This is a genomic window from Paenibacillus pinisoli (assembly GCF_003605435.1).
GTDB classification, from domain to species: domain Bacteria; phylum Bacillota; class Bacilli; order Paenibacillales; family Paenibacillaceae; genus Pristimantibacillus; species Pristimantibacillus pinisoli.
Genome location: NZ_QXQB01000001.1, coordinates 1499460 through 1585187 on the forward strand (window position 1 = coordinate 1499460; position 85728 = coordinate 1585187).

The following is an 85728-nucleotide window of genomic DNA, read 5'->3' on the forward strand; positions in this document are numbered from 1 at the left end:
GCCTCACGTTGCTATTTCGGCTTTTTCACACATTTCGCCCGTCTAAGCTCGCCTCACGTTGCTATTTCGGCTTTTTCACACATTTCGCCCGTCTAAGCTCGCCTCACGTTGCTATTTCGGCTTTTACACCCAATTCGCTCGTCTAAGCTCGCCTCACGTTGCTATTTCGACTTTTTCACACATTTCGCTCGTCTAAGCTCGTCTCACGTTGCTATTTCGGCTTTTTCACACATTTCGTGCTTCTAAGCTCGCCTCACGTTGCTATTTCGGCTTTTTCCCCCAATTCGCTCGTCTAAGCTCGCCTCACGTTGCTATTTCGGCTTTTTCACCCCTTTCGCTCGTCTAAGCTCGCCTCACGTTGTTATTTCGGCTTTTTCACCCAATTCGCACGTCTAAGCTCGCCTCACGTTGCTATTTCGGCTTTTTCACACATTTCGCGCTTCTAAGCTCGCCTCACGTTGTTATTTCGGCTTTTTCACCCAATTCGCACGTCTAAGCTCGCCTCACGTTGCTATTTCGGCTTTTTCACACATTTCGCGCTTCTAAGCTCGCCTCACGTTGCTATTTCGGCTTTTTCACCCATTTCGTGCTTCTAAGCTCGCCTCACGTTGCTATTTCGGCTTTCCCCCCCAATTCGCCCGTCTAAGCTCGCCTCACGTTGCTATTTCGGCTTTCCCCGCCCATTTCGCATCTAAGCACGCCTTACGCTACTATTTCAGCTTTCCCCACCCATTTCGCACGTCTAAGCACGCCAACAACCATGATTAGTGTAAAAACCGCTAACTTTGTTCAGACAACGTAGGTGGGATTTTATAAATAAATATGGACTTGACCCAACTCGCGCGCTCTAAGCTCACTTTTTCGGCTTACAGCTCAGCTAGCCGCTCGAACGCACTCTCTAGCCGAGTTTCTAAGCTTGCAACTTAGCTTGCCTCACGGCTCACATTAGGCCGTCCCAAAAGGTACCGTTAGATGACGGAGAGACGCCCCTTCTTACGATTCACCGTGCGTGGCATAACTAGCACAACTAGCACCACTATCCGCTTATGGGACTTTCCCCTCCATTTCAACAAGAAAGGCCGGTGTCTCATGACACCGGCCTCGCTTTCCGAGCGAATTATTTCTTATTAAGCAGGTCGAATACTTTCAAAATGACCTTCGCCGCTTCTGCTCTTGTTGATTTGTCATTAGCGGCAAAAATGCCGCTGCCCTTCCCTTCCATAATGCCTTGCTTCTGCATCGCATCAATCGCCCACTTCGCCCAGCTTGGCATGCTGGCATCATCGGCAAATGTGGTTTGCGCATTCCCCTGCTCCGCCGCGTTCAGCGCCCTGCCGAGCATGACAGCCATCTCGGCGCGCGAGATGAGCGCCTTCGGACGGAAGGTGCCGTCCTCGTAGCCTCTGATAATGCCGGCCTTCACCGCAAGCTGAACGGATTCCTTGGCCCAGCCGCTGACAGCAGCTTCATCCGTCAATACTGGCGCCGCTTGCTCATTCTTAAGACCCAGCGCCTTCACAATCAAATGGGCGAACTCCTCTCTCGTCACTTGCCCATTCGGACGGAACGAACCGTCTGGATAACCCGTGATCAAGCCAAGCGCTACCGCCCGTTCAATCGTCCCCTTCGCCCAATGTCCGCCAATATCGCTCAGGACAGGCGCGGTCGGATCAACCGGATTTGCCGGACCTTCAACTCCCTCGCCCGGACCAGCTTCCTCGCCCGCTTCCTCACCCGTTTCTGAGCCCGGATCCGGATCAATACTTGCAGCAGGCGTCGCAACAAGACGCAGGTTGCTGGCCTTCGATTGATTGCCTGCGGCATCATAGGCGATAACCATATACGCGGATTGCGTGTTCGGTTTCAGCCCTGTATCCCTGAACCTCGTATCGGTTGACGTCGCAATCTCCACGCCATCACGGTAAATTTTGTAGCCCGCTACGCCATGATTGTCCGTGGACGGTAGCCATCTCAGCTCAATGGATGAAGATGAAATCGCTCTGGCATAATCAATCACCGCTGCCGTCGGAGCTTCGGTATCCACGAACGCTGGCGTCCACCAGTTGCCGGATACCACGATCATGCTGAGCAGACGAATGTTGTTGCCAAAGTACACGTTATCTTCCGTGGAAGGAGCCGCGTTGAAATCCCACAAGTCATTCAGCCACTTCTGATTGGATGCGTCCACCATCGCCCCTACCATGAATGGTGCCGTGAAGGTCAGATCCGACCAATCCCCAAGCACTTTCGTACCATCCAACGTGTACCCGCTCTTGATATTGGATGGCTTGCCGCCTGATGTCGCGCGAATCCAGTCCGTCATCTTGTTCAGTTGATCCTTGGCTCTTCCCTCGCCTGTAATCAGGAAGTCCGTGCCTAGGCGCCAAGGCGTCCGTGCAGAGTTGTAGTAATAATCGCCGTCATTATCAGATTCCAGAAACATAGGCGGAGCCGGAATGAAAGGTTCGCCATTGCGAATGACGAAGTCCGGTATCAGACCTGTCGTCTTGCTGTTCCTTTGGTACAACTCGTCCAGGATGCTGTATGTGCTGTCGATGACTCGATCCCAGCGCTTGTCGCCTGTTACCGTTCGGAAATCCTTCAAGTGCTGCAGCATCCAGTCGGATGGCCGGGTCGCGCTGCTCCACTTGCCGGAGGTCGACCAATCTCCCAGGCGCAGCGTCCAATCGGACTTGTTCACTTCGCTGTCCATAATAGCGTTGATCAGCGTTTTCGCTTCTTGAAGGTAATTGATATGGCCGTCGCTGCCCCACTGGCTATGGGCCAGCAACAAGGCATATGCGATATCCATATCCCCGTCAGTAGCCGCATTCACGCCGCTGACGCTTATGATCGCCGAGCCAGTATCACCTTGCTTCCACGCCATCAGAGCAGGATTAAGCTGACTCGGATAGGCCTTAAAGTAGCGGAACATGGCGTCAAAGTCCGCCTTTGTATCCTCATCTCCATGAGCCATCAATGCAAGGATCAGCATGCCATAGCCATGGGCCTCCGATACTGTGACCGGCATGTAAGAAATGCCGCCTTCATCGCCTGGCTCAACATCGCTGCCATCCGCATACCATACATATTTTTGCGTCTCCGCCGCAGTATACGGGTTGGTTTTCAAATATTTCGCTTTCCATTCCTGGAACAGCTTCAGCACAGTCGCGTCCATCTGCTCCTGCGTTACATGGTTCGGCTTGATGCTGCCTCCCGCATAGGCTGTATGCTGAGGGAACGGCTTGAATGGCCCTTCTCCCTCTGCCCCGGCTAATGTCACGATGACAAGAATATTGCTCGCAAGCGATTCAATATTTTCCGGACTGAAGGCTTTTACGCTATAACGATAGCTCTCGCCTGGCGTCAGGCCCGTATCGATATAGGAAGTCGCGTTCCCCGCTACGGTTGCGATCTTGACCGAATCCCGATATACATAGTATCCGCTGACGCCTGCATCGCCAGGCGATGCGGTCCAAGACAGATTGGCCTGAAACTCCGACACCGCCTTCCCCTTCAGTCCGGCAGGCGCGGATGGCGGCTCCAGGTTGACAGGGCCTTCGATCGTCGTGACCTCGACCGCGTCAGAGTTCATTCTTGTTCCGACGGCTTTGACAATGAAGTCGTATTTTTTAGCCGGGTTAATTCCCTTCACTTCAAGGCTGTACGACTTCTGGCCTGCTTTCACAGGAATGTACTGGCTCCAGTGCGTCATCACTTTATCGTTTTTCTCGTAGATTCGGAACCCTCTGACCGGCTCATCGCTCGCCGACGGCGAATCCCAGGTCAGCTTGGCGTTGGTGCCGTCAACCGCCACCTTTACCGATTCCGGCGCTGCAGGCTTCCCATCCGTTCTCTTAATGCCGTACTTATCGTATTCGATCAAGCCATTGCCCACAGTGCCTGTTTTCCCTTCGTCTGCAACGGCTGCTGTATACGACTTGAAGGACAGCACCTCTTGCGTGATCGAGACATCGGTGAACATCTTTTTGGAAGGCTGATCATTCACATCCGCGAAGAAGTGGTCGTACGGGATTGGATTTCCGTTTTCGTCCAGCTTCACAATCGCCTCCCAGTTCTCGTCGAACTCGTGCAAAAATTCCGCCTTCTGATAAAACTTGTTGCCTAGCGCATTCGGCATCAGATAGATCGTTCCCTTTGGGTTGACCGCGTTGCCGTCCGAGTCGAACGTCAGCTCAGAACGCGGCACGACTTCGTTGCCGTACATCTGAAAGGAACGCATATACATATGGTCATGCGCCTCAAACACCATATCGATGCCAAGCTCATCGAATACCGGGATCAGATGCTGGCGGTAAAATTGTACGCGGGCATCCTCGTACTTCGCTGAATTATCGCCGGAGGCGTATGGGCTCTTATGGAAGGTGACGAATTTCCATTTCTTATCCGACTTCGCTACCGTGTTGCGCATCCAATCCAGCTGAGCCCGGAACTCGGGATCTTCCCATGCAATGCTTTTGCCATCGGAATCGAGCCCGCCCTCAAATTGCGAATTGAATACCATATACAAGGCATCGCCGTATTCGAACGAATAGACGGAGCCCTCATGCGTGCCCTCGACAACCTGCCGCGGCACATTGAAGTGATGGTAGAAGTTATTGCTGTCCGTCGTCACATCGCCGTCATAGTCGTTAACCTCATGTCCGCCAAGCACTGGCACATACGGCACCTTGAGCAGAGTATCCTCGGCAACGCTCAGCATCCACTGCCACTGCGTCTCCAGATCGCCGTTGTCTACCAGGTCTCCGGCTACGATAATGAACTTCGGATCGCCGATGAAATCTGCGGCTTTCTTGAACGTATCGGCCCAAGGCTCAAAGTTGGCCCGCGTGGATGCTTGCGAATCCGCGCCGACAATGAACCGGTAATCCTGATGCTCGGCCGCATCCGTCGTGAAGGTTCCAATCTTGCTCCAGGAGTCCGCTTCGCCGTTGCCAAGACGGAATTTGTAGGTCGTCCCAGGCTTGAGGCCGTCCGCTATAGCTTTATGGCTGTAGAATGTCGTCTTCTTGTTGGATGCGCGATCAGCCGCAATCATAAAGGTTGCTACGGTATCTTCCGTTCCTTCGAATACAAACGTGCCGTCCGCAGGGAAGCTGCCGCCGATAACCTTGCTTGCTTCAACTACCTCGGCTACGGTGCCCGTCGATGAATCCGTATACCAGGCAAATCCGATGCTGGTGCGCGGATCGCCGTTGAACGACATCGTCACAAGCTTTGGCTTATATGGTGACTCCTTCACCTGGAAGCTCCATACATAATCTTGGTTCAGCAGGACGCCGTCAGCTCCCTTAATCATCACCTTGGGAACCGTAACGGTATATGTCTCGCCGTAAGTGAGCGCAGACGGGTTAATAACCAGCGTATCTCGCTTGGTACTGTCAACCGCAGCGGCTAAGTCCTTCTCTGCCGCCTGTCTGGAATCCTCTATGCGTACCTGACCATTCCCAGTCAGCGCAATCTCTTTGCTGAATTGCACGCGAAGAGATGACTTCGGATCGACATTAATTGCCCCATTCGCCGGTGCGGAGAGAATGGCAATCGTCGGAATGACGATTTCTCCGCCGTTCGGTTCTCCCTTGACCGCAACGCCGCTTATGTAACTGGAGCCCGATGCCCCCACTGCCGCATTGCTCGCCGTATTGGTCGGTGTCGTAGACGTGACGATCCAGCGAACATAAAGCATATCGAGATCATCCGCCTCAGCCGGCAGCGGCTGCTCGATGAGCTGAGCCGTCGCGGCATAGCTGCCATTCACAAGCTTAAGCTGCGTCTGCGGCACATCCTTCCACTCCGTACCATTCGCACTGTACTGCAATTTAAAGTCCGCAGGTCCCGATCCGGACGAGCGCTGCTTGGATGACACAGTAATGCCTTCATAACCCTTGGTCGGGAGGGCCATCATCCAATACTTCGACCCGGTTCCATTGTCCCAGCCCTGATATTGCACGCTTTTCTCCGAGGATGAATGGGTCACTGTCTCGTAGCTAGGGCCGCCAACAGCACGAAGTGTTGCTGCGCTGCTATATATGCCGTCGGTAGATTTATGGATGCCCATTTTGCCTTCCTCGGCACTAAAGCTGGCCCAGGCAGCGAGCGTCTCCGCCGTCTCATCCTTTGTCATCACAACGATTGGAGCGCTTTTGTCCGACTCGTTATGGCTGGTATCATATGCGCTAATTTCATATGAATAAGAGGTCATCGGCTTCAAGCCTGAATCCGTATACGTCGTACCGGAGGCATCCCCTACCTTCACATTGTCACGATAAATGAAGTAACCGGCTACGGCTTCATTATCTGCAGAGGCATCCCACGAAAGAGCAATTGACTGATGCGACAAGGCCGCCCCTCGCCCATTAGCCGGCACGGATGGCGGCTCTTCGTCAATGACAGCGCCATCGACAAGCGTTCCCTTGAACACGACATCATGCAGCGTGCTGACGCCCCATTCCCCAATTGCCCCTCGCTCTGGATTAGCTACATTCGTGGACGAAATGACCCAGCGAACATAGATCTGCTCCTGATCATTCAGAAAATCAGGCAGCGGTTCATCGACCAGCTTGCACTTGTCGCTAGAGCACGTACTGGTCGGCGGCAATTCCAAATCCTTGATTTTAGTCCAATTTGCCTTATCCTTGCTTACCTCCACCGCAAAATCTTTTGGCCCGGAATTGCCCGAGCGCTGCCATGAGGACAACGTCAGATTTTCGAAATTTTTGGTCGACACGGTCGCCAGCCAATACTTGGTTCCGATCCCGTCACGCCACTCCACATAGCCTGGTTGTAACGGATCATATTTGGTTCCGCCTGTAATGGTCATCTGTGCATCTAAGCGGTTCACACCTCCGCTTGCCGTGCGGACCGAGACGGCGTCAAGCGCCGCCCCTGACCATTCTGCTATCGTATATGTTTCATCCGCGGCAGACGCTGCATAAGCTCGATTCGGTCCGAAGCCAGCGCCGCCAATCGTTCCTGCGATCATAATGAACACCATGAGGATAGCGATTGCGCGTGATACGCGATTAGCGGATTCCTTGGATAGAAACAATATGATTCCTCCCCACCTAATGACGTTGAATTGCTGTCAGGCGCGATCCCGGCTCACTAGCCGCCATTAATGAGAAGTACCGGCCGTTTGGAAGCTGTGGCGTTTTCTTTGGTTGCCAGAACGGCTCCGGCGTCATGGTCAATCCCCACTATACGGAAGGAGAGCGTATCGCTCGATTGCGAATTCACGAACGAAGTCACATCCAGATAGATGTAGCCCGCTGTGCCCGTTGCTGTAGCGGAGCCTTGGGAAACGCCCGCTTCCGTCGGCTGATTCGCATAGGTGATCGTTGCTTCAGACCATGTGTTGTTATAAATGCCTAATGCCCGAATCGGAACGGAGGTTGCGTTGCTATGGATGCTGTCCACATAAAGCCTGATTTTGGCCGATGTAATCGGACCGGTCACGGATGATTTGATAAACTTCAGATAGCCTTGTCTTGCAAAAGAGAGATTCGGATCGTTTTTCTTCACCGTCATTGTCGTTTCTGTGCTGTAATTGATCGTGCTATATGTGCCGCCTCTCACATAGGTGTCAGATACGACAGGCAGGGTCACACCCCCAGTGGAACCGCCGCCCTGCGCTGTAGGCTTCCACCAGTTGCCTGAGATGTAGAGCAGATTCAGCATGTTATACGAGTCGCTGAAATAGCTGGATTTCGCGTTTTTCATATAATCCCAGCCTGCGTTCACCCAAGCCTGATTGCCGCTGCTTGCCGTAGCGCCGGAGATGAATGGGGAAGTAAATACAGCGGAGCTGTATGTGTTAAGCGCGGTGCCGCTAAGCGAGTAGCCCGCTTTTACATTGGATGGATTATTGCTTGTAGCTCCTTTGATCCATGTCGACATTTTGTCCACGATCGTCTTGCCGCGAGTCTCGCCGTACATCGCATAGTCCATCACCATTCTGAGCGGCACGCGCGCCGCGTTGTAGTAATACTGGTTCGTCTGCTGGAATTCATTCAGATACCATTCCGGTGCAGGCTGTGCCGGAGTATTGACGATAAAGTCCGAGATCAGACCGGTTGTCGGCGCGTAATTGTTGCTCACTTGGGAATACGCCGTATAAAGCGCGTTGATGACATTCAGCCACGTATTGTCTCCGGTCACTTCGTGGAAGGCGCGCAGATGGCTCATCATCCAGTCGGACGGGCGGGAATTATGCGCAGACTTGGAATCCCAGTCTCCCAGATTCAACCGATTGTTGTTCGTAACGTTGCTCGATTTGATGGCATTGATCATCTTGGTCGCTTCTTGCAGGTAGTTGATCGTACCGCCGGAGCCCCATTGGTTATGGGCCAGAATAAGCGAATATGCAATGTCCAGATCGCCGTCCGTTGCGGAGCTGAAGCTGCCCTGCGCATTGACATGGTCGGCTACGACCCAGCCCATCAGATTGGAGTTAACGGAGCTTTTGAACGCTCTTGCCGTCTTGAACAATCCGTCGAAGATGGTTTTGGCATTAGGGTCATGGCCGGCCATCAGGACGGTAATAATCATGCCGTAGCCTTGTCCCTCCGAAGTGCCGAGCGCTACAAAGCCGCCTGGATCGCCTGTAATTTCACCCTTGACGTAGTAGCCTCCCGGCAGGGAAGACAGATTGTTTTTCAGATACTTTCCTTTCCAATAGTCATAATAGGATGCGACTGCTGTGTTCATAGCTGCCTGTGTCACATGATTAGGCTTGATAATGCCGGAGTAGGATACCTGTTGAGGAAATGGTCGCGCCTCGCCCGCTCCATATGCTGTATCTAATAGTAATGATTGCGTTTTCATTAAAGTCAAGAGCAAAGCCATTACAAGGCTTATCATCATGACTTTCTTCATCATTTTGCCTTTTCCCAAGTCTTTCCCGCAATTAGCCAGATTCGTGTTCATCACGACACCTCCAACGGTTATATGAGACTTGAAGAAGAAACCGAGCAAGCCTTGCTCATCGCTATGCTATTCCTTACGCTCTTTACGGACGGTTCAGCCTTCTTGTCGACTCCCTGACAATCAGCTCCGGCTGAAGCTTGATATGCTCTGCACCATCTTGAGTATGCTCTTCCTTGCTCCCGATCTGCTTGAGCAGCAGCTCAATGGCCTGGGCGCCGATCGATTCGACAGGCTGGCGTACGGTTGTAAGCCAAGGCCTCAGCTGAGTGGCGAACAACTGGTCATCGTATCCCACTACCGACACATCGTCGGGGATGCGAAGCCCGTTGTTCTTCAGCGCGTCCATCACGCCGAATGCCATCATATCGTCGCCTGCGAAGACAGCCGTTGGCAGGCTTCCCGTCTGCAGCCATCGCTCTGCAATGTCATAGCCCGACGGAATATCGAAGTTGCCTTGTTCGATCCAAGGCTCCAAGCCCGCTTCCGACATAGCTGCCTTATAGCCGCGAACCCTCTCCTTGCTGCTGAGAAAAGAATCAGAGCCGCAGATATGGGCGATAGAGACATGACCAAGCTCAATCAGATGCTTCGTCGCCTCGTAGCCACCGCGGAAGTTGTCCACTTGTACGGAAGGCGCGAGCGAATGCTCCTGCTGATTGTCGACAAGCACGTAAGGGATATTTTTGCGTGTCAATTCTTGCTCGTATCTCTCTTCGTTAATCGGGGACAGCACGATTACGCCGTCTACCCGATCCTCTTGAAATATAGCATTATGCATATCATTCTCATCTTCTTGCGAGATGAAGAGCGCCAGCAAGTAGTGATGCTCCGCCATCTTGTCGTTAATCTCCTTCACCACCGCATCGAGGAAAGAGTCGTTCAGCGTCATAATGGCAATACCGATTACGCCAGTCTTTCCCCGTGCGAGGCTGCGGGCGGCGGCGCTGGGCGAATAGCCAAGCTCCTTCATCGCCTGAAGCACCTTTTGCCGATTCTTCTCCCGCACCGTTCCCGCATTATTAATGACCCGTGACACCGTCACAACCGACAGTCCCGATTTGCGTGCCACGTCGAATATGTTCACTTTCATCCGTGCTTCTCTCCTTGCGATAGTACCGCGTATCTCTTAACGATATCACATTTTGAGCGAAGTTGGCAGTCCTGCTGCCCACGGATCGAATCGATGTCCTAAGCGCCCGCTAGCGTTCTCAGCAGTGAAATCGCTTCTGCGCGGGTAAGCGCAGCATCCGGTCCGAACGGCTTCGATTGCGGCTGGAAGAAGGCAACGCCCGCTTCGCCAAGCGCCAGAATCGATGGTTTGGCCCATGCAGGTATAGCGGCATCATCCGAGAAGCCTGTTGCAGCGGCTTCAGAAGACAGCTCCAGCTTCTTCGCAGATGCGAGCACGACAGCCGCTTCCGCTCTGGTCAGCTTCTGCGCCGGCAGGAACTCAGAGCCAAAGAGTCCGTTCGCAATGCCAGCTTCTACGAGCTGCGCCACATAACGGCTCGCCCAAGGCGCGATTGAAGCTTTGTCCTCGAATGGCAGCGCCGCTCCATTGCCCGCAAGCTTCAGCGTCTTCGCCAGCATGACGGAGAATTCAGCACGGGATACGCCTTCATCCGGTCTGAATGTTCCGTTCGGGTAGCCATTCACAATTCCCTCTGCAAGCGATTTCACGATATCCGATTCAGCCGCATGGCCTGCAATATCCGTAGAAGCGATGCCTGTTGGCGACCACCAGTTGCCGGATACCACGATCATGCTAAGGAGACGGATCGAGTTGCCATAATAATATCTCCATTCCAGCGCTACAGAGTTCGCTTCCTCTGTATGGTAGTCCCACAGATCGTTCAGCCACTGCTGATTGCTCTTGTCGATCATCGCGCTGACCATGAGCGGAGCCGTAAATTCAAGGCCGCCATCCCACTCGCTCAGCTTCTTCTCGCCGTCAAGCGAATAGCCGGACCATACTTCGTATGGCGCGTTATGCTTGCCCGATACAAAAGCATTCAGCGTAGACAATTGATCATACGCTCTCTTATCGCCCGTCAGCAGGAAGTCGGAGGAAATCCGCCAAGGTGTACGGCAAGAGTTGTAGTTGTACGCGCCGTCATGTTCCGACTCCAGGAAATTTCCGCTTTCCGACGTCCACTTGAATTCCGATACCGGCTTGTATTTGCCGTCCGCATCGCGGTAGACGAAGTCCGGCAGCAAGCCTGTCTTCGGACTGTACGTTTTGTGCACGTCATCCACAATGCCGTATGTCGTCTCGATCACGTTCAACCAGCGCTTATCGCCAGTCGCCTTATAGAATTCCTTCAAGTGCTGCAGCATGAAGTCCGAAGGACGGGAAGCAGGCTTGAAGCTTGGCTCGCTGTCGGAGATTGGAACCCAATCGCCCAGCTGCAGGTGGAAGTGCTCCGGATGAACTTCGCTCTCCATAATCGCGTTAATCACTTTGACCGCTTCGCCTTTGTAATTGATTGCGCCTGCGCTGCCCCATTGCTTGTCAGCCAGCAGCAGCGCATAAGCGATGTCCATATCTCCGTCAATAGCGGAATCAGTGCCGTTGACATCGATGATCTTGCCGTCCCTGTCGGCTTGCTGCCAAGCCATCAGATCAGGGTGCAGCTCGCTCGGATGTGCGCGGAAAAAGCGGTACATGCCGTCAAAGATTTTTTTTGCTTCCGGATCATGTCCGGCCATTAGCGCTGTAATCATCATGCCATAGCCATGTGCTTCAGATACGGTAATGGCATCCCCGCTCCAGCCTCCGTCGTTGTACCAGATATAATACTGGCTGTCATTGTACGGATTTTTCTTAATGTATTTCAGCTTATACTGGTCATACAGCAATGCAACCTCTGCATCCATCTGCTTCTGGGTCACATGGCTCGGCTTGATGCTGCCTTCCGCATAGCTCATATGCTGAGGGAAGGGTCTAAGCGGCTGTTCCGACTCGCCCGCGCCGCCTGCTGCGCCTGCGGCATGCCCGATCGGAGCCAAGGTAAGAGATAAGACCAGGGCAACGACCAGCACCATGATGGAGATAATCGCCACCGGTGAGTAAGGCTTGTAGGAATCACGAATCTTCACGTTCATCATCACTGCCTTTCAGTAAATAGTTGAGAACTAAAAATTTAAGCGCTTTAACTTTCAATGTGCCAAACTCCCTTGCCTATTGTGCCACCCCCACTCCCTTCCCAATGAAAGCGCTTATACACGTATTGTAAAATTGTGCTATATGAAAGTCAACAAGAAAATTAAAGCGTTTAAACTTTTCGTTTAACTGGCACAATTTTCGGGGTGTTTTCAATACTATGGTGCGTCCATCCTGTTTATTCTAACGGCAACTGGCTTCTTCAATCAGCCCCTGCCTTCAAAGCTTCACATTTAAAGGGCATGATTTTGTTTGACAACATTATGTTGCATATGATTTAATATCCTATGCAACATAATGAGAATGACTATCATCATCAATAGAAAGGTTGGCGTTCCAACAATGAATCGAAAGTTACTTGCCCCATTTATACTTATCATGGTGCTGATCATCAGCGCCTGCGGAAGCAACAACAATACCGCGAACAATCCATCTCCGTCCCCAAGCCCGAGCGAATCGGCCGATGCCGGCAACAATGGCGCCAGCGGCACGATAACCTATCAATCCGAGCTTGGTCCGGTAGAAGTGCCTGCTAATCCGCAGCGTATCGTCGCGCTGTCCAGCGCACCGAATTTGCTCTCGCTTGGCGCTAAGCTCGTCGGGGTCGACGAGTGGACATACGGCAATCCCCTCTTCACCGAAATGCTGACAGACACGACTGTCGTGTCGGATACGAACCTGGAGAAGATTCTAGAGCTTGAGCCGGATCTGATCCTGGCTGGCGCTCAACTGAACAATATCAGCAAACTGCAGGAGATTGCTCCAACTGTCGTATACACATGGGGCAAAAATGATTATTTGACGCAACAGCTGGAAGTCGGCAAGCTCATCAACAAAGAAAAAGAAGCGCAAGCATGGATCGAAGATTTCTCCAAACGTGCTGAAGAGCTGGGCAAGAAAGTGAAAGAGAAAATCGGCGAAAATGCTACCGTATCGGTCATCGAAGTTGGCGACAACAAGACGTTCTACGTATTCGGCAACAACTTTGCACGCGGCACCGAGCTGATCTACCAAGCTATGGGGTTGAATATGCCTGAAAAAGTAAAACAAGACGCGCTTGAAAGCGGCTTGTTCACGCTATCGACTGAAGTACTGGACCAATATGCCGGCGACTGGATTATCCTGAGCCGCAACTCGAAGGCTGACGTTTCCTTCATGGAGATGGAGACGTGGAAGAACATCCCTGCAGTGAAGAACGGCCATGTGATCGAGATCGATACAGAAGCTTCGTCTTACAGCGATCCTACTACACTCGAAAACCTGTTTAAGATTTTTGAAGCAGGATTTTTGAAGTAATATATCACTCGCAAAAAGACCGGGATTGCCTAAGGCATCCCGGTCTTTTTCACTTATTCAAAGACAACAATTTCAATCTCTGCACATTAAATGATCAACCTCATAGCCAAGCTGACTAAGTATCCCTAGCCCATCATTAAACTCCAGCCTCGTTGTCTCGTTCCATCCGTTTTTCAACCCAAACATTACAAGCTTCTTAACTATTTTTGGGTAATTTAAGTTGAATTTTTCAAAAGTTTCAGTCTCTAAATTCTTCAAAGGAATCCCAACTAACAGGGGACTCCCCATAATGGGGTCATCCCATGTACAAAAGAGATATGAACAGGTGATGTTCTTCCGTTCCTTAAAAGAGATTACGAGAGAGATTTCGCTCATACCTTGATTATACTTTTCATTAATTACATAGGCGTATATAGTCTCGCCAATCGTAATTTCCCTTGTCTTTTTCTTCATGATTTATGCACCTTATCAGCCAAATTTCCTATAGATAACTAAAAATAACTGTCCCCAAAACACCCTCCCTCCAACTTTCCCAAATCCCTTCCCCACAAGGGTCACCGCCAATTCTTAGATAAAAATCCCTGTCCCAAAAACGCTGAGAAAAAGACCTGAAAACTGGAATAAAACTGGTTCAATTCTGAACGAAACCGAATAATAATTCGTGTCCCTGAAGGGGGAGGAAACCGCCTGAGGGTTCATTCGGCACTGGGTAGCCCTTCAAAATAGAAACCTTGAAAGGGCAAAGCTAGCTATAAATTAATTGCTAGAATCAAATTATCGGCTACTTCTTTGAGATTCCATTTGGAAAGCACAAAAAGTCCTTCATAAAACTGGTCTATTTGAACCTCCTTGCTAACAATTGTATCTTCCTCGATATTTTCTGAAGCACAAGATATAATAATTAACTTCAATGATTTAATATTAATCGCACTACAAAAATCAGTGATTTCTTCCCTAAGATTGACCAATTCGATTGGTGGATTTTCTTCTTCCTTCCAATCTTCAATTACACCTACAAATTCTTGGTCAAATAGCTCGATTACTTTTTCCTCAAGGAGTGGACTCAAATACGTTAGCTTCTTAATTGCTATTTCTTCTTTTAGTAAAACTTTCATTCCAAATTGAGCTACTTCGTTCTTCAATTCTGCTTCATCACAACTGAAAGTAAGGAACTGGGAGCAATCAAAAATCACATAAGACATGATACACCTCTCTCGGTTAAGGCCTATACTTCCCATTAATACGATAATCATAAAGTTGACTAACATCTTTCTTAGTTGGAGATGTTACTCCTCCATTTTTTTTACTCCCAACAGAACCTCTTATGTTTCCTGAACGGTCAACATTTCTTAGAGTTTGATGAACATGAGGGGATAGACTAAGTGCAGATCGCTAACATATCTTTTGAATTGCCCCCTGATTTTAATGCCGGCGCCAACAACAGCTCCTGCCACTGCTCCTACTGCTGCAGCAACAAAATTAAAGAAATATCCTGTAGGGTCATCATACATCACGGATTCATTTTAAACGTAAACATACAGATTCAAGCTAAGTGGATCATTAGGATCTCCATAGTGGATCCTCACTTATGAAGCGAGCAATACTGGAATCATCTAACGGACGTTTAAATAATAATGTCCTGTCTTACTGTCATATTGATAACCTGCATAGCGTATCGGGCTATCCATTTTACCCGTGCTTGTCGTTAACTGTCCCGCTGCATTAAAATACTTCGTCGAAGAAGCAGAGGTTTACCAAAACATCACCATAAGCGGTTCTCAACAGTCCCGTTGTGTCTCGTAAGCTGTAACATCGGCATGACCATGACCATCATTCATGTGTTATTGGTTAAATTATGGATCCATCCAACACTGGGTAGCCAAACAAGATTTCTCTAATTACTGATAACTAATTTCTCTCTATGCTTGAAGCCCACTGTCTGAAATAATTTAATATCTCTTCTAAATTCCCCACTCCCCCTGCACCATAGAACATTCCATCCCTAACTTCACAGTAATACCAATCTTCTTCATTTCTTTCATCATTAATTACTTCAAAATGCTCATTTTCAAGATAAGTCTCCACTAAATCGATCTTTACAGTCCAACCAGGATTGTCAATTGTATCAATTTTAACTCCATAAATATGTTCCCAATCGCCGTTACAGTTTTCAAAATACCAATTTTGAATCCACTTTAATATGTCCATCTTCATCGCCTTTTCTTTGGGATTTCATTCGGGTACGCCGCTCTAACTCCTCCAGGAATTGACTTACCATTTACATGTGACGTAGGAATTTCTTTACCTGTTAGCTTGTTATGATGACCTTTGGCTATTCCATCATAACGTTGATCCTTTTCAAAACCACTGGGATTTAATGAATTGACTCTATAAGTCTAATTTGAAACTTAATGAGCATTTGGATTTCTTTTTAGAACCGTATGGTTTCCTGTTGCTTTTTTGGTGCCTTGAAAGGCTTGAAGCCCTCCAAGGTAACTCGTATCAAACTCCCCACACTGTTTTTAAATAATTATGCTCTTCAAACTCAAAACAAATGCCGAAATTTATTTCAACTTGAAAAAGAACTATATCTTCACCATCCAGGAAGTCAATAATTTTCTCAAAATGAGTTGAGAACTCTTTAAAAGTGAATGTAATAGCCCCTGACTCAACATCTTGGTAATGTAATAGTACAACCCTCTCATTCTTTAAATGTTGATTTGACACAAGAATTGTCTTTAAATCACCAATTACTTCACCGATATTCTTTATCTGCTGTGTGTTACCACAATCCTGTACTAATCCATATACAATTGTTCTAGCAGTGATAGATTCATCCGAGCTCAAAAAATGTTCATCGGTCAAGGCCATACCCGTCTGCTCAAAAAACTACGAATCACCACTATTCTGGACTGTTTCATTTTGTTCAAGGACATGAGCCTCGCCAGCTTTTCTTTATTGGCTTCCATTTCTTCTGAGCCCTCCAAAGCCTTCTGAATAGTGACCTTGTATTCCAGGTATCCGTCACGTAACATCGCCTAATCATTTTACCATGTGTTTTAGTTGAATGATGAGTTCATTCGGCACGGGGTAGCCACACCAAAACTAAGCCCTGAAAGGCATGTAGCCATTCAGGGCAATTATTTAATTACAATAGCCAGTAACAGTTTGAACAAATCCTGCTTCAGCCTTAATTAGGATATTTGCCGTTCCAGTAATCTTAACTACAATTAAATCGGCTTCATCCTTGAAGATTTCAATATTTGCCTTGTAGTCTAATGAACCGGAATTCAGTGTAATCTCTTGAACAGCCGACAAGTCAATTCTAACAGCAACAGTATTATCGCCTAGTTCCACCCACTTCTTGGGTGGTCTTCGGCATAATAAGGCATATCAAAATTAACTGCAACAACACGTCCTTCATCATGGATGTTTACTTCAGAAATACGAACGTCCTTAAGTGCAGGCACTTGTTCATACAAACTTACTAGAAAGTAGTTTCTTTCCAGGACTTCATACCACACTTCTTAACCACCTCTCTTTTTAAATGGATAATGCTCCATCGTACCATCAACTTTTCCTGTTCGAGTATTACCAGCAGGTCTTACATTAAAATGTGGACCTTACTACTAGCTTTTCCTTTGAATCTTTTACTACATATACGAAGCAAAGAAACCATATTCAAACCCGGAAGTATTGGTTTTTGAACCAGTTCCTAAAGAGATTATCCAAGGACTAATATTTCCATCATACTACTTGTATTATTTTGTAATTAAATTAAACCAACTAAAAAGAAACCTTAAGAAGTTTACTCTATCAAGAGTTCCTTATTTAATGCGAGCATAGATCTAATTTCTGTCTTGACTTGAAGCCCATTGTCTAAAACAAGTCAATATTTCTTCTAAATTCCTTACTCCACCTGCACCATGAAATACTCCATCCCTGACTATACAGTAATACCAATCTTCTTCATCTCGTTCAACTTCTATTGAGTTAAATTTTTCATGTTCTAAATTTGTATCAATTATATTAATTTCAACAGACCAACCTGGATTATCTACAGTTTCGATCTTCACTCCAAAGTTATGTTCCCAATCACCGTTACAGTTTTCAAAATACCAATCTTGAAGCCATCTTAATACATCCAACATCTCTACCTCCGCTTCTTAGAATTTCATTTGGATTCGCCGCTCTAACGCCACCTGGAATTTACTTACTACTGACATGTGTTTAGGCACATTATGCTTCATTACCTAATAAATATCCTTGTATAAATTCATAGCGAATATCTGTGCTATACTCCTTTATAGCTCGCTTTACCTTTAGCTAAATAAATTTGAACGTGTGACCTCCAGAAGCCGTTTTAATATAATTGATAGACTTTCCTCTATTATATCTCTTAACATTTTTTGTACCCATTTATTTTGTATAGGATGATGAGATTAACCAAAACGATTAACATCAGTTAAGTATGATGTTGGTTGAATTATCTGTTCATTGGACATTGATAGCCCCTGACTAAAGAAAAGACCTTGAAAGGCATAAGCCCATCAAGGTCAACAATATTTTTGATCTCTTAAGTAATGATACTTGCACGTTTAAAATTAACTAAGTCAGGATCTATATTCACTAGCATATCCTCGAAATCTTCCCACCCATATTGTTTTATAAATTTCGCTTCATCAAAAGTAATGGGTACTAGCCACGCTTGAATTATCGATACATCACCAACACACTCAAATGTATGAAATGAATCTGGGAAATAAACCGGCATTGTAACATATAATGCTTCTAACTCCTAGCCTTCAAATAACGTTCCATATGGCCCTATAACATCTCCTCTTAGATAAGCATTATTAGTCTTCAATGCCTCTAGCCCCACTTGTTGGAGAATGCCGGGAATATTCTCATCCCCAAACGTTGAATATGAAACAAATATTAACTCTTGTCTAATCTGCTTTTTTGAAACTGACGATACTAATCTCTCGTTACTCAATCCTAAAGTTGAATAAGTAACTGTACCAGTAAAGGGCCCTTCACTATACTTCACTATTTGAAATGGCACTTCATTACCTTCACAATCTCCACTCCAACCATATTCAATCTGGCCTAAATGATCTTCCAAGAATTCAGGATAAGTTTTCACAAAAACTCATTTCCTCCATTTCTATTGCAGCTCGGACCAAAAATATTATAATCATAAGCGGTTATTCGCAGTCCAGTTGTGACTCTTAAGCTCGTGACATCACCATGAACATCATACCAAGTGTTATTGGTTCCACCCCCGCCAAAGAAAAAACCTTGAAAAGCTCGAAGCCAATCAAGGTTAGTATAGTGTCAATACATTTCTAATTCTTCCATTTGTTGCTGAGCAATTTTTCCAAAAGGTTCGTACAATACAGATATCTTCCTATGAAAGTCAGTGTCCTCCATTAGAAATATATCCTTTTCTAATTGACTGCTAATTGCATAAAACTCTTCACATTCAACAGACGCACCTTCGCCACCATCTGCCTCGTCCCCGGACTTCAACAACAATTCTTGAAGAGAGAATTTCCCTTCTAAATACATTAGATAATAATATCCAATTATTGCATCGCTAGAAGGAGTTCTATTTTTTACCTCGAACCTCTCTGAAATCAATAAATCACCAAGTGCGTTACTTAACATTTCAATACTATTGGCTAGCGAAATGTCATTCAACCACTCTTCAGCTATTGTTTGTTTTAGAATGCGTTGGTCAGCCCAATTTTGCCAGTCCTTTTTTTGGTAATAACCACTAAAAGATATTTCATAAAGATAGTGGGCGATTGGTATCATACTACCACCTCGGAGTATTAGGATGAAGACCAGGAGTGTTCGGACCGTGTTGTGTCGGGTTCTTCCATGAGTTTGGATGATGGTGTGGACTTGCATGATGATGTGGTTTCCCATGGATTGTATAATCGTTATTTCCAATCCTTCTGCCGAACTGGTCATAGCATTCCTGATCTAGGTGGTTTGTGGACAGTTAATTTTATTAAGTGATGTTAAATTTGAATTTGACAGAAATTATTTATTTATTGAACTTCCGCTGCCGCATCGCTTCAAACAGCAGCACCGTCGTCGCCATGGCGACGTTCAGCGACTCAGCGCGGCCCTCCATTGGGATGATCACCGATTCGTCAACCAGCGCCCGCACTTCAGGCGACAAGCCCTCCGACTCGCTGCCCATCAGCAGCCATGTCGGCTGGGTCCAGTCATAGCCGTAGCAGCTATGGTCGGCTTGCAGGCTGGTGCCGATCGCTTTCGCGCCTGCCGCTCTTGCCTTTGGCAGCATCTCGGTCAGATCTCCTTGAATAATCGGAAGATGGAACAGAGAGCCCATCGTCGAGCGGACCGTCTTTGGATTATAGAGGTCGACGCAGCCCTGCCCCAGCACAACCGCATCTGCTCCGGCAGCATCTGCGCTGCGTATTATGGTTCCCACATTGCCGGGATCACGGACGCCATCCAGTGCAATAATCAGGCTAGCCGAGCTGTACAGCTCCTCTACCTGCATAACCGGCTTGCGTAGCACGGCAAATACAGGCGGCGGCGTATCCGTGCCTGTGCACTTCCCCATGACGGCTTTGGACGCGCTGATCCATTCCCCATGAAGCCCCTTCGAGGCCATGTCCTCTAGTTCCGCAGGTACGCCGCGTTCTTCGTCATACACAATCTGCAGCACGGCCGCGCCTGTCTTGACGGCTTCCTGTATGAGATGTACGCCTTCAATAATAAATTGACCTTCGCGGTCACGATTTTTCTTCGCCAGCAAGGAAGCCCAATGCTTGACCCTGTCGTTCTGCGGCGATCCTATGTACACATGATTCATCTCGCGCATCTCTCGTTAACCCGACCTTCCATCGTATCGTAGGTACAGTATACCATAACCTGCGTCGCGGATGGCTTCATCCGTTGCAGGGCATAGTAAGAGGGCAAATTTGAACATTAGGAGGTCACCGCCTTGCAAATCATCGATCTTCGCCAAGCGATTGTCAATCGCGTACACGATAACACCAAAGAAGAGCTTACCGAGGTTATTGTCGACTCCGTCGATCATGACGAGAAAGCACTGCCCGGACTAGGCGTTTTGTTCGAGATGATCTGGAAGGAATCAAGCTCCGCAGAGCAGAGCCAAATGATTGATTCGCTCCATCGCCATCTTCATCAAAGCGAAGGCGGCAATCCGTCTCCGTCTTAGTATCTGACGTCCGCGGCGTATACATGAACGCCGTCCACGATCGTATCGGTTACCCAGGGCATTCCTTCGAACCGGTCAACCACAATAAGATCGGCGAGCTTGCCCTCTTCAATCGATCCCAGCAGATCGCTTAATCCCAGCGCATGAGCCGGATGCAGCGTCGCCATTCGCACTGCGCCGGAAAGATCGGTTATGTCCTCATCCGATAATTTAAACAAAGCTGCGAGCATGGATGAGGGGTGGTAGTCGGAGCACAATATGGCTGCCGCCCCTGACCGTATAGCCTCCGCTGCGCTCAGGTTATGATCATGCGATCCGCCTCTAACCACATTGGGTGCGCCCACGCAGACCGACATTCCTTGCTCCGTGCCATAAGCCGCCACCTCCAGCGTGATGGGAAATTCACTGACCGATACGCCAAAGCTCCGGTTTTCGTCAACCTTCTCCAGCGTATCATCATCGTGAGACGCAATCGCTATGCCCTTCTCCAGAGCCAAGCGGCTAAGCTCGCGCAGACGATCCCAATCCACTTGCTGCTGCTTCAGGAGCAAGTTATTGACAATTCGGCGGACCTCCTCTGCTGTCACACCTTGATTTTTCATGACATAGGCCTCGAACGCTCCTGGCTTGCGGTATTGTCCCTGGCCCGGCGAATGATTCATGAACGACAAATAATGAATTTTGCCCTCTTGGATGAACCGTTCCACAATTGGAATTCCGCCCTCATGCGTCACCTCATACCGCAGATGCACCCGATTGCGAATCATGGACCGTTGCTTGCGGTACCGGTGAATGAGCTCCACCATTTCCGTCAGCAAGTGATCGCCCCTTAAGCTTAGCCCGACGCCCAGCGACAAGGAATGATACATCGTTGTAATGCCGTGAACCGGCAGCTTGTGCTCGAATTCCATAAAAGCCAGATCCAGCGGGAACAATGTATTCGGCCGCGGCTGCACCTCTTTCTCGATCGCATCGCAATGGATGTCGATAAGCCCCGGCATGATAAGCTTGCCGTCTGCCTGAAGCACTTCTCCGTCGCCATTCCAGCGCTTCAGCCAGCTATCCTTATCCAGCTCATCGACAATAGCCGCAATCTTTCCGTTCTCCACCGCGATAAAAGCCGGAATGATCCGATCCCGCAAGACCACATTGCCGCCAGCGATGAGCAAATTGCCGCCCGGTCTGGAGCCGCCGGGATGCGAAGACCTAAGCATGGACATACGCTCCTTATTTGAAAAAAATGTTAAATTTAGCATATCACAGTATATCGTTTCTGCATAATCGAACTATCCTATAACCTTCTGGCGGCATAAAAAAACCGCAAGCCTAAAGCAGCTGCGGTTAGCATTCCTATTATTCCCTCGGAAAATACTCATAAATCTCGCCAGACTCGAATGAATCAATTAGCCGGTCCAGCCATCTATAATATTTTAACGCCTCTTCGATTTTCGATTTGTCGCTCGCAAGCAAATTCTGGAAAGCCTCATCTTCGCTATGCTCCCCCACAAGCGCATCTATCTCCTTCATGCTGCGGTTCAGTGCGCTCATGTTCTGCTCTACGGCTTTTCTCCACTTAATGGAGAAGTAATCGGCAAAGTTCTGATGCCAGTCCGGGACAACCTCATACAGGTCCTTCCGGGAGCCCTTGCCCCATACTTTATTGATCATCTTCAAATCATGCAGCGTGCGCATCCCCGTGCTCATCGACGTTTTGCTCATGCCCATCGTTTGGCTCATCTCATCTAATGTGACAGGACTCTGATTGAAATACATATTCCCGTACAGATGCCCGATCGACAGCGTGATGCCGTACAAATCCATGTTTTTGCCGATCGATTCAATGACGCGTCTTCTTGTATGCAGCAGCCTTGTCCGCTGCTCTTCCGTCAATCCCGCAAGCTCGTCCATAATGTCCCTCCAAAGTCGTACGCCAAACCCCTCAAACTTACTACAGCTATTGTAATCAATTGCGCTCTTGGATGTAAAGAAGTCAATCCGATCGAAAAAAGGAGCTATACGGAGTATTCTGTACGTAAAGTTTGTAAAGTTATAACTGTACACTCCTCACGCTAGCTCACGCTCTTTGACCGTAACAAAGTTATCCAACTACACTTATAGAGTCGAATTTTTCCACGAGGGGGCACGAAAGGGGAACGTTATATGGCGATTTTAGAAGCCAAAAAGTTAACCAAAATTTTCGGAGATGATCCGAAAAAGGCCATACCGCTGCTGGAGAAAGGTTGGTCCAAAGAGAAAATATTGAGGGAAACGAAGCTGACCGTCGGTGTCAATCAAGCGGACTTCACCATTGAATCCGGTCAGATCTTCGTCATCATGGGCTTGTCAGGCAGCGGCAAGTCAACGCTTGTCCGGCTGCTGAACCGGCTGATCGAGCCTACAACCGGCCAGCTGCTGTTCAACGGGAATGACGTCCTGAAGATGAACGCAGAGCAGCTCCGCCAATACCGCCGTAAGAATATCGGCATGGTATTCCAGAAGTTCGCGCTCTTCCCTCACCGGACCGTCATTCAGAACATTGAATACGGCCTGGAGGTTCAAGGGATCGATAAGAAGAAGCGGCGCGAGATGGCGATGGAATCGCTGAAGCTCGTCGGCCTGTCCGGCTACGAGAACAGCTATCCGCATCAGCTCAGCGGCGGCATGCAGCAGCGTGTCGGCCTGGCGCGCGGACTTGCGAACGATCCCGAAGTGCTGCTTATGGACGAGGCGTTCAGCGCGCTTGATCCGCTCATCCGCAAGGATATGCAGGATGAACTGCTGGAGCTTCAGACCAAAATGAAAAAAACGATCGTGTTCATTACGCATGATCTGGATGAAGCTCTGCGGATCGGAGATCAAATCGCGTTAATGAAGGACGGCAGCATCGTTCAGATCGGGACGCCGGAAGAAATTCTGATGCAGCCGGCCAACAAATATGTGGAGCGGTTCGTCGAGGACGTCGACTTGTCGAAGGTATTGACCGCATCCCATGCGATGGAGAAGGCAGAGACCATTACGATCGACAAAGGTCCGCGTGTTGCGCTCCAGTTCATGCGCGACCGGGGCGTCTCCAGCCTGTATGTTGTCGACCGTTCCATGAAGCTGCTCGGGCTTGTGTCGGCGGAGGATGCGTCGGCCGCTCTGAAGGAAGCGAAGGGCCTCGAGGACGTGATGCAGAAGGAAGTGCCTGTCACTTCCCCGGATTCGCTATTGAATGAATTGTTTGAATTGATGGGAGGCGCGAAGCTTCCGGTCGCTGTAACGGATGATACCGGAAGGCTGAGAGGCGTTGTCATCAAAGGCGCCGTGCTTGCGGCGCTAGCGGGCAACGGCAATTCGCTGCTGGATGGAGGTGATTCGAATGAATCTGCCTAAAATTCCGCTTGCGGATTGGATCGAAACAATTGAGAAGTGGCTGGAAAACAATCTGGGGCCCTTCTTCGATATTATCAGCGCCATAATCGGCGGCACCGTGAACGGGCTCGATGATGTGCTGAGAGGTCTTCCCGCACTGGTGATCATTGCTGTATTCGTCGTACTTGCCTGGTTCCTTGGCAAATGGAAGTTGGCCCTCTTCACCGCCATCGGTCTGCTCATCATCGAGAATCTGGGCTTATGGGGCCCGACGATGCAGACGCTCGCGCTTGTGCTGACAGCCGCAATCATATCGGTCGTCATCGGCGTGCCGATCGGAATCTTATGTGCCAGAAGCAATGCTATGCAGAGAATCTTTACCCCCTTGTTAGACTTCATGCAAACGATGCCTGCATTCGTGTATCTGCTTCCGGCCGTAACTTTCTTCCGGCTTGGCGTCGTGCCCGGCGTCATCTCATCCATTATATTTGCTATACCGCCTACGATCCGCTTAACCAATCTGGGGATCAGGCAAGTACCTGGCGAGCTGGTAGAGGCGGCGGACGCCTTCGGCTCCACTCCGCTTCAGAAGCTGTTCAAGCTTCAGCTGCCTATCGCAGTACCTACGATTATGGCCGGCATTAACCAGACGATAATGCTGTCCTTGTCTATGGTCGTCATCGCATCGATGATCGGCGCCCAAGGCGTCGGGGAATATGTCTACCGCGCGGTTACGCAAGGCCGGACAGGTGTCGGCTTCGAGGCTGGACTTGCTATCGTTATTCTGGCCATTATCCTGGACCGACTCACGCAGAAGGTCGTCCAGCGCACTGAAAAGCAATCTTAATGAAATGATATTACAAATTAGGAGTGATTTGATGAAGTTGAAAAAGTGGAGTTTACTTGTTGCAGTAGTCACGGCGCTAGCTATGCTGGCAGCATGCGGCGGAGGCAATTCTAACGGCAATGGCGGCGCCAAAGAGCCGAAGAAGGAAATCAAGCTGGCTTACGTCGCTTGGGATTCCGAGATCGCTAGCACGAATGTTGTAAGGGAAGTATTGGAGCAGCGGCTAGGCTACAAGGTAGAGATGCTGCAGGTTGACGCTGGCCCAATGTGGTCCGGCATTGCCAACGGCAGTGCTGATGCGATGGTAGCCGCGTGGCTGCCAACGACGCATGAAACCTATGTGAAGGACAATGAAGGCAAATTCGAGGATTTGGGACCTAACCTGAACGGCACGAAGCTGGGGCTTGTTGTTCCTTCCTACATGGACATCACGAGCATTGAAGACTTGAGCGGCGATGTAGGCGAATCCTTGAAGCACACAATCGTCGGTATCGAGCCGGGCGCCGGACTGATGATGGCAACCGAGAAGGTACTGGAAGAATACGGTCTGTCAGACTGGAAGCTGCTCTCCAGCTCCTCCGCTGCGATGACGCAGGAACTCGAGAAAGCTTATGCGAATGAGGAGCCGATTGTGGTAACAGGCTGGACTCCGCACTGGAAGTTCGCGAAGATGGATCTGAAGTATCTGGAGGATCCTAAGGGCGTCTATGGTCAAGACGAGCAAATCCACACCATCGTACGCAATGGCCTGAAGGACGCTCAGCCGGAAGCCTACGCATTCCTGGACGCATTCGAATGGTCCCCTGACGACATGGCCGAGGTCATGATTCAAATCGTCGAGGGCGCTTCTCCGGAAGCGGCAGCCAAGGCATGGGTGGAAGCAAATCCGGACAAAGTTGATGCTTGGTTGAAATAAGGCATACATTCATCATTGATGGATTAAGCTGAAATAAAAGAGGACACCGAATTCCGCGGTGTCCTCTTTTCATTTGATCATTAACGACTAAGCTGCTTCCTGCGCTTCAGCCGCAGGCGTATCGGATGGAGCAGCCTGCGCTTGCTGCAGCAGCGCAGCATAGATTTGATCTGTTGGCGAGAAGTTCAGCGCGAACAAGATCGCCGCTTCTTCCGCACGGTTCAAGGCTTTGCCGGACAGGAAGTCAATTGTTCCGTCTTCCTTCACCTGTACCTCAGGACCGTGAACCTGGAATGCAATCAGCGTGCGTACCGCATCAGCGGCCCACTCAGCTGTACCCGGAGCCAGCTTGATGCTCTGGAATGCTTCAGGGTCATATTGTCCCACAAGCATTCTCCACAGGATAGCCGCCGCTTCCTGGCGGGTAATCGCTTGATCCGGCTTGAAGCTGCCTTTGCCATTGCCTTGAACAAGTCCAATCTCGAACGCCGCCTGCACGTAGCCTGCATTCTGATGACCAGTCAGGTCTGTGAAAGCAGCTGGCTCCGCTTTGCTTGCCGGAACCATGAACAGCGATAGCGCATTTTTCACAAATTCGCTTCTTGTTACAGCCTGTTCCGGATTGAAGTTTTGGTTCGCTTTGTTTTCGTAATAGCCTATCGATTGAAGGGCATGGATAACTTGCGCGTATGGATGATCTGCCGGGATGTCCTCATAGCCCACTGCAGCGTCGCCTTTCTTCGCATAGCCGAACGGATTCAGATACGGCTCTTTCATATACACCGCATTGCCGCTCGCGTCCAGCTTGAACGCTGTGAATTGGCCGGTTAGCTGATCGACAAACAGGTTGGCGTCCACTTGCTTCAGCTCTCTCGTCCCCAGAAAAGCGTCATGGATCGTAAGCTTTTCTTCACCTTGAACGGCTGACTTCAAGACATTAAGTCGCAGGTCCGAGTAATAGCCTGCGAATTTAGCCAGCTCGCCCGGCTTCGCCTCATAAGCATCCAGCTTCGCTGGAGCCGCATATTGCGGGAAGAAGGTCGAGATGAACTGCGAGTAGAGCAGGTTGCGCAGTGCTCCGTTTTGATTGTAAGTCAGGAACACGCCTGTGTTTTGCTCCGGAATAAAGAATAGATAAGAGCTGAAACCGCCCAGATCGCCTGCTTTAGTAATGACCTTGGAGCTGCTGCCTGCGCCAGGAATCTGGAACGGCGCTTCGAATCCGTATGTCGTGTTCGGCAGAAGCTCATGAATGGAGGAACGATATACCCCCATCTGCTTCACGGAATCCTCGGACAAGATGCGGCTATCGCCGGATACTCCTCCGCTTAGGAACGCTAGCATGAACTTGCTCATGTCCTCAGACGTGGACAGCATGCCGCCTTGCGGCATCACGGTTGGCGTCAAGGCATAAGGCTCGATTGGCGTATTGGCTGGTCCATAGCCGACAGCCAGGTTATCCTTCAGCTTGCCTTCAAGCAGGAATCCGCTGCTCTCCATGCCAAGCGGCTCGAAGATATGCTTCTCTATGTAGTCGGCATACGGCTCTCCGCTTACCTTCTCCACGATCAATCCCAATACCATGGAAGCATAATTGTCATACATATAAGAGCCACCCGGCTCCCTTACAACCGGAGGCACGTTCGCGCGGACATAATCCTCGATTTCGACGACTTTCTCAAAGTCCTGATGGATATCCTCCGGCTTCGGATCACGGATCTCAAATCCGGTCGTATGCGTCAGAAGGTTCTCGATCGTAACTGGCTTGTTGAACGGGTTCTGCAGTGTAAAGCCGTTGAGATGCTTGGTGAAATCATCCTGCAGGCTAAGCTTGCCCTGCTCGGCCAACTGCATGATCGCTGCCGCCGTTATGCTCTTGGACACAGAAGCGATGCGGAAGACCGAGGATGCGGGATCTACCGCCTTCTTGCCTTCCAGGTCGGCATAGCCGTAACCCTTCTGCGCAAGCACTTGTCCGTCCTTGACCACAACGACAGATGCACCTACATAATGGGGCTTGGTCGTCTCAGCCGCGAAGAAGTCATCCAGGAACGCTGCTGCGCTTGTCGCATCCAGCGCCTTGCCCGCCGCAGGCGTATCCGCTCCGGCAGCCGATGCCTGGAAGGCCGGCGTCAGAAGCGTAAGCGACAACGCTGCCGCTACGGCAGATTTGAACCAGAAAGAAGATCGTACCGATAAAGTTTTCACTCTCTCACTCCATTCCTATTATTGCTAGACTCTCTACTATTTACGAGAATGAGCTGGAATCGTTTCATCATTTTGGAAATAAAAAAGCCTCCGGCGCTCTTTCACGAGCGCCGGAGGCTTTCAATGAGTTAATTCCTGATATTAATAAACAACACCTGCTGCGAAGGAAATGGCATCTTTGATCAGCATATACACATCGCCGTTTGTCAGGTTGTTCGGGTCCTTGATTGTGGCAAGCGTAGCGTCGAGCAGCGTGCCGTTCGACTTCAGGCGCTCCAGCGCGCCTTCCTTCTGGGCGCCCTCTTCAAGCGACAGCGCAAGCGTGTATGCCGCCTGCTCCAGCGTCAGCGGCTGCTTGGCCGGTTCCTCTATGCCCCCGACAGCGGCATCCGCCGAATGCGGGAAGGCTTCAGCGAACGCTTTCTGCACGCCTTTCATATTCATCAGCATTCGCTGCGGGTTGGACGCCGCGTCCAATTGGAAGTCATTCGCATAAGCGCCTTGGGCAATGCCGATGCTTGCCGCAGCTTTAAGGCCTTCATATGCCGGATGCTTGATGAACGCATACGGTTCCGTCTTCGGAGCATCCAGATCTACGCCTTGCTCCGTAAGCAGCGTCCGCAGCGACTGCACCAACGTCTCATCGGCTGCCAGCTGGCGAAGCGTCACGCTCTTGTCCATTGCGAGCTTCACTGCGGCGCCGGCTGCCTGGCCTGTCGCCATGCCCAGCGGCACTACGCGCGCACTGCCGTGCGGAAGCGTATCGAAGCTTGCGGAACGTCCGACGACTAGCAGGCCGTCGACCGCTTGCGGAACCAAAGCGCCGAATGGAACGCCATACAGCTTCGGCGCCATAAGCACCGTGCCGCGGTCCGTCTTCGCCGACGATGTGCTCTGAATATCTACCGGATAAGAGCCGAATGCAATATCGTCCGGATGCGTCCGCTGCTCCAGCAGGTCAATCATATTCAGGCGGTACATGCCGACCAAGTGGCGCGTCTCGCGGATATACAGCTCAGGGGCAAGCTCGCCAAGCTCGATCGACTCAAATTCCGGATACAGCTTCTTCGCATGCTCCAGCATAAGCGGGATTTCTTTGCGGGCGATTTCGTAAGCTTCCTCTTTGGAAGCCGGGTCGAACGGATCAACACCGAAAATCTGGACGGAGTTGACCAGCATCGTTTCATTATTTTGGCGGCCAAGGTTGAAGCCGCGTGAACGGATGCGCTCAGGGTTCGTAGACGGATAATCCCACATCTCGATGTAGCCCCATGCGCTCTGATCATTGGCTCCTGTGCCCGGGTATTCGTCGTTGTTCAAGCGATGCTTGATCTTCCCCCATACTTCAGGCGTTACGTTCTTCAGCGTGAACACCGGCGTTACCGCCATCAGCAGCTTCGTATCGCCGATATCCTCACGGCCGAATGTAAACTCTGCGCCAGCGGCTGCAGCAAAGTCAGCGTCCTGCGTAGCATCGATCACCGCGCTTGCGCTTACATTCAGCTCCTTGCCGTCTCCCAGCGTCAGCTTGACGCCTTTCACAGTCGGAGTGCCGTCGGCTGCCTTCTCTACAATCGGTTCGATGGACTTGGCGCCCATACGCACTTCAATCAGCTTCTCGGCTTCCACCAGCTTGTGGAATGCGTTGGCAGCTGTCGTAATATCGAAGGAATCGCCTTCGATCTGATCGAACCATTCCTTGAACAAACCTTTATTGTAATAATCCTTGCCGTCCGGCTTGCGGTTCATGTCCAGGCTGTTCAGCCACCCGAGCGTGAATAAGCCGCCCAATATCTCCCGGTCCTTGCCGTCAACAAGCAGCGTCTTCAGGCCGTTGCGCGCGGCGGATACTGCTGCAGTCACGCCTTCCGGGTCAGTACCGACGACAATGACGTCATATTGCTCCTGAGGCGTCTCCACTTGCGGAATCTCCGTAACGCTCGTCGGCTCCGGAGTCGGCCCGGCTTTGTCGGACCTTGTTGTGTACCACACAACCAAAATACATGCGGCAATGACCAAAATTCCTGCGGGTAATAACCATTTCATTTTTTGATTCTTCATAACGTTCCCTGGATGCACTCCTTTGTACTGCTCTATTTTCTGTACCTCTATCAGTCTACCAAAACATAGAGTGCGTGTGGTTAATATTTTCTTAAGAGATTTGAAGAAAACCTAAAAAAATCCTCCTACGGGGCATTTTGCTCCCGTTGGAGGATTGTTATCCTATGCAAATTATGGAGCCGTCTCCAGGAACTTGGAGGTCGGGTTTTTGTCCATCGCTGTCCGCATCGCATATTCATTCTCGAACAAAGCAACGTAATTGCCTTTCTTGTCCTTGACCAGCGTCGAGTTGATTCGGAACTTGGATGGGTCGATCTTCTCGTCCACAATCCATCTTGCGAATTGGAACGTCATCCGGTGCAGCTGGATATCTACGCCGTATTCCGCCTTCATCCGATGCTCGAACACCTCGAACTGCAGATGGCCGACAACGCCCAGAATCGTCTCGTCGAAGTTGCCGGTCGAATAGAACACCTGAATCGTGCCCTCCTCCGTCAGCTGGTCGAGACCCTTCTGGTACTGCTTATGCTTCAGCGCGTTCTTGACCGTAACCTTGGAGAAGATCTCCGGCGAGAAGGTCGGCAGCTCGTCGAACTCCACCTCAGAGCCCTGCGAGAGCGAATCTCCGATGCGGAAGATGCCCGGATCGAACAAGCCGATGATATCGCCCGGATATGCCGTCTCGACGATATCGCGGTCCTGGGCCAAAAACTGCTGCGGCTGGGACAGCTTGATCTCCTTCTTGTTGCGGACATGCTTGACGGCCATGCCCCGCTCGAACCGTCCCGAGCAGATGCGCAGGAACGCAATCCGGTCACGGTGCGCCGGATTCATGTTCGCCTGAATCTTGAACACGTAGCCGCTAAACTTCTCGTTCGTCGGCTCTATCTCGCCTGATGTGCTATTGCGCGGCCCCGGCTTCGGCGCAAGCTGCAGGAAGTTCTCCAGGAACGTCTGCACGCCGAAGTTGTTCACGGCGCTGCCGAAGAAGATTGGCGTGAGCTCACCTGCACGCACCTTATCGTAATCGAACGGGTCGCCCGCCACATCCAGCAGCTCCAGCTCGGAGATCAACTGGTCGGTTAAGTAATCGCCGGCCATCTCGCGGATGATGGAGTCGTTGTAGTCGCTGACCTTGCGCACTTCAATCGTGGAATGGTCATTGCCCTGGAACAGCTCTACCTGCGACTTCATCCGGTCGTAGACGCCGCATAGCTCGCGGCCCATCCCGATCGGCCAGTTCATCGGTACGGAGCGAATGCCAAGCACCTGCTCCAGCTCCTCCATCAGCTCGAACGGACTTTTCCCTTCACGGTCAAGCTTGTTAATGAACGTGAAGATCGGAATGCCGCGCTTGCGGCATACCTGGAACAGCTTGATGGTCTGCGCCTCGACGCCCTTCGCGACGTCAATTAGCATGACCGCGCTGTCCGCCGCGGTAAGCGTACGATACGTATCCTCGGAGAAGTCTTGGTGACCCGGGGTGTCCAGAATGTTCACACGATGGTCCAGATAATCGAATTGCATAACGGAAGAAGTAACCGAGATGCCCCGCTGCTTCTCAATCTCCATCCAGTCTGACGTTGCATGGCGGTTAGCCTTGCGCGCTTTGACAGACCCTGCAAGCCGAATGGCTCCTCCGAATAGGAGGAGCTTCTCGGTCAGGGTCGTCTTCCCTGCGTCAGGGTGGGAGATAATAGCGAACGTGCGTCTTCTGTCCACTTCCTGTTTAATTTCATCGCTTAATGATTGACTCATGCTTGCCTTCCCTTCACTTTATGCAAGGTTTACGACAGCGCAAGCAGCACGGATGCTACTTGCCGCTGTTCGTGATCCAGATAACATTGTCTTCTTCCTGGCCGTTCACCGGCCACCAGTGGAAGCCGTCTTTCTCAAGCAGCTTTCCTGCCTCTTCCGGTCCCCATGATCCTGCCGGGTAGAAAGCGAGATCGCCCTTGTCCTCGCGCCAAGCTTGCGCAATGCGGTCGACGAATTCCCATGCATGGGATACTTCATCCCAGCGGGTAAAGTACGTGGAGTCGCCGCGGGCCGCATCATGAATCAGGCGCTCATACGCTTCAGGCGTATTGATGCCGATCTGGCAGCTTTGGCAGAATTCCATCGATACAGGCTGTACCGCATTGTCCGAGCCCGGCTTCTTGGCATTGATCTTGATATAGATGCCTTCCATCGGATTAACGCGGATAACGAGCAGATTCGGCGCCAAGTCATGGCGCTGCGCGAACAGCACGTTATTCGGCATCGACTTGAATTCCACGACGACCTCCGTCGTCTTCACAGGCATGCGCTTGCCTGTGCGAATGTAGAACGGCACGCCGGCCCAACGGAAGTTGTCCACGAATACTTTCGCCGCGAAATATGTCTCCGTCACGGATTCCGGATCTACGGAATCCTCCTGGCGGTAGCCTGGCAGCTCCTTGCTGCCGACTTGGCCTTCTGTATATTGTCCGCGGATGACATGCTCGCGCACGTCATCGCTGGAGGTGTAGCCTCTCAGCGAGCGAAGCACCTTGACCTTCTCGTCGCGGATATCCTCGCCGTGAAGACGGCTTGGCGGCTCCATCGCAATCATCGTCAGCATCTGGAGCATATGGTTCTGGCCCATGTCTCTCAGCGCGCCGGACTTGTCGTAATAGCCGCCGCGTTCTTCAACGCCTACCGTCTCAGACAGCGTAATCTGAACGTTGGCGATATGATTATTGTTCCACAGCGGTTCAAAAAATGCATTCGCAAAGCGGATAACTTGAATATTCTGAACCATTTCCTTGCCAAGGTAGTGGTCAATGCGGAAGATCTCTTCCTCTTTGAATACCTGGTTCAGCTGTTCGTTCAGCTTCTGCGCGGACGGCAGATCGTAGCCGAACGGCTTCTCGATGACAAGGCGATGCCAGCCCTTCGACTCCAGCAGCCCTCCGTCGCGGAGGTTGAAGGAGACAGGTCCGAAGAGGGACGGCGCCAGCGCCAAATAGAACAAGCGGTTGCCCGGAATATCGAACTTCTGGTCCAGCTCCGTGGACAAAGCGTTCAGCTCGCGGAAGCCGTCGACATTGTTGATGTCCAGGGACATATAGACGAAGTGCTCCGTGAACCGGCTCCAAAGCTCGGCGTCATCCGCCTTGTAGCGGCAAAATTCATTGATGGAATCATACAGATCAGAGCGGAATTGCTCGTTTGTGCGGGGACGGCGCGCAAGGCCTACAACCGCGAAGTTCTCCGACAGCTTGCCTTCTTTATATAAACTGAACAGCGCCGGGAATAGCTTGCGCCGGGCCAAGTCGCCGGTCGCACCGAATAGATAATAGACGGCGCCATCTGGTGAGATCGATTCTACATTCGTATTGTAAGTCATATGCCTCATTCTTTCTATGGAATTTTTATACGAATTACATGTTATGTAGTGTAGCATATTCACCCTTTTTTCGCCATTGAACGGGCCATAAAAAATAATGATAAGTTGCACAAGTTCTTCTGATTGCAGAATAATCAGAAGTTTGCGCCATCCCCTGTTCTGCAATTTGGAGCAAAATAAGGCCTGCGGGCGTATCCGGCGGCTCCTCATCGCCGCATCTTGGCAGCGTCGGCGTGCCCCGGATTGCTGCCCGTTAACGGGCAGCCGCCAATTCATCGCCAGCACCATCCGCTTCTTGTATGGGGTGAGCAGCGCCGAATTCCCCTGTTATAAGCGGTACGCCGAGCGTCAGCTCCGTCATCTGGTTCTCCGTGTTCTCATGTACTGCAATCTGAAGATTCGCCGTCCTCCCTCTGCCGATCGCCTGGGACGTCTGCAGAAGCGCCGAGCTATAGGTCGTGCTTTGTGTGCCGCGGTCCCGGTAAGCCTCCAGCGCTTTTCCTTGCGCGAGACGCTCCAGCCGCTGGGCAGTCTCGGGACCGGGCACGAATCCATGCGATTTCACGCTTGCCGTCGCATGCTGCGACACTTGCCCGATCCGGTCCGCAATTCCCTTGGCATCGGCAAGCAGCGTCTTCAGCCGCGCCTCGCTTTCTGCATCACGATCCAGCATGACGAGCAGCCGGACGCCGGACGCTGATTCCTCCACCAGATGGAGCGAGAGCATGCTCTCTTGTCCGGACCAGCTTCCTTGGATCGACTTTCCTTGATTGGTCACGCTCCTGGCGGTTGGCCTTCCTTCAGCATCGACAAACAGCAGATCTGCAAGACGTTCATACTCTGCGCTCCCGGCCGCCTCGACCTGCCAGCGCAGATGCCAGTCTGCGGCGGCAGCGCCTCCCTGCATCGTTTCATCCGCCCAGCCCCACAGCTTGGACAAATCATGGGACAGCCCGTTTATAGCGGACTCATTCTGGGTATCTGATTTGGAGAGAAGCAGCGCAAGGAGAACCAGAATCGCGAGCAGCACGAAGGCTCCTGCCATGCCAAAAAAACGGTTCGGCCTGGCCGGCCTTCGCTTGGCGGATTGCGCCGATGAAGCAGCGCCCAGTGGAAGCGCCGATTTTTCCGGGATATACATATACCCTTGCCTCCTTTGCGATTCACTTTTAGAGGTTGTTCTACTTAGTGCTGAAGACCGGAATTTTGAACACGCGTGTATTTATACACGTTCGCCCTGCAGGTGAATACACTGGTTGCAACATTACTGGCGAGGTGACTGGTGAAATGGAACAGATTTATCCGATCAGGGAAGAAGTGCTTTCGACGTACGGCGGAATGCCGGTGGCGGTTATTTTCAAATCAGGCTATAGAGAAATCGGAGTAATACGGTCCTGCCAAGGCGGCAAGCTCGTATTAGGCAATCCTTACACCAGCAGAGCGGCTAATTATGGAAGGGGACCCTATCAGGACGGCGGCTCCCATGCGGCAGAGGCGGATGAAGCCTCGCAGCCAATAGAAGCCAAGCCTGCGGCTGCAGGCAAGAAACTGGGCAAAAAGAAAAAAGCCAAAGCGGCCGGAGTGGGCCATTCCCCTACTAAATACGCTTCTGAAGGCGATAATCCTTCCTTGTCCGCACGCGCTGAAAGCACGGATGATACGATAAAAGTTGACCTGGACGACATCGCTTATCTATTTCTGATCGTTTAATCGACAGAAGGCGCGTGCCCAAGCCGGGCGTTCCTCCGATTTCGCTCCCAATCGCCAAGCTTCGCCTCCGCCGTTCGCCAGCCTTCTCGGCCTGCTTAAGCTATGATGAGCCTAAAAATATTTTTTGGGAGGACGGAATATGACCTTATATACTCGGGCAATACGAGGCATTGAACGCACGATGCATTATACGAAGCTGCAGCCGGTGAACCGCTATGCGGCATACCGTCTTACCGCCTTCGAGCAGGCCTCCATCGTGCAGAGAGAAGACTGGAACCGGATATATAGCGACGCGGCGGACAGTGCGGCCGTCTGGCTAAGGCAAGCCCAGGAAGCGCAGAAGCGGCTTGACCGCATGCTTCAGGAGCTGGGGCGCGATGCCGGCATTCGGAATGCGTCATTCGTTCGTGCGCAGATCGATGAACTGGTGGGAATGATGAATGGGCTGGAGCGCAGCTACCGCTCGCATGAAGAGCGGCTGCAGCCGGAGGTGTGGGAGGCCGTTGAGCTGGCGCTGCGCCACCCCGCCATAGAAGAGCTTGGCATTCGGAGGGATGCGGGAGGGGCGCTGCGATGGGAGGGCAGCAGCGATGATTCGGCTCCGCGTGAAGCCGCGCAGGGCCGCTCTTCGAAGGCGGGCTCCAGAGAGGAGCTGCCGGAGATTCTGGGCGACAGCGGCAAGCTGCGCAGGCTGCTTCTCGGCACGGACGGCTTCATCAATGACTTGAAGCACGCCTTGACCTTCGCGGAGCAGCGCCAGTCCATCGACTTGCTGCGCCTGCCCTTCACCTCGGCTTACCCCTATGCCATGTATTACGGTGCGATGCAATCATATTGGCCGCTTCCGATACGGGGAGTCATCCTGAACAAATATTATTAAGTGAGAAGCCAAGCTTCTACAATGCGTCCCGCCTCTGCGCCGCTTGATCCGGAGGGAATAACGGCCAGCGCCTCCGCTTCCGCGAGCGAAGCGGTCATGCTGGACTTGCCGAAGGCTAGCGGGTCAGCATACAGGCGTCCGTCTTCCCCGTACTGGAGCGAGACGCGGACGTAACGGTCATGCGGGCTGCCTTTCCCGATCTCGCGGGCTAGCTGCGCATGCACCTTGCGATGATAAGGCGAAGGATCGCCTTGCATAGCGCGCAGCGCGGGCACACCAAGCAGCTCGAAGCCGGTGAAGCAGGCGCCGGGATTGCCCGATAACGCCAGGACAAGCTTGCCATCCATCCAGGCAGCAGAAGTCGGGCTGCCCGGGCGCATAGAGACGCGATTGAACAGGAGCGTCTCCGGGGAAGCGCTGGTCCATCCCGGCACTTCCTCATAGCGGGGCAGCGAACGGAGCAGCAGCGCCATCGCGTCATAATCGCCGACCGACACGCCGCCGGTCGTCACGATCATATCCGCTTCCCCGCCAATGCCGCGGAGCGCCTCGCGCACCGCCGCCGGCTCGTCGGGCAGCGCTCCGCACAGCAGCGGCTCGCCGCCGTGCTGGCGGATCATTGCCGCGACCATCGCGCTGTTGCTGTCGCGGATATGGCCCGGCGCGAGCGGAGCCTCTACCGGGAGCAGCTCGTTCCCCGTAGCGAATATCGCGACGCGGGGGCGCCTGTACACGGGCACGCTGGCATAGCCGAACGTGGCCAGCAGCGCGATATGGCCCGGCCGCAGCAGCTCGCCGGGCCCTGCAATAGCGCTCCCCAGGCGGAATTCCTCGCCCTGAGGAGCCACGTTCTGGCCGGGGCGGGCGGCGGCCTTCACCAGCGCCGTCCGCTCGCCTCCGGCCATGCCCTCCGCGGTCTGCTCTAGCATGACGACCGCGTCGGCCCCGGGGGGCACAGGCGCGCCGGTCATGATGCGCGCAGCCGTGCCCGGCTGTACGGCCGCCAGGGCGAGCCCGCCCGCCGCGACCGTGTCCACGACGCGCAGCGCCGCCGGTGACTGCGGCGACGCCTCCGCCGTATCTGCCGCGCGCACGGCGTAGCCGTCGAGCCCCGCGCGCGCGAAGGGCGGCCAGACGCTCGTCGCAAGCAGCTGCTGCGCGAGCCTCCGGCCGCCAGCTGCCGCAAGCGGCACATGCCCGCTTGCAGTCCGCGCCGCAGCGGCAAGCACACGCCGCTGCGCCTCGTCCACTGTGATCGCGCGGCGGTTGAACCGGCCGTCGCTTCCTCCGCTATTGACGCTTCCCATCCTTATCTCCTCAGCCACCCGGATTCCCCACCCCTGCATTGTTGCATACCGTAATCCCTTACATGATTGCTTTATTGTATCATAGCGAGCGCAGAGGCAGAATACAGCGCCTCAAGCCCTCTAAGTAATGGTCCAAGCGTCTTGAGCTCCGTATATGATACACTTGACCATAGTGCAAAACCACTATTCAACTGTATAAGCCACGCTTTATTCCATACCAAGGAGGCCCTTACCTTGCATCAGCAGCACGCTTTTATCATTCAGCTTGTCGGATACAAAAACACCGGCAAGACCACCTCGGTCTGCCGGTTAACAGAAAGATATAAAGGATTAGGGCTGCGCGTAGGCACGATCAAGCATGACGCGCATGACTTCCAGATCGATACGCCGGGCACCGACACCTGGAAGCACCAGGCTGCAGGAGCTGACATCACCGCGATTACCTCTGCCAGCCGTACCGCTATCCTGAAGCAGTCCAAGTCTGAGCTGGATGCCTTAATAGCGGCAATAGCGCAGGATGTTGACATCATTCTGATCGAAGGCTTCAAGACCGCTCCTTACCCGAAGCTCGTCTTCGCCCGCGAAGCTGATCAGCTTCGCCTGCTGGAATCGGTCAGCCAGCCTATTGCGCTGGTAGGCTGGCCGGAAGCCCTCGCTGCATTCTCAGCCGAGGAATATAGACTAGAGCCCACGCTTCCTGTAATCCCGATTGATGATGAAGAAGCGCTGTTCGCTCTGCTTGAATCTATTAGGCCCCATGCCTAATGATTAGTCCGCGATTCCTTGCTTATGCGCATAGATCGCAGCCTGTGTACGGTCCTCCACATTCAGCTTGTTGAAAATATTCGTGACATGGAATTTAACCGTCTTCACGCCGATGAACAGCTCATCCGCGATCTCCTGATTGGACTTGCCCTGCGCAACACGCTTGAGCACATCCATCTCGCGTTCGGTCAGATCATCATGCAAGCGCGGCTGCTCCTGCTGCTTCGGCGTGCGGAACCGGTTCATCATTTTGGCCGCCACTTGCGACTCCAGCACGGATTGCCCCCTTGCAGCCGCACGGATCGCTTCGGCGATCTCGCTTGCACGGGATGTCTTCAGCAAATAGCTGAATGCCCCCGCTTCGATAACGGGGTATATTTTGCTGTCATCGATAAAGCTTGTAAGCACAATAACCTTGCAATCGGGATGGGACTCCAGCAGCTTGGCCGTCGTCTCGACGCCGTCCATCCCTTCCATCACAAGATCCATCAGAACAACATCGGGCCTGTAGGATTGCGCCAAGCGAATGCCGTCCATCCCGTTGCTCGCTTCTCCTACAACCTCGATGCCATCCTCCGTATCCAGCACCGCCGCAAGTCCGATCCGCACCATCTCGTGATCGTCGACAAGCAATACCTTTATCGGTTCCTCCATAATCTATCCGCTCCTTTCGCTATGCTTCTATCTTAACTCGCCGGACTAAGTCCGTCCATCGGCACCCAAAGGTGAATCGTCGTGCCCTCGCCCGGCTGCGATATCATCTGGAGGGATCCTCCAAGCTCATTCACTCGCTCTTCCATTGTCAGCAAGCCGTAAGACGTTTGTTTCTTCGCTTCCAGATCGAACCCGACCCCATTATCCTGCAAGGTCATATGCAACTTGTTGTCCAGCCGCATCAGTCGGATGCGCATGCTTCCCGCCTTGGAGTGGCGAAGCGTATTGGACAGCGCTTCCTGGGCAATCCGGAAGAGATGATCCTCCGTCTGCGGCAGCAGCACGATCGATTCATCCACTTCCAATAAAATGTCCATCGGCACCTTCTGCTTCAGCTCGTCCACAAGCGTCGTCAACGCTTGTCCCAAGCTCTTGCCGTCCAGATGAACCGGACGCAGATGCAACAAGAGCGCCCTCATCTCGGATTGCGCCACCGCGGCCATCTCCTCGATCAGCTGCACCTGGCGCTTCGCGCGCTCCCAGTCCCGCTCGATCGTCCGGCTGACCGCCGTCGCTGTCATGGAGATAGCGAACAGCTGCTGGCTGACAGCATCATGCAGCTCGCGCGCAAGACGCTGACGCTCCTCCAGCACCGCGGTGAATCTCACCTTCTCGGTCCACTGCGGGTCGCTCTCATGCTCAGAGTCATTTCCGCCCGCTTCCTCTGAATCATTGCTCAGCGTTACCGCGTAGCGCTTGCGTTGCTGCTCGGTCAGCCGCTTCAGCCGGGCTTTCAGCTTGGAGTTCTGCAGATAGCCGTTAAGCGCCGCCACCGCAAGCCCAGCACCGACTAGCCCCAGCCCTGTAATCGCCCATCTGCCCTGCAGGATGAACGGCTCCACGATATCAAGCCCTTGAAGCAAGATGACAGCCAAAGACGCAATAATAAGCAGCCATAATAGCGTCTCCACCACATTGCGCCTTCGTGCGGCTTTGCCTTGTTCTCCCCCATTATTTTCCTGATCCTGCATGCCTACAGCTCCTTATGTAGCCGGTCATGATGCCTGTGAGCCAATCATGTCCAGCCATGCTTGCGAATCCTCTCACAAAAAAGCATGAAAGAGCAGACCGGTAGCCGGTCCGCTGCTTCCATCCTTGTATCGTTCTTATTCCGCTTCTGTCTTGTTAGGAGCAGGAGCAGCAGCGTTCATTTTGCTCTTGAGCGCTTCCAGCTGCGCATCTACCTTCATGCGCTTCTCCAGGTCAGCCGCGCTGACTGGGGTTGCCGATGCTCCGCTGCCGGTGCTGTAGGAAGAGTACGGCGTGCGAAGCACATCCGCTTCCGCTTCCATCTGCAGAATCTTCTCTTCCATCCGGTAGAAGCCGCGCGATGCTGTGCCGCTGTCGATCGTATGGTTCGAGCTAAGCTGAGCCATTTGCTTCTGCGCCTTCGCTACTTGAGCGCGGGAAGCCAGTTCATTGCGCTTGTTGCGCAGTTGGTAGAACTCTTCTTTCATCGCGTGCAGCTGCCCAAGCAGCTCTTCGGCTTGACCTTTAGCCTGAGCGTGCAGGTCCGTGTACTCCACAATCTTCTGATCGAAGTACAGCTTCTCTTCCAGCAGCTTGCGAGTCAGCTCTTCCTGACCTGCGCGAAGCGCTGCTTCTGCCTTGGACTCGCGCTCTGCCGCATTGCGTACGGAGTCGTCCAGACGCTGCTTCATGCGGCGCTCGTTCGCCATTTGCTTCGCTACCGTTACCTCCGCTTGATGAATCTCGGACTCCATATCGCGAAGATATTGGTTCAGCATGACAACCGGATCTTCCAGCTTGTCCAGTACCTCGTTCATAGATGCTTTCGTCATATCCTTCATTCTTTTAAAGATTCCCATAGTATTATTCTCCCTTCTCCTGTTTCGCTAATTTGGCTTTCAGTTCCTCGATCTCGCGGCGCAGTGCCTTCTTCTCCAGATCGTCCATCATGCTATCGAATTGCGAGCCTGCAGCAGGCTCTTCCTTGCCGTATGAAGTGCCCCAATTGTTCGGAGGCGTATTGTTCTGATATTGATTGAAGCCGCCGTTGTAGCCAGTGTGGTGCGGGCCGTTATGCGGACCATTGTGAGGGCCATAGCCGCCGCCGAAGCCGTTGTTATGACCATTGCCGTACCCATGCGGGCCGAACGCGCCATAGATGGGCGGCTCTTTCGGCACAACCAGACCAGCGATAATGTAGATGAAGATGGCCATACCGCTCGATAGGACAGTGATGACAATGAGCAGTATCCGTATAAGTGTCGCATCCACATTCAGCATTTCACTTAGCCCGCCGCACAGGCCGAGCAATTTCTTATCCCGTCTGGAGCGATATAGCTTTTTCAAGACGACCAACCCTCCTTCTCAAGTTTGCGTTTCAATTCGGCAAGCTCGCGCTCAATCACGGACTTGACCGTATTGCCGACGCCCCCTTGATCGAATTCTCTTCCCATTCGGCGCACATCCCGCAAGCTTCTGGCTTCCTGCTCCAGATCGCTGATGCGATCCTCCATTTGGCGGAACATCGTGCCTGGGTGAGCCCCGTCGGATACGCCCCCCTGTAGTCTGCTGTTCATGCGCTGCTGCAATCTGACCGATTCCATGCGGGCTGTGTAGTACTCGCGCTTATCGTATACGGTCTGGTATTCGCTGCGCATCTCGCGCAATTGCTCCTCCAGATCCATCGTGTTTTGCCGGCTTTGCTCGTACAGCTCTCTATATTGTGCAGAGCGCTCCTCGCAGCTTGCCTTCTCATGAAGGGCGATGCGCGCCATGTTCTCTTCTCCGGCTTTGAGGGCCGTCATCGCTTGCTGCTCGCGGCGTTCCTTCTGCGCTTCAGCCTGCAGCCACTGCGCCCGGAGATGATTGCTGTGATTCGCATATTGCTGATGGAGCTTCTCGGCCTGGATGATATCCTCTCGCGTTGACCAGAGGAACTGATCGATCATCCGTACCGGATCTTCCGCTTTCTCCAGCCTCTCGTTCAACGTTGCGACTGTAATGTCTCGGATACGACGTGCAATGCTCATCTATATGTCCTCCTAACCCGTTTATCTATACTTCTTTATATTAATAGGATCTCTTGTTTCTGAACAGCGATACTCCGACAGCGATCAATCCGATTGCCAGCAAGAGCATGAAGAATCCGCCGAGCTTGCCCAGCAGCATCACGCCGCCGATTGCGATCAGAACGCCGCCGATCACTTTCTTATTGTTCATCCACCCTACTACGCCAAAGCCGATGAGGATGAATGGGAGCAGAAGTCCAAAAATCCAACCCAGATTAATATTGAATACATTCAGAACGGCCAAGCCGCCAATGACAATTAGCAGTACACCAAGTGCGCTTTTTCCATTCATGTCCAAATCCCTCTCCTTTCTTCTATTAGAATTCTTTCATTTTTGATGATTCAACCTTGTTCAGCAGCTCTTGCTTATGTACCTAGTATAGATCGTTCAAACCCTTTATAAAACGGACTTTCGGCGGTTTTTGAACTAGACTTAGGTCGAGTCGCGTCCCCGCCTCTAGAGGCGGAATTGGGCACAGGACCATATTTTGTGGGGTTAAAACGGTTCCAAAGCCTATGTTACGGTAGTTGTACCAACCAGGAGGTGCAAACAATGAAACAAAACATATTCGCGAAAACACTCGTAGCAGGCGCCGTAACAACAGCGTTGCTTGTAACAGGATTTACACCATTGCAGCACGGAGCAGATACTACGGCATATGCCGCAACAGCATCGAGCAAATCAGCCAAGATTGAAGCAACAATCAAGCTGGGCGGCAAGTATATGGGTACGCCTTACGAATTCGGATCGAACCGCAGCAATACAAGAACGTTCGATTGCTCCGATTTCGTCAAGCATATCTTTAAACAAGCGGCAGGCGTGACACTGCCCGGATCTTCCGCCACTCAAGCAAGCTATGTGAAGAAGCATTCCACTGTGAAGACAAGCTGGTCCAGCCTGAAGCGCGGCGATCTCGTATTCTTCATGTCTTATAAAGGCTCCAGCGCATCGAATTATTCCAAGCTCAACAAGTCGAAGCAGAAAGTAACGCATGTCGCTCTGTACTTGGGCAACGGCAAAGTGCTGCACACGTATTCCCAAAAAAGCGGCGGCGTACGCGTCGACTCCATCAAAGGCACACAATGGGAACACCGCATGATCTTCGGCGGCAGCGTACTGTAGAGATTGTGTGATTCATCTATTATATCCGTTTCGAAAAATGCCGAAGGGGCCATCACGCGCTCCTTCGGCATTCTTTATTTGATCGTTACATATCGCATATCGCTTCTCGACAGCAGCTTGCCTTCGGTTGCTTTGAATGGGCTGAGGTCAAGCGCTTTGGCCGAGCTACCACATCATAGATCGCATACCCTCGGCTACACACGCTGCTAAGTACCGTTAAATCAAGAATCAGCACTTTTGGCGCGTGCAGCGTTACGTAGCACCGTTGCAGCTTCGAATTGAGCGAATTTGAGCTTCTAACGACGCACAGCAACGCTGCATTTACGAATCAGCACTTTTGGCGCGTGCAGCGTTGCGTGGTACCGTTGCAGCTTCGAATTGAGCGAATTCGAGCTTCTAACGACGCACAGCAACGCTGCATTCACGAATCAGCACTTTTGGCGCGTGCAGCGTTGCGTAGCACCGTTGCAGCTTCGAATTGAGTGAATTCGAGCTTCTAACGTCGCACAGCAACGCTGCATTCACGAATCAGCACTTTTGGCGCGTGCAACGTTGCGTAGCACCGTTGCAGCTTCGAATTGAGCGAATTTGAGCTTCTAACGACGCACAGCAACGCTGCATTCACGAATCAGCACTTTTGGCGCGTGCAGCGTTGCGTAGCACCGTTGCAGCTTCGAAATGAGCGAATTCGAGCTTCTAACGACGCACAGCAACGCTGCATTCACGAATCAGCACTTTTGGCGCGTGCAGCGTTGCGTGGCACCGTTGCAGCTTCGAATTGAGCGAATTCGAGCTTCTAACGACGCACAGCAACGCTGCATTCACGAATCAGCACTTTTGGCGCGTGCAGCGTTGCGTGGCACCGTTGCAGCTTCGAATTGAGCGAATTCGAGCTTCTAACGACGCACAGCAACGCTGCATTCACGAATCAGCACTTTTGGCGCGTGCAGCGTTGCGTGGCACCGTTGCAGCTTCGAATTGAGCGAATTCGAGCTTCTAACGACGCACAGCAACGCTGCATTCACGAATCAGCACTTTTGGCGCGTGCAGCGTTGCGTGGCACCGTTGCAGCTTCGAATTGAGCGAATTCGAGCTTCTAACGACGCACAGCAACGCTGCATTCACGAATCAGCACTTTTGGCGCGTGCAGCGTTGCGTGGCACCGTTGCAGCTTCGTTGAAATTGCAACTCTGCCAAACAAGTACGAACGTATTGCGTCGCAACACGTTCTACGCCTTTTTAGACTTTATTTCTGGGTGAAACGGATTAGCCCCTTGAGGTTGTCCAGATGCTTTTCCAGATGATCCATCGTCTCGAAGAAGCCATACTCTTTGCCATATCCAGCACGGTTTGCAGCGCTTCGGCTGATATGTAGTGAGCGATGTTGATTAGCTTTGTGCGGCCGTCCTGCTCATCGAAGATGATCATACGCCTTAGCCGCATGTCTCATTCTCGTTTGAACTTACCGGCCGAACTTTTCGCTGAATGGATCGGAGTCAGTGTTTCACCCGTTATAGTATCCAATTTAATTAGTTCATATCGGCCGGCCTGTTCATTTTCGGGATCAATCCACTTCCACATCCACATGTAAATATAATCATAAAAAAACAAACATCTCATCCGTGTCTTGCAGCAAAAAATCGGCTTCACCACTAAGATTCAACCTTCCCAATGACTTATCGTATAGATGCAGCAATTATCCCCCCTCAGAATATGGCCGCCCCTTATAATTTCAACTTCTAAGCCAAGCACCTCCTGGAACATCTCCAGTTCCCATTTGTACAGATTGAAGCAGGCTTTCGCCGCCTCACAAATTGGACAATGCTTCTCTATATAACTGCAGCTTCCCTCTTCTTGTGCGATTTCTTCGGCCATATAGCCTTCAGCTGTTCAGAATTGCCCTGTGCACGCAACGAGCGGCTCAATAGCGTTTTTCTTTGTGAAAGAAGGCGAAGCCGGTTAAGTGTCCGGCAACCCGCAATTTGCCGACTCGTTCACTCCTTGCGTTGCGATAGGATTTGGGGAGGCATCATTGCAAAATAGTCAAACGGCAGGCGATACCTTAGTGTCAGGAATTACGATTACCATGCTGTTTGTTCTTGGACTGGCGCTGCCTAGCTTTGCAGCCAGCATCCGCACCAAAAATGCTCATTAATCAACAGATTACTAAGTTCCATAATTTTCTCTTCATTAAAGAGAAAGAATCGATCTTAATCTTTCTGTATTGCGGGTTGATTTCTTTTCCCCTATTCATGGAAATCGCTAAATTTCCTTATCAATGTAATTCAATAAAAGGCGGCATCAATGGTATCATTACAAGCATATGGACATTCTTGATGGATTGAGGGAATACAATCGATGTGGAAACCTGACCGAGAGAGCAAGAAACCGCTGTACGCCCAGATCGCGGATCACCTGGAGCAGCGCATATCCTATGGCGAGTTTCCGCCCGGCAGCCAGCTGCCTTCGGAGCGAAAATTGGCCGAGCAGCTCGGCGTGAACCGCAGCACGGTTATTCTGGCGTTCTCCGAGCTTCGCTCTATGGGGATAATTGAAGGGAAATCCGGCAGCGGCACGCGCGTTACGATGACCAAATGGGGTGCGACGCCCAAGCATACGCCAAATTGGAAGCGGTACGCCGAAGGCGGCAACTTTTTGCCCAATCTGCCGTTCATGAGACGCATTCGGGAAGCGCTAAGCGGGGCTCCTGCCCTGATTGATTTCGCCAGCGGGGAGCTGTCGGGCGATCTGGCGCCGAGCGAGGAAATTTCAAATCTGATGAGCCGCCATCAATATACGGCTTATCTGGGCTACGACCATCCTCAAGGGTATATCCCGCTAAGACAAGTGCTGGTACCCTATCTGAACAAATACCGTCAAATTCAGACGACCGAGTCGTCCATTCTGATTACATCGGGTTCTCAGCAATCCTTGTATCTCATTACCCAATGCTTATTGTCTCCCGGAGATGCTGTAGCGATCGAGGACCCATCCTACTGCTACTCACTGCCAATGTTTCAATCCGCCGGTCTCCGGCTGTTCCGTCTGCCCGTTGACCGGGACGGCGCATGTCCGGAGGATCTTCGCGCCTTGTACCGGCGGCACCGGATCAAGATGGTCTTCCTGAATCCGAACTACCAAAACCCAACTGGCGCCGTACTCGGCATGGAGCGCCGGAAGCGTCTGCTGGAGCTGGCAAGCGAGCTTGGCCTTCCCGTTGTGGAGGATGATCCGTTCAGCCTCACCTCCTACGGAGGCATGCCGCCAGCGCCGCTGAAAGCGATGGATGCCGCCGGTTCTGTCCTCTATATCGGTTCGTTCTCGAAGATTGCGGCATCGGGCCTCCGTGTCGGCTGGATGGTTGCGCCCAATGCCATTGTAGAGAGACTGGCTGATGCCCGGCAGCAGATGGACTTTGGCCTAAGCGTCATTCCCCAGCAAGTCGCCGCCCAGTTCCTGAAATCCGATTATTTCGAGCCGCATCTGGACCGGCTGCGCATGCAGCTGCAGTTCAAGCGCGATTTGCTGATCGCCGCACTGAAGCGTGAGCTGACCGGCCTGATCTCATTCACGGTGCCGGAGGGCGGTCTGCATCTGTGGTGCAAGCTGGTGCCGCAGGTCCATGACGGCAAGCTGCTGGAGGAAGCGATCCGCAGAGGCGTCGTGTTCGTGCCGGGCAGCGTGTACGGCTCCGATTCCGGCTATGTGCGCTTTACCTTCGCAAGGGCCAGAGCCGAGGACATCGATGCCGGCATCTCACGGTTCGCCGAAGCGCTGCGCGCCTTGCTGGAGGTGCCTTCTCCCTGAATCAAAATAACCTCCGGGCTATAGCCCGGAGGTTACGTATATCGTAGCATGGCTTCATTCGCCGGCCCTTACAGCCATATTAATAGCGCTGCTACTATTATAATGCCTGCAATGTAGATGATGCCGAGACGCAGCCACTTGCGTCCGGTTTGCTGGGAATAACGCGGATCCTCCACCTTGTTGCTTGCGGAGCGGCCAACCAAAATGGTCGAGATCAAGCCGGCTGCCATAACCAATATAATAATGAGGTACAACCATTCCATAATTATCACCTGCCTGATGAATGATTATACAGCCATTATAAATAGAGGCTGACGCTTTCGCACCCGCCATTGCAGAATTGTTTCCACCATCCATTTGCCAGCGCGAACGCATTCATTTCTTACAATAAAGGAAGCTCAACATGCACCTCTGTGCCCGCATGAAGCTCACTCTTCACCTCGATACGCCCTTCAAAGTGGTCCGTCAGCTTTTTCACCATAAAGAGCCCAATTCCTTGACCGCTCTTATCTGTATTCATTTTCTCATACTTACGGAATAGCTTCTCCAACTGCTCATTCGTCATCCCGACGCCATGATCGCGAATATCCAGAAGCAGCATCCCATCCCGAAGAGCGGCTTGCACCGATACCGATGAACCTTCATGGCTGTATTTGATCGCATTGCTGATCAGATTGGAGACGATGAGCTTGAAGCCGATGCTGCTGCCATAGATTTGAGCTTCCTGCACTTCAATCAGTGCCTGGCACTCCACTCCTTGGGTACGCGCTTTTGTAGACATCATATCCAGCACCTCGTCCAACAAAGGCTTTACGCTCACCGCTTCCTTCTGCCACAGCGTATCTGTCGATAGCAGCTGCTCTGTATTGATGATATGGGCGATTTCATGATCGATCACGTCCACATAATCGACGATAGCTTGCAGCTTGCGCCGATGATCCTCGCCAAGCTCGCCGCGGGGGCTGAGCATCAGCATTGCATAAGCGCGTATCACGGTCAGCGGGTTGCGCACCTCATGCGATACGGCATGGGCAAAATCAAGCTTTTGCTTATAAAGATCCATCTCCGACTGCATCTCCATATGCACGGCAGGGGACGGGAAAATGACCGAACGTTTGGTATCCCCATAGAACATAGAAGGGGCCAGGGAATCATCCGTCATAAAATATTCATGAAATCGCAGCATCTCATTCTGCACATGAGCGGGTATAATGTTGGCATTATAAGCGCATACGCCCACCATTCGGGCATTCTGAACGGAAGCATCGCAGCGGTGCTCATAAGTGATAAGCTGTTCCTCGATCTTCGCATCCTCATCCCATGGCACATGGCCCCATGACCGTATAGCCCGCAGGTCCTGCTGCAAGGGCGTGAACAGCCTGGCGAAATTGTTCATGACATCCGTCACCAGCAGCATGCCGTGCTCATAATAAAACTCGGCATGATTGACGTAATGTATCCGTTCCATAGCCTCGCTTCCTACACGGGCGGCAAGCGCTTCGATAATTTCATGATAGTTCGATTCACTATCGATTAATACGACATGTTCGTCTTGAATAAGTCCGTTGATTAGAAACGATGCGGCATTTTTAATATAAGCATCGTGATTCGAAAAGTAGTAGAGAATGTGCGCTCCATTAGTCACGTCGACTTGATCCATTAGAGATATCGTATTCGGGCTCATCACATACTTCCTTCGCGTTATAGTTGGCTTCACCTTACTCATTCTACGCGTGAAGTGCCTTCCCTTTATTCCCGACAAAAAAGACATGAAAAGATTAATTAATGCATAATTTTTCCTATTTTAAGCATTAAAATGAAATGAAATTTTGAATTCATTTTCGCTTCCATAGAAAAAAAGCGGCTATACCATTAGGCATAACCGCTTTACTCACTTCTATTTATTTGCCGAGAAAGCTCTCGGTGAAGAACTCAAGCTGATGCTCCAGGCTAAGCGGATCTCTGAAGTAGAACGACTTGGCGTTTGCTTCAAACACGCGATTTTGCTGAACTGCCAGAATGTTATTATACGTCTGCGTTTCCTGGAATGTATTGTCCTCTTCCGAGTTTTTGCTGAAGATGACATAGTCTCCAAAATAATCGCCGAGCACTTCCGTCGACACCGCGAAGAATCCGTCCTTCACTGTTGCCGCTTTAACCTTCTCCGGCATTTTTAGTTGGAAGAGCTGATACAGGATTTCGGTACCTCTGCCGAAATTATCGCCGTACACATACAGCTGCTTGCTGAATGTCTCGATGACAGATACAGTTGCGTCATCGCCAATTTTGGCTCTGATTTCTTCCCCTGCCTGCTGCGCCCGTTTCTTGAAGTCTTCTACCCATTCACGGGCTTCCTTCTCCTTATTCAGCAGCTTCCCTACCTCAACCTGCTGCTCCAAGTAGTCAACTTTATCATAAGTGTAGATGACAGTCGGAGCGATCTGCTTGAACTTGTCGAGGTTATTCGTTCCGTCCATCCCGATAATCAAATCCGGCTCAAGCTCCATAATTTTTTCGACGCTCTCGTCGGAGATCACTTCTACGTCCTTCAATTGCTCTTGAAATCTTGGATTTTCCTTGGACATTTCATCCACTCCCACAACGGGGACGCCAAGAGCCAATACATTGCCTGTCAGAAAACGGGTCAGCACAACTACCCGCTGAGGGTTAAGCGGAACTTCGACTGGACCTGCCTCCGACTCATACATGAATGTGCCGGTGCCGGACGTCTCCTGTCCGCTGTTCGAGCCCGTTCCGGCGGGTTCTGGAGCTCCTTTATCCGCTTGATTGCCGCAAGCCCCGACTACGATTGCTGCAGCTAGCAGGAACAATGGTAATAACAACTTTTTCATTTTTATTTCTCTCCTTGTCTCGATGCTTGATCGTGTCAGCATTCTTTTAATAGTGATAATCATTATCAATATAGGGTCAAAAAAAATGCCTCTCTAGCGGCCATATGCAACCAGCTTAAGATTAACCGGAATCTGCACTGCCTGCTTCATGAGGTCCTTCCCTTGTACTGCTTATCGCATCCACGCTGGCTGTCAGCATGACGAAATTCCAATCGTTAATTCTCTGCCATTTCCTCCTTAAGCTAACGGCCCGTCTTAATCACTTCGTTAATTATAAGAAGCAAGCCGTCAGCATACCATGGCATTATGTTCGGAGTTTTACTTGCATTATTGTCTTTTGCTTGCTTCGGCAAGCAGCGCTACTGCCCGTTTCAGCTGCAATTGGATGGATACAGGATTGTACGGCACCCATTCATCCCGCTCCAAATAATGAACATGCCCTCCCCGGACTGCAGCCAGCGCGTTCCATTCCTGCGACTGAAACAGGGTCTCTGCATGGGCAGTAGAGCCCCGCTCATCAGGATAGATGACCACGAGCAGCCGGTCTCCCTCATAATCGGCGAGCTCCTCCGGCTGGATCTGGACAGAATGAAAGCGGTCCTGCTGTTGCTCGATTTCAGCCTTTATACGGGCAGGCGGTCGTAATCCCAGCGATTGATAAATTACATAACCGATATTTCTGGCTCCGTATACCAGCAGCTCGCCAGGCTTGAGCACGAATACGGCATAGGAATCCTGGGCAGCCTCCAACTGCTGCACCTGCAAGCGCGCTGCCTCCTCCTCTTCGTCAAAGGCAGCCAGCCAGCGCTCTGCCTCGCCGCTTCGGCCGATAGCTCTGGCAATCAGCCGCAGATGCTCTCTCCATCCCAGCTCCATCCATGAAACCTCTACCACAGGCGCGTAAGGCCGCAATTGCGAGGCACTCAGCTCCATATACTGCAGATGCTCTCTTGCGGCAATGACAAGCTCAATCCGGTTGCGGCGCAGAGACGACTTGATTTGCTCGGGGGAGCTGTCTATATCTGCAAAGATCATCCCCTCCGGCGATTCGGCCTCCTCCTTGCCTGAAGCATTGACATATTCGCTATTCTCCGCAATCGTTACAACAGGCTTAACGCCAAGCAACAGCATATGGCTGGCATAAGGAATCAGCCAGACGGCCACACGCGGAGCCGGCCCCTGATCGAAGGCAGTCGGTGAAACCCCGGTATGCTGCTTGAAGCGCCGGCTTAAGTAGAATTCATCCCTATATCCGACTCTGTGCGCAATTTCCCTTAGGGTCCCGGCATCCTCAATTAACAGCTCGATGGCCCGATTCACGCGAATCCGGGTCAAGTATTCGCTTGGCGAATAACCTGTTAGCTGCTTGAACATCGAGGAATAATGGGAGCGGCTTACTCCTGCGATTGCAGCCAAGTCATCGCGAGACACTTTGTTGTGAAAGTAATTCTCCAGATGAACGATACTCCGTTCCATGCTTGGCTGCTCCGCCTGCTCTCCCTGACGCTTCAGGCGCTCCAGCACATATAACATGATCTCTTGAAGGCTAATCTGGTTCCTCAGATGCCTCCACTCTTGCGTCGGAACCCGGTGAACGTACAATTCCTCCAGCTTGGCCATAATCGCCGGTTCAGACGGCAGAATCTCGATATGCTCCCCGGATAAAAGCTCGCTTTTCCTCATTGCCGCCTGGCGCTTGTCCCCATGCGTTGCTTGAGGGGCCGTCAGCAGAAGCACATAGACATGGAACGGCTGCAAGCGGTCGGCGGTCAACGAAGCTTCAAGACCTGAGGGAATTAGCGCCATATCCCCTTGGGACAGCTCCCGCGCTTCGCCATCCACGCTCAAGCTGCCTCTTCCGCTTGCTAACGCCAGCAGCGCCGTATATGGTTCATTTATAAGATAGATCGGAAGGTTGGACGTGCCGTACACGGACTTCATTCCGGCAGCGGCAATCAGGGGAAATCCGGACTCCACCCATTCCGATTGAAATTCGCTCATCATCATATGCCTCCTTATGAGGTCGGTCAAGCCTATTATCATCGTAAGCGAAAACAAATACAATAGAGGCGGCGAACGAAAGAAGCAGGCAAGAGGACTTGTTAGCCCCAATGCCTGCTTCTTGCCATGTTCTTCTGCCGAATGGCCTATTCCGTCTCGCTGCCTTCGTACAGCCGCAGCAATAATGTAATGGATTCCGCGCGTGTAATGCCGGCTTGCGGCATATATTGGTTGGCTCCGCGGCCGCCCACAATGCCTTTTAGACGAAGTGCTTCGATGGATGCCTTCGCCCAGGAAGGAATACGGTCATCATCCCCGAACCCGGTGCTTGCATCGTCGTCTCCGCCGATGCCAAGCGCTCTGGCAGTAATGACCGCCACCTCTGCCCGGGAAATGGATTGGTTCGGACGGAACGTTCCATCCTCATACCCTTGCACCCATCCCAGCTCAAGCGCTTGTGCTGCGGCTTGCTCTGCCCATGCTCCAATCGATGCCTGATCCGCAAAGCTGTGAGCTGTGCCGCTTCGCTTCGGCTGCAGCAGCTTCACAAGCATAACGACAAACTCTGCTCGTGTAACGGACTGATCCGGCCTGAAGGTCTGGTCCGGATACCCGTCTGCCAAGCCTAGGGCTGCCGCTTGCTTGATCTCATTCTCAGCCCAATGACCTGCTATATCCGTCATTTCCTTTTGCGGCGGCTTCGGCTCGGATGCCAGGCGTGTAACGCTCAGACGGTATACCCGCTCCGTGCCATCTTCCGCAGCTATCGTAATCGTGAATGTATTGTCACCTGTATTCAGCTTCCATAAGTTCCCGCTAATCTCTTTGCCGTCCTGGTGAACCGTTGCTTTCGCTCCCTGATGCGCGAGCTCGAAGGAAATCTCAAGCTCCTCCAATTCCGTCACGATCTTGTAATCGAATACGGTCGGCGAGAAAGCAGGAATGAGCTCCATGCGGGTACCGCCAGCCATAATGCCCAGCTGCTTCAGCTCGTTGCTGCTGGACAGCTCCGGAACGATAGCCGGCCCTCCTGGATTCGTTGGTCCAGGCGTGATGACAGAGCTGTCATAGGCGGCAATAGCTTGCAGCAAGGCAGTCGCAGCGGCATCGATGGACGTCTGCAAGGAGTCCGCCTTGCCGGCCTCAGCTTCAGCTGCGGCAATCGCTGCCGTCAGCGCAGCCCGGGCTCTGGCAGGATATGTTCCAGGGCTCGTGCCCTCGCTGGTATCGTCCAACCGCTCCTTGGCCCTCTGCAACTGGTCGAGAAGAGCTGTTTTGTCCGCCAAGGTGACAGCTTCAATGGATAGACCCGCGCTTTCTCCCGCGTCATTATACGCTTTTACCGTAAACGAATAGCGGACACCCTTATGGAGTCCTTCGACAAGATAGCTGTTCTCTTGACCGGACGCGATCTCGGCCAGCGGGTCGGGATCATTACCGACGTAGATGCGATAACCCGTTACACCGGCGTCAGCCTTCGCTTCCGGCCAGACTAGCTTCAAGGCTGTGCCTGTAACATCCGTTGCCTCGAGCTCGCCGGCCGTCCATGCCGGAGCGTCCGGCTCAGGCACCTCCGCTGCCCGGTACGCCATAAGCGCGGCGCTCAACGCAGCGCGCGCTTGCTCTACCTCCGCCGTAGTCGCTTGCGAATGGGACGCTACAATCTTCGCTCCGGCGATAGCTTGGCTTAGCGCCGTGCGTGCGCTTGCCGGGTACTGGCCTGGATCCGTGCCTTCCGTTGTTGAGGCCAGCTCATCTTCGGATTCCGAAATGACTGCATTCAAGGCTGTCTTATCGACCTCCATGATTTCCGAATCCCAATAATCCATTAGCGCATTTAATAGAGCTTTGCGCGCAGCATCATAAAGGGTATACGCAGCATCGGGATCGGCGGAGACCGCTTTCGCTTCGGCTATCGCATTAGAGAAAGCCAATCTCGCATCGGCCGGATATTGCCCCGGATCCACGCCTTCTTCCGTTGCCGCCAGCTCAGCTTCCGCGTCCGCAATAACAAAGTCCAGCGCCTCCTTGAACTTGGTCTCTCGGGACACGAATTTTACGTTTTGCTTCGCCGGAATAACAATGCCATTGATGCTGGCCGATATTACGGCATTGCCTTCAGCATTGCTTGCAACTTTGGCGGAGAACTTTCCGTTCCCTTCATATACAAGTCCGTCAATTGTCCCGATGCTGGACTGAAACTCGATCGTATCGGTGCCAAACATGGCAATGCGTCTCCAATAATCGGCCAACTGCAAGCTCACAGTTGCCTCTTCATTCAGAAAAACTTCCGTTTTGGAAATCGCCCAATTCGCTTGTCTTGGATCTGTCATTGTCATCTGGGCGAAGCGTGCAAGATGCGTCTCCGAACGGTTGCCGCCCAGCTGTCCAAAGTTGTTCCTGCCTGCGCTCCATACGGTTCCGTCCTTGCGCAGCACGACGCTATATTGCGAGGCAATGGCAACCTGCTGAATATCGGTAATCGCCACTCCGCTCTCCGCCAGTTCGACCTTCTGCGGAGTTAGAGTGAAGTTGATATTATCCCCGAGGCCTAATTGTCCGGTATAGGCGTCTCCTAGGAAATTCATATTGCTTCCCCATGCCCACAGACTGCCGTCCTCCTTAACCGCAAGCGCATGGCTGTAGCCTCCGTCTACCATCGCCACTTCTTGGAATGGATCCCCTGACGGAAGAATCAGCTTCTCTGCCCGCGTTCGGAGCGTTCTGTCATTCATGCCATGCTGACCCAATTCATTGGTTCCCCATGCCCACAGCGCCCCATCTGTCCCAACGGCGAATCCATACTCGTCACCGCCGCCAAGCGCCCGGATTTGCTCTAGCGGGGTGCCGTCCTTCATCGTTACCGGAACCGGATAAGCCCGATGGGTATAGGTGCCGTCACCCAATTGTCCTCTGCCGTTGTATCCCCAAGCCAGCAGCTTTCCCTCATCGCCCTGGATGGCATAGGTCTGGCTGCCTTTGGACCGAATATCCCGAATATCCGTCAAAGGAACGCCGGCCGAGGCAAGCACTTGAACAGGGGCAGGGACAAAATTGCCGCTGCCCATTGAACCGATGCCTGCTTGACCGACTTGATTGTCTCCCCAAGCCCATACTGTTCCGTCCACCGCCAGGGCGGAGGCATGTGTAGCGCCTGCCGATATTTTCACAATCTTGGGCAGCCCCGCGATTGGTTCGGCAGCATAGCTGATCATATATTCCGGATCGCGCCCAAGCTCGTTGCTGGCGTTAAACCCCCATGAATAGACAACCCCGTTCTCATCCAAAGCGAGAGAATATTGCGGCCCCGCCGATAAGGCCATGATCTTAGTCAGCATCCGATGCTGCCCGTTATATAATTCATAGACTGGCATGGCAACATTAGACGGCTGGATAGAGCCGTTGCCCAGCTGCCCAATATTATTTCTCCCCCAGGCCCTGACCGTTCCATCGCTCAGCAGAGCCAATACATGCGAGTCGCCTGCGGATATGGATACCACTTTCAATGAAAAAGGTTCACTGCCCTCAGCCGCCTTGACAGCGACGGGAGCTGCGAGCGCTCCCAGAGCCAGCGCCGCTATCAAAACCCATTTCAAAGACAAAAGCATCCCTGAATATCCTTTCTTCCTTATGCAAGCTGCGTTCATCTTCTCCAGTTACCTCCTTATCTAAGCCTCCCATGCTCGACATGGAATGACACAATTCTATTGATTGTACGGAAAATCGCCCCTAGAACAATTTGCAAATGTTAATTTCGCCTATTTTTATGACAGGGGTTCCGCTATACTGTAAGCAATATAGCTAGTCTGCATATGGAGGAACTATGAATTCGAAGAATGACGCCAGCCATATCAACCTGCTGAAAGCCAAAATAACCGCTCCCCGTCTCAGGGAGGGTCTGATTGAACGCAGCCGGCTGCTGCAGGGGTTGAATCGAAGCTTGGAGGGCAAGCTTGCTATCGTATGCGCTCCCGCGGGCTTCGGCAAATCCACGCTGCTTGGACAATGGGCCATCAGCTCGAATTGCGATACCGCATGGCTCTCGCTTGATCAGATGGACAATGACGCCGTCCGTTTCTGGAGATATGCCGCGGCGGCGCTAGCCGGCTCCGTGCCGGAAGCAACAGCCATGCGAATAGATTCGCTGGCCCATACGCTGCCGCATACCTCTCTTTATACGTTTATCGATGCTTTAATGAACGAGCTTCATGATCGGGATCGTCCTCTTGCCCTCATTCTTGACGATTACCATGTCATAACCGACCCCATTATCCATGACAGCTTGTCCTATGCCATTACGTATCTGCCTGCTTCTGTCCATCTGGTGGTGGCAAGCCGAACCGAGCTGCCCTTCTCGACAAGCAGATGGCTGGCCCAGGGCCAGCTGACCGTACTCTCCTTCGCCAATATGCAGTTCGACGAAGGGGAGACCGAAGCCTTTTATAATCAAATGCATCGTCTTCCGCTCTCCAAGCAGCATATTCGAAGCCTGCATCAACGGACAGAGGGCTGGGTTGCCGGCATGCAGCTGGCAGCGGTATCGCTGTCCCAGACGGCGGAACGCGACCGCTATATTGAGCAGTTCCAAGGAAGCGAACGGAACGTATCCGAGTATCTGTTCACAGAGGTGTTCCGCTCGCTGCCTGGCGACATTCAGCAGTTTCTGCTGCGCTCTTCCGTACTGAATCGGATGGATGCAGAGCTCGCAGCCGCTGTGTCGGCCAACCCAGATAGCAGAGCCATGCTTGCATGGCTGGAGGCCAATCATCTATTCGTGCTGCCGATCGACTATCAAGGAGACTGGTATCGCTATCATCCTTTGTTCGCGGAGTTCCTCAGCAATCTTCTTGAGCGCAAGGATCGAACCAACTGGCTGGAGGCACATAGGCAAGCCAGCTTCGCCTACTCGGAGCGCGGCATGATCGACGATGCCATCGACCATGCGCTTGCCGCCGGGGAATACGGATGGATGGAGCAGCTGTTGGAGACGCATGTCGAAGAGATTTTGAGGCAAGGGGAGTTTTGGAAGGTGCTCCGCTGGTTCGAGAGCAAGCCGCCAGAAGCGGCTTCTTCGCCAGAATGGTCCATCCTGTACATCTTTATCCTTACCGTAACGGGCCATACGGAACGGGCCAGCCAGCTATTGCTTGAGCTGGAGGCACAGACGGCTGATATGGAAGATGCACAGCGGCTGAAAACCATTCAGAGCGGAATGTTTTTTATCCGCTCCAACATTCTCTTTTTTGGCGGCGACTATGAGGAATGGCACTCTTTGGCGTCACGCTTGAAGGACGAGCTGGCTAGCGACAATATTGCCTACTACAGCTACAACTTCAACGTTACGGAGCCGCAGCTGAACCGAACGCTCATTGGCCTGAAGGGCGCGCTCTCCAAGGAAGTGGAGATAATCGGACTCCGGTTCAGCCAGACGCTGGAGTCGCTGGGCTGGAAAAACTCCTTGTTTAACTTATATGTGAAGCTTTCGATATGCGAAGGCTATTACGAATGGAACCGGCTGCAGGAGTGCCAGGAGCTGCTCCACCAGATCGGCGCTTACAAAGACATTGAGGGCACGCCCGGCCTATATATCCCTTATCGGATTCTTCAAGCCCGCCTGTACTTGGCAGACGGCCATAAGCAGCTGGCTTATGACTGGATTGCCGAGAGCATGGATACGGCGATTGCTTATTCGGATATGCGTTGGCACAGAGCGCTCCGCGCCTTCCTCATTCGCCTGCATCTGTCTCTACAGGCCGTGAGCGCGGCCAAGCAAGAGGCCGTATTGCTGGATCTGTCCGGGAGAACGCATCCCACTTTGAACCGGGAGTTCGAATACTTATCGTTAGTCAGACTTCTCATCAGACAGAAGAAGTCATCGCAAGCGCTTGACCTGTTGGCTGGACTGAAACCTCAGGCGGAGCGCGAAGGCATCGTCGCCAGCCTGGTCGAAATAGCCTTGCTTTCTGCGATTGCGGAGCGCCAGCGCGGGCAGCGCAAAGCTGCGATGAGCCGGCTGGAGGAAGCGCTGGCTATCGCTCACGGTATGGGTTACGTTCGAAGCTTTCTGGACGAGGGGCAGCCGGCTGTCAAGCTTCTGAGCGAGTATGTCCGGTTCAGCGCCCATCAAGAGCAACAATACCCAGAGGAGGCCATCGCTGCCTATGCCCGGTCTCTCTTGCTAGCCTTCCAAGCAGATCAGCCATCGTCTGAATCGCCAGCACCCCAAATAACAGCCATACAGGAGCCGTTAACCGAAAGCGAGCTCGGCTTGCTGAAGCTGATCTGCCAAGGCGCGCCGAACAAGCAGATCGCAGCCGAGCTGGGGCTCTCTGAAGGAACCGTGCGCGTCTATCTGTCGCGCCTCTACCAGAAGCTTGAGGTATCCTCGCGCACGCAAGCCGTATTGGCAGCCCGTACACGAGATCTGTTCTGAAACTCGATAAACCGGAGTCCCAAAAGGGAAGCAACGGATAAGCCGATCCCACACGTTTGAAGCCTTCAAAACCACGGTTACCGTGGCTCTGAAGGCTTCTCTTTCGCTTGAAATTTGGTCTAAAGCCGTTTCCCGCTTAGCGGCGCTCTCTTTGCCGAGTTTCTCGGCTTGCAGCTCCGTTTCCTGCGAGGTCGCGCTCTCCATGCCGAATTTCTCGGCTTGCAGTTCCGTTTCCCGCTAGGCGGTGCTCTTTTTGCCGAGTTTCTCGGCTTGCAGCTCTGTTTCCCGCCCAGCGGCGCTCTCCATGCCGAGTTTCTCGGCTTGCAGCTCCGTTTTCCGCCCAGCGACACGCTCCATACCGAGTTTCTCGGCTTGCAGCTCCGCTTTCCGCTCTGCGACGCTCTCCATGCCGAGTTTCTCGGCTTGCAGCTTCGTTTCCCGCGAGGCGGAGCTCTCTTTGCCGAGTTTCTCGGCTTTCAGCTCCGTTTCCCGCTTAGCGGCGCTCTCCATGCCGAGTTTCTCGGCTTGCAGCTTCGTTTCCTGCGAGGCGGAGCTCTCTTTGCCGAGTTTCTCGGCTTTCAGCTCCGTTTCGCGCTTAGCGGAGCTCTCTTTGCCGAGTTTCTCGGCTTTCAGCTCTGCTTTCCTCCCGGCCTTACGTGACGCTAGATGACGGAGGGACGCCCCTTCATACGAATAACCGTGTGCAGCACAACTAGCACAACTACTCGCTTTAAGGACTGTCCCCTCCTTTGGCAAGCTCCAGGCATTCGTCGTAAGCATTGTCCTAATTGTTTTTTTTCGCCAAAACGGCTGGCCCGTTATGTATAGGAGCAGCTGCGGGCAGCCAGCCTGACAGCACCGCCCCGCCCTCGGCATGATTGCCGGCAGTGAGCTCGCCGCCATGCCTTCGGATAATGCGCTGGGCGATTGTAAGTCCCAGCCCGCTGCCTCCCGTGGAGCGATTCCGGGAAGTCTCCCCCCGATAGAGCGGCTCGAATGCCCGCTGCAATTCTTCTCCCGTAAAGCCAGGGCCAGTATCGCGGATTGCAAATGCCACTCGGTGCTCCGCTTGGCCGCAATGAACAGCGATGCGCCCGCCGACAGGCGTATGTCTAACCGCATTGTCCAGCAGATTGCTGAGAGCGCGCTCCAGCAAATGCGCATCGCCGTCCACCATGCCCATCTCCGGCAATTCGAGTGAACATGCAATTTCCTTTTGCCGTGCTGCCGGACTAACACTGTCCAACGATTTGCGTATGACAGATGCCAAGCTTACGGATTCCCGCTTCAGCGACGTTTCTGCGTATTCCATCTTCGTAAACGTAAACAGATCCTCCACCAGCCGGTCAAGCTGCGCCGACTTCTCCTTGCAGACCGCCAAATAATGCGCCGCTTTCTCCGGCGTTTTGGCAATGCCCTGCTCCAATCCGTCCAGATACCCCCGCAGAGCAAATAGCGGAGTCCGCAAATCATGCGCAACAGCGGCTATGACAAATCGTCTTTCTTCCTCCAGCTCCGCTTGCTTCCGGTAGGCGGCCTGCATGCCCTTCACCATCACCTCAAAGCCGTCGCGGACTTCTGCGATTTCAGTCATTCTCGCCTTAGGCAGCTCAACATCCCAATCCCCGTCCGCAATTTGTCTGGCGGCAGCGCTCATTCCCTCCAGCGGCTTCAAGAGAAATCTTCGCATCTCCATGCCGATGATAAAGAGGGCTAGCAGCATTCCCGCCACTGCCGCTATCGCCGGAATCTGATTGGTTCTCGGGAGATAAATAATGGCCTTGCCAGCCACCCGGCTGTCCTCCATTATCGTATACCGCTCAGTCGAAGCCAGCGAGCCCCGGCGATCGGGGTTCGAACGATAGATGTCACGGCCGTCTGCCGATTGCAAGGCCGCATCCGCCCTCACATTTCGCAGCTTCTCATGCAATTGGCCCTGCCACTCGGCGTCACCCCACTTGGCACTGCCCGCTTCAATAAAAGAAACAACTCCATTCAGCCCTTGCTGAAGCTCCGCATCCCGCTGGCGGCTGTTCATAAAGCTTAACGACTGATTTTCAATAAAATAAGCGGTCACATAGAAAATCCAAGGCAATAAGAGCAGGAGGAAAAAACACAGCAGAAGAAATGATCGTATTCGAAGAGTCTTCATGTCAACCTCCTTCAAAGCGGTACCCTACTCCCCACACGTTGACCAGCAGCTGCGGCTCATTCGGATCAGCTTCAATCTTCTCGCGCAGCCGGCTGAGATGGACCCGGATCGTATGCTTGTCGCCTACCCCGTCCCAGAACCTGTCGAGCAGCTGCTCATATGAAAAAACTTGCCGCGGATGCTCGGCGAACAGCCGAAGCAGCTCGTACTCCTTAGGGGTCAGCACCGTCTTCTCCCCATCTATCGTTACTTCTCTTGCCGTCAAATTCATGCGAAGCCGCCCGTAATCCAGAATGCTCTCAGAGGGTGACGGCCGGGATGCCGTACGGCGCAGCACAGCCTTCACCCTGGCGACAATCTCCCCGGGCGAAGCCGTCTTGACGATATAATCGTCCCCGCCGAGCGTAAGCCCCCGGATCTTGTCCACGTCATCGCTGCGGGCGCTTAGGAACAGGATCGGAACGTCGCCCTCTTTCCTTATCCTCCGGCATAGCTCAAAGCCGTTGTCGCCCGGCATCATAATATCAAGAACGATGCAATCAACAGTGTGCTGTCGGAACAGCTTCCAGGCTTGATCGGCATCGCAAGCGGTTAACACATTGAACCCCTCGTTTTCCAAAAAATCTCTAAGCAATTCTACGATGCTTCTGTCATCGTCCACGACTAGAATTGTGTGCGTCTCACCCATGCCTATCCCACCTTCTGCTCCTAGTTTAACATCTTTCCGAACCATGCAATCCAAGCGCGGCATATTGTGATGCTTTGTTTATCATTTCGTGACTTTTTGGCTGCCTGAATTGAGAGATCCATTTGGTAAGTTAATTCCAGCACCAACTGAAGAAAGATTCAAGAGGAGGCTTTAAGCATGAAGCATATTCAAATTGTATTGTTCGATGGATTCGACCTGCTGGATGCGCTGGCGCCTTATGAGGTGTTTTACGCCGCCGCCATGTATGCCGATGATGCGATTCACGTAGAGCTGGTTACCGCCGAGGGGCCTCGGCATGTAACTAGCGGCACCAACGGTCTGCGGATAGAAGCAACCGGGACCTTGAACCCGGAGCAAGCGGACATCATCCTTGTTCCCGGCGCATCAGGCAAGGTAGAAGGAGACGGTCCCGATACGGTACCGGCCATCTTGAATCGGGCGATGCAGACCGGGCTGACAAGCAGAGTCGAGAAAGCGCTCAAGCAGCCTGACACTATCGTCGTGACGGTCTGCGGCGGCTCGCTTCTCCTTGCGATGGGTGGTTTACTGGAGGGCAGATCGGCGGTAACCCATCATATGGGTATGGAAGTGCTGGGAGCGACAGGCGCTATGCCTGTTCAAGCCCGAGTCGTGGATGACGGCAATCTGATTACAGGCGGCGGCGTCACTTCCGGGCTCGATGTTGCCCTGTACATGGTAGAGCGCGAGCTTGGGCCGCGTATCGCGCATGCGGTGGAGCAGTTGTTCGAGTATGAACGCCGCGGCACGGCATGGCGGAATACCGGGATGCCGCCGGTACAGTCAGCCCCAAGCGAGGAGAAAAGGGACATGCATGAGCCTGCAGTGACAGCGCAGCAAGCAGCAATAAATCAAGAGCCCGCAGCGACAGTGCCGCAAGAAGCCATGAATAAAGAGCCCGCTCCAGCTGCTTCATTCGTCGGAGAATGGGATACGACGCTCGCAACTCCGGTTGGCAAGCTTCAAGTTAGACTATCTATTGCTACAAGCAATGGCATCATACGGGGAAAAGCTGTCCAAGGCGATGAGACCGTGGAATTCATCGATCCTATCCTGAATGACAATAAGCTAATGTGGTCGCTTCGCATTACAAAGCCGATGCGGCTCAATCTGCGATTCGAAGTCGAAGCGGACGGCAACCGGATGAGCGGAGTCGCCAAGGCCGGTATTCTTCCTGCTTCCAAACTTGCGGGAGAGAGAATTTCTTAGAATAGATCTATTGCGGGGGAATGAACCGACTATGAAAAAAGGGATTTCGCTATACAGCCTGCTGGCTGCCGTTAGTATCCTATTTATCCTATATGCGCTGGCAAAAAATTATTGGATCGACCCTGGGGCGGACAGCTTTTTAAGCTTTAAAACCAATCTGAAGCGAGAGCTGAACCTCCCAGCTTGGCTGAACGTGATGTATATCCATGTCGCCTTTGCATGTATCGCGATGGCGGCGGGTCTGGTCAACTTTTCTGCGCGTTTTCTTCTGCTGTACCGCAAGCTTCACCGCGTGAACGGCTACCTGTACATCGTATCCGTCCTGATTGTAGTCATCACTTCCGGATATATGGCTCCTTACGCCACCGGCGGGAAGATCAGCAGCATGGGCTTTAATCTGCTCAATATCCTATGGCCAGCCATCACCATTACGGCGCTTGTATACATTAAGAAAAAACAAATGATCAAGCACCGGAACTGGATGATTCGCAGCTATGCCTTCTGTTTTACCAATATGCTGATCCATCTCATCGCCGCTCTGTTCCATCAAGGCTTCGGATTCCAGTACCCAGAGAGCTACACGATCGGTATATACGGCACAATCGCGCTTCTGCTGATCATTCCTGAAATCATCATTCGAACGATCGGCCAACCTCGCATTACCAAGGGCTGACAGACTGGCGCCAAGTTCAGGGGCTGTCCCAAAAGCCGAAATAGCAGTGCCACACAACGTTACACGCGAGAAAAGGGCAGAATCTCATATATAGCGGTGTGTAGCACCGTTACACGCTGGGATTCGCACCAAAAATCAATATAGCAACGCCACACACCCTTACACGCGAGAAAAAGGCGGAATCACAGATCTAGCGGTTTGTAGCACCGTTACACACGAGAAAAGCGTGGAATCTCGTATGTAGCGGTGTGCAGCACCGTTACACGCTGGGATTCGCCCCAAGGTCATTTGCAGCACAAGCCACAAACCAAAAATTGGCGGTCCAGGATTAACACCCTGACACCGCCATCTTTTCATTTCCCTAGTTCATTCATCAAATGAGATGACCCCTCAAGTCAACTTGCTTTTGAGACAGCTCCGTGAATCGTTATGATGATTGGTGAAGTGTCAGATCAATCTCCTGGAAGCGGATGACCTGCTTGAGCCACCGCTCCTGCACATACTGAACATGCACCGGATGGTTATTATAGCTTTCATAGGCTTGTCCGTCCGCAAATACCATAGAGAAGCCATAGTCGAAGTCAGCTTTGGGGCTCACCTGGCGAAAAACCTCAAACTGCTCTACCCCTGGTATTGCGGCAAGCTCCTCCTTGCTCGTTCGCAAAAACAGCTCAGCTTCCTCATTCTCCTTGCCCGAATGCAGCGAAAAAACAACCATATGCTTAATGGCGCTCATGATCCTGCTCCTCCCTATTGCCCAGGTGCTGGGTGCTTGATGGCCTCATTGTATCATTCTGGCAAGCATCCTCATAAGCGCTGATTATGCAAAATAATTATGCTTATATGACATAAGCTGTCGTATTTGAGGCTTTATAATGAGGCAGTATACAACGATAGGAGCTGATGAATATGAAACCTTTATCCGGAAAAGTAGCGCTCGTGGCCGGAGGAACACGCGGCGCGGGCAGGGGCATTGCCATTGAGCTGGGCGCCGCCGGCGCAACCGTCTATGTGACGGGACGGACCACACGGGCGGGGCGTTCGGAATACAATCGGCCTGAGACGATTGAAGAGACGGCGGAGCTGATCGAGCAGGCTGGCGGCATCGGCATCGCGGTACAGGCCGATCATCTGGACCCGCTGCAAGTTGAGGCATTAGTCGCCCGGATTGAACGCGAGCAAGGACGGCTGGACATATTGGTCAATGATATCTGGGGCGGCGAATATATGGTGGAATGGAATGTTCCCGTCTGGGAGCATTCACTGGAGAGCGGCTTGCGCATGCTGCGGCTGTCGATCGACACCCATATTATTACGAGCCGGTATGCGCTGCCGCTCTTGATCCGCAACCCCGGCGGACTAGTCATCGAGGTGACAGACGGTACTCAATCCTATAACGATGCGAACTACCGATTATCCATGTATTATGATTTGGCTAAAACCTCAATCCTTCGCATGGCGAAGTCGCTGTCGCATGAGCTTGCGCCCCATGGCTGCACCGCTCTCGCGGTTACGCCGGGCTGGCTCCGCTCCGAGATCATGCTTGAAGTCTTTGGCGTTACCGAAGACAAATGGCAGGATGCGCTTGAGCGGGAGCCGCACTTCGCCATCTCGGAAACGCCGCGATATATCGGCCGCGGTATCGCCGCCTTGGCGGGCGACCCGGACGTCTCCCGTTGGAATGGACGATCGACTTCCAGCGGCGAGCTGGCCAAGCTATACGGCATTCATGATCTGGACGGCTCGCAGCCTGATGCCTGGCGCTACATTATGGAAGTGCAGGACGCCGGCAAGCCGGCCGATGTTACGGGATACCGTTAAAACCTTAGCGGCTGTCAGCGGGCTTGGAGCCTCTGGATGCCAAGGAGGCCTTGTCGCTGCAGCTGCTCTTTGCTGTCATCAGCTACATGAGCTCTTTTCGGATCAAGCAAGCCTCATAGCTTTGGAACTCAAATGTATGCAAGTGAAAAAACCGGAATGCTAGTCCATGGCAAGCAATGGACTAGCATTCCGGTCTTGCTTAATACGTCAAATCATATTAATACCCCATGTCCTTCAATATCTTGGACAACGTGCGCAGACGTTCGCCGATCAGTTCACCATCGTCGCTCAGCGCCTGGCTGAACAGCTTGATATCTTCATTAATCCTCTCATTGTCTGTGCAGATCGCCACAGTCATTGCATCCCCTTGCAGCCCTACGCGATCGATCACCGGCTGCTCCGGATCATACAGCTGCTCGTAGCGGTAGGCCTCGCGGAAATGCGCCAGGGAACTGCATATCAGAACGGACAAATCGAGCACGCGATGGAGTGGCAGCTCCTCCGATTGCCTGGACCATTTCTCTCCCGTATATCGCCATACCTTAGCCGAAATATCGACTTTTCCTCTATCATTCCATTGAGCTAATCCCAAGGAAAGTCCCTTAGCATCCGTATTGCCGGCCATTCGGCCGTCAACCTGCTCATAATTTTCGGATACGACCACAGGTTTATGCTTTAAGGTAGTTGGTATTTTCATCTCTTTCCCTCTTTCCTTGTACCAATTTACTCGTTTACTAAATGACGGTTTCATCTTATCTTGGATTTCATCGCAAGTCAATTTGTAACGGCAGCACCCGCCAATAAATCTATTGACGGGTGCCGCACATTCCTTTAATCCTTAGGGGGCTTGTTATATCCCTGTTCGCCATAGGGCCGCAGCTTCTCCAGCCACGGCTTCAAGATTTGCTTGCGCTCCCAGCGCACATCGTCGACCTTGCTGGCATCCTTCTGCTCCAGCACCTCATATTCAAAGGCCTCGGAGCCGTGTTCTTTCCAATCTCGCTGAAGCTCCAAATTTGCAAATCTCCCCATATCCAGCTGCATTTGCAGAGTGAGCCATTTGTTTTTCAAATTGGGATAGCTGTCGAGAAAAATCTTGCCGTTCTTTTTGTTTTTAATTTGGATGACGCCCATATACGTCTTGATCTGCTTATAGTCTTCAAGCAGCTCCTTGCGCTTATTCATATCCATCGTTTTCCCTCCTGAAATTATAAATACCGGGCAATGATCCGGACCAGCCTGGCGGGAAATTGGCGCAGATTGGCGATATCCAGAAATTTGTCCTGCCCATAGATGTCATGAATAACATCCTTGTCTTGTCCGATGGCCGCCGCCAGAAAGGCGACCCCTTTCCGCTCGTATTCCTCTATCGTCTGCCGCATGTCCCGAGCGGCGTAACTCCCCGTATAATCATCCATCGCCTTGGGCTGGCCGTCGGTGATGCTGATCAGCAGCTTTGCTTGCTGCGGCGCATGCGCCAATCGCTCGGCCATAATCCGAAGCGCCATGCCATCGCGATTATTGCTTCTTGCCCTGATCCCCATCAACCTGTACCGGTCATGATCATCCGGCTTCTCGAAGTCGGCATATGCATAGAGCGACATTTGCTCCAGCCTGGATACATCCGCAGTGTCGCCATAGATCAATACGGGAATATGACGTAACCGGCAAAATTCATAGACCGCAATGACAGCTCGCTTGGCCGCTTCCAGCCTGCCGAAGGCCGACATCGATGCGGATTCATCCACCCTTAGACCAACTGCAAGGGTAGGCGTTTCAGTCGGAGGGCGTTTTCTGGCAAAATGCCGGTAATCCCTATAAGCTACGCTATCCGCTTGAAACCTGCTGCCATAGTAACGATTGCGCTCGAACCCGGCAGACGTCTCATGCTCCAATAAAGGCAATGTCTTTCGGGCAATCTCCTGCACGACCGGCATAAGCTCCTGGCTTAACCGGATATACTGTTCCTTGCTTTCCTGATTGTAATCCGGGCGGTGAACGATAAGCTTCACTCTTGCATGAATGGAATCAGATACGATTTCTCTAGCGGCATGATTAAGTTTTTTTCGAAAATCGCGTTCCCTTTGCCTCGCATCCTCTGCCATGGGCTCGGGATTGGCTTGATGATATTGGGGAGAGCCGTTCTCTCCGGTATCCGAGCTTGCCATATCGGTTGATTGTTCGGAAAGGAGTGAGGAACTCTCTTCGCTATCCGCAGACTTTTTCAGCGCGATCCCCTTCTCTTCCGCTTCGCTGTCATGCTCATAATCAGCAGCCCCAATATCTCCCCATAGCTTGAGCTCTATGGCTTCATCTCGGCATGGCCGTTTTTTTTTACCAGCTCCAAGCTCGCAAGGCTTGCCATCAAGCCATGCTTTGCCAGCGCATCCTCCAGCATTTTGATCTCCTCGGGATCGGTCGTGATTTTATAGATCACTTTATAATAAAGCGATTGTTGCGCCGAGGCGCCGCCGGCGACCGCATCCGCCCAGTAAAAGAAGGAACGCATGCCCGCTACGCCTTTAATCGCATTAGCCCTGGCTGTCTGGTCCAGAACGATAATGCTGTCCGCCAATACGCTTAATACCGATTCATCTCGATAGTCCGTCTTGGCCATTGCCCGCTCCATCATCACTTCCTTGGCCGGCAGATCCATCTTCTCCGAATGCTGGATTCTGTCCCGCAATGCTTCGTTAAGCGGCCTGGACCCTGCATAGCTTCGGTTGGCTGTGATCACCGCGATGAAATCGGGATGCCTGCGGATTATTTCCGTGGGAAGATTGATGCTGCCGTCCAGCTCCAGGGCAGAGTTCAACGCCATCAGTACCGCAGCGTCACGAATAACATTGGGTTCCTGGATCTCCAGCAGGTAGCCATGCCGATAAGCTCTCACAATCTCCGATGGATAAAATCTGTACTCGACGGCTTCGCCATCGCTCATCTCCGACGCCAGCTTCAGCAGCTGTTTCAGCTTCAAAGCCGCCGCTTCCTGCGTCAGCTCCAAGGCGTCCATTAGTATGCCGGTTGCACTCTGGAATTCATCGCTCGCGTAGAGTGCTTGCAATACCGACTGCTCGGCAGGTTCCAGCTTCTCTAATCGGTCAGAGGAGATGACCGGCAGAATAGCGCCGATAATATCCGATTTGTCCATATCCGCAAAGCAAGTCACTTTTGTATACGGAAGTCCGAAATTGGCGGACAATGCTTTGGCCAATTGGGTTTTGCCGGAGCCCGCATCGCCTTCCAGCAGAATGTTGGCAATTTTCATCTCTCCGCGATGCCAATTGCGCTTCACTTCCTTGCTGACTCGCAGCTCCTCTTCGCTTGCCTTATGAGAATTCGGCTTCTTCCAAACCAGACCTATTTCCGCATCCGTCATCGTTCTCCCGGGCGATAATTCCAATGATTCAATGTCACTCATATTGATTTCCTCCATTGTCTGACGAGTTAATAGCCCATATCTTGCAGAAGCTTGGCTAACGTGCGAAGCCGTTCGCCTAATAATTCACCATCATCGCTCAGCGCTTGGCTGAACAGCTTGATATCTTCATCAATGCTCTCATTGTCCGCAGCGATTGCTACCGTCATGGCGCCTCCTTGAAGAGCAAGCCGATCCAGAACCGGCTGCTCTGGATCATAAAGATGCTCATAGCGGTAGGCCTCTTGAAAATGTGCCATTGACCGCAATAGCAGAATGGACAAATCCAGCACACGATGGAGAGGCAGCTCCTCCGATTCACATGACCACTCCACTCCAGTATGTCTCCATACCTTGGCCGAGGCTAGAGTCTTGCATTTATCATTACCCTGGGTTAATCCCAAAGAAAGAGCTTTTGCATCCGTTCTCCCGGCCATCCGGCCGTCAACCTTCTCGTAATTTTCCGAAACAACAACAGGTTTGTGCTCCAATGAAGCTGGTGAGTTCATGTCATTCCCTCTTCTCGTTTTACTAAATTACTAATTTACTAAATTACTGCTTAATCTTAGCTTGGATTTTAGCCATCGTCAAGCTGATGCCAACTAGCAACACTTTTAGCCTGCCATACTCTACATTTAGCCATAATAAAAAAAAACCTCCATCAGTATGGAGGTTAAACGTTAATTCAAATCTGTTATAAGCTAGCGTGAAAAAAGAACATGTCTCTTGAAAGCTGTCATTCACCCGGCGACGGTTATGCAGTTCATTATCCTACAGCTCATTTAAATAAAGGCGCCTGCTAGCTTCGAGCCAGCAGACGTCCGTTTTCGTGTATGATGATGTCTACTGCCCCATTACTTCAGATACTTGATTAGCTTGGACCAGAAGGCAGAATAGTGCTCCCAATTCATAAACTCCAAGGATCCCCAATGCGGCGAACAATCGCTTGCAAAGGCCGCCGTCTTGCCCGCTCCGTAGGTTCCTACCGTTAGAATAGCATCACCCTCATGGCTGAGCAGCTCCTCCGCCCCCGGCTTGGCCGACAGCTTGTTATACCCTAGCAGCTTTGGCCATTCTCCCAAGTCATTGACCAACGGATGCGACTGCGATATGAGAGGCGAGAAGCCGCTCGGCTTCTCTACGCGGTCATCCTTATCCATCATGACAACCGGCAGCACATCGGCCAGTACCGTATTCCGGTAATTGGCTTTTCCTTCGATCCCCATGAAGGTCAGGTAACCGCCAACCATCAGCAGGCCGCCGCCTTCAGCAACATATTGCTTCACAAGCTCAAGGGCGTCCGGAATGATTTGCATTTGATAGAAGGTTGGATTTTGGAGCAGGAATGTATTGGCTCCAACGTCGCTAATTACAATCGCATCGTAGGCTTTGAGCTCCTCCAGCGATTGAGGAAAGCGCACCTGCACTTCATGGGCAGGCATATAAGTGACGTCAATTCCCTCCTGACGCAGACAGGACAGCAAGTAAGTTGCTCCCTCCTCATACTTGGTCGAAGTAAAGCTGTCATAGCCTTTCGTATGAATCATATGCACAACCCAGGACTCGCCAATAAATAAGATTTTCATAAGTTCAAGCACCTCCGCATTTTTATATCACTCAGGCCTTGCAGGCCGTCTTGATCAATTGTTACGCTTCCTCGATTTCACACCAGTCCACAATCGTTTTGGCAATCATCTTGACCGCCTGAATGACTTCGGCGACTGGCGTAAATTCGTCGCTATGATGGGCAAGGCTTGGGTCGCCAGGCCCGAAATTAATGGTAGGAATGCCGACGTTCACCGGCCAGCCCATATCGGTATGGAAGCCCAGTCCTTCGATCTTCCCTTCCTCGCCAATGGCTTTCAAGGATTGCACACAGGTCTGTACAAAGGGATGGGACACATCCGTCTCCGCACAATCGGCATCCACCAGCCACTCGATTTCCGGCATATTCTCACGCAGCCAAGGATCCGCTTCCGATACCTCGCGCAGGAAGTCCGTCAATTCTTTCTTTACGTTGCCGCCTACGAGCTTCTCGTCCCGCTCCGAAGGCAGGTATTGCGCGTTAAATACGATTTCCGCCTCATTCGCGAAGGAGGTCGGGTATTCCCCGGCGTTTAATTGCGCGACATGCACCTGGCAAGGGATCGACAAGTAGGGATGAGTCTTGTTCACAGCCCATTGCTCATTCAAGCGGTCCAGATGCTCCAGAATATATCTTGCTTTCTTAATCGCATCAACCGCGCCGCCGTCCTGCCAATCCGCCTGCGGCATCTCAATATGGCCGCTGCGGCCTTGAATTTTGATTTTGCCCCATAGAATCCCGCGGCAAAGCGGTGCGATCGTCAGCGAGGTCGGTTCCGTTAAAATGCAAGCATCCGCCCGGTAGCCATGGTGAATGAAATCCAGCGCCCCCATGCCGCCCGCTTCCTCATCGACAACCGTGCCGACGACAACCGGCCCTTTAAGCTTAAACCCGCTGCGAAGAATCGCTTCGACAGCCATAATCATGGCTGCGACTCCGCCCTTCATATCAACGGTGCCGCGGCCGTACATCTTCCCGTCGATCACTTTGCCCTCGAACGGGTCAACCGTCCATTTGGAGCCTGCCATGACGACGTCAATATGGCCAAACAAGAGCAGCGACTTGCCTTCCGTTCCTTTGCCAAACGTAGCCGCCAGATTGGGTCTGCCCGTAAAATCTCTTCCCGGATAATAACCCGCCATGCCTTCATACTGCTTCAGCTCATCGGCGACTGGCTCCCAGACCTCAATATCCGCTCCGAGCTTCTCCAGCTTGCCGGCAATAAATTGCTGAAGGTCCTTCTCTTTCGATGGCCCCGGCTCCTCGAAGAACCAGGGGTTGACGCTCGGGATTTGAATAAGCTGCTGTAAAAACTGAATAATTTCATCTTGATGATTCTCGATCCATTCCATCACTCTCTGTTCTTGATTCATCTCTCTCTCTCCTTTGTGGCGGCACTCTCCTGATGCTGCATGAATCCGCAGTGCCGCAGACAAGAGCATCAGGAGCCGTGCCTGCTCGCTTATTCGAATCGAACGGTGCTACCGCCCACAAAATCAACCCACGGATTGATCATTTCGTCGCCGAATTTATCCTTTTTCTTCTCAATGCCGAACAGGTAACGGGCGTCGTCCGCAGCCGGGTAAGCCGGGCTATGCCAGACCCCCCGGTGGATGACGATAGCTTGTCCGGGCTTAATCCGGAAGCACTTGACGGTGGATGGGTCAGGACTTTCATCCGGATCGTCGATGTCCATGCACAAGGCTACAGGCTGTACAATCTCGCGATCAAAGGTAAGCAGCAGCTCCTCGCGGCTGACATGCCTCTCCATTGCCGTTACGGCAAATTCGCGCCGCTTGGTGACCACAAGGCCAAAGCCGATTGGCTCCCATACGTCCAGCATTTGCACATAGCTCCAGCAATCCCAACCGTCCCCGGATTTGGAAGGATCGATCGCCGGTATATCCACTACTTTGCCGTAGGGAGCAAAAGCCTCCTCCGTCAAATCTTCTATCTGCACCTTATACTCCATGAAGCCGCCTCCTAACAGGTAGATTGATTAGAAATCAAAGCTGTCCACATTCTCGTTCGTGACTTCAAGCGTGCCAATAAACACACTTTGTCCGTCTACCTTCACAGTCCCGATATTTGGAATCTCCATGCCGTCCTTGATTTCCTTGCCTTGAGCCAGCTGATCCATAATGTAGACCGTTACATAAGCCAGCTTGCCCGGATCCCAAATAATATCCGTTTTGATCGTGCCGTTTTTGATATAATTTTTTACGACGCTCGGGACGGCAATGCCTGTAATAGCCACTTGATTTTTCTCCAAGGTGCCAGCTTTTACAGCTTGCTCTACTACCTCCGCAGCGGCCGGTGGTTCACCGCCTGCAAATCCGATAATGCCTTTCAGATCAGGGTAAGTTTGAAGCAGATTTTGCGCATTGGCATACGCCTTTTGTTGATCGTCGTCGCTCGCGACAGTCGTTACAACCTCAATATCCGGATAGTTGGCTGCAAAATAAGCTTTTGCCGCATCCGATTTGGCAATCTGGTTTTGCGAGCCAAGACCGGCGACCATAAACGCTACCTGTCCTTTGCCGCCGATTTCTTCTCCGATTGTTTTGGCCAGAAGCTCTCCCACTTCCTGATCCGTAGCCGGAGCTACATAATATTGGCGTTCTGTATCCGGAGCGTCGCTGTCCCAAGTCACAATGTTGACGCCTTGGCCTTTCGCTTTTTTGAAGACTGGGCCTACCGCTTTCGCATCATTAGGCGATACGCCGATGCCGCTTACTTTGCGGGTCAGCATATCCTGAATCATATTAATTTGCTTGGAGGAATCCGCCTCTGTCGGCGCATTGAACAGCACCTCTACCTTCAGATCGGCTGCCGCCTTCTTGGCGCCCTTCTCAGCCGCCGCCCAATAAGCAGGACCGATCGACTTGGGATTCATAAAGTAAGTTCTAGAGCCGGAAGCTCCCTGATTCGGCTTTCCTCCGTTATCCGTTTGGTTCCCGCTTGTACTTCCGCATGCTGCCAAATTCAAAGCCAATACACCCGTCAGTAACGTCAATGCCAGCTTTTTCATAGGTTTCACTCTCCATTGAATTTTTTGTTTCCTACAGCAAGCAGAAGCAATGCCCCTAAAATAACTGCTTGATAAAGCACGGATACGCCTAAGAGATTCAATCCATTACGCAAAAACACGATGATCAGCAGCCCGACAAATGTGCCTGAAAGACTTCCCCTCCCTCCAAAAATATGTGTGCCCCCTATCAGAGTCGCTGTAATGACATCGAGCTCTATATTGGTACCCGATGTCGCCTCTGCGCTTGCCAGACGCGACACCAGAAATATACCCGCCAAGGCTGAAAACAGTCCGCTAAGCATAAACAGGATAAACCGGATGCGTACGACCGAGATGCCGGAATAGCGGACAACCTCTTCATTGTTGCCAATCCCGTACACATAGGTGCTGAATCTGGTCTTCTTCATGACAAAGCTGGCCAGAAGGAACATCACCACTAGGAAAATCGCATTAACCGGAATGAAGCCGATATATTGCTGGCCCATGAAGTAGAAAGCATCCGGAAAGCCGCTTATGGGTCTGCCCTGATTGATCACGTAGACCAGCCCCCGCAGCATCACGAGCATGCCAATGGTGACGACAATAGCCTGCATGCGGTGTCTTGCGATCAGATATCCGTTAACGGCCCCGCACAGCAAGCCCGCCAGCAGTCCAATAATCATACTGATCCATATATCGATGCCCCGCTCATACGCCACTCCCATACATACAGCGGAGAAAGCCAGAATGGAGCCAACCGAAAGATCCATCGCACCGGATATGATAATCATGGTCATCGGAATGGCGATCAGCCCTACTTCAACCATCTGGTTCAGCACATTCATAAAGTTGGTGACGGTCAGGAAATAGGGAGACAAGAAGCTGAACAGCACGATGATGACGAGCAGCAGCAGCATTTGAACGATTAGCTTATTTCCCTTAAGCGGGAACCGGCTTGCCCATGCACTCATACCAAATCCCCCTCTTTCCCTTTGTTTTGCCTTATGCGCTGCAGCGTGTTAATGACAATTGCCAGAATAATCAGAAAACCAGTCGCAGCACTAACCCAGAACGGAGAAACCTTGGATATAATGAGCCCGTTTTTCACAATGCCCATAAAGAGCACACCCAACATGGTTCCCGCTATGGTGCCGACGCCTCCGAAGATGCTTCCTCCGCCGATCAGAACGGCTGCCATGACTTCAAACGCTAGACTGCTGCCTGCTGTCGAGGCTTGCACACTGCCTACCTTGGCTGCAAAAATAACCGAGGCGATCCCGACCAGCAAGCCGCTTAATACATAAACCTTAAACTTAGTCCGGGCTACGCTGATTCCCGCAAGCTTGGCTGCCGGACCGTTCCCTCCAATGGAGTAGATTCTTCGGCCCGAGCGGGTGAATTTCATTAAATAGATGAAGATTGCTATGAGAATGACGGCTATCAGCAGCGGAAAGGAAATGCCTAGCACATACCCTTGTCCAAAGAAGCGAAATCCTTCCGGGAAGTTCGTCATCCAGGTCCCTCCGCTGATTCCTACCGCAATGCCCCTGAAGATATACATGGTGGCTAAGGTGACGATGATATCCGGTATTTTCCTTATCGCGATGAAATAGCCGTTGACCATGCCGCATAGAACTCCGATGCATATCCCCATAGCGGCGGCAATCCATGGATGAATGCCATTGCTGAGGAACAACCCGACTGAAGTCGCTGTCACCGCCAGCACGGAGCCGACGGATAAATCCATGCCGCCCAGCAGAATGACCATCGTCATCCCGATCGCCACGATAAACATGGAGATGTTCTGATCCAGAATCAGCCTTATATTTTCGAATTGCAAGAAGTCAGGCGAAAGGATGGAAAACAACAGCGTGACGAGAATGGTGAATATGATTATTGGCGCTTCATGCACATTTAGTAGGCGTTTCATAAGCAGCCTCCTTCTGAGAGCGGATGTGAAGCACGCTGCAGCAATTGTTCCTGGTCAGCCTCGCCATGCGCAAATTCATGCACGATCGTGCCTTTGTACAGCACCAGGATCCGATCGCTGAGTCCAATGACCTCCGGCATTTCGGAGGAAATCAGCAGGATGCTCAAGCCTTCCTGGGCCAGCTGATGAATAATATTGTAGATCTCCGCCTTCGCTCCGACGTCAACGCCCCGAGTCGGCTCCTCCAGAATAAGAATATCGGGATTCGCTGCAAGCCATTTGCCAATCACGACCTTTTGCTGATTGCCGCCGCTTAGAAAGTCTACGCTTTGCCCATCGCTGGGCGCTTTAATCCGAAGCTTCTCCATATACTCCTTGCTCATCTCTTTAATTCGCGCCTCGTCCAGCACCGTGTACTTTGAAAGCTGCGGCAGCATCGGTATCGACAGATTTTGCCGGATGGACATCGGTTTAATAATGCCTTGACGGTGACGGTCCGGCGGAACGTAAGCAATCTTCTTCGCCTTGGCCTGGCTCGGGCTATTGATTTTCACGGCTGTACCATGAATGATGATCTCACCTGTTCCCCGCCTTAGGCCGAATAAACGCTCGGCAATCGTATGCGTGCCGGAACCCGGAACGCCGAACAGCCCTAAGATCTCTCCCTTTCGCAGCTCAAACGATACATTGTGCGCGGAATCGAGCGACAGCTGCTCCGCCTTCAGCACAACCTCTTGATCGTGCTTCTGCTCCCTTACCGGATATAGCTGGCCGACCTCTTTGCCCACCATCATTTGGATCAAGCTCTGTTCGGTCACCTCTTCGATCCCTCGGGTATCAATCTTGGCCCCATCCCTCAGCACCGTTACTTTATCCGCTATTTCAAATATTTCCTTCATGCGGTGGGAGACATACACGATGGCTACGCCTTGCGCCCGAAGCCGGTTCACCACGTCGAACATTTTTTTCACTTCGTTTTCCGGAAGAGCCGCCGACGGTTCATCCATAATGAGCACATCCGCCTGAAAAGACAGCGCTTTCGCAATCTCGATTACTTGCTGGCTGTGAACGCCTAGATGCCGGACCTCCTGGCGGACATCAATTTCACCACCCCCTATGGAATCAACCAAACGCTGCGCCTCGTCATACATTTTGGACCACTGTATCCGTCGGAATCGGCCCACCATCTCTGGACGGTCGATGAATATATTTTCCGCGGCTGTCAGATTGGAAAACAAGTTGAATTCCTGATGGATAATAGACACGCCCTGCCGCTGGGCATCCAGCGGGTTGCCGAATGTCACTTCCTTGCCCTTCAGCCTGATAGTTCCTTGCGTTGGTGAATACACGCCGGACAAAATTTTCATCAGCGTCGATTTTCCCGCTCCGTTTTCCCCCATAAGCGCATGAACTTCGCCCGGATACAGCTCAAAGCTCACATCGGACAACGCTTTGACCCCTGGAAACTCCTTGCTGATGCCTTCCATTTTCAATACCGGATGCCTCATCGTTCGACCTCCTATTCGCCTTTCCGAGTTGCTTTTGGATAACTTTAACAAGACTAAGCGTTAAATCGTCAAAGTCCCAGCATACAGGTATCCCTTTCCAGAAAAGAATCCCCGCATATTGCCTTTTTTATGACATTCTTATTGTCCTACTGCTCTCCTCTGCAAGAAACGATTGTACCTCATCCTCCCTTGGAATCGAGCTTTGAGCGCCTGGTTGAGATACGGCCAGCGCCGATGCCGCCGTCGCGTAGCGCAGACAATCGCGCAATTCTGCTCCCGCTGCGTATTTGGCTGCGAATGCTCCGATGAAGGTGTCTCCTGCCGCCGTCGTATCCACTGCGTCAACTTTAAATGCGGGAAATGCAATTTGGCTTCCCGATTGATCCATATAAATTGAGCCTTTGCTTCCCAAGGTAATAATGAGATGAGGAATGCCTTCCTTCAGCAGCTTCTTTCCAGCCTCCAGCGCTTGGCTGCTTCCTTCAATGCGGATGCCGCTCAGCACCTCCGCCTCAACCTCATTCAGAATGAGGAAAGTCGCCTTGCCCAGCTGGCTCCGGTCAAACCCGTCAATTGGAGCCGGATTCATAAATACCGGAATATGGTTCTCTGCCGCTTTGTCCAGCACCCTTTCATTGACTGCCGCTGATATTTCATTTTGCAGCAAGATCACGTCAAAGCCGGAAAGATTCAATTGATCGATCTCATCCGCGCCATATCTTCCATTAGCGCCAGAGGATAATATAATGTTGTTCTCGCCAGCCCCATCTACTGTAATCAAGGCAAGTCCCGTCATACCGGGCTGGTCTGCAACATAATCAAGATTAATCCCATCCTCCGCCAATGCCCTGCGAATGTCGATGCCAAAGGAATCCGCGCCCAGTCCGCCAGCCATAGCGGCCGAAGCCCCGGAACGAGAGGCGGCCACCGCCTGGTTGGCCCCCTTGCCTCCAATAAAGAACCGGGTCTCGTTGCCCTGTATCGTTTCGCCGGGAACCGGGTGATGCTCAACCCCTGTGACGATGTCCATATTCATGCTGCCCACTACCAAGATCCTCGCCATGGCTCTCCCCCCGCTATTACGCCTTCAGTTTTTTGACTGAGCCGAATTTCTTCAACTCTACATCCAAAATCATTTTTTTCAGCTTCGTCTGTTCTTTAGGCTCTCCCTTGATTTTTTGAATAAGCATCTCCGCCGCTTGAATCCCCATCTCTCTTGTCGGCCTGCTGACTACAGTCACTCTTGGCTGAACGAACTGGGCAAGCTCGTTATCATCAAAGCCGATTAAGGAAATATCCTCCCCGATCCGAAGATTCAAATCGCGTATCGCCTTAATCGCGCCTGTGCAAATGACGTTGTTAGCCGCAAAAATAGCCGTCGGCGGCTGCCCGGATTGCATAAGCTCCGTTGTAAACCGGTAGCCGTCCTCCTCCAGCCAATTCCCCTGCTTGTGATAGGCAGGATCGGGTGTCAGGCCGCTCTCATGCATCGCTTGACGATATCCCCAATAACGGTCTTTGCCGTCGTTAAAATCATGTGCCCCGTCTATAATCGCAATGCGCTCATGACCATATTCCACGAAGTGCTTGGTCGCTTCGTAAGCGCCGCGGAAGTTGTCGATTAAGACGCCATCATGACCGCAATCGTTGATGTAACGGTCAACAAGGATAGTAGGCTTGCGAATATTCCGGTAAAACTCCGCATCCTTATGAGTGCCGATTAGAATGATCCCATCCACATTTTTCCCCAGGAAGCTTTCAAAAAATTCCTCCTCCTCCGCCTCGTCGCTATTCGTGGCAACGACTAGAGTGGTGAAGCCCTCCTTCTTGGCTACCTCGACCATACCGCCAATGACTGCGGTGTAGAATGGATTCTGAATCTCCGGCACCACGACGGACAGCATGTTGGTTTTTTTATTGACCATCGATGCAGCCATCGTATTCGGCACGAAGTTCATCTCTTCGATAATTTTAAGTATTTTCTTGCGAGTGGCTTCGCTTACGCGATCCCGCCCATTCATCACTCGGGATACGGTAGCGACAGATACACCCGCTTGCTTGGCTACGTCCTTAATAGTAATTTCCTTGTTCGTCTTAGCCACCCCCTTCCATTCAATCGTGTCATAACGTTTTCTCAATATTTCCCTTTGATAATAAACGATATTAGTTCATTTTTCCACCTCAAGGATGTAAACGTTTACGCAATTTCTGATTTTATTGTAGTTCATGATCACTCAGATTACAATAGGTTTTTTTGAAAAATCTAAAAATAAACCGTTTACATTAATTCTATGTAACATTATAGTGTTAGGTTAATGCCTAAATCATAGCGAAAATCTTTATATTTATGCGTTTTTCCGTTAGTTAAAGTGACACAAAATTAAGTGCTTCATTGAATACAAGCACATTTATAAAGAATCGATGTCATTTCCGTTAGAAATCTAACATTGAGCCACTTCTCCAAAACTTGAAAGGATATCCCATATTTCCTCATTCAGGAGTTCATTTTTCCACCTTTTTCTTGTTAAAACGTTTACGCAATTCACCTCAAAATTGTATAGTCCCTATAAACAAAAAAGCCTGAAGGCATTCAGGCTTAAACCTGAGTGTCATCCGGCTTACTGTCTCTTTCTTATAAGGATATGAATCCCCTTATTCATCAGGACGAGTGGGATCTATGATGGAATACGGAAGGTTTTCCATGTAAGCATCAAAAGCATCAATGCCATCTTGTAGAACGATACCCGCTTCTTTAGAAGTAATGGGGATGACCCACAAGACACTGATGATGTCTTCGCCTATATTTATTTCTTCGAAATCCTCGCTTTCCCCTCTTAGTTCATCTATCAAAAGGGCTTTTGTTGTCCAATTCTCTGGTGCGAGTGCGCTTTCCGTCATGACTCGCGGGACATCCGAAGATCGCATATGCTCCAAATTATGGGCAATCAGGTCGCAGAAATAAGAGAATACGCGATCTATGCTTTCTTGTCCCATATCGGGATTTAAAGCCAGCATCCACTCCGTCTCTGAAGGCTTTCCAGATTTTCGAACCGAATGAGACAGGCCTACTGTAGCGAATCTTGCTGGAGTCAGATCATTCATTGACGGGAAATAATAAATTTCAATATATACGCCCATTTCCGGCTTGGTCATGATGACTCTATATTCTGGCATAGACCACTCCTTAAGATATAAGCTAAGAATAATGGTCCTTCTGATGTCGAAGTCCAGAGCTTTTTCCGGGCTGGACATTTTATTGATTTGCATATCTATCACCTTTTTTCTTCATGAAGTTGGACCTGCGTTCATGATTTCCGCACAGAACTCCCGTCTACGCTTATTTTCCGAGCAATAAAATCTTTGAATCTGTCAAAATACCGTTCTGATGCTTCCCAGCGTTTGGCGTCCAAAAAAGACATGTCCTGTCGGACATGATGGTTAGGGGGTTGATAATGCCGGGAAACATAAGAGTTGTTGTCCAGCGTGTAGAAATAAAATGCACCATCCGGGGTCTCGATATCGATCCGGGCAGCAAAGCAGTATCCATCCTCATCGGTATAGGCCTGGCGACGAAAGCCGTAATATTTGGAACCGTCCCAGAAACCGTCATTCTCCTCCCCATAGGGGTCCAGCTCCTGTATGACAGGGTGCTGCAAAATGTCTTGCACAACTTTAACCTCAATATTCGGCAAATAAAGCTCAGCTGCATTCACGCATGTCAGCAGCATGAGCCAGTATTCAGCTAATGGCTTTGAGGACTCCTCGTCAATATCCTCCCACTCGCTATCTCCCGATTTCATCAACAGGCTGACAGAATGGTCGTCGTCCAGCCAAATAAAATAATGGTGCTGGGCAGTCTTGATGTAAACGCTGGGGTTCCGTTGTTCTCCATCATCACCAATATGCTCCCGCTGAACTTTGAAATAGGCGTCATGTTCCTCAAAATCAAAATAAGGTTGTTCATCCGTCATCAAAATAGACCGAGTCAGTTTCAGTATGTTTTCTTCATTGATGGTGTTGGAAGTGAAATACAAATGCTCCGCTTTCTTTCGTTGGAGAGCTTCACTCCAATCCAGCAATGCGGAACGCCCTTCCTCAAGTACAGTCACCAGCGTATGAAAAGAAAAATCGATTTCTTCCTCTTCACTGTCCAGAAAAACATCCTCAATCAATACCTTCCGAATATCGACCGGGAGCTCCTGACAGACCGCGTCCGTATCCCACACGTTTACCGCACATACAATGCTTTGCTCTCCGTCTGCTTTGAAGCGGTACTCGCCATCTTGAACTAAAACCTTTGCATTCAGATTGCCTTCTACAATCATTTCACCATGGTTGTAGGAGCCGCATAATATTTCCTCAACGCTTAAATCGCCCGCTACATAAACTTCCTGGCCGCCTACAGCGATATTTTTGGCGCTCAGGTTGCCAGTCACTATAAGAGCAATGGCACCGTCCGTTTCTTGGTTATAGAGGTTGTCTACTGTAAGGCTGCCATTTATAAAAACAATGATTACCCCTTCTTGCTGAGGGAAAGGCATATCCCAATCCAGATTGAGGAATGGCAGCGTCAAATCCCCCTCATAGTAGGCGACCAGGTTCTCGTCGTTGAAATCCTTGTAAAACTTCGACCACCAAGTGTTTTCCGGAAATTTCCCTGCGACCTGGCTAATGGGCAAAAACTGAAAATCGTTACTCATCATCTATCTCCCCTTTCATTCATCATCTTGTAGTCATCAACATGACTGTTCATTTCTACTTTAATAGATTTTACTTCTAATGAACATATTGACAAATAAGGTTTCCTTATAAGCAGGAGATACTATCGTAACTCCGAATTGTTAAATAATAAATTTGTACATCTAAGGAGATAAGCTATGGAAAAAAACAAATTACTGAGGATGGACAATGTCGGCATCGTTGTAGAATCTCTTGATAACGCAATTTCTTTCTTCGAGGAAATTGGCTTGAAGCTTGAAGGGCGGGCTGCTGTCGAAGGTGAGTGGGCTGGCCGCGTAACGGGGCTGGGTTCACAGCGTGTAGAGATTGCTATGATGGTTACCCCAGATGGTCATAGCCGGCTTGAGCTTTCGCGCTTTCTCACCCCGTCTCCTGTATCAGATCACCGAACCGCCCCTGTCAATGCCCTCGGTTATCTGCGCGTCATGTTTGCCGTTGAAGACATTGACGAAATGGTATCCAGGCTCACTAAGCATGGCGCTCAGCTCGTTGGCGAAGTGGTTCAGTACGAGAACTCATATAAGCTCTGCTATATTCGTGGAATTGAAGGGCTTCTAATCGGTTTGGCGGAGCAGCTCGGTAATTAATAAGGGACTCTCAGGCTAACGGGTACGATAGCTCAATAGCGGTCTCTGGAAATGTCCCGCAAAAATAAGCGCCGGTTCACGAAATTATCGTAAAACCGGCGCTTATTCGATCGTTTCCACATATACGTTCAACTGGAGGCGCGTTAACAAGCGCGTATCAATTGCGACGAGCCGTTCGCTCTATGCCATCAGCAGTTACGTTGTACAGCTGGTGCGGGAGGTCGTGTCCCATGCCTTCAACCAACATAAGCTCGGCACCCGGGATTGCAGAAGCCGTGTCCTCGCCACACGCCGGTACGAACAAGGGATCGTCCATCCCATGAATGACAAGCGCTGGTGCTTTTATTGTCGCCAGCCGCGGACGACGGTCACCGGAGACAGCGATCGCAGCAATTTGCCGCCCGATACTGCCTGGATCGTACGCCCGCTTAACTTCCTCCAGAATGAGTGCCCGATACGCGTCTTCTTCGAACGGATAGCCAGTGCCGGCGATGCTTTTAGCAAAAGAGAGGCTATGTGCCAAAAATCCCGCTTCATCCTCAAAGGGGCTCGACGCCGGCTTCGTCATCATTGCCATGATATCCGGAGAAGCTTGCGGAAGGGTGGGATTACCGGAGCTAGACATAATGGAGGTGAGTGATAGGACCCGTTCAGGGTACTCGCTGGCTGCAAGCTGGGCGATCATTCCGCCCATCGACCTGCCAACAAAATGTGCCCGGTCAATGGAAAGGGCGTCGAGCAGTCCGATAGCGTCATTGGCCATGTCATCGAGAGTATAAGGGATGTCTGGTCGCCGTCCTGACATGAGAGCAGCCGCCAGTGCTTCAAAATTCAGCGATGGATAATGGTTAAAGTGTGTCGAGCAGCCCACGTCGCGATTGTCAAAGCGGATTACGCGAAAGCCCCGCGCTGCTAATATCCGGCAAAACGGAACCGTCCATCGAATCATCTGGGTTCCAAGCCCGGCGATTAGGATAATAGCCTCGTCATTTTCGTCACCGAAACTGTCATAGGACAATTCAATGCCGTTGACTTTCAGTATATTCATGATTGTGTTTTCCTCCAATTAATCCGGTATCGAGAGTTCCGCAATAGGCAGAAGGCGTGAAACTTAGATCGCTACAGTCCGATGCCCCGATACCGGCCAGATAATCTTAACGAATAGATTCAAACTCTTTTTTTAATTCTTTACGCCTCCAAATGCTATCATTCATAAGCTCTCTTCAGGGAAAGCATAAGCGGCTAATCTTTTGACATGGTTTCTGATATCAGGTGCCCAGTCTTCGATGAAGTGGTTAAAGCGATCCAAATCACCAGCATACAGTGCCCGCAGAGCTTCTTCGTATTGATGGAAGTTCCCGGCCATAGCGGTCATAAAGTTATGTGCCGCTTCTTGAGACCCTCGAACATTGCTCTGTTCTTCTCCAGCACGGCGAGCTTCATCAATGAGCTTTCGTAATGTTACCGACGCCCCTCCAGGTTGACTCTTGAGCCATTCCCATTGCCGCGGCAACAACGTAACCTCACCGGAAACAACCCCCAGCTTGGGCCGGCCGACACGCCGTGCAGGCTGGTGTTTCACTTCCGTACCGGGTATGTCACCATACTGTTCTTCTAATCGTTCGAGCACATCATCTGTCTTCCCGCGAAAATCCACATCCACTTGCTTTCCCGTAGAATCGTCAAATAGAAGCAACTGTGTAAGGTCTCTATCATCCAGAGCATCCTTCACTGCGGTGACAACGTGCTGTAACGAACCACTGGCGACGACTCTCACACCCAAAAATGCCGTGCAGTATAAGTGCGTTAGGACATTACTCATGCTGGCCTCCTCTCTAATTGTTACACCTATTATACCCGGGTAAAAATAAATTATCAATATTACCCGGGTATAATGTATTTTCCATCCCCTCGCACCGCTAATGAACTAAGCGAACATAAACCTTCGTGTGGGAACTGCATTCATAAAGTGCCCAAAAACTCCGCCGACTTCGTTATAAATTAGGAGGTATCACGTATGGAGGACACACTAGCCGCTAGACAGTATCCGTTCCCTCGTTCACTGCCGCTGTAAGCTGCCGGAACCAGAAGACGTGGACTTCTCCACCATTGTTCATTTTGACTCCTTACAACTTGCCACGCGGCTAGGACACAAGTGAATACAAGTCTAGAGACAACGTTAAGATCAGCTTATATGATAGGTAATCAATAATCATATCTGTCGAGTCTTGATTATCGATATGGAGATACGTAACATCTCTTAGGATAAGACCGTTACATTCGAAGAGTTTAACATGCACAGAAGGCCGCCGAAGAAATCGGCGACCTGATCTGATATCATTTGCATGAAAGAAGTTCAAGAGTGGTTGGGACATAGTGATTATTCCACTACAGCAAATAATTATTCGCACTTGGAGTTCAGTGCCAAAGTATCTTCAGCAAACACAATGAGTCGAGTCTATAAAACATAAAAAAAAAGCCCACTAGAGAATATCTCTAATGAACTATCTTTGGTTAATGTGGTACCGGCGAGAGGACTCGAACCTCCACGGTTTCCCACTCGATTTTGAGTCGAGCGCGTCTGCCATTCCGCCACGCCGGCGCATTATGAGAACTTGCTTCAAAAGAAAATGGCGCGGCCTAAGAGATTCGAACTCCTGACCTTTTGATTCGTAGTCAAACGCTCTATCCAGCTGAGCTAAGGCCGCACACTATGGTGTTGTGGAGGCGCCACCCAGACTCGAACTGGGGGTAAAGCTTTTGCAGAGCTCTGCCTTACCACTTGGCTATGGCGCCAAAATTAAAATGGAGCGGAAGACGGGAATCGAACCCGCGACCCTCGCCTTGGCAAGGCGATGCTCTACCGCTGAGCCACTTCCGCATGTAATGGCTGGGGATCAAGGATTCGAACCTTGGAGTGACGGAGTCAAAGTCCGTTGCCTTACCGCTTGGCTAATCCCCAACATTATTTGTCATTACTTTAAGGTGTTATATGGGGCGATCGATGGGACTTGAACCCACGAATGCCGGAGCCACAATCCGGTGCGTTAACCCCTTCGCCACGACCGCCATGTTACACCTTATGAAATTGGCAGGGGCAGCAGGAATTGAACCCACACCAAAGGTTTTGGAGACCTTTGTTCTACCTTTAAACTATGCCCCTAGGTAAGTGGTGGAGGATGATGGATTTGAACCACCGAACCCGAAGGAAGAGATTTACAGTCTCCCGCGTTTGGCCACTTCGCTAATCCTCCATGTGGTGCCGTCGAGAGGACTTGAACCCCCAACCTACTGATTACAAGTCAGTTGCTCTACCAATTGAGCTACAACGGCAAAATTCAATTTGTTACTTCATGGTGGCTCGGGACGGAATCGAACCGCCGACACGAGGATTTTCAGTCCTCTGCTCTACCAACTGAGCTACCGAGCCTGATGATGTTATAATGGCGGAGCTGACGGGATTCGAACCCGCGGTCTCCTGCGTGACAGGCAGGCATGTTAGGCCTCTACACCACAGCTCCACATCATATGTACCCGGATGTCTCCGATGGTAATTTGGTTGCGGGGGCAGGATTTGAACCTGCGGCCTTCGGGTTATGAGCCCGACGAGCTACCGGGCTGCTCCACCCCGCGTCGTTAAAAGTATATATGGTGGAGGATGACGGGATCGAACCGCCGACCCTCTGCTTGTAAGGCAGATGCTCTCCCAGCTGAGCTAATCCTCCGTGTTGAGCGACTTTTATATCTTATCACATTCCTCTATAAGATTGCAAGTCTTTTTTAAAGAAAAGTTGGTGACCCGTAGGGGATTCGAACCCCTGTTACCTCCGTGAAAGGGAGGTGTCTTAACCCCTTGACCAACGGGCCTTACTGGCAGAGAGGAAGGGATTCGAACCCTCGATACGCGATTAACGTATACACGATTTCCAATCGTGCTCCTTCGACCACTCGGACACCTCTCTGTATGGCTCCCCGAACAGGACTCGAACCTGTGACAACTCGATTAACAGTCGAGTGCTCTACCAACTGAGCTATCAGGGAATATGCAGTTTTCGATGATTATGCTTCCTGAATGTCTTCAGAAAAGACAGAACCATGAACTTCAAGGTTTGCACCTTGAAAACTGGATACGAAAGTAATGCTTCAACTTCTTTAGCGTGCTCGCCAATCTCCAGGCTCACCCAAGCATATGCTTACGATGTCAGCCTTTCCTTCGGAAAGCTTGTAGGATAAGCCCTCGACCGATTAGTATTCGTCAGCTCCACACATTGCTGTGCTTCCACCCCGAACCTATCAACCTCGTCGTCTTCAAGGGGTCTTACTAATTGGGAAATCTCATCTTGAGGGGGGCT

Annotated in this window: 71 protein-coding genes, 16 tRNA genes, 1 rRNA gene and 3 pseudogenes; 16 read left to right on the forward strand and 75 right to left on the reverse strand. The window is 51.6% G+C overall.

What is annotated here, in order from left to right:
* Window positions 1–1117: 1117 nt before the first annotated feature.
* The 5 genes and pseudogenes from D3P09_RS07020 to D3P09_RS07035 form a co-directional block, all read right to left on the reverse strand.
* Complete coding sequence (locus D3P09_RS07020; RefSeq protein WP_243643933.1) at window positions 1118–7069, reverse strand: glycosyl hydrolase family 8; 5952 nt, start codon at window positions 7067–7069, stop codon at window positions 1118–1120.
* 56 nt (window positions 7070–7125) lie between these two features.
* Window positions 7126–7626: a CBM96 family carbohydrate-binding protein gene (locus D3P09_RS28045; protein ID WP_279387119.1), complete on the reverse strand. Its 501-nt coding sequence runs from the start codon at window positions 7624–7626 to the stop codon at window positions 7126–7128.
* 30 nt (window positions 7627–7656) lie between these two features.
* Window positions 7657–8898: pseudogene (locus D3P09_RS07025) on the reverse strand (family 8 glycosyl hydrolase); the annotation flags it as partial.
* A 130-nt stretch (window positions 8899–9028) separates the two neighbouring features.
* Window positions 9029–10036, reverse strand: coding sequence for a LacI family DNA-binding transcriptional regulator (locus tag D3P09_RS07030; RefSeq protein WP_120108288.1), 1008 nt, complete (start codon window positions 10034–10036; stop codon window positions 9029–9031).
* Window positions 10037–10134: 98 nt separating this feature from the next.
* Window positions 10135–12045 (reverse strand): glycosyl hydrolase family 8, encoded by a 1911-nt coding sequence (locus D3P09_RS07035; protein ID WP_133304977.1) that lies wholly within the window; start codon window positions 12043–12045, stop codon window positions 10135–10137.
* A gap of 406 nt (window positions 12046–12451) precedes the next feature.
* Between D3P09_RS07035 and D3P09_RS07040 the strand changes: the two genes are divergently transcribed.
* Window positions 12452–13405 carry an iron-hydroxamate ABC transporter substrate-binding protein gene (locus tag D3P09_RS07040; protein ID WP_120108291.1) on the forward strand — a complete coding sequence of 318 codons (954 nt, stop codon included), beginning with the start codon at window positions 12452–12454 and terminating at the stop codon, window positions 13403–13405.
* A 72-nt stretch (window positions 13406–13477) separates the two neighbouring features.
* Here D3P09_RS07040 and D3P09_RS07045 read toward each other — a convergent pair whose 3' ends face one another.
* The 11 genes and pseudogenes from D3P09_RS07045 to D3P09_RS07100 all read right to left on the reverse strand — a co-directional run bounded on the left by D3P09_RS07045 (window position 13478) and on the right by D3P09_RS07100 (window position 20261).
* On the reverse strand, window positions 13478–13858 hold the full coding sequence (locus tag D3P09_RS07045; RefSeq protein WP_120108293.1) for a hypothetical protein: 381 nt from the start codon (window positions 13856–13858) through the stop codon (window positions 13478–13480).
* Between the two features lie 296 nt (window positions 13859–14154).
* On the reverse strand, window positions 14155–14607 hold the full coding sequence (locus D3P09_RS07050) for a hypothetical protein (protein ID WP_133304978.1): 453 nt from the start codon (window positions 14605–14607) through the stop codon (window positions 14155–14157).
* Window positions 14608–15313: 706 nt separating this feature from the next.
* Window positions 15314–15613 carry an immunity 53 family protein gene (locus D3P09_RS07055; RefSeq protein WP_120108296.1) on the reverse strand — a complete coding sequence of 100 codons (300 nt, stop codon included), beginning with the start codon at window positions 15611–15613 and terminating at the stop codon, window positions 15314–15316.
* A 294-nt stretch (window positions 15614–15907) separates the two neighbouring features.
* Window positions 15908–16276 carry a YxiF family protein gene (locus D3P09_RS07060; RefSeq protein WP_120108298.1) on the reverse strand — a complete coding sequence of 123 codons (369 nt, stop codon included), beginning with the start codon at window positions 16274–16276 and terminating at the stop codon, window positions 15908–15910.
* Window positions 16277–16549: 273 nt separating this feature from the next.
* Entirely contained in the window at window positions 16550–16762 is a 213-nt protein-coding gene (locus D3P09_RS07065; RefSeq protein ID WP_120108300.1) for a hypothetical protein, read from the reverse strand.
* Window positions 16763–16932: 170 nt separating this feature from the next.
* Window positions 16933–17016: pseudogene (locus D3P09_RS28050) on the reverse strand (HNH/endonuclease VII fold putative polymorphic toxin); the annotation flags it as partial.
* 237 nt (window positions 17017–17253) lie between these two features.
* Window positions 17254–17556 (reverse strand): immunity 53 family protein, encoded by a 303-nt coding sequence (locus D3P09_RS07080; RefSeq protein ID WP_243643934.1) that lies wholly within the window; start codon window positions 17554–17556, stop codon window positions 17254–17256.
* 425 nt (window positions 17557–17981) lie between these two features.
* Window positions 17982–18188, reverse strand: a pseudogene (locus D3P09_RS28470) (hypothetical protein); the annotation flags it as partial.
* 15 nt (window positions 18189–18203) lie between these two features.
* A complete protein-coding gene (locus D3P09_RS07090) occupies window positions 18204–18551 on the reverse strand; it encodes a suppressor of fused domain protein (RefSeq protein ID WP_120108303.1) in 348 nt (115 codons plus the stop codon).
* 191 nt (window positions 18552–18742) lie between these two features.
* Window positions 18743–19225 carry a hypothetical protein gene (locus D3P09_RS07095; RefSeq protein WP_120108615.1) on the reverse strand — a complete coding sequence of 161 codons (483 nt, stop codon included), beginning with the start codon at window positions 19223–19225 and terminating at the stop codon, window positions 18743–18745.
* A 235-nt stretch (window positions 19226–19460) separates the two neighbouring features.
* Window positions 19461–20261 (reverse strand): TrmH family RNA methyltransferase, encoded by an 801-nt coding sequence (locus tag D3P09_RS07100; RefSeq protein WP_120108616.1) that lies wholly within the window; start codon window positions 20259–20261, stop codon window positions 19461–19463.
* A 132-nt stretch (window positions 20262–20393) separates the two neighbouring features.
* Here D3P09_RS07100 and sspI point away from each other — a divergent pair, with 132 nt between their 5' ends.
* Window positions 20394–20630 (forward strand): small acid-soluble spore protein SspI, encoded by a 237-nt coding sequence (sspI, locus tag D3P09_RS07105; protein WP_120108305.1) that lies wholly within the window; start codon window positions 20394–20396, stop codon window positions 20628–20630.
* On the opposite strand, the gene D3P09_RS07110 is transcribed toward sspI, so the two are convergent.
* Both D3P09_RS07110 and D3P09_RS07115 read right to left on the reverse strand, forming a co-directional pair.
* Complete coding sequence (locus tag D3P09_RS07110; RefSeq protein WP_120108306.1) at window positions 20627–21844, reverse strand: alpha-D-ribose 1-methylphosphonate 5-triphosphate diphosphatase; 1218 nt, start codon at window positions 21842–21844, stop codon at window positions 20627–20629. The genes sspI and D3P09_RS07110 overlap by 4 nt on opposite strands.
* Before the next feature lie 139 nt (window positions 21845–21983).
* Window positions 21984–22538, reverse strand: coding sequence for a GbsR/MarR family transcriptional regulator (locus D3P09_RS07115; RefSeq protein WP_120108308.1), 555 nt, complete (start codon window positions 22536–22538; stop codon window positions 21984–21986).
* 252 nt (window positions 22539–22790) lie between these two features.
* On the opposite strand from D3P09_RS07115, the gene D3P09_RS07120 reads away from it, so the two are divergent.
* From D3P09_RS07120 to D3P09_RS07130, 3 genes are read left to right on the forward strand one after another with little or no spacing between them, the layout of a single operon-like run.
* A complete protein-coding gene (locus D3P09_RS07120) occupies window positions 22791–24005 on the forward strand; it encodes a quaternary amine ABC transporter ATP-binding protein (protein WP_120108309.1) in 1215 nt (404 codons plus the stop codon).
* Complete coding sequence (locus D3P09_RS07125) at window positions 23992–24831, forward strand: ABC transporter permease (RefSeq protein ID WP_120108310.1); 840 nt, start codon at window positions 23992–23994, stop codon at window positions 24829–24831. Before D3P09_RS07120 ends, D3P09_RS07125 begins: the two co-directional genes overlap by 14 nt.
* Before the next feature lie 31 nt (window positions 24832–24862).
* Window positions 24863–25747 (forward strand): glycine betaine ABC transporter substrate-binding protein, encoded by an 885-nt coding sequence (locus D3P09_RS07130; RefSeq protein WP_120108312.1) that lies wholly within the window; start codon window positions 24863–24865, stop codon window positions 25745–25747.
* Between the two features lie 87 nt (window positions 25748–25834).
* Here the strand turns inward: D3P09_RS07130 and D3P09_RS07135 are convergent, their stop codons facing one another.
* The 5 genes from D3P09_RS07135 to D3P09_RS07155 all read right to left on the reverse strand — a co-directional run bounded on the left by D3P09_RS07135 (window position 25835) and on the right by D3P09_RS07155 (window position 34527).
* Entirely contained in the window at window positions 25835–27955 is a 2121-nt protein-coding gene (locus D3P09_RS07135; protein ID WP_120108314.1) for a serine hydrolase domain-containing protein, read from the reverse strand.
* A 141-nt stretch (window positions 27956–28096) separates the two neighbouring features.
* Window positions 28097–30001: an FAD-dependent oxidoreductase gene (locus D3P09_RS07140; protein ID WP_165867336.1), complete on the reverse strand. Its 1905-nt coding sequence runs from the start codon at window positions 29999–30001 to the stop codon at window positions 28097–28099.
* 186 nt (window positions 30002–30187) lie between these two features.
* Window positions 30188–31774, reverse strand: a complete 1587-nt coding sequence (locus tag D3P09_RS07145) for a peptide chain release factor 3 (protein ID WP_120108317.1) — start codon at window positions 31772–31774, stop codon at window positions 30188–30190.
* A 55-nt stretch (window positions 31775–31829) separates the two neighbouring features.
* Entirely contained in the window at window positions 31830–33386 is a 1557-nt protein-coding gene (gene zwf, locus D3P09_RS07150) for a glucose-6-phosphate dehydrogenase (protein ID WP_120108319.1), read from the reverse strand.
* Between the two features lie 253 nt (window positions 33387–33639).
* Complete coding sequence (locus D3P09_RS07155; RefSeq protein ID WP_120108320.1) at window positions 33640–34527, reverse strand: YwmB family TATA-box binding protein; 888 nt, start codon at window positions 34525–34527, stop codon at window positions 33640–33642.
* 146 nt (window positions 34528–34673) lie between these two features.
* Between D3P09_RS07155 and D3P09_RS07160 the strand changes: the two genes are divergently transcribed.
* Complete coding sequence (locus D3P09_RS07160) at window positions 34674–35096, forward strand: hypothetical protein (protein ID WP_120108322.1); 423 nt, start codon at window positions 34674–34676, stop codon at window positions 35094–35096.
* Between the two features lie 139 nt (window positions 35097–35235).
* The gene (locus tag D3P09_RS07165; protein WP_120108323.1) at window positions 35236–35976 is read left to right on the forward strand and encodes a hypothetical protein; all 741 of its coding nucleotides are present in this window, start codon (window positions 35236–35238) and stop codon (window positions 35974–35976) included.
* Here the strand turns inward: D3P09_RS07165 and D3P09_RS07170 are convergent.
* Window positions 35973–37322 (reverse strand): molybdopterin molybdotransferase MoeA, encoded by a 1350-nt coding sequence (locus tag D3P09_RS07170; protein ID WP_341538278.1) that lies wholly within the window; start codon window positions 37320–37322, stop codon window positions 35973–35975. The genes D3P09_RS07165 and D3P09_RS07170 overlap by 4 nt on opposite strands.
* Window positions 37323–37517: 195 nt before the next feature.
* On the opposite strand from D3P09_RS07170, the gene mobB reads away from it, so the two are divergent.
* The gene (gene mobB / locus D3P09_RS07175; protein ID WP_165867337.1) at window positions 37518–38048 is read left to right on the forward strand and encodes a molybdopterin-guanine dinucleotide biosynthesis protein B; all 531 of its coding nucleotides are present in this window, start codon (window positions 37518–37520) and stop codon (window positions 38046–38048) included.
* Window positions 38049–38051: 3 nt separating this feature from the next.
* On the opposite strand, the gene D3P09_RS07180 is transcribed toward mobB, so the two are convergent.
* From D3P09_RS07180 to D3P09_RS07205, 6 genes are all read right to left on the reverse strand, one after another.
* Window positions 38052–38702, reverse strand: coding sequence for a response regulator (locus D3P09_RS07180; protein WP_120108328.1), 651 nt, complete (start codon window positions 38700–38702; stop codon window positions 38052–38054).
* A gap of 32 nt (window positions 38703–38734) precedes the next feature.
* Window positions 38735–39733 carry a sensor histidine kinase gene (locus D3P09_RS07185; protein WP_120108329.1) on the reverse strand — a complete coding sequence of 333 codons (999 nt, stop codon included), beginning with the start codon at window positions 39731–39733 and terminating at the stop codon, window positions 38735–38737.
* Window positions 39734–39868: 135 nt separating this feature from the next.
* Window positions 39869–40591, reverse strand: coding sequence for a PspA/IM30 family protein (locus tag D3P09_RS07190; RefSeq protein ID WP_120108331.1), 723 nt, complete (start codon window positions 40589–40591; stop codon window positions 39869–39871).
* Window positions 40592–40595: 4 nt separating this feature from the next.
* A complete protein-coding gene (locus D3P09_RS07195) occupies window positions 40596–41078 on the reverse strand; it encodes a PspC domain-containing protein (protein WP_120108332.1) in 483 nt (160 codons plus the stop codon).
* Window positions 41075–41761 (reverse strand): PspA/IM30 family protein, encoded by a 687-nt coding sequence (locus tag D3P09_RS07200; protein ID WP_120108334.1) that lies wholly within the window; start codon window positions 41759–41761, stop codon window positions 41075–41077. Before D3P09_RS07200 ends, D3P09_RS07195 begins: the two co-directional genes overlap by 4 nt.
* A gap of 40 nt (window positions 41762–41801) precedes the next feature.
* Window positions 41802–42092 (reverse strand): LiaF transmembrane domain-containing protein, encoded by a 291-nt coding sequence (locus D3P09_RS07205; RefSeq protein WP_120108335.1) that lies wholly within the window; start codon window positions 42090–42092, stop codon window positions 41802–41804.
* 261 nt (window positions 42093–42353) lie between these two features.
* Between D3P09_RS07205 and D3P09_RS07210 the strand changes: the two genes are divergently transcribed.
* Window positions 42354–42923: a C40 family peptidase gene (locus D3P09_RS07210; protein ID WP_120108337.1), complete on the forward strand. Its 570-nt coding sequence runs from the start codon at window positions 42354–42356 to the stop codon at window positions 42921–42923.
* A 1266-nt stretch (window positions 42924–44189) separates the two neighbouring features.
* Here the strand turns inward: D3P09_RS07210 and D3P09_RS27595 are convergent.
* The gene (locus tag D3P09_RS27595) at window positions 44190–44366 is read right to left on the reverse strand and encodes a hypothetical protein (protein ID WP_165867338.1); all 177 of its coding nucleotides are present in this window, start codon (window positions 44364–44366) and stop codon (window positions 44190–44192) included.
* 589 nt (window positions 44367–44955) lie between these two features.
* Here D3P09_RS27595 and D3P09_RS28290 point away from each other — a divergent pair.
* Together D3P09_RS28290 and pdxR are read left to right on the forward strand one after the other, a co-directional pair.
* Entirely contained in the window at window positions 44956–45078 is a 123-nt protein-coding gene (locus tag D3P09_RS28290; RefSeq protein WP_279387118.1) for a hypothetical protein, read from the forward strand.
* Window positions 45079–45281: 203 nt separating this feature from the next.
* A complete protein-coding gene (gene pdxR / locus D3P09_RS07230) occupies window positions 45282–46730 on the forward strand; it encodes a MocR-like pyridoxine biosynthesis transcription factor PdxR (protein ID WP_120108344.1) in 1449 nt (482 codons plus the stop codon).
* A 68-nt stretch (window positions 46731–46798) separates the two neighbouring features.
* On the opposite strand, the gene D3P09_RS07235 is transcribed toward pdxR, so the two are convergent.
* The 5 genes from D3P09_RS07235 to D3P09_RS07255 all read right to left on the reverse strand — a co-directional run bounded on the left by D3P09_RS07235 (window position 46799) and on the right by D3P09_RS07255 (window position 55179).
* The gene (locus tag D3P09_RS07235) at window positions 46799–46993 is read right to left on the reverse strand and encodes a hypothetical protein (protein WP_120108346.1); all 195 of its coding nucleotides are present in this window, start codon (window positions 46991–46993) and stop codon (window positions 46799–46801) included.
* A 119-nt stretch (window positions 46994–47112) separates the two neighbouring features.
* Window positions 47113–48414, reverse strand: a complete 1302-nt coding sequence (locus D3P09_RS07240) for an MEDS domain-containing protein (protein WP_165867339.1) — start codon at window positions 48412–48414, stop codon at window positions 47113–47115.
* Window positions 48415–48631: 217 nt separating this feature from the next.
* Entirely contained in the window at window positions 48632–49582 is a 951-nt protein-coding gene (locus D3P09_RS07245) for an iron-hydroxamate ABC transporter substrate-binding protein (RefSeq protein ID WP_120108349.1), read from the reverse strand.
* Between the two features lie 327 nt (window positions 49583–49909).
* Window positions 49910–51583 (reverse strand): AraC family transcriptional regulator, encoded by a 1674-nt coding sequence (locus D3P09_RS07250; protein WP_120108350.1) that lies wholly within the window; start codon window positions 51581–51583, stop codon window positions 49910–49912.
* 146 nt (window positions 51584–51729) lie between these two features.
* On the reverse strand, window positions 51730–55179 hold the full coding sequence (locus D3P09_RS07255) for an RCC1 domain-containing protein (RefSeq protein WP_165867340.1): 3450 nt from the start codon (window positions 55177–55179) through the stop codon (window positions 51730–51732).
* A 227-nt stretch (window positions 55180–55406) separates the two neighbouring features.
* On the opposite strand from D3P09_RS07255, the gene D3P09_RS07260 reads away from it, so the two are divergent.
* Window positions 55407–58016 (forward strand): winged helix-turn-helix domain-containing protein, encoded by a 2610-nt coding sequence (locus D3P09_RS07260; protein ID WP_120108354.1) that lies wholly within the window; start codon window positions 55407–55409, stop codon window positions 58014–58016.
* 237 nt (window positions 58017–58253) lie between these two features.
* On the opposite strand, the gene D3P09_RS07265 is transcribed toward D3P09_RS07260, so the two are convergent.
* From D3P09_RS07265 to D3P09_RS07275, 3 genes are read right to left on the reverse strand one after another with little or no spacing between them, the layout of a single operon-like run.
* A complete protein-coding gene (locus tag D3P09_RS07265) occupies window positions 58254–58796 on the reverse strand; it encodes a hypothetical protein (protein ID WP_120108355.1) in 543 nt (180 codons plus the stop codon).
* Between the two features lie 4 nt (window positions 58797–58800).
* On the reverse strand, window positions 58801–60168 hold the full coding sequence (locus D3P09_RS07270; protein WP_120108357.1) for a sensor histidine kinase: 1368 nt from the start codon (window positions 60166–60168) through the stop codon (window positions 58801–58803).
* A 1-nt stretch (window position 60169) separates the two neighbouring features.
* On the reverse strand, window positions 60170–60856 hold the full coding sequence (locus D3P09_RS07275) for a response regulator transcription factor (RefSeq protein ID WP_120108359.1): 687 nt from the start codon (window positions 60854–60856) through the stop codon (window positions 60170–60172).
* A gap of 177 nt (window positions 60857–61033) precedes the next feature.
* On the opposite strand from D3P09_RS07275, the gene D3P09_RS07280 reads away from it, so the two are divergent.
* Both D3P09_RS07280 and D3P09_RS07285 read left to right on the forward strand, forming a co-directional pair.
* Window positions 61034–62104, forward strand: coding sequence for a DJ-1/PfpI family protein (locus tag D3P09_RS07280; protein WP_120108361.1), 1071 nt, complete (start codon window positions 61034–61036; stop codon window positions 62102–62104).
* Between the two features lie 31 nt (window positions 62105–62135).
* Complete coding sequence (locus D3P09_RS07285) at window positions 62136–62777, forward strand: DUF2306 domain-containing protein (protein WP_120108363.1); 642 nt, start codon at window positions 62136–62138, stop codon at window positions 62775–62777.
* A 427-nt stretch (window positions 62778–63204) separates the two neighbouring features.
* Here D3P09_RS07285 and D3P09_RS07290 read toward each other — a convergent pair whose 3' ends face one another.
* Complete coding sequence (locus tag D3P09_RS07290; RefSeq protein WP_120108365.1) at window positions 63205–63513, reverse strand: Dabb family protein; 309 nt, start codon at window positions 63511–63513, stop codon at window positions 63205–63207.
* 173 nt (window positions 63514–63686) lie between these two features.
* On the opposite strand from D3P09_RS07290, the gene D3P09_RS07295 reads away from it, so the two are divergent.
* Complete coding sequence (locus D3P09_RS07295) at window positions 63687–64598, forward strand: SDR family oxidoreductase (protein ID WP_120108367.1); 912 nt, start codon at window positions 63687–63689, stop codon at window positions 64596–64598.
* Window positions 64599–64815: 217 nt separating this feature from the next.
* Here the strand turns inward: D3P09_RS07295 and D3P09_RS07300 are convergent, their stop codons facing one another.
* From D3P09_RS07300 to D3P09_RS07375, 16 genes are all read right to left on the reverse strand, one after another.
* Window positions 64816–65295 carry a DUF6530 family protein gene (locus D3P09_RS07300; RefSeq protein ID WP_120108369.1) on the reverse strand — a complete coding sequence of 160 codons (480 nt, stop codon included), beginning with the start codon at window positions 65293–65295 and terminating at the stop codon, window positions 64816–64818.
* 134 nt (window positions 65296–65429) lie between these two features.
* On the reverse strand, window positions 65430–65789 hold the full coding sequence (locus D3P09_RS07305) for a GIY-YIG nuclease family protein (RefSeq protein ID WP_120108370.1): 360 nt from the start codon (window positions 65787–65789) through the stop codon (window positions 65430–65432).
* A gap of 17 nt (window positions 65790–65806) precedes the next feature.
* A complete protein-coding gene (locus tag D3P09_RS07310) occupies window positions 65807–66766 on the reverse strand; it encodes a vWA domain-containing protein (RefSeq protein WP_243643935.1) in 960 nt (319 codons plus the stop codon).
* A 134-nt stretch (window positions 66767–66900) separates the two neighbouring features.
* Entirely contained in the window at window positions 66901–68019 is a 1119-nt protein-coding gene (locus tag D3P09_RS07315) for an AAA family ATPase (RefSeq protein ID WP_120108374.1), read from the reverse strand.
* 26 nt (window positions 68020–68045) lie between these two features.
* Window positions 68046–68525, reverse strand: coding sequence for a DUF6530 family protein (locus tag D3P09_RS07320; protein ID WP_120108376.1), 480 nt, complete (start codon window positions 68523–68525; stop codon window positions 68046–68048).
* Window positions 68526–68870: 345 nt separating this feature from the next.
* A complete protein-coding gene (locus tag D3P09_RS07325) occupies window positions 68871–69602 on the reverse strand; it encodes a glutamine amidotransferase (protein ID WP_165867341.1) in 732 nt (243 codons plus the stop codon).
* Between the two features lie 61 nt (window positions 69603–69663).
* Window positions 69664–70974 (reverse strand): ArgE/DapE family deacylase, encoded by a 1311-nt coding sequence (locus D3P09_RS07330; RefSeq protein ID WP_120108379.1) that lies wholly within the window; start codon window positions 70972–70974, stop codon window positions 69664–69666.
* An 89-nt stretch (window positions 70975–71063) separates the two neighbouring features.
* Complete coding sequence (locus D3P09_RS07335) at window positions 71064–71573, reverse strand: ureidoglycolate lyase (protein WP_120108381.1); 510 nt, start codon at window positions 71571–71573, stop codon at window positions 71064–71066.
* Between the two features lie 27 nt (window positions 71574–71600).
* Window positions 71601–72632: an autoinducer 2 ABC transporter substrate-binding protein gene (locus tag D3P09_RS07340; protein WP_120108383.1), complete on the reverse strand. Its 1032-nt coding sequence runs from the start codon at window positions 72630–72632 to the stop codon at window positions 71601–71603.
* Window positions 72633–72637: 5 nt separating this feature from the next.
* Window positions 72638–73582 (reverse strand): ABC transporter permease, encoded by a 945-nt coding sequence (locus D3P09_RS07345; RefSeq protein ID WP_120108385.1) that lies wholly within the window; start codon window positions 73580–73582, stop codon window positions 72638–72640.
* Window positions 73579–74541 carry an ABC transporter permease gene (locus D3P09_RS07350; RefSeq protein ID WP_120108386.1) on the reverse strand — a complete coding sequence of 321 codons (963 nt, stop codon included), beginning with the start codon at window positions 74539–74541 and terminating at the stop codon, window positions 73579–73581. The genes D3P09_RS07345 and D3P09_RS07350 overlap by 4 nt, the downstream gene beginning before the upstream one ends.
* Window positions 74538–76049 (reverse strand): sugar ABC transporter ATP-binding protein, encoded by a 1512-nt coding sequence (locus D3P09_RS07355; RefSeq protein WP_120108388.1) that lies wholly within the window; start codon window positions 76047–76049, stop codon window positions 74538–74540. Before D3P09_RS07355 ends, D3P09_RS07350 begins: the two co-directional genes overlap by 4 nt.
* Before the next feature lie 127 nt (window positions 76050–76176).
* Entirely contained in the window at window positions 76177–77112 is a 936-nt protein-coding gene (gene rbsK, locus D3P09_RS07360; protein WP_120108389.1) for a ribokinase, read from the reverse strand.
* A gap of 16 nt (window positions 77113–77128) precedes the next feature.
* Entirely contained in the window at window positions 77129–78187 is a 1059-nt protein-coding gene (locus D3P09_RS07365; protein ID WP_243643936.1) for a LacI family DNA-binding transcriptional regulator, read from the reverse strand.
* A 514-nt stretch (window positions 78188–78701) separates the two neighbouring features.
* Window positions 78702–79316, reverse strand: coding sequence for a suppressor of fused domain protein (locus D3P09_RS07370; RefSeq protein ID WP_120108391.1), 615 nt, complete (start codon window positions 79314–79316; stop codon window positions 78702–78704).
* 38 nt (window positions 79317–79354) lie between these two features.
* Window positions 79355–80752 (reverse strand): hypothetical protein, encoded by a 1398-nt coding sequence (locus D3P09_RS07375; protein ID WP_243643937.1) that lies wholly within the window; start codon window positions 80750–80752, stop codon window positions 79355–79357.
* 174 nt (window positions 80753–80926) lie between these two features.
* Between D3P09_RS07375 and D3P09_RS07380 the strand changes: the two genes are divergently transcribed.
* A complete protein-coding gene (locus D3P09_RS07380) occupies window positions 80927–81376 on the forward strand; it encodes a VOC family protein (protein WP_120108394.1) in 450 nt (149 codons plus the stop codon).
* A 157-nt stretch (window positions 81377–81533) separates the two neighbouring features.
* Here D3P09_RS07380 and D3P09_RS07385 read toward each other — a convergent pair whose 3' ends face one another.
* The 19 genes from D3P09_RS07385 to D3P09_RS07480 all read right to left on the reverse strand — a co-directional run.
* Window positions 81534–82424 (reverse strand): alpha/beta fold hydrolase, encoded by an 891-nt coding sequence (locus D3P09_RS07385; protein ID WP_120108395.1) that lies wholly within the window; start codon window positions 82422–82424, stop codon window positions 81534–81536.
* A gap of 162 nt (window positions 82425–82586) precedes the next feature.
* Window positions 82587–83198, reverse strand: a complete 612-nt coding sequence (locus tag D3P09_RS07390) for a DUF2239 family protein (protein WP_120108397.1) — start codon at window positions 83196–83198, stop codon at window positions 82587–82589.
* A 698-nt stretch (window positions 83199–83896) separates the two neighbouring features.
* Window positions 83897–83978: transfer RNA gene (locus D3P09_RS07400), tRNA-Leu, on the reverse strand.
* A 29-nt stretch (window positions 83979–84007) separates the two neighbouring features.
* A tRNA-Arg gene (locus tag D3P09_RS07405) sits at window positions 84008–84084 on the reverse strand.
* 14 nt (window positions 84085–84098) lie between these two features.
* A tRNA-Cys gene (locus D3P09_RS07410) sits at window positions 84099–84172 on the reverse strand.
* 10 nt (window positions 84173–84182) lie between these two features.
* Window positions 84183–84257 (reverse strand) — tRNA-Gly (locus D3P09_RS07415).
* A gap of 6 nt (window positions 84258–84263) precedes the next feature.
* Window positions 84264–84338, reverse strand: a tRNA-Gln gene (locus D3P09_RS07420).
* Window positions 84339–84369: 31 nt separating this feature from the next.
* A tRNA-His gene (locus tag D3P09_RS07425) sits at window positions 84370–84445 on the reverse strand.
* A gap of 20 nt (window positions 84446–84465) precedes the next feature.
* Window positions 84466–84539, reverse strand: a tRNA-Trp gene (locus D3P09_RS07430).
* A gap of 7 nt (window positions 84540–84546) precedes the next feature.
* A tRNA-Tyr gene (locus D3P09_RS07435) sits at window positions 84547–84630 on the reverse strand.
* 3 nt (window positions 84631–84633) lie between these two features.
* Window positions 84634–84709, reverse strand: a tRNA-Thr gene (locus D3P09_RS07440).
* Window positions 84710–84730: 21 nt separating this feature from the next.
* Window positions 84731–84806, reverse strand: a tRNA-Phe gene (locus D3P09_RS07445).
* Between the two features lie 14 nt (window positions 84807–84820).
* Window positions 84821–84897 (reverse strand) — tRNA-Asp (locus tag D3P09_RS07450).
* 35 nt (window positions 84898–84932) lie between these two features.
* Window positions 84933–85009, reverse strand: a tRNA-Met gene (locus D3P09_RS07455).
* A 16-nt stretch (window positions 85010–85025) separates the two neighbouring features.
* Window positions 85026–85101: transfer RNA gene (locus tag D3P09_RS07460), tRNA-Val, on the reverse strand.
* Window positions 85102–85168: 67 nt separating this feature from the next.
* Window positions 85169–85243: transfer RNA gene (locus D3P09_RS07465), tRNA-Glu, on the reverse strand.
* A 4-nt stretch (window positions 85244–85247) separates the two neighbouring features.
* Window positions 85248–85338 (reverse strand) — tRNA-Ser (locus D3P09_RS07470).
* 3 nt (window positions 85339–85341) lie between these two features.
* Window positions 85342–85417 (reverse strand) — tRNA-Asn (locus D3P09_RS07475).
* 184 nt (window positions 85418–85601) lie between these two features.
* Window positions 85602–85728 (reverse strand): 23S ribosomal RNA (locus D3P09_RS07480); the annotation flags it as partial.

Bases quoted from the DNA above. Each gene is read 5' to 3' on its own strand.
- D3P09_RS07030 (WP_120108288.1), bottom strand. From the start codon at position 10,036: ATGAAAGTGAACATATTCGACGTGGCACGCAAATCGGGACTGTCGGTT.
- D3P09_RS07040 (WP_120108291.1), top strand. From the start codon at position 12,452: ATGAATCGAAAGTTACTTGCCCCATTTATACTTATCATGGTGCTGATC.
- D3P09_RS07045 (WP_120108293.1), bottom strand. From the start codon at position 13,858: ATGAAGAAAAAGACAAGGGAAATTACGATTGGCGAGACTATATACGCC.
- D3P09_RS07050 (WP_133304978.1), bottom strand. From the start codon at position 14,607: ATGTCTTATGTGATTTTTGATTGCTCCCAGTTCCTTACTTTCAGTTGT.
- D3P09_RS07055 (WP_120108296.1), bottom strand. From the start codon at position 15,613: ATGGACATATTAAAGTGGATTCAAAATTGGTATTTTGAAAACTGTAAC.
- D3P09_RS07060 (WP_120108298.1), bottom strand. From the start codon at position 16,276: ATGGCCTTGACCGATGAACATTTTTTGAGCTCGGATGAATCTATCACT.
- D3P09_RS07080 (WP_243643934.1), bottom strand. From the start codon at position 17,556: ATGTTGGATGTATTAAGATGGCTTCAAGATTGGTATTTTGAAAACTGT.
- D3P09_RS07095 (WP_120108615.1), bottom strand. From the start codon at position 19,225: ATGATACCAATCGCCCACTATCTTTATGAAATATCTTTTAGTGGTTAT.
- D3P09_RS07100 (WP_120108616.1), bottom strand. From the start codon at position 20,261: ATGAATCATGTGTACATAGGATCGCCGCAGAACGACAGGGTCAAGCAT.
- D3P09_RS07110 (WP_120108306.1), bottom strand. From the start codon at position 21,844: ATGCTTAGGTCTTCGCATCCCGGCGGCTCCAGACCGGGCGGCAATTTG.
- D3P09_RS07115 (WP_120108308.1), bottom strand. From the start codon at position 22,538: ATGGACGAGCTTGCGGGATTGACGGAAGAGCAGCGGACAAGGCTGCTG.
- D3P09_RS07120 (WP_120108309.1), top strand. From the start codon at position 22,791: ATGGCGATTTTAGAAGCCAAAAAGTTAACCAAAATTTTCGGAGATGAT.
- D3P09_RS07125 (WP_120108310.1), top strand. From the start codon at position 23,992: ATGAATCTGCCTAAAATTCCGCTTGCGGATTGGATCGAAACAATTGAG.
- D3P09_RS07130 (WP_120108312.1), top strand. From the start codon at position 24,863: ATGAAGTTGAAAAAGTGGAGTTTACTTGTTGCAGTAGTCACGGCGCTA.
- D3P09_RS07140 (WP_165867336.1), bottom strand. From the start codon at position 30,001: ATGAAATGGTTATTACCCGCAGGAATTTTGGTCATTGCCGCATGTATT.
- D3P09_RS07145 (WP_120108317.1), bottom strand. From the start codon at position 31,774: ATGAGTCAATCATTAAGCGATGAAATTAAACAGGAAGTGGACAGAAGA.
- zwf (WP_120108319.1), bottom strand. From the start codon at position 33,386: ATGACTTACAATACGAATGTAGAATCGATCTCACCAGATGGCGCCGTC.
- D3P09_RS07155 (WP_120108320.1), bottom strand. From the start codon at position 34,527: ATGTATATCCCGGAAAAATCGGCGCTTCCACTGGGCGCTGCTTCATCG.
- D3P09_RS07160 (WP_120108322.1), top strand. From the start codon at position 34,674: ATGGAACAGATTTATCCGATCAGGGAAGAAGTGCTTTCGACGTACGGC.
- D3P09_RS07165 (WP_120108323.1), top strand. From the start codon at position 35,236: ATGACCTTATATACTCGGGCAATACGAGGCATTGAACGCACGATGCAT.
- D3P09_RS07170 (WP_341538278.1), bottom strand. From the start codon at position 37,322: ATGCAGGGGTGGGGAATCCGGGTGGCTGAGGAGATAAGGATGGGAAGC.
- D3P09_RS07180 (WP_120108328.1), bottom strand. From the start codon at position 38,702: ATGGAGGAACCGATAAAGGTATTGCTTGTCGACGATCACGAGATGGTG.
- D3P09_RS07185 (WP_120108329.1), bottom strand. From the start codon at position 39,733: ATGCAGGATCAGGAAAATAATGGGGGAGAACAAGGCAAAGCCGCACGA.
- D3P09_RS07190 (WP_120108331.1), bottom strand. From the start codon at position 40,591: ATGGGAATCTTTAAAAGAATGAAGGATATGACGAAAGCATCTATGAAC.
- D3P09_RS07200 (WP_120108334.1), bottom strand. From the start codon at position 41,761: ATGAGCATTGCACGTCGTATCCGAGACATTACAGTCGCAACGTTGAAC.
- D3P09_RS07205 (WP_120108335.1), bottom strand. From the start codon at position 42,092: ATGAATGGAAAAAGCGCACTTGGTGTACTGCTAATTGTCATTGGCGGC.
- D3P09_RS07210 (WP_120108337.1), top strand. From the start codon at position 42,354: ATGAAACAAAACATATTCGCGAAAACACTCGTAGCAGGCGCCGTAACA.
- D3P09_RS27595 (WP_165867338.1), bottom strand. From the start codon at position 44,366: ATGCGGCTAAGGCGTATGATCATCTTCGATGAGCAGGACGGCCGCACA.
- pdxR (WP_120108344.1), top strand. From the start codon at position 45,282: ATGTGGAAACCTGACCGAGAGAGCAAGAAACCGCTGTACGCCCAGATC.
- D3P09_RS07235 (WP_120108346.1), bottom strand. From the start codon at position 46,993: ATGGAATGGTTGTACCTCATTATTATATTGGTTATGGCAGCCGGCTTG.
- D3P09_RS07240 (WP_165867339.1), bottom strand. From the start codon at position 48,414: ATGAGCCCGAATACGATATCTCTAATGGATCAAGTCGACGTGACTAAT.
- D3P09_RS07245 (WP_120108349.1), bottom strand. From the start codon at position 49,582: ATGAAAAAGTTGTTATTACCATTGTTCCTGCTAGCTGCAGCAATCGTA.
- D3P09_RS07250 (WP_120108350.1), bottom strand. From the start codon at position 51,583: ATGAGCGAATTTCAATCGGAATGGGTGGAGTCCGGATTTCCCCTGATT.
- D3P09_RS07260 (WP_120108354.1), top strand. From the start codon at position 55,407: ATGAATTCGAAGAATGACGCCAGCCATATCAACCTGCTGAAAGCCAAA.
- D3P09_RS07265 (WP_120108355.1), bottom strand. From the start codon at position 58,796: ATGCTTACGACGAATGCCTGGAGCTTGCCAAAGGAGGGGACAGTCCTT.
- D3P09_RS07270 (WP_120108357.1), bottom strand. From the start codon at position 60,168: ATGAAGACTCTTCGAATACGATCATTTCTTCTGCTGTGTTTTTTCCTC.
- D3P09_RS07275 (WP_120108359.1), bottom strand. From the start codon at position 60,856: ATGGGTGAGACGCACACAATTCTAGTCGTGGACGATGACAGAAGCATC.
- D3P09_RS07280 (WP_120108361.1), top strand. From the start codon at position 61,034: ATGAAGCATATTCAAATTGTATTGTTCGATGGATTCGACCTGCTGGAT.
- D3P09_RS07285 (WP_120108363.1), top strand. From the start codon at position 62,136: ATGAAAAAAGGGATTTCGCTATACAGCCTGCTGGCTGCCGTTAGTATC.
- D3P09_RS07290 (WP_120108365.1), bottom strand. From the start codon at position 63,513: ATGAGCGCCATTAAGCATATGGTTGTTTTTTCGCTGCATTCGGGCAAG.
- D3P09_RS07295 (WP_120108367.1), top strand. From the start codon at position 63,687: ATGAAACCTTTATCCGGAAAAGTAGCGCTCGTGGCCGGAGGAACACGC.
- D3P09_RS07300 (WP_120108369.1), bottom strand. From the start codon at position 65,295: ATGAAAATACCAACTACCTTAAAGCATAAACCTGTGGTCGTATCCGAA.
- D3P09_RS07305 (WP_120108370.1), bottom strand. From the start codon at position 65,789: ATGGATATGAATAAGCGCAAGGAGCTGCTTGAAGACTATAAGCAGATC.
- D3P09_RS07310 (WP_243643935.1), bottom strand. From the start codon at position 66,766: ATGGCAAGCTCGGATACCGGAGAGAACGGCTCTCCCCAATATCATCAA.
- D3P09_RS07315 (WP_120108374.1), bottom strand. From the start codon at position 68,019: ATGAGTGACATTGAATCATTGGAATTATCGCCCGGGAGAACGATGACG.
- D3P09_RS07320 (WP_120108376.1), bottom strand. From the start codon at position 68,525: ATGAACTCACCAGCTTCATTGGAGCACAAACCTGTTGTTGTTTCGGAA.
- D3P09_RS07325 (WP_165867341.1), bottom strand. From the start codon at position 69,602: ATGAAAATCTTATTTATTGGCGAGTCCTGGGTTGTGCATATGATTCAT.
- D3P09_RS07330 (WP_120108379.1), bottom strand. From the start codon at position 70,974: ATGAATCAAGAACAGAGAGTGATGGAATGGATCGAGAATCATCAAGAT.
- D3P09_RS07335 (WP_120108381.1), bottom strand. From the start codon at position 71,573: ATGGAGTATAAGGTGCAGATAGAAGATTTGACGGAGGAGGCTTTTGCT.
- D3P09_RS07340 (WP_120108383.1), bottom strand. From the start codon at position 72,632: ATGAAAAAGCTGGCATTGACGTTACTGACGGGTGTATTGGCTTTGAAT.
- D3P09_RS07345 (WP_120108385.1), bottom strand. From the start codon at position 73,582: ATGAGTGCATGGGCAAGCCGGTTCCCGCTTAAGGGAAATAAGCTAATC.
- D3P09_RS07350 (WP_120108386.1), bottom strand. From the start codon at position 74,541: ATGAAACGCCTACTAAATGTGCATGAAGCGCCAATAATCATATTCACC.
- D3P09_RS07355 (WP_120108388.1), bottom strand. From the start codon at position 76,049: ATGAGGCATCCGGTATTGAAAATGGAAGGCATCAGCAAGGAGTTTCCA.
- rbsK (WP_120108389.1), bottom strand. From the start codon at position 77,112: ATGGCGAGGATCTTGGTAGTGGGCAGCATGAATATGGACATCGTCACA.
- D3P09_RS07370 (WP_120108391.1), bottom strand. From the start codon at position 79,316: ATGCAAATCAATAAAATGTCCAGCCCGGAAAAAGCTCTGGACTTCGAC.
- D3P09_RS07375 (WP_243643937.1), bottom strand. From the start codon at position 80,752: ATGATGAGTAACGATTTTCAGTTTTTGCCCATTAGCCAGGTCGCAGGG.
- D3P09_RS07380 (WP_120108394.1), top strand. From the start codon at position 80,927: ATGGAAAAAAACAAATTACTGAGGATGGACAATGTCGGCATCGTTGTA.
- D3P09_RS07385 (WP_120108395.1), bottom strand. From the start codon at position 82,424: ATGAATATACTGAAAGTCAACGGCATTGAATTGTCCTATGACAGTTTC.
- D3P09_RS07390 (WP_120108397.1), bottom strand. From the start codon at position 83,198: ATGAGTAATGTCCTAACGCACTTATACTGCACGGCATTTTTGGGTGTG.